The sequence below is a fragment of the Kribbella sp. NBC_01505 genome (assembly GCF_045040285.1).
Taxonomy (GTDB): Bacteria; Actinomycetota; Actinomycetes; order Propionibacteriales; family Kribbellaceae; genus Kribbella.
This window is the reverse complement of record NZ_CP109425.1, coordinates 797,276-911,670: the sequence shown is the minus strand read 5'-3', so window position 1 is coordinate 911,670 and position 114,395 is coordinate 797,276. Positions and strand designations below refer to the sequence as shown.

General features: G+C 68.2%; 106 protein-coding genes (2 of these 106 running past the window's edge). 59 read left to right on the top strand and 47 right to left on the bottom strand.

Annotation, left to right across the window (positions count from 1 at the left end; genetic code table 11):
• From thrC to prmC, 6 genes are all read left to right on the top strand, one after another.
• Positions 1–1,021, top strand: the 3' portion of a protein-coding gene (thrC, locus tag OG474_RS03960) for a threonine synthase (protein ID WP_405060803.1). It extends 44 nt beyond the left edge of the window; the window shows 1,021 of its 1,065 coding nt (coding positions 45–1,065); its start codon lies off the left edge, out of view; it ends in the stop codon at positions 1,019–1,021.
• A gap of 1 nt (position 1,022) precedes the next feature.
• The gene (gene thrB / locus OG474_RS03955) at positions 1,023–1,925 is read left to right on the top strand and encodes a homoserine kinase (protein ID WP_405060802.1); all 903 of its coding nucleotides are present in this window, start codon (positions 1,023–1,025) and stop codon (positions 1,923–1,925) included.
• A 327-nt stretch (positions 1,926–2,252) separates the two neighbouring features.
• The gene (gene rho / locus OG474_RS03950) at positions 2,253–4,346 is read left to right on the top strand and encodes a transcription termination factor Rho (RefSeq protein WP_405060801.1); all 2,094 of its coding nucleotides are present in this window, start codon (positions 2,253–2,255) and stop codon (positions 4,344–4,346) included.
• A 111-nt stretch (positions 4,347–4,457) separates the two neighbouring features.
• Positions 4,458–4,664 (top strand): 50S ribosomal protein L31, encoded by a 207-nt coding sequence (gene rpmE, locus OG474_RS03945; protein WP_405060800.1) that lies wholly within the window; start codon positions 4,458–4,460, stop codon positions 4,662–4,664.
• A gap of 86 nt (positions 4,665–4,750) precedes the next feature.
• The gene (prfA, locus tag OG474_RS03940) at positions 4,751–5,827 is read left to right on the top strand and encodes a peptide chain release factor 1 (protein WP_405060799.1); all 1,077 of its coding nucleotides are present in this window, start codon (positions 4,751–4,753) and stop codon (positions 5,825–5,827) included.
• On the top strand, positions 5,824–6,645 hold the full coding sequence (gene prmC, locus OG474_RS03935; protein WP_405060798.1) for a peptide chain release factor N(5)-glutamine methyltransferase: 822 nt from the start codon (positions 5,824–5,826) through the stop codon (positions 6,643–6,645). The genes prfA and prmC overlap by 4 nt, the downstream gene beginning before the upstream one ends.
• Here prmC and OG474_RS03930 read toward each other — a convergent pair.
• Together OG474_RS03930 and OG474_RS03925 are read right to left on the bottom strand one after the other, a co-directional pair.
• The gene (locus tag OG474_RS03930) at positions 6,642–6,779 is read right to left on the bottom strand and encodes a hypothetical protein (protein WP_405060797.1); all 138 of its coding nucleotides are present in this window, start codon (positions 6,777–6,779) and stop codon (positions 6,642–6,644) included. The two genes, prmC and OG474_RS03930, sit on opposite strands and share 4 nt — an antisense overlap.
• A gap of 77 nt (positions 6,780–6,856) precedes the next feature.
• Positions 6,857–7,615, bottom strand: a complete 759-nt coding sequence (locus OG474_RS03925; RefSeq protein WP_405064539.1) for an endonuclease/exonuclease/phosphatase family protein — start codon at positions 7,613–7,615, stop codon at positions 6,857–6,859.
• A gap of 127 nt (positions 7,616–7,742) precedes the next feature.
• Here OG474_RS03925 and OG474_RS03920 point away from each other — a divergent pair, with 127 nt between their 5' ends.
• On the top strand, positions 7,743–9,584 hold the full coding sequence (locus tag OG474_RS03920) for an RICIN domain-containing protein (protein WP_405060796.1): 1,842 nt from the start codon (positions 7,743–7,745) through the stop codon (positions 9,582–9,584).
• Here the strand turns inward: OG474_RS03920 and OG474_RS03915 are convergent.
• Positions 9,581–10,600: an adenosine deaminase gene (locus tag OG474_RS03915; protein ID WP_405060795.1), complete on the bottom strand. Its 1,020-nt coding sequence runs from the start codon at positions 10,598–10,600 to the stop codon at positions 9,581–9,583. The genes OG474_RS03920 and OG474_RS03915 overlap by 4 nt on opposite strands.
• A 119-nt stretch (positions 10,601–10,719) precedes the next feature.
• Here OG474_RS03915 and OG474_RS03910 point away from each other — a divergent pair, with 119 nt between their 5' ends.
• From OG474_RS03910 to OG474_RS03850, 13 genes are all read left to right on the top strand, one after another.
• Positions 10,720–11,604, top strand: coding sequence for an L-threonylcarbamoyladenylate synthase (locus OG474_RS03910; RefSeq protein WP_405060794.1), 885 nt, complete (start codon positions 10,720–10,722; stop codon positions 11,602–11,604).
• Positions 11,604–12,728: a glycosyltransferase family 4 protein gene (locus OG474_RS03905; protein WP_405060793.1), complete on the top strand. Its 1,125-nt coding sequence runs from the start codon at positions 11,604–11,606 to the stop codon at positions 12,726–12,728. The genes OG474_RS03910 and OG474_RS03905 overlap by 1 nt, the downstream gene beginning before the upstream one ends.
• Positions 12,729–13,220: 492 nt before the next feature.
• Positions 13,221–13,700 (top strand): hypothetical protein, encoded by a 480-nt coding sequence (locus tag OG474_RS03900; RefSeq protein ID WP_405060792.1) that lies wholly within the window; start codon positions 13,221–13,223, stop codon positions 13,698–13,700.
• A 90-nt stretch (positions 13,701–13,790) separates the two neighbouring features.
• Positions 13,791–14,006, top strand: a complete 216-nt coding sequence (locus tag OG474_RS03895; RefSeq protein ID WP_405060791.1) for a hypothetical protein — start codon at positions 13,791–13,793, stop codon at positions 14,004–14,006.
• A gap of 118 nt (positions 14,007–14,124) precedes the next feature.
• Entirely contained in the window at positions 14,125–14,907 is a 783-nt protein-coding gene (atpB, locus tag OG474_RS03890) for a F0F1 ATP synthase subunit A (RefSeq protein ID WP_405060790.1), read from the top strand.
• A gap of 96 nt (positions 14,908–15,003) precedes the next feature.
• Complete coding sequence (atpE, locus tag OG474_RS03885) at positions 15,004–15,237, top strand: ATP synthase F0 subunit C (RefSeq protein WP_405060789.1); 234 nt, start codon at positions 15,004–15,006, stop codon at positions 15,235–15,237.
• Positions 15,238–15,268: 31 nt separating this feature from the next.
• Positions 15,269–15,838 (top strand): F0F1 ATP synthase subunit B, encoded by a 570-nt coding sequence (locus tag OG474_RS03880; protein WP_405060788.1) that lies wholly within the window; start codon positions 15,269–15,271, stop codon positions 15,836–15,838.
• The gene (locus OG474_RS03875) at positions 15,838–16,635 is read left to right on the top strand and encodes a F0F1 ATP synthase subunit delta (protein WP_405060787.1); all 798 of its coding nucleotides are present in this window, start codon (positions 15,838–15,840) and stop codon (positions 16,633–16,635) included. The genes OG474_RS03880 and OG474_RS03875 overlap by 1 nt, the downstream gene beginning before the upstream one ends.
• Positions 16,636–16,728: 93 nt before the next feature.
• Complete coding sequence (gene atpA / locus OG474_RS03870) at positions 16,729–18,366, top strand: F0F1 ATP synthase subunit alpha (RefSeq protein ID WP_405060786.1); 1,638 nt, start codon at positions 16,729–16,731, stop codon at positions 18,364–18,366.
• Positions 18,367–18,372: 6 nt separating this feature from the next.
• A complete protein-coding gene (locus OG474_RS03865) occupies positions 18,373–19,284 on the top strand; it encodes a F0F1 ATP synthase subunit gamma (RefSeq protein ID WP_405060785.1) in 912 nt (303 codons plus the stop codon).
• A gap of 5 nt (positions 19,285–19,289) precedes the next feature.
• The gene (gene atpD, locus OG474_RS03860; protein ID WP_405060784.1) at positions 19,290–20,744 is read left to right on the top strand and encodes a F0F1 ATP synthase subunit beta; all 1,455 of its coding nucleotides are present in this window, start codon (positions 19,290–19,292) and stop codon (positions 20,742–20,744) included.
• On the top strand, positions 20,745–21,149 hold the full coding sequence (locus OG474_RS03855) for a F0F1 ATP synthase subunit epsilon (RefSeq protein WP_405060783.1): 405 nt from the start codon (positions 20,745–20,747) through the stop codon (positions 21,147–21,149).
• A gap of 128 nt (positions 21,150–21,277) precedes the next feature.
• Positions 21,278–21,709: a DUF2550 domain-containing protein gene (locus OG474_RS03850; RefSeq protein ID WP_405060782.1), complete on the top strand. Its 432-nt coding sequence runs from the start codon at positions 21,278–21,280 to the stop codon at positions 21,707–21,709.
• A 999-nt stretch (positions 21,710–22,708) separates the two neighbouring features.
• Here the strand turns inward: OG474_RS03850 and OG474_RS03845 are convergent.
• Entirely contained in the window at positions 22,709–23,056 is a 348-nt protein-coding gene (locus tag OG474_RS03845; RefSeq protein WP_405060781.1) for a TraR/DksA family transcriptional regulator, read from the bottom strand.
• Positions 23,057–23,128: 72 nt separating this feature from the next.
• Here OG474_RS03845 and OG474_RS03840 point away from each other — a divergent pair, with 72 nt between their 5' ends.
• A complete protein-coding gene (locus OG474_RS03840; protein WP_405060780.1) occupies positions 23,129–23,953 on the top strand; it encodes an ATP-grasp domain-containing protein in 825 nt (274 codons plus the stop codon).
• On the opposite strand, the gene OG474_RS03835 is transcribed toward OG474_RS03840, so the two are convergent.
• From OG474_RS03835 to OG474_RS03810, 6 genes are read right to left on the bottom strand one after another with little or no spacing between them, the layout of a single operon-like run.
• Positions 23,935–24,981, bottom strand: a complete 1,047-nt coding sequence (locus OG474_RS03835) for a hypothetical protein (protein ID WP_405060779.1) — start codon at positions 24,979–24,981, stop codon at positions 23,935–23,937. The two genes, OG474_RS03840 and OG474_RS03835, sit on opposite strands and share 19 nt — an antisense overlap.
• On the bottom strand, positions 24,978–25,694 hold the full coding sequence (locus OG474_RS03830; protein ID WP_405060778.1) for a response regulator transcription factor: 717 nt from the start codon (positions 25,692–25,694) through the stop codon (positions 24,978–24,980). Before OG474_RS03830 ends, OG474_RS03835 begins: the two co-directional genes overlap by 4 nt.
• 2 nt (positions 25,695–25,696) lie before the next feature.
• Positions 25,697–26,302 carry a response regulator transcription factor gene (locus OG474_RS03825; protein ID WP_405060777.1) on the bottom strand — a complete coding sequence of 202 codons (606 nt, stop codon included), beginning with the start codon at positions 26,300–26,302 and terminating at the stop codon, positions 25,697–25,699.
• 56 nt (positions 26,303–26,358) lie between these two features.
• Complete coding sequence (locus OG474_RS03820) at positions 26,359–26,814, bottom strand: sigma factor-like helix-turn-helix DNA-binding protein (RefSeq protein ID WP_405060776.1); 456 nt, start codon at positions 26,812–26,814, stop codon at positions 26,359–26,361.
• Positions 26,815–26,869: 55 nt separating this feature from the next.
• On the bottom strand, positions 26,870–30,358 hold the full coding sequence (locus OG474_RS03815; RefSeq protein WP_405060775.1) for a BTAD domain-containing putative transcriptional regulator: 3,489 nt from the start codon (positions 30,356–30,358) through the stop codon (positions 26,870–26,872).
• On the bottom strand, positions 30,342–33,392 hold the full coding sequence (locus OG474_RS03810; RefSeq protein ID WP_405060774.1) for a BTAD domain-containing putative transcriptional regulator: 3,051 nt from the start codon (positions 33,390–33,392) through the stop codon (positions 30,342–30,344). The genes OG474_RS03815 and OG474_RS03810 overlap by 17 nt, the downstream gene beginning before the upstream one ends.
• A gap of 275 nt (positions 33,393–33,667) precedes the next feature.
• Between OG474_RS03810 and OG474_RS03805 the strand changes: the two genes are divergently transcribed.
• The 7 genes from OG474_RS03805 (at position 33,668) to OG474_RS03775 (ending at position 40,814) form a co-directional block, all read left to right on the top strand.
• Positions 33,668–34,357, top strand: a complete 690-nt coding sequence (locus OG474_RS03805; protein ID WP_405060773.1) for a WXG100 family type VII secretion target — start codon at positions 33,668–33,670, stop codon at positions 34,355–34,357.
• 3 nt (positions 34,358–34,360) lie between these two features.
• Entirely contained in the window at positions 34,361–34,663 is a 303-nt protein-coding gene (locus tag OG474_RS03800) for a WXG100 family type VII secretion target (RefSeq protein ID WP_405060772.1), read from the top strand.
• 14 nt (positions 34,664–34,677) lie between these two features.
• Positions 34,678–35,016, top strand: a complete 339-nt coding sequence (locus tag OG474_RS03795) for a hypothetical protein (protein WP_405060771.1) — start codon at positions 34,678–34,680, stop codon at positions 35,014–35,016.
• 46 nt (positions 35,017–35,062) lie between these two features.
• Positions 35,063–35,788 (top strand): SDR family NAD(P)-dependent oxidoreductase, encoded by a 726-nt coding sequence (locus OG474_RS03790; RefSeq protein ID WP_405060770.1) that lies wholly within the window; start codon positions 35,063–35,065, stop codon positions 35,786–35,788.
• A 270-nt stretch (positions 35,789–36,058) separates the two neighbouring features.
• Positions 36,059–36,994 (top strand): methyltransferase domain-containing protein, encoded by a 936-nt coding sequence (locus OG474_RS03785; protein WP_405060769.1) that lies wholly within the window; start codon positions 36,059–36,061, stop codon positions 36,992–36,994.
• 111 nt (positions 36,995–37,105) lie between these two features.
• Complete coding sequence (locus tag OG474_RS03780) at positions 37,106–39,604, top strand: DEAD/DEAH box helicase (protein WP_405060768.1); 2,499 nt, start codon at positions 37,106–37,108, stop codon at positions 39,602–39,604.
• A 625-nt stretch (positions 39,605–40,229) separates the two neighbouring features.
• Positions 40,230–40,814, top strand: a complete 585-nt coding sequence (locus OG474_RS03775) for an NADAR family protein (RefSeq protein WP_405060767.1) — start codon at positions 40,230–40,232, stop codon at positions 40,812–40,814.
• 16 nt (positions 40,815–40,830) lie between these two features.
• Here the strand turns inward: OG474_RS03775 and OG474_RS03770 are convergent, their stop codons facing one another.
• From OG474_RS03770 to fabV, 4 genes are all read right to left on the bottom strand, one after another.
• Positions 40,831–42,051 carry a hypothetical protein gene (locus OG474_RS03770; protein ID WP_405060766.1) on the bottom strand — a complete coding sequence of 407 codons (1,221 nt, stop codon included), beginning with the start codon at positions 42,049–42,051 and terminating at the stop codon, positions 40,831–40,833.
• Positions 42,048–43,268, bottom strand: coding sequence for an N-acetylmuramoyl-L-alanine amidase (locus OG474_RS03765; protein WP_405060765.1), 1,221 nt, complete (start codon positions 43,266–43,268; stop codon positions 42,048–42,050). The genes OG474_RS03770 and OG474_RS03765 overlap by 4 nt, the downstream gene beginning before the upstream one ends.
• Positions 43,268–43,450: a hypothetical protein gene (locus tag OG474_RS03760; RefSeq protein WP_405060764.1), complete on the bottom strand. Its 183-nt coding sequence runs from the start codon at positions 43,448–43,450 to the stop codon at positions 43,268–43,270. The genes OG474_RS03765 and OG474_RS03760 overlap by 1 nt, the downstream gene beginning before the upstream one ends.
• A 97-nt stretch (positions 43,451–43,547) precedes the next feature.
• A complete protein-coding gene (gene fabV / locus OG474_RS03755) occupies positions 43,548–44,741 on the bottom strand; it encodes an enoyl-[acyl-carrier-protein] reductase FabV (RefSeq protein ID WP_405060763.1) in 1,194 nt (397 codons plus the stop codon).
• A 59-nt stretch (positions 44,742–44,800) separates the two neighbouring features.
• Between fabV and OG474_RS03750 the strand changes: the two genes are divergently transcribed.
• Positions 44,801–45,385 (top strand): hypothetical protein, encoded by a 585-nt coding sequence (locus OG474_RS03750; RefSeq protein ID WP_405060762.1) that lies wholly within the window; start codon positions 44,801–44,803, stop codon positions 45,383–45,385.
• Here OG474_RS03750 and murA read toward each other — a convergent pair.
• Entirely contained in the window at positions 45,345–46,631 is a 1,287-nt protein-coding gene (murA, locus tag OG474_RS03745) for a UDP-N-acetylglucosamine 1-carboxyvinyltransferase (protein ID WP_405060761.1), read from the bottom strand. The genes OG474_RS03750 and murA overlap by 41 nt on opposite strands.
• A 50-nt stretch (positions 46,632–46,681) precedes the next feature.
• Here murA and OG474_RS03740 point away from each other — a divergent pair, with 50 nt between their 5' ends.
• Positions 46,682–47,266, top strand: coding sequence for a cob(I)yrinic acid a,c-diamide adenosyltransferase (locus OG474_RS03740; RefSeq protein WP_132400617.1), 585 nt, complete (start codon positions 46,682–46,684; stop codon positions 47,264–47,266).
• A gap of 13 nt (positions 47,267–47,279) precedes the next feature.
• On the opposite strand, the gene sppA is transcribed toward OG474_RS03740, so the two are convergent.
• Positions 47,280–48,932, bottom strand: coding sequence for a signal peptide peptidase SppA (gene sppA / locus OG474_RS03735; RefSeq protein ID WP_405060759.1), 1,653 nt, complete (start codon positions 48,930–48,932; stop codon positions 47,280–47,282).
• A gap of 103 nt (positions 48,933–49,035) precedes the next feature.
• On the opposite strand from sppA, the gene OG474_RS03730 reads away from it, so the two are divergent.
• On the top strand, positions 49,036–50,235 hold the full coding sequence (locus OG474_RS03730; RefSeq protein WP_405060758.1) for an acyltransferase family protein: 1,200 nt from the start codon (positions 49,036–49,038) through the stop codon (positions 50,233–50,235).
• Here the strand turns inward: OG474_RS03730 and OG474_RS03725 are convergent.
• Genes OG474_RS03725 through OG474_RS03715 form a run of 3 tightly spaced genes read right to left on the bottom strand, consistent with a single transcriptional unit; the run spans position 50,228 to position 52,781 of the window.
• Positions 50,228–50,704, bottom strand: coding sequence for a hypothetical protein (locus OG474_RS03725; protein WP_405060757.1), 477 nt, complete (start codon positions 50,702–50,704; stop codon positions 50,228–50,230). The two genes, OG474_RS03730 and OG474_RS03725, sit on opposite strands and share 8 nt — an antisense overlap.
• On the bottom strand, positions 50,701–52,110 hold the full coding sequence (locus OG474_RS03720) for an ATP-binding protein (protein ID WP_405060756.1): 1,410 nt from the start codon (positions 52,108–52,110) through the stop codon (positions 50,701–50,703). Before OG474_RS03720 ends, OG474_RS03725 begins: the two co-directional genes overlap by 4 nt.
• Positions 52,107–52,781, bottom strand: a complete 675-nt coding sequence (locus tag OG474_RS03715; RefSeq protein WP_405060755.1) for a response regulator — start codon at positions 52,779–52,781, stop codon at positions 52,107–52,109. Before OG474_RS03715 ends, OG474_RS03720 begins: the two co-directional genes overlap by 4 nt.
• 112 nt (positions 52,782–52,893) lie before the next feature.
• On the opposite strand from OG474_RS03715, the gene OG474_RS03710 reads away from it, so the two are divergent.
• Positions 52,894–53,640, top strand: a complete 747-nt coding sequence (locus OG474_RS03710) for an SGNH/GDSL hydrolase family protein (protein WP_405060754.1) — start codon at positions 52,894–52,896, stop codon at positions 53,638–53,640.
• A gap of 59 nt (positions 53,641–53,699) precedes the next feature.
• On the opposite strand, the gene OG474_RS03705 is transcribed toward OG474_RS03710, so the two are convergent.
• The 5 genes from OG474_RS03705 to OG474_RS03685 all read right to left on the bottom strand — a co-directional run bounded on the left by OG474_RS03705 (position 53,700) and on the right by OG474_RS03685 (position 63,722).
• Positions 53,700–57,125: a S8 family serine peptidase gene (locus OG474_RS03705; protein ID WP_405060753.1), complete on the bottom strand. Its 3,426-nt coding sequence runs from the start codon at positions 57,123–57,125 to the stop codon at positions 53,700–53,702.
• An 87-nt stretch (positions 57,126–57,212) separates the two neighbouring features.
• Positions 57,213–58,319, bottom strand: a complete 1,107-nt coding sequence (locus tag OG474_RS03700; RefSeq protein WP_405060752.1) for a CU044_5270 family protein — start codon at positions 58,317–58,319, stop codon at positions 57,213–57,215.
• On the bottom strand, positions 58,319–58,966 hold the full coding sequence (locus OG474_RS03695) for an RNA polymerase sigma factor (protein WP_405060751.1): 648 nt from the start codon (positions 58,964–58,966) through the stop codon (positions 58,319–58,321). Before OG474_RS03695 ends, OG474_RS03700 begins: the two co-directional genes overlap by 1 nt.
• Before the next feature lie 181 nt (positions 58,967–59,147).
• Positions 59,148–63,281 (bottom strand): GH116 family glycosyl hydrolase, encoded by a 4,134-nt coding sequence (locus OG474_RS03690; RefSeq protein ID WP_405060750.1) that lies wholly within the window; start codon positions 63,279–63,281, stop codon positions 59,148–59,150.
• A 117-nt stretch (positions 63,282–63,398) separates the two neighbouring features.
• Positions 63,399–63,722, bottom strand: a complete 324-nt coding sequence (locus OG474_RS03685) for a hypothetical protein (RefSeq protein ID WP_405060749.1) — start codon at positions 63,720–63,722, stop codon at positions 63,399–63,401.
• Between the two features lie 134 nt (positions 63,723–63,856).
• On the opposite strand from OG474_RS03685, the gene OG474_RS03680 reads away from it, so the two are divergent.
• The 3 genes from OG474_RS03680 to OG474_RS03670 all read left to right on the top strand — a co-directional run bounded on the left by OG474_RS03680 (position 63,857) and on the right by OG474_RS03670 (position 68,341).
• Positions 63,857–64,171: an STAS domain-containing protein gene (locus OG474_RS03680; protein ID WP_405060748.1), complete on the top strand. Its 315-nt coding sequence runs from the start codon at positions 63,857–63,859 to the stop codon at positions 64,169–64,171.
• Between the two features lie 74 nt (positions 64,172–64,245).
• Positions 64,246–66,228, top strand: a complete 1,983-nt coding sequence (locus OG474_RS03675) for a protein meaA (RefSeq protein WP_405060747.1) — start codon at positions 64,246–64,248, stop codon at positions 66,226–66,228.
• A gap of 70 nt (positions 66,229–66,298) precedes the next feature.
• Positions 66,299–68,341: a sialate O-acetylesterase gene (locus OG474_RS03670; RefSeq protein ID WP_405060745.1), complete on the top strand. Its 2,043-nt coding sequence runs from the start codon at positions 66,299–66,301 to the stop codon at positions 68,339–68,341.
• Here OG474_RS03670 and OG474_RS03665 read toward each other — a convergent pair.
• Complete coding sequence (locus tag OG474_RS03665; RefSeq protein WP_405060744.1) at positions 68,338–68,826, bottom strand: pyridoxamine 5'-phosphate oxidase family protein; 489 nt, start codon at positions 68,824–68,826, stop codon at positions 68,338–68,340. The genes OG474_RS03670 and OG474_RS03665 overlap by 4 nt on opposite strands.
• Before the next feature lie 79 nt (positions 68,827–68,905).
• Here OG474_RS03665 and OG474_RS03660 point away from each other — a divergent pair, with 79 nt between their 5' ends.
• Both OG474_RS03660 and OG474_RS03655 read left to right on the top strand, forming a co-directional pair.
• A complete protein-coding gene (locus OG474_RS03660) occupies positions 68,906–70,747 on the top strand; it encodes a hypothetical protein (RefSeq protein ID WP_405060743.1) in 1,842 nt (613 codons plus the stop codon).
• A gap of 146 nt (positions 70,748–70,893) precedes the next feature.
• Entirely contained in the window at positions 70,894–71,877 is a 984-nt protein-coding gene (locus OG474_RS03655) for a LuxR C-terminal-related transcriptional regulator (RefSeq protein WP_405060742.1), read from the top strand.
• 1,123 nt (positions 71,878–73,000) lie between these two features.
• On the opposite strand, the gene OG474_RS03650 is transcribed toward OG474_RS03655, so the two are convergent.
• Together OG474_RS03650 and OG474_RS03645 are read right to left on the bottom strand one after the other, a co-directional pair.
• Positions 73,001–73,705, bottom strand: coding sequence for an isocitrate lyase/phosphoenolpyruvate mutase family protein (locus tag OG474_RS03650; protein WP_405060741.1), 705 nt, complete (start codon positions 73,703–73,705; stop codon positions 73,001–73,003).
• On the bottom strand, positions 73,702–74,163 hold the full coding sequence (locus OG474_RS03645) for a carboxymuconolactone decarboxylase family protein (protein WP_405060740.1): 462 nt from the start codon (positions 74,161–74,163) through the stop codon (positions 73,702–73,704). The genes OG474_RS03650 and OG474_RS03645 overlap by 4 nt, the downstream gene beginning before the upstream one ends.
• Before the next feature lie 46 nt (positions 74,164–74,209).
• Between OG474_RS03645 and OG474_RS03640 the strand changes: the two genes are divergently transcribed.
• The gene (locus tag OG474_RS03640) at positions 74,210–75,601 is read left to right on the top strand and encodes a PLP-dependent aminotransferase family protein (protein ID WP_405060739.1); all 1,392 of its coding nucleotides are present in this window, start codon (positions 74,210–74,212) and stop codon (positions 75,599–75,601) included.
• Here OG474_RS03640 and mmuM read toward each other — a convergent pair.
• From mmuM to OG474_RS03610, 6 genes are read right to left on the bottom strand one after another with little or no spacing between them, the layout of a single operon-like run.
• Entirely contained in the window at positions 75,590–76,462 is an 873-nt protein-coding gene (gene mmuM, locus OG474_RS03635; RefSeq protein WP_405060738.1) for a homocysteine S-methyltransferase, read from the bottom strand. The two genes, OG474_RS03640 and mmuM, sit on opposite strands and share 12 nt — an antisense overlap.
• A gap of 4 nt (positions 76,463–76,466) precedes the next feature.
• Complete coding sequence (locus OG474_RS03630) at positions 76,467–77,375, bottom strand: FAD-dependent oxidoreductase (protein ID WP_405060737.1); 909 nt, start codon at positions 77,373–77,375, stop codon at positions 76,467–76,469.
• 14 nt (positions 77,376–77,389) lie between these two features.
• Positions 77,390–78,469 (bottom strand): esterase-like activity of phytase family protein, encoded by a 1,080-nt coding sequence (locus OG474_RS03625; RefSeq protein ID WP_405060736.1) that lies wholly within the window; start codon positions 78,467–78,469, stop codon positions 77,390–77,392.
• Positions 78,470–78,500: 31 nt separating this feature from the next.
• Positions 78,501–79,820: an enolase C-terminal domain-like protein gene (locus OG474_RS03620; protein ID WP_405060735.1), complete on the bottom strand. Its 1,320-nt coding sequence runs from the start codon at positions 79,818–79,820 to the stop codon at positions 78,501–78,503.
• A complete protein-coding gene (gene kdgD, locus OG474_RS03615) occupies positions 79,817–80,722 on the bottom strand; it encodes a 5-dehydro-4-deoxyglucarate dehydratase (RefSeq protein WP_405060734.1) in 906 nt (301 codons plus the stop codon). Before kdgD ends, OG474_RS03620 begins: the two co-directional genes overlap by 4 nt.
• A complete protein-coding gene (locus OG474_RS03610; RefSeq protein WP_405060733.1) occupies positions 80,719–80,925 on the bottom strand; it encodes a hypothetical protein in 207 nt (68 codons plus the stop codon). Before OG474_RS03610 ends, kdgD begins: the two co-directional genes overlap by 4 nt.
• A 64-nt stretch (positions 80,926–80,989) precedes the next feature.
• Between OG474_RS03610 and OG474_RS03605 the strand changes: the two genes are divergently transcribed.
• Together OG474_RS03605 and OG474_RS03600 are read left to right on the top strand one after the other, a co-directional pair.
• On the top strand, positions 80,990–81,553 hold the full coding sequence (locus OG474_RS03605; protein WP_405060732.1) for a hypothetical protein: 564 nt from the start codon (positions 80,990–80,992) through the stop codon (positions 81,551–81,553).
• On the top strand, positions 81,553–81,840 hold the full coding sequence (locus OG474_RS03600) for a transcriptional regulator (RefSeq protein WP_405060731.1): 288 nt from the start codon (positions 81,553–81,555) through the stop codon (positions 81,838–81,840). The genes OG474_RS03605 and OG474_RS03600 overlap by 1 nt, the downstream gene beginning before the upstream one ends.
• A gap of 1 nt (position 81,841) precedes the next feature.
• Here OG474_RS03600 and glmS read toward each other — a convergent pair whose 3' ends face one another.
• From glmS to nucS, 3 genes are all read right to left on the bottom strand, one after another.
• Positions 81,842–83,662: a glutamine--fructose-6-phosphate transaminase (isomerizing) gene (glmS, locus tag OG474_RS03595; protein ID WP_405060730.1), complete on the bottom strand. Its 1,821-nt coding sequence runs from the start codon at positions 83,660–83,662 to the stop codon at positions 81,842–81,844.
• Between the two features lie 36 nt (positions 83,663–83,698).
• Complete coding sequence (locus OG474_RS03590) at positions 83,699–83,980, bottom strand: hypothetical protein (protein WP_405060729.1); 282 nt, start codon at positions 83,978–83,980, stop codon at positions 83,699–83,701.
• A gap of 96 nt (positions 83,981–84,076) precedes the next feature.
• Entirely contained in the window at positions 84,077–84,736 is a 660-nt protein-coding gene (gene nucS, locus OG474_RS03585) for an endonuclease NucS (protein WP_405060728.1), read from the bottom strand.
• A gap of 56 nt (positions 84,737–84,792) precedes the next feature.
• Here nucS and OG474_RS03580 point away from each other — a divergent pair, with 56 nt between their 5' ends.
• Genes OG474_RS03580 through OG474_RS03565 form a run of 4 tightly spaced genes read left to right on the top strand, consistent with a single transcriptional unit; the run spans position 84,793 to position 88,271 of the window.
• Positions 84,793–85,674 (top strand): class I SAM-dependent methyltransferase, encoded by an 882-nt coding sequence (locus tag OG474_RS03580; RefSeq protein WP_405060727.1) that lies wholly within the window; start codon positions 84,793–84,795, stop codon positions 85,672–85,674.
• Entirely contained in the window at positions 85,671–86,120 is a 450-nt protein-coding gene (locus tag OG474_RS03575) for an NUDIX domain-containing protein (protein ID WP_405060726.1), read from the top strand. The genes OG474_RS03580 and OG474_RS03575 overlap by 4 nt, the downstream gene beginning before the upstream one ends.
• A 44-nt stretch (positions 86,121–86,164) precedes the next feature.
• On the top strand, positions 86,165–87,943 hold the full coding sequence (locus OG474_RS03570; protein ID WP_405060725.1) for a 3-hydroxyacyl-CoA dehydrogenase family protein: 1,779 nt from the start codon (positions 86,165–86,167) through the stop codon (positions 87,941–87,943).
• A 58-nt stretch (positions 87,944–88,001) separates the two neighbouring features.
• On the top strand, positions 88,002–88,271 hold the full coding sequence (locus OG474_RS03565) for a hypothetical protein (protein ID WP_405060724.1): 270 nt from the start codon (positions 88,002–88,004) through the stop codon (positions 88,269–88,271).
• Here the strand turns inward: OG474_RS03565 and OG474_RS03560 are convergent.
• Positions 88,259–89,041: a phytanoyl-CoA dioxygenase family protein gene (locus OG474_RS03560; RefSeq protein ID WP_405060723.1), complete on the bottom strand. Its 783-nt coding sequence runs from the start codon at positions 89,039–89,041 to the stop codon at positions 88,259–88,261. The two genes, OG474_RS03565 and OG474_RS03560, sit on opposite strands and share 13 nt — an antisense overlap.
• Positions 89,042–89,090: 49 nt before the next feature.
• Here OG474_RS03560 and OG474_RS03555 point away from each other — a divergent pair, with 49 nt between their 5' ends.
• The 4 genes from OG474_RS03555 (at position 89,091) to OG474_RS03540 (ending at position 92,518) form a co-directional block, all read left to right on the top strand.
• Positions 89,091–89,879 (top strand): helix-turn-helix domain-containing protein, encoded by a 789-nt coding sequence (locus OG474_RS03555; RefSeq protein WP_405060722.1) that lies wholly within the window; start codon positions 89,091–89,093, stop codon positions 89,877–89,879.
• Between the two features lie 184 nt (positions 89,880–90,063).
• The gene (locus tag OG474_RS03550) at positions 90,064–90,942 is read left to right on the top strand and encodes an ABC transporter substrate-binding protein (protein ID WP_405060721.1); all 879 of its coding nucleotides are present in this window, start codon (positions 90,064–90,066) and stop codon (positions 90,940–90,942) included.
• Entirely contained in the window at positions 90,939–91,787 is an 849-nt protein-coding gene (locus OG474_RS03545; RefSeq protein ID WP_405060720.1) for an amino acid ABC transporter permease, read from the top strand. The genes OG474_RS03550 and OG474_RS03545 overlap by 4 nt, the downstream gene beginning before the upstream one ends.
• Positions 91,784–92,518: an amino acid ABC transporter ATP-binding protein gene (locus OG474_RS03540; RefSeq protein ID WP_405060719.1), complete on the top strand. Its 735-nt coding sequence runs from the start codon at positions 91,784–91,786 to the stop codon at positions 92,516–92,518. The genes OG474_RS03545 and OG474_RS03540 overlap by 4 nt, the downstream gene beginning before the upstream one ends.
• A 28-nt stretch (positions 92,519–92,546) precedes the next feature.
• Here OG474_RS03540 and OG474_RS03535 read toward each other — a convergent pair whose 3' ends face one another.
• Together OG474_RS03535 and OG474_RS03530 are read right to left on the bottom strand one after the other, a co-directional pair.
• A complete protein-coding gene (locus OG474_RS03535; RefSeq protein ID WP_405060718.1) occupies positions 92,547–93,191 on the bottom strand; it encodes a response regulator in 645 nt (214 codons plus the stop codon).
• The gene (locus OG474_RS03530; RefSeq protein ID WP_405060717.1) at positions 93,143–94,438 is read right to left on the bottom strand and encodes a sensor histidine kinase; all 1,296 of its coding nucleotides are present in this window, start codon (positions 94,436–94,438) and stop codon (positions 93,143–93,145) included. Before OG474_RS03530 ends, OG474_RS03535 begins: the two co-directional genes overlap by 49 nt.
• A gap of 130 nt (positions 94,439–94,568) precedes the next feature.
• Between OG474_RS03530 and OG474_RS03525 the strand changes: the two genes are divergently transcribed.
• The 6 genes from OG474_RS03525 (at position 94,569) to OG474_RS03500 (ending at position 99,981) form a co-directional block, all read left to right on the top strand.
• Positions 94,569–95,615, top strand: a complete 1,047-nt coding sequence (locus OG474_RS03525) for a fatty acid desaturase family protein (protein ID WP_405060716.1) — start codon at positions 94,569–94,571, stop codon at positions 95,613–95,615.
• A 75-nt stretch (positions 95,616–95,690) separates the two neighbouring features.
• On the top strand, positions 95,691–97,082 hold the full coding sequence (locus OG474_RS03520) for a M28 family peptidase (protein WP_405060715.1): 1,392 nt from the start codon (positions 95,691–95,693) through the stop codon (positions 97,080–97,082).
• A 53-nt stretch (positions 97,083–97,135) separates the two neighbouring features.
• Entirely contained in the window at positions 97,136–97,435 is a 300-nt protein-coding gene (locus OG474_RS03515) for a hypothetical protein (RefSeq protein ID WP_405060714.1), read from the top strand.
• A 12-nt stretch (positions 97,436–97,447) separates the two neighbouring features.
• Positions 97,448–98,215, top strand: coding sequence for an alpha/beta fold hydrolase (locus OG474_RS03510; protein ID WP_405060713.1), 768 nt, complete (start codon positions 97,448–97,450; stop codon positions 98,213–98,215).
• A 92-nt stretch (positions 98,216–98,307) separates the two neighbouring features.
• Positions 98,308–99,249: a GNAT family N-acetyltransferase gene (locus OG474_RS03505; RefSeq protein ID WP_405060712.1), complete on the top strand. Its 942-nt coding sequence runs from the start codon at positions 98,308–98,310 to the stop codon at positions 99,247–99,249.
• Positions 99,250–99,261: 12 nt separating this feature from the next.
• Positions 99,262–99,981 (top strand): PIG-L deacetylase family protein, encoded by a 720-nt coding sequence (locus OG474_RS03500; RefSeq protein ID WP_405060711.1) that lies wholly within the window; start codon positions 99,262–99,264, stop codon positions 99,979–99,981.
• A gap of 26 nt (positions 99,982–100,007) precedes the next feature.
• On the opposite strand, the gene OG474_RS03495 is transcribed toward OG474_RS03500, so the two are convergent.
• The gene (locus OG474_RS03495) at positions 100,008–100,640 is read right to left on the bottom strand and encodes a GNAT family N-acetyltransferase (protein ID WP_405060710.1); all 633 of its coding nucleotides are present in this window, start codon (positions 100,638–100,640) and stop codon (positions 100,008–100,010) included.
• Positions 100,641–100,942: 302 nt separating this feature from the next.
• Between OG474_RS03495 and OG474_RS03490 the strand changes: the two genes are divergently transcribed.
• Positions 100,943–103,126, top strand: coding sequence for a DUF222 domain-containing protein (locus tag OG474_RS03490; protein WP_405060709.1), 2,184 nt, complete (start codon positions 100,943–100,945; stop codon positions 103,124–103,126).
• Between the two features lie 328 nt (positions 103,127–103,454).
• On the opposite strand, the gene OG474_RS03485 is transcribed toward OG474_RS03490, so the two are convergent.
• The 5 genes from OG474_RS03485 to mce form a co-directional block, all read right to left on the bottom strand.
• The gene (locus tag OG474_RS03485) at positions 103,455–104,714 is read right to left on the bottom strand and encodes an AI-2E family transporter (protein ID WP_405060708.1); all 1,260 of its coding nucleotides are present in this window, start codon (positions 104,712–104,714) and stop codon (positions 103,455–103,457) included.
• Complete coding sequence (locus OG474_RS03480) at positions 104,711–106,393, bottom strand: transposase (protein ID WP_405060707.1); 1,683 nt, start codon at positions 106,391–106,393, stop codon at positions 104,711–104,713. The genes OG474_RS03485 and OG474_RS03480 overlap by 4 nt, the downstream gene beginning before the upstream one ends.
• A 114-nt stretch (positions 106,394–106,507) precedes the next feature.
• Entirely contained in the window at positions 106,508–107,839 is a 1,332-nt protein-coding gene (gene ccrA / locus OG474_RS03475) for a crotonyl-CoA carboxylase/reductase (protein ID WP_405060706.1), read from the bottom strand.
• Positions 107,840–107,993: 154 nt separating this feature from the next.
• Entirely contained in the window at positions 107,994–108,896 is a 903-nt protein-coding gene (locus OG474_RS03470; protein ID WP_405060705.1) for an MEDS domain-containing protein, read from the bottom strand.
• 77 nt (positions 108,897–108,973) lie between these two features.
• Entirely contained in the window at positions 108,974–109,390 is a 417-nt protein-coding gene (gene mce / locus OG474_RS03465) for a methylmalonyl-CoA epimerase (protein WP_405060704.1), read from the bottom strand.
• A gap of 94 nt (positions 109,391–109,484) precedes the next feature.
• On the opposite strand from mce, the gene OG474_RS03460 reads away from it, so the two are divergent.
• From OG474_RS03460 to OG474_RS03445, 4 genes are all read left to right on the top strand, one after another.
• Positions 109,485–110,687 carry an acetyl-CoA C-acetyltransferase gene (locus OG474_RS03460; RefSeq protein WP_405060703.1) on the top strand — a complete coding sequence of 401 codons (1,203 nt, stop codon included), beginning with the start codon at positions 109,485–109,487 and terminating at the stop codon, positions 110,685–110,687.
• Complete coding sequence (gene meaB / locus OG474_RS03455; protein WP_405060702.1) at positions 110,687–111,643, top strand: methylmalonyl Co-A mutase-associated GTPase MeaB; 957 nt, start codon at positions 110,687–110,689, stop codon at positions 111,641–111,643. The genes OG474_RS03460 and meaB overlap by 1 nt, the downstream gene beginning before the upstream one ends.
• Positions 111,644–111,954: 311 nt before the next feature.
• Positions 111,955–112,113 carry a hypothetical protein gene (locus tag OG474_RS03450; RefSeq protein WP_165956841.1) on the top strand — a complete coding sequence of 53 codons (159 nt, stop codon included), beginning with the start codon at positions 111,955–111,957 and terminating at the stop codon, positions 112,111–112,113.
• 89 nt (positions 112,114–112,202) lie between these two features.
• Positions 112,203–112,910, top strand: coding sequence for a PH domain-containing protein (locus OG474_RS03445; RefSeq protein WP_344154938.1), 708 nt, complete (start codon positions 112,203–112,205; stop codon positions 112,908–112,910).
• Here the strand turns inward: OG474_RS03445 and OG474_RS03440 are convergent.
• Positions 112,876–114,147 (bottom strand): RNA polymerase sigma factor, encoded by a 1,272-nt coding sequence (locus tag OG474_RS03440; protein WP_405060701.1) that lies wholly within the window; start codon positions 114,145–114,147, stop codon positions 112,876–112,878. The genes OG474_RS03445 and OG474_RS03440 overlap by 35 nt on opposite strands.
• 3 nt (positions 114,148–114,150) lie before the next feature.
• Positions 114,151–114,395, bottom strand: partial view of a YciI family protein gene (locus OG474_RS03435; protein ID WP_405060700.1) — the 3' portion only. 103 nt of this gene lie beyond the right edge of the window; the window shows 245 of its 348 coding nt (coding positions 104–348); its start codon lies beyond the right edge, outside the window; it ends in the stop codon at positions 114,151–114,153.

Genomic DNA, 114,395 nt, shown 5'->3' with positions numbered 1-114,395 from the left:
GCTTCCGGTCTCGACGGACACTCCGGTGGTCACGCTCGGCGAGGGCGGTACGCCGCTGGTGGCCGCGCAGTGGCTGAGCGAGCAGACCGCGTGTGAGGTCTGGCTGAAGGTCGAGGGGAACAACCCGACCGGCTCGTTCAAGGACCGTGGCATGACGGTGGCGATCTCGCTGGCCGCGCAGGCCGGTGACAAGGCGGTCGTCTGCGCCTCGACCGGCAACACCTCCGCCTCGGCCGCGGCGTACGCCGTCCGCGCGGGGATGCTGCCGCTGGTGCTGATCCCGGCCGGCCGGATCGCCAAGGGCAAGCTCGCCCAGGCGGTCGTGCACGGGGCCAAGCTGGTCTCGATCGACGGCAGCTTCGACGACTGCCTGCGGATCGTCCGCGAGCTCGGCAAGCACTACCCGGTCGCCCTGGTGAACTCGGTGAACCCGGTCCGCCTCGAGGGGCAGAAGACCGCTGCCTTCGAGGTCTGCGACGCGCTCGGCGACGCGCCGGATCTGCACCTGCTCCCGGTGGGCAACGCGGGCAACATCGCGGCGTACTGGAAGGGCTATCAGGAGTACGCGAAGGACAAGCTGGCCTCGAAGAAGCCGCAGATGTGGGGTTTCCAGGCCGAGGGTGCGGCGCCGATCGTGCGCGGTGCCATCGTCGAGAAGCCGGACACTGTGGCGACCGCGATCCGCGTGGGCAACCCGGCGTCCTGGACGCTGGCCGAGGCGGCCCGGGACGAGTCGGGCGGCCGGATCGAGATGCTCACCGACCAGCAGATCCTTGCTGCGCAGGGCGCGCTCGCGGCCAACGAAGGCGTCTTCGTCGAGCCCGCGTCGGCGGCCGGAGCGGCCGGTCTGCTGCACGCGAAGGCCCAGGGCTGGCTGCCCGGCGGCTCGACCGTCGTGATTACGGTCACAGGCCATGGCCTGAAGGACATCGACACCGCGCTCGACCACGCCAAGGTGAACGAATCGCCGGTGACCCCGGCCGACACGGACGCGGTCGCCCGCGTTGCCGGTCTGGTCTGACATGGGTGAGGGTGGCCGTCCGTGTGACCAGGTCCGGGTCCGCGTCCCCGCGACGAGCGCGAATCTCGGCCCCGGCTTCGACGCCTTCGGTCTCGCCCTGACCCTGTACGACGAGTTGGTCGTCACCCCGGGCGGTTCCGGGGTGACCGTCGAGGTCTCCGGGTACGGCGCGGACGACGTACCGAGGGACGAGTCGCACCTCGTGGTCCGGTCGATCCGGGCCGGTCTCGAGGCGCTCGGGGTGCCGGTTCCCGGGTTCACCCTGCGGTGCGAGAACCGGATTCCGCACGGCCGTGGCCTCGGGTCGTCCTCGGCTGCGATCGTCGGCGGGCTGGCCGCGGCGTTCGGCCTGGCCGGTGAGCCGGTGGATCGGGAGCGCCTGCTCCGCTTGGCGAACGAGCTCGAAGGCCACCCGGACAACGTGGCCGCCGCGGTGTACGGCGGCTTCACCGTTGCCTGGCTCGATGGAGAGGACGGACGGGCAGTTCGGCTGGACCCTTCGGACGGTCTTGGCGCGGTCGCCTACGTCCCGGCGAACAAAGTCCTGACGAAGGAAGCGCGCGGTCTGCTGCCGAACGCCGTACCGCATGGTGATGCGGCGGCGAATGCAGGCAAGGCCGCGCTGCTGGTGGTGGCGATGACGCAGCGGCCGGATCTGCTGCTGACGGCGACCGAGGATCGGCTGCACCAGGAGTTCCGCGAGCCGGCGATGCCGGAGAGCCTGGCGCTCGTGCACAAGCTGCGGGGGAGTGGGCTGGCCGGGATCATCAGCGGGGCGGGGCCCACGGTGCTCGTGGTGGGCGGCCCTGACCGGACCTGTCCGCCGCCTCCGGACGGGTGGGAACGGCTCGACCTGCGTATCGATCCAGTGGGCGTACAGGTCTGGTCGATGGAGGCCGGGTGAGGCGCGGAATAGCGGGAAGCTGACACGCGTTGAACTAACCGAGCCAGGCGTACGACCCCTCGGGGTGCTAGTCTCGGACTCACCCGATCCCCTCCAGGTGATCGGCGAACTCTCGTCACGATCCGGGCTGTGCTCCCGGCACCCTGTGTTGTGTGGCGACCCCCTGTGAACGTGATCTTGCGCCGCCTGCGCCGGGGATGTCCGGGGGGACTCAGATCGAGCGAGAGCCTCTTGAACCCCCCCACGTGCCAATTCGTTCGGTCGTGGGCGATGAAACGGTCGATGGTGCTGTCCGCACCTCGACGATCCGTGTGGGAAGGACCTCACGTGACAGAAACTGTTGAAGCCACCAGCTCCGACGCCGGTACGACGCGTCGCCGCAAGGCTGGTGGCGGCCTCGAGGGCATGCTGCTCCCCGAGCTCAAGCAGCTCGCCGGGACGCTCGGCATCAAGGGCACCGGCGCGCTGCGCAAGGGCCAGCTGATCGAGGCGATCAAGGCCGCTCAGACGGGCGGCTCCGCGGGTGGTTCCACCAGCGGATCCCGGGCGAAGGCGAGCCAGCCGACCCTGGATGAGGCGGTCGAGGCGCCTGTGGCGAAGACCCCGGTGAAGCGTGAGGGCGGCAGCCGCCGGTCCCGCGCCGCCGCCGCGGCCACCGCCGAAGAGACTCCGGCGGTCGAGGCGCCGAAGACGGCAGCTCGTCAGCCGGTCGTGAAGGAGGCGGCTCCGGCCGTCGAGAGCGCCCCGGCCGAGGCTCCCGCCGTGGCGGTCGCCGCGCAGAACGGCGCGGCCACCGAGCAGGCGGCCGACCGTGAGCAGAACCGCGAGGGCCGGGACCGCAACCGCGACGGCCGCAACCGCGAGAACAACCGCGACGCCAGCCGTGACACCCAGGCCCGGGAGAACCAGAACCGCGACGCCGGCCGCGAGAACGGCCGCGACCGGAACAACGACCGCGACCGCACCGCCCAGAACCGCGACGCGAACCGTGACGGCAACCGGGACGCGAACCGCGAGCAGAACCGCGACGCCGGCCGCGACAACCGGCAGCAGGACAACCGCCAGCAGGACCAGGGTGGCGAGGAGGGCGACGGCCGTCGCCGCCGTCGCCGGGGCCGCGACCGGGACCGCACCCGCGAGGGCCAGCCGGTCACGTCCGGGCGCGAGTCGGGCCGGGACTCCGGCCGTGACAGTGGCCGCGACTCGACCCGCAACCGCGGTCGTGGCGAGCGGTTCGACCCGGAGCCGACGATCAGCGAGGACGACGTGCTCGTCCCGGCGGCCGGCATCCTCGACGTACTGGACAACTACGCCTTCGTCCGGACCAGCGGCTACCTGCCCGGCCCGAACGACGTGTACGTCGCCCTGTCGATGGTCAAGCGCTACGGCCTGCGCAAGGGTGACGCGATCACCGGTGCGGTGAAGCAGCCGCAGGAGGGTGAGCGCAAGGAGAAGTTCAACCCGCTGGTCCGGATCGACACCGTGAACGGGTCGGACCCGGAGATCGCCAAGCAGCGTCAGGACTTCAACAAGCTGACCCCGCTGTACGCGACCGAGCGGCTCCGCCTGGAGACCGAGCCGGGCATCCTGACCACCCGGATCGTCGACATCGTCAGCCCGATCGGCAAGGGCCAGCGCGGCCTGATCGTCTCGCCGCCGAAGGCCGGCAAGACGATGGTGCTGCAGGCGCTCGCGAACGCGATCACCACGAACAACCCCGAAGTGCACCTGATGGTGGTGCTGGTGGACGAGCGGCCCGAAGAGGTCACCGACATGCAGCGCACGGTCAAGGGTGAGGTCATCGCCTCCACCTTCGACCGCCCGGCCGACGACCACACCACGGTCGCCGAGCTGGCCATCGAGCGCGCCAAGCGGCTGGTCGAGCTCGGCCACGACGTCGTCGTACTGCTCGACTCGATCACCCGGCTCGGCCGCGCGTACAACATCGCGGCCCCGGCCAGCGGCCGGATCCTGTCCGGCGGCGTCGACTCCTCGGCGCTCTACCCGCCGAAGCGGTTCTTCGGTGCGGCCCGCAACATCGAGGACGGCGGCTCGCTGACCATCCTCGCGACCGCGCTGATCGAGACCGGCTCGAAGATGGACGAGGTGATCTTCGAGGAGTTCAAGGGCACCGGCAACATGGAGCTCCGGCTGCGCCGCGAGTTCGCCGACCGCCGGATCTTCCCGGCCATCGACGTCGTCGCCTCCGGCACCCGCCGCGAGGAGCTGCTGATGAGCAAGGAAGAGACCCAGGTCGTCTGGAAGCTGCGCCGGGTGCTGTCCGCCCTCGACGGCCAGGCCGCCCTGGAGCTGCTGATCGGCAAGCTCAAGGAGAGCAAGTCGAACATCGAGTTCCTGATGCAGGTCAACAAGACCACCCCGTCGGCCGGGAGCACGCACAGCACCACGAACGGCGACTGAGTACCCCCTGATTACCAGTTTGCCACTGCAAAGTGGCAAACTGGGACGTCGGTTCCGGTTCACGTTCACATCCGTGGACGACCCGGGACATCTGATTCCTAGGAGATTGTCTTGAAGAGCGACATCCACCCGACGTACGTGGACACCAAGGTGACCTGTTCCTGCGGCGCATCGTTCACGACGCGCTCCACCGCCGAGAGTGGCTCCATCCACTCCGACGTGTGCTCGCAGTGCCACCCGTTCTACACCGGCAAGCAGAAGATCCTCGACACCGGCGGCCGGGTCGCGCGCTTCGAGAAGCGCTACGCCAAGAAGTAGCTTTCCTACCGCGCGCCGGTTCGCCCTCATGGGTGGACCGGCGCGCGGTTTGTATGTCCAGGGTTCCCGAGAGGAGGAGTGCGCACATGTTCGAGGCGGTTCAGACGCTCAAGGCGGAGTACGCCGAGCTGGAACGGCAGATGTCCGATCCGGAGCTGCACTCCGACCAGGCGAACGCGCGTCGGGTCGGCAAGCGGTACGCCGGCCTGGCGCCCGTCGTACGGACGTATGACGAGTGGCTGCAGACGGCAGACGACATCGAGGCCGCCAAGGAGCTCGCGGCGGAGGACCCCGCGTTCGCCGAGGAGGCCGTCAAGCTGGCGCACCGGCGCGACGAGCTGGCCGAGAAGCTGCAGATGCTGCTGGTCCCGCGCGACCCGAGCGACGACAAGGACGCGATCCTCGAGATCAAGGCCGGTGAGGGCGGCGACGAGTCGGCGCTGTTCGCCGGGGACCTGCTGAAGATGTACCTGAAGTACGCCGAGTCGCAGAACTGGAAGACCGAGATCATCGACGCGGCCGACTCCGACCTCGGCGGGTACAAGTCGATCACGGTCGCGGTGAAGGCCAAGGGCACGCCCGAGCCGGGCGAGGCGCCGTACGCGAAGCTGAAGTTCGAGGGTGGCGTGCACCGCGTGCAGCGGGTGCCGGTGACCGAGTCGCAGGGCCGGATCCATACCTCCGCGGCCGGTGTCCTGGTGCTGCCCGAGGCCGAGGACGTCGATGTCGAGATCGATGTGAACGACCTGCGGATCGACGTGTTCCGTTCGTCCGGTCCCGGTGGTCAGAGCGTGAACACGACCGACTCCGCCGTCCGGATCACCCACCTGCCGACCGGCATCGTGGTCTCGATGCAGAACGAGAAGTCCCAGCTGCAGAACCGCGAGCAGGCCATGCGCGTGCTCCGGTCCCGGCTGCTGGCCGCGGCGCAGGAGGCTGCCGACCAGGAGGCGTCCGACGCCCGCCGGTCGCAGATCCGGACCGTCGACCGGTCCGAGCGCGTCCGCACCTACAACTTCCCGGAGAACCGCTTCTCCGACCACCGGGTCGGCTACAAGGCGCACAACCTGGACCAGGTGCTCGGCGGCGAGCTCGCGCCGGTCATCCAGGCGCTGACCGAGGCTGACCTGACCGCGCGTCTCGAGGCTGTCGACTCCAAGTGAAGGCTCTGATCGCCGCGGCCGCGGATCAGCTGCGTGAGGCTGGGGTCGCGTCGCCCGAGTTCGACGCGGCCGAGCTGCTCGCCTTCGTGACCGGTTCGAGCCGGCTGAATCTGCGCGCGCCTTCCGACGCCGAGCGCCGTACCTATGACGAGTTGGTCGCCCGCCGGGCGGCCCGCGAGCCGTTGCAGCACCTGACCGGTACGGCGGCCTTCCGGTACCGCGAGTTGTTCGTGGGACCGGGCGTGTTCGTGCCGCGGCCCGAGACCGAGGTGATGGTCGGCTGGATCCTCGATCGGATCGCCGACGTGAAGTCCCCGCTCGTGGTCGACCTCTGCTCGGGTTCCGGCGCGATCGCGGGTGCGGTGGCGACGGAGCGGCCGGACGCGATTGTCCACGCGGTCGAGTTGTCGGCCGAGGCGTGTGTCTGGGCCCGGCGCAACCTGGCGGGCACCGGTGCGACCCTGCATGAGGGCGATATCGACGGCTGCCTGCCTGAGCTTGATGGCACGGTCGACGCCGTGATCAGCAACCCGCCGTACATCCCGCTGACGGCTTGGGAGTCGGTCACTGCCGAGGTTCGCGATCACGACCCCGCGCTGGCGCTCTGGTCCGGCGACGACGGGCTCGACGAGATCAAGGTCGTCGCGGTGACTGCCGCTCGATTGCTGAAGCCTGGTGGCTGGTTCGCGTGCGAGCACGCGGATGTTCAGGGTGAGTCTGCTCCGGGCGTCTTCGCCGCCATGGGTGACTTCACCGAGGTGCGTGACCAGAAGGACCTGGCCGGCCGCAACAGGTTCGCGACCGGCCGGAGAGTCTAGAGAACCGCGTTCGATCCGAACGCGGCCGCTGCGAGGACCAACAGGATTCCCGCGAGCACCAGCTCGGCCCGGGATCCCTTCACCATCCAGAACGCTCGGACACGGTCGACGGCGTCGTACAAACCACTGGTCATCGAATACTGCCTTCTGGAAACGAGGCGGCGGGCGTCTGTCTTACACCCGCGAAGACATGTAACCCTCTCGCCCCCGGCTAAACCTGCTCGATCCGGCAGGTGACCGGAAAGTGATCTGCGCCCGGCAGCTCCACGACGCGCACCTCGTCGACCCTGAGGCCGGACGAGGTGAAGACGCGATCGATCGAGCGGCCGTCGGGCGTGGTCGCCGGTGGCGGATCCGGGAACACGTCCAGCAGCCCGAGCGGGCCGAACAGGTCACGCGGGTTGGGCATGTTGAGGTCGCCGCCGAGCACCAGTTCCTGGACGCCGCGCTGGTGCAGCTCCCGCTGGAGGAATGCCGTCGTCGCCTGGCCGAACTCACGCCCGGCACCCGCTGTGTAGGTGTAGGGCTTGCCGTCCGCGTCGCGCGCCATGTGCACGGGACACACCTGGCCGCCGACGAGATCGAAACCACCGGTGCGGACCGCCAGAAAGCCTTTCGGGTGCGGATCGAGGACCGCGCCCGTCCTCCAGTGCAGGAACGGGAACGGCGGCTGCGGGAGGTCGATTCGGCCGAGATCGACGATCGGGTACGCCGAAGCGATGCCGACGCCCAATCGCCGTACACCGGGGATGTGGGAGGCGGAGAAGGCGTGCTGCAGGCGGTGGGGGAGTGCCGGGGCGAGGCGGTCGAGCTGGTCGCCGTCGGGGTCGAGCTCGGTCACCACGAGGATGTCCGGGCGGGAGCGGGCCAGTGCGTCGGCGAAAGCCGCTGTCCGGTCAGCGTCGACGTACTGGCCGGTGGCGTCCACGAAGCGTCCTCCGGCGACGTTGGCGAAGGCGAACGTTGTCATCACGGTCGAAAGTCTCGCTCTTGGACGGGTCTTGGCGCAGGATGGCGCGGGATCGTGGTTGGTTCGTCGCCCACTGTCGACAGCCTGCAGACAGTCGGACCGGCCACGGGTGAGGAGTGATCGACCGATGTCTGTCCTGCAGTCGAAGTGGCGAGTCAGGCTGGGGGTTGTGGCCGCGACGGTCGCGTTGGCGATCAGTACGCCGCTCCTGACCCCGGCGCAAGCTGCGCCACCGAGCCCCAAGCCGAAGACCGAGAGCGAGCTGTGCGCGGGCATGCAGCGGCTGGTGCTGCCCGGCACGGACCAGTGCACGCGTGGTCCTGAGGTGCTGCCGAACGCTGACCTGAGCGAGAAGGCGAAGCCGCTGCCGAAGGCGGTCGCAGACGCCACCATGGCTGCCAATGCGATCGTCTGCGACGGCAACGGCACCGCAGGCAAGCGAGTGCAGGTCCTGTACGCGCGGGAGTCGCAGCAGGCGAGCCGGTTGCAGCTGTTCCTGCCGTCGTTCCGTGCGTGGTCGCACGAGATCGACGCCGCCTACAACGACAGTGCGTTCCAGACCGGCGCCAGCCGGCACATCCGGTACGTCACGGACGCGGTGTCCGGTGGCTGCCAGGTCAACGTCAAGGAAGCCGTCGTACCGACCGGTGGGCTGGCGACCTGGGACTCGATGGTCACCGCCCTGCAGAACCTCGGCTACAAGGACAACACCCGCAAGTACCTGGTCTATGCGGACGCTCAGAAGGTCTGTGGCGTCGGCACCCTGTACGGCGACGACCGTCCGGGCCTGGACAACGCGAACAACAACAACACCGGCTACGCCCGCGTGGACGCGTCAGCCAACTGCTGGGGCTTCAATGCCGCTGCTCACGAGCTCGGGCACAACCTGGGCGCCGTACAGTCGTCTGCTCCGCACTACAACGGTCACTGCAACGACGAGTACGACCTGATGTGCTACGGCTCGGACACCCGCGTGGTGTGCGCCGACAAGGACAACGACCGGCTGCTGGACTGCAACAAGGACGACTACTTCAACACCAACCCGCCGGCCGGCAGCTACCTCGCCACGCACTGGAACCTCGCCAACAGCGACTGGCTGATCAAGAGCGCCACTCCGGACCCGCGGCCCGGCCCACGGCACGGACAGGCCTACGAGTTCGTCAGTCCGTCCAGCGGTGAGGCGATCGACATCGTGAACGGCTCGGTCGACAACCTGGCGTACCTGAGCCACCGTCCGCGGAGCGGTGCGACCAGCCAGCAGTGGCGGTTCCTGTACGAGACCGGCTGGCAGCTGCAGAACGTCAACAGTGGCAAGTGCGCGGACAGTGCCTTCAGCGGTACGACGCCGGGTACGAAGGTGCTGCAGTACAACTGCGCCGGCCAGGACGGCATGCGCTGGACACTGCACCCACTCGGTGGTGACGTCTACGGCATCATCAACACCTTGACCGGTCTAGCCATGACAGATGCGGGTGCACACCCAGCAGCGCTCGAGCAGCAGCCGTTCACTGGTGCTGCCACCCAGCAGTTCCAGCTCCGGCCGGTGAACCTGGCCAACGGCACCTACCACGTCCGCAGCGAGCTCGGTAAAGACCTGGACGTCATCAACTGCCAGGGCACCGACATCCGGATGTGGGACCGCGTGGCGGGCAGCCCCTGCCAGCGCTGGCAGGTCACAGCGGTGAACGGCAACATCTACAAGATCGTCGACAGCAACACCGGCAACGCGGTCGAGGTCAGCGGCTGTGTGACCACGGATGCCAAGCCAGTGCAGCTCGCGCCCAGCTCCGCCAACACCTGTCAGCAGTGGCGGATCAGTGCGCTCTCCAACGGTGCCTGGCAGGTCCTGGGTGTCGGCAGCGGCAAGTCACTCGACGTTGCGGGCTGCAGCCCAGCAGCAGGAGCCGACGTGATCATCTGGCCGTTCCACGGCGGCGCCTGCCAACGCTGGTACTTCGACCCGGCCTAGGCCTGCGCAGCGACGTACGCGTCGATCTCGGCCGTCAGGGTGTCCTTCACCGAGTCGTCGGCGAAGGACACCTGGACGGCGGTCTTGGCGAGCTCGCCGATACCCGCGTTGTCGAGGCCGAGCAGGTCGGCGGCGACGGCGTACTCGTTGGTGAGAGTGGTGCCGAACATCGGCGGGTCGTCGGAGTTGATCGTGACGACCAGTCCGGCCTCGACCATCGCCTTCAGCGGGTGCACGTCGTACGAGGCGACTGCTTGGGTGGCGAGGTTGGAGGTGGGGCTCACCTCGAGCGGGATGCGGTGCTCACCCAGGTAGTCGACGAGGGCCGGGTCCTGCATGGACGACGTACCGTGGCCGATCCGCTCGGCGCGCAGCACCCGCAGGGCGTCCCAGACCGTCTCTGGGCCGGTCGTCTCGCCGGCGTGCGGCAGGCTGTGCAGGCCGGCGGCGATGGCGGCGTCGAAGTACGGCTTGAACTGCGGCCGCGGTACGCCGATCTCCGGGCCACCGAGGCCGAAGCCGATCAGCCCGTCCGGGCGGATCTTGGTCGCGATCCGCAGGGTCTCTTCGGCCGCGGGCAGCCCCGACTCGCCGGGGATGTCGAAGATCCAGCGCAGGGTGACGCCGAGCTCCTTCTCCGCCGCGGTCCGGGCGTCCTCGATCGCCTCGCAGAACGCCTCGGCGGCCATGCCACGCTTGACCGAGGAGTACGGCGTGACGGTGAGCTCGGAGTACCGGATGTTCTGCCCGGCCATCTCGCGGGCGATCTCGTAGGTCAGCAGCCGGACGTCCTCCGGCGTCTTGATCAGGTCGACGACGGTCAGGTAGATCTCGATGAAGTGCGCGAAGTCGGTGAAGCGGAAGTAGTCGGTCAGCGCGGCCGCATCGGCCGGCACCGGCGATCCGGGATGCCGGGCGGCGAGCTCGGCGACGATCCGCGGTGAGGCGGAACCGACGTGGTGGACATGCAGTTCGGCCTTCGGCAGCCCTTCGAGGAACTCACGCGTCACAGTCATGGCCGGGATCCTAGGGAGTTTGGGTCGCGCCTGCTGGAAAATTAACATCTGACTGTCAGGTTTGCCTGCGATGTGGGGCGGTTTAGGCGGACAGGTGCGTGAGTGGCACGATTCGGTGCGTGAGTGAGCGCTTCGATTTCACAGGTGACGAACTGGCTCCGGCGTACCGCGCGGCCGTGGACGCCATCGAGGCCGGCGACCTGGTCGTCCTGCCGACCGACACCGTCTACGGCCTGGCCGCGGACGCCTTCAAATCCGACGCCGTGCAGCGGCTGCTGGACGCCAAGGGCCGCGGTCGCGACATGCCGCCGCCGGTGCTGATCTCGGTGGTCGAGTCGCTGGACGCGCTCGCCACCGACATCCCGGACGCCGGCCGCAAACTGTGCGAGAAGTTCTGGCCCGGGCCGCTGACGGTGATCTGCCACGCCCAGGGTTCGCTGATGTGGGACCTGGGCGAGACCCAGGGCACCGTCGCACTCCGCGTGCCGGACCACGAGAACACCCGCGAACTGCTCTCCCGCACCGGCCCGCTCGCAGTCAGCTCCGCCAACAAGAGCGGCCAGCCCGCTGCGATGGACGTGTACGACGCCGAGGAGCAGCTCGGCGACTCCGTCGCGGTCTACCTCGACGGCGGCGAGGTGACCGGCGGCGAGCCGTCCACCATCGTCGACATCACCACCGAGACCCCCCGCGTGATCCGCCTCGGCGCCCTCTCCCTGGCCCAACTCCGCGAAGTAGTCCCCGAAGTAACCGCCGAAGACGCCCCCGCTGAAGCGCCCACCGACGAGAAGCCCGCCGAGGGCGTGGCCGACGAGAAGCCCGCCGAGGTTGTTGCCGAGGACAAGCCGGTCGACGCCCCCGTGGACGAGAAGCCGGCCGACGACGAGCAGGTGGAGGATGTTCCCGCCGTACCGGCTGTTGACGAGAAGCCAACCGAACCTGTTGTTGGGGCGTCCAAGCAGGTTGAGAAGCCTTCCGATCCTGATGTGAGGCCTGCGGACTAGTGCGCGAGTACCTGCTGGTCCTGTTCGTGGCGATGGCCACGACCTTCCTGCTGACCGGCGTGGCCCGGCAGATCGCTCTTCGGTACGGCGCCGTGGCCAAGGTCCGGGCGCGTGATGTGCACAAGGTCCCGATCCCGTACTTCGGCGGCGTCTCCATCCTCGGCGGCCTGATCGCCGCCTTCGCCGTCGCCTCCAGCCTGCCGTTCCTCGGCGACAGCCTGCAGGTGGCGCACGACGGCCGCGCGATCCTGATCGGCGGCGCGGTCATCTGCGCCGTCGGCGTGATCGACGACCTGTACGAGCTCGACGCCATCACCAAACTCGCCGGTGAGGTCCTCGCCGTCGGCGTGATGGTTGTCCAAGGCATCCAGTTGTACTGGCTGCCGCTCCCCGGCGGCGTGGTCTCACCGTCCGCCGCCCTCCTCGCCGTACTGACCGCAGGCATCCTGCTCGTCTCCTGCAACGCGGTGAACTTCGTCGACGGCCTCGACGGCCTAGCGGCAGGCGTCACCGCGATCGGCGCGCTCGCGTTCTTCACCTACTCGTACCTGCTGAACGTCGAGCAGGACCTCGACCGCGCCACCACCTCGACCCTCATCACGGTCGCCCTGGCCGGCGCCTGCCTGGGCTTCCTGCCGCACAACTTCTTCCCAGCCAGGGTTTTCATGGGCGACTCCGGTGCCCTCCTGATCGGCCTGATGCTGGCCGCGTCGACCATCAGCCTCACCGGCCAGATGGACCCGTACGCCGTTCCCTACGAGGTAGGCGGTTCCAGCCTGCTCCCGGCGTTGCTGCCACTGGTCCTCCCGATCGCGGTCCTGGCGATCCCCGCCCTGGACCTGACGATGGCCTACATCCGCCGTACCAAAGCCGGCCGCTCACCCTTCGCCGCCGACAAGCTGCACCTGCACCACCGCCTCATGCAGCGCGGCCACTCGCACCGCCGAGCCGTGCTCCTGATGTACCTGTGGACCATCCTGATCGCCTTCGGCGTCGTGGTCCTCGGCCTCGTCCTCACCTGGTGGACAGCCCTCATCGTCCTCACCATCGCCGTCATCGCGGTCGTGCTCACCACCGGCCTCCCGCGCCGCCGAGCCGCCGCGAAACCCCTCAGCAAAGTCTGATCCAGCCCCGTTGCACGTAGTGGCAACCTCCGCACTTTGTATGGGTTGTACCTGTTGGCCGCCGTGCTGCGCTGCGAGGGTCGTGCCGTACCCGCGCTCGGAAGTATCACCCTCCCCGAGGCGGGTCGACGGCGTCCGGGAGAGGTCCCCTGTCCGACTCCCGGACGCCGTCCACGCACTTTGGGCACGAACGGCGTCTTTGTGCATCCACCAACCGTTTTCGAGGCCTTCCGGTGGGTGGTGGGTGCACAAAGACGCGCTGCGTTCACAAAGAGAAGGCGGCCCACCTCTGGGTGGATCGGGGACCAGACCACTGGGGTGGGTGGGCTAGCGATAGGGTGTCGTTGTACAGCGGCAGGGGACTCGTTTTGCTGACGGTGCAGACTTTGTGCTAGTTTTCACAAGCACCAGCAAAGAACTTTGACACCCCTGACCCCGCCCACCCGACGATCTGGCCGCGAGACCACATCGCCCGCAGGACGGAACCACCAGATGGCTTCCTCGGCTAACAGCCCAGCGGCTCACAACGAGAAAGGCGCCGGCCAAGTTACCAGGCACCCGGCGCTGGCGATGCTGCGCGGCGCATTGGTCGCGGCCCTCGTGGTCGGCGTCAACGCCGCCGCGGTGTCAGCTGTCGCGGCCGGGCTGAAGGGCCTGTGGGGCGCGCTGCTGGGGATGCTGATGGTGATCGTCTTCTCCGGCCTGGGGCTGTTCGCATTGCACCTTTCGCGGCACACCTCGCCGACGATGCAGCTCGCGATGGCGATGGCGTCGTACACGGGACGGATCGCGGTCTTCGGTGGTCTGCTGATCCTCGCGATCAACTCGGACAGCCTTGCCAGACACGTGAATCTGACCGTGCTCGGGATTGTCGCCATGGTCGTCGTACTGGGCTGGATGGTCGGCGAGATGTGGGCCTGGTCGCGGCTGCGGGTGCCGATCTACGACCTCGACAACGAGGTGAACCCGTGACCACCCTCCGTAACGCTTTTCATGGTGTGACTGAGGTCGCGGGTGCCGATGTGACCCGGCGTGTCGCGGGCTGGTACCTTTCGGGTGCCAATGAGCGAGCACAAGGATCCGAAGCCATCACCCCCGAATTCGGGCGACGGCTGGCGGGTCCTGTCCTACTTGATCGGCGGTGTCCTGATCTACGGGGGCATCGGGTTCGGGCTGGATCGCTTGTTCGGCACCCAGTTTCTAGTACTGGTGGGCATCGTGCTCGGTGCCGGGCTCACCATCCTGCTGTTGCACTACCGGTACGGGTCGCGGTCCTGATCCCTTCGGGGAACAGTCCGATCCGCACCGGGTCTGACGTTGTTGACCGCCATGCCCTGAGCCGCCCTGCCCTTAGCCACAAGGCGTCCGACTTGAGCACGACGCGAGAGGAGACCCGGTGATTGCCGGCGTTCCGACCGAGTTCACCCCGCCCGGTCCACAGAATTTCGACACCCCGCCGATCATTCACGGCGTCGACTGGTTCACCAAGCCGGTCCTGGTGGCCGCGCTGACCGTCGTCGTCATCGTCTGGTTCTTCTGGGGGGCGTCCCGGAAGGCCGCCGTGGTCCCGGGCAAGCTGCAGTTCGCCGGCGAGCTGGGCTACAACTTCGTCCGCAACTCGATCGCGCGCGACGCGATCGGCAGCCAGGACTACATGAAGTACGTGCCGTACCTGTGCGGCCTGTTCTACTTCATCCTGCTGAACAACGTGGCCGCGACGATCCCGTTGATCCAGTTCCCGACCTTCAGCCACATCGGCTGGGCGTACGTGGCCGCGATCATGAGCTGGGTCATCTTCAACGCGGTCGGCATCAAGAAGAAGGGCCTCTGGGGCTACTTCAAGCACCAGACGATGCCCGCCGGCGTGCCGGCCTGGCTGATGCCGCTGATGATCCCGATCGAGTTCATCTCGAACATCCTGGTCCGGCCGATCTCGCTGAGCCTGCGACTCTTCGCGAACATGTTCGCGGGTCACATCCTGCTGCTGGTCTTCGTTCTCGGCGGCGAGTACATGGTGTTCGAGTCCGGCAGCATCGCGCTGGGCGGCGTCGGCATCATCACCTTCCTGATGGGCCTCGCGATCGCCGGGCTGGAGCTGTTCGTCCAGTGCATCCAGGCCTACATCTTCGTGGTCCTGACCGCGCAGTACATCGGCAGCGCCATCGCCGACGAGCACTGATCCCCCAGTTCGCAAGGCCGCAGTACCGCAGTACCCCAGACCCGTAGTTGACGGAAACCCGGATAGCCCCTATCCGTACCGAAAGGAAACACCGAAATGAGCATGGCTCTCGAAATCACCGGTGACATCGCCGTTCTGGGCTACGGCCTGGCAGCGATCGGCCCGGGTGTTGGCGTCGGCCTGATCTTCGCCGCCGTCATCAACGGCACCGCGCGTCAGCCGGAGGCTCAGAACAAGCTCCAGTCGATCGCGTGGATCGGCTTCGGCGTGACCGAGGTGCTCGCGATCATCGGTATCGCGCTCGCCTTCGTGTTCAAGTTCCAGGGCTGACCTTCTCCACTCTGACTGACAGGACACAGATATGACGACGATGGTGCTACCGCTGGCCGAGGCGGGCGAGAGTGTCAACCCGCTGCTGCCGCACAACGCCGAGATCATCTTCGGCTTCGTCTTCCTGGTCCTGCTGGCCATCGCCTTCGCCAAGGTCGTCGTACCGAAGTTCGAGAAGGCGTACGCCGATCGGACCGCGGCGATCGAAGGCGGGATGAACGAGGCCAAGCAGGCCCAGGCCGAGGCGAAGGCGGCTTTGGAGAAGTACAACGCGCAGCTGGCCGAGGCCCGCTCGGAGGCTGCGAAGATCCGCGAGGACGCGCGTGAGCAGGGTGCGCAGATCATGGCGGAGATGCGTGAGCAGGCGCAGGTCGAGGCCGAGCGGATCGTGACGCACGCCCGGACCCAGATCGACGCCGAGCGGACGCAGGCTGTTGCTTCGCTGCGCAGCGAGGTCGGGACGATGGCGACCACGCTGGCCGGTCGCATCGTCGGGGAGTCGCTGGAGGACGAGGCCCGGCAGCGCCGGACCGTCGAGCGCTTCCTGTCCGAGCTCGAGGCATCGGAGTCGGCGCGCGCGGCCGTCGGAACGGACGGCTGATGCGCGGGGCATCGAACCAGTCGCTCGCCAAGGCCCAGGAGGCCCTGGCGAGTGGTGCGGTGACCGAGGGGCTGGGCGCCGAGTTGTTCTCGGTGGCCCGGCTGCTGGACAGCACCGGTGCACTGCGCCGCGCGCTGACCGACCCGGCCCGTTCGCAGGACCAGCGGGTGTCGCTCGTCCAGCAGCTGTTCGGCGGCAAGATCTCCGCCCAGGCGCAGGAGATCCTGACCATCGCCGTGGCCGGTCGCTGGGTCAGCGGCCGCGACCTCGGCAACGCACTGGACGAGCTGAGCGTCGAGGCCGAGGTGGCCTTCGCCGACAGCAACCGCAAGCTGGACGACGTCGAGGACGAGCTGTTCCGGCTGGAGCGGATCGTCGTGGCCGAGCGGGGACTGAGCGACAAGCTCAGCGACCGCAACATCCCGGTCACCGCCCGGCAGGAGCTGCTGGCCGGACTGCTGCGTGGCAAGGCCGACCCGGTCACGGTGCGGCTCGCCGAGCGGGCCGTCGACGGCCGTGGACGCAGCTTCGCGGCGTCCCTGCGCTCCTACCAGGTGTCGGCCGCTGCCCGGCGCTCCGCCAGCATCGCCACGGTCCGGGTCGCCACCGACCTGTCCGAGGCGGAGCGGACGCGGCTCTCCGCGGTGCTCGGACGCCAGTACGGCCGGGACATCCAGCTGAACGTGATCGTCGACCCGAAGGTCGTCGGCGGCGTGCGGGTGGACATCGGTGACGAAGTGATCGACGCAACCATCGCGGCCAGGCTCGACGAGGCGCAACGGCGCATCGCGGGCTGATCGCCCCCTTAACGACAGAACAGCGGCGCTAAGGGCGGCAAACCTTTAGAGCCACAACAGGCCAGCAAGGGTCAAGGAAGCAGGAAACACGAAATGGCTGAGCTCACGATCAGGCCGGAGGAGATCCGGGACGCCCTGGATCGGTTCGTCACCGACTACCAGCCGGCCGAAGCGGCCCGCGAAGAGGTCGGCACTGTCATCGACGCCGGCGACGGCATCGCGCACGTCGAGGGCCTGCCCTCGGCGATGACCAACGAGCTGCTCGAGTTCGAGGACGGCACCAAGGGCATCGCCCTGAACCTCGATGTCCGTGACATCGGTGTCGCGGTCCTCGGTGAGTTCGGCGGCATCGAAGAGGGCCAGCAGGTACGTCGTACCGGCCAGGTCCTGTCCGTCCCGGTCGGTGACGGCTACCTCGGCCGCGTCGTGGACCCGCTGGGTGCCCCGATCGACGGCCTCGGCGAGATCGACGGCATCGACGGCACCCGCGCCCTGGAGCTCCAGGCCGCCGGCGTGATGGACCGCCAGGAAGTCCGCGAGCCGATGCAGACCGGCATCAAGGCGATCGACGGCATGATCCCGATCGGCCGCGGCCAGCGGCAGCTGATCATCGGCGACCGCAAGACCGGTAAGACGGCGATCGCGATCGACACGATCATCAACCAGAAGGCCAACTGGGCGTCCGGCGACCCGAAGAAGCAGGTTCGCTGCATCTACGTCGCCATCGGCCAGAAGGGCTCGACGATCGCCGCCGTCCGCGGCGCGCTCGAAGAGGCCGGCGCGATGGAGTACACCACCATCGTCGCCTCCCCGGCGTCCGACCCGGCCGGCTACAAGTACGTCGCCCCCTACACCGGCTCGGCCATCGGCCAGCACTGGATGTACCAGGGCAAGCACGTCCTGATCGTGTTCGACGACCTGAGCAAGCAGGCCGAGGCCTACCGCTCGATGTCGCTGCTGCTGCGCCGCCCGCCGGGCCGTGAGGCCTACCCGGGTGACGTCTTCTACCTGCACAGCCGTCTGCTCGAGCGCTGCGCGAAGCTGAGCGACGAGCTCGGCGCCGGTTCGATGACGGGTCTGCCGGTCATCGAGACCAAGGCGAACGACGTCTCGGCGTTCATCCCGACCAACGTCATCTCGATCACCGACGGCCAGATCTTCCTGCAGTCGGACCTGTTCAACGCCAACATCCGCCCGGCCATCGACGTCGGTATCTCGGTGTCGCGAGTCGGTGGCGCCGCGCAGGTCAAGGCGATGAAGAACGTCTCCGGCACGCTGAAGCTCGACCTCGCGCAGTTCCGCGCGATGGAGGCGTTCGCGATGTTCGCCTCCGACCTCGACGCCACCTCGCGCCGCCAGCTGGACCGTGGTCAGCGTCTGGTCGAGCTGCTCCGTCAGCCGCAGTACTCGCCGTACCCGGTCGAGGACCAGGTCGTCTCGATCTGGTCCGGTACCACCGGCAAGTTCGACGACGTACCGGTGGCCGACGTGCTGCGCTTCGAGCGCGAGTTCCTCGAGTACCTGCGCCGTGACGGCAAGGTGCTCGACGGCATCCGTGAGTCGAACCTCTTCCCCGAGGACGCCCAGCAGGCCGTGACGGACGCGCTGGCCGCGTTCAAGCCGACCTTCCAGACCTCCGACGGGCAGCTGCTCGTGGGTCGCGAGGAGACCCAGGCGATGGCCGAAGAGGATGTCGAGCAGGAGCAGATCGTCCGGCAGAAGCGGGGCTGATCGTCCATGCCGGCAACCCAACGCGAGCTGAAGGATCGTCGTGACTCGGTCACGACGATCAAGAAGCTCACCCGTGCGATGGAGCTCATCGCGGCGTCCCGGATCGTCAAGGCGCAGCAACGCGCCCAGGCGGCCGGTCCGTACGCGCGTGAGCTCACCCGTGCCGTGTCGGCGGTGGCGACGTTCTCGAACGTCGACCACCCGCTGACCACGGAGAAGCCGAACCCGAAGCGTGCCGCGGTGCTGTTGATCACCTCGGACCGCGGCCAGGCCGGCGCCTACTCGTCCTCGGTCATCCGTGAGGGGGAGCGGCTGAACCAGCTGCTCCGCGAGGACGAGAAAGAGATCGTGCCGTACCTCAGCGGCCGCAAGGGGATCGCGTACTACGCCTTCCGGCAGCGCGAGGTCGCGCAGTCGTGGAGCGGCGATTCCGACGCGCCGTCGTTCGCCCGGGCCCGGGAGATCGCCGACGCCCTGATCGAGTCCTTCCTCAAGCCGACCGAGGAAGGCGGCGTGGACGAGATCCACATCGTCTTCACCCGGTTCGTCTCGATGCTGACGCAGAAGCCGGACGTCATCCGGCTGCTGCCGCTGGAGGTCGTCGAGGGCGAAGAGGCACCGGCCGCCGAGGACGTCCTGCCGCTGTACGAGTTCGAGCCGTCCGCCGAGGACGTGCTCGACGGGCTGCTGCCCAAGTACGTCGCCAGCCGGATCCACTACTGCATGCTGCAGGCGGCGGCCTCCGAGCTGGCCAGCCGGCAGCGCGCGATGAAGTCGGCGACCGACAACGCGCAGGATCTGATCGAACGACTGACCCGCGAGTACAACCAGGTGCGGCAGTCGGCCATTACCCAGGAAATCAGCGAGATCGTCGGTGGCGCCAACGCGCTGGCTGACGCCAACGCCGGGAGCGAGTGAGAGAGATGACAGCGACGGTTACCGAGAAAGACAACAGCGGCGCGGCTGGTGCCGTGGGCCGGGTTGCCCGGGTCATCGGCCCGGTCGTCGACATCGAGTTCCCCGCGGACGCGATGCCGGAGATGTACAACGCGCTCGAGGTGGACATCACCTTGGCCGAGGTCACCACCACGATCACCCTCGAGGTTGCGCTGCACGTCGGCGACAACATCGTCCGGGCGATCTCGATGAAGCCCACCGACGGTCTGGTCCGGGGCGCCGAGGTGCGCGACACCGGTGCCGCGATCTCCGTCCCGGTCGGCGACGTCACCAAGGGCCGCGTGTGGTCCGTGACCGGCAAGTGCCTGAACCAGGACGAGTCCGAGTTCGAGATCACCGAGCGCTGGCCGATCCACCGCAAGGCGCCGGCCTTCGACCAGCTCGAGTCCAAGACCGAGATGCTCGAGACCGGGATCAAGGTCCTCGACCTGCTCACCCCGTACGTCCAGGGCGGCAAGATCGGCCTGTTCGGCGGTGCGGGTGTCGGCAAGACCGTCATGATCCAGGAGATGATCTACCGGATCGCCCACAACTTCGGTGGCACCTCGGTGTTCGCCGGTGTCGGTGAGCGCACCCGTGAGGGCAACGACCTGATCCACGAGATGGAAGACGCGGGCGTGTTCAAGGACACCGCGCTCGTCTTCGGCCAGATGGACGAGCCGCCGGGCACGCGTCTTCGCGTCGCGCTGTCGGCCCTGACGATGGCGGAGTACTTCCGGGACGTGAAGGAGCAGGACGTTCTGCTCTTCATCGACAACATCTTCCGGTTCACGCAGGCCGGTTCCGAGGTCTCCACGCTGCTCGGCCGGATGCCCAGCGCCGTGGGTTACCAGCCGAACCTGGCCGACGAGATGGGTGTTCTGCAGGAGCGGATCACCTCGACGCGTGGTCACTCGATCACCTCGATGCAGGCGATCTACGTGCCCGCCGACGACTACACCGACCCGGCGCCGGCCACCACGTTCGCGCACCTGGACGCGACCACCGAGCTCTCGCGAGTCATCGCGTCGCGTGGTCTGTACCCGGCCGTCGACCCGCTGACCTCCACGTCGCGGATCCTCGACCCGCAGTACATCGGCCAGGAGCACTACGACGTGGCCGTCCGGGTGAAGCAGATCCTGCAGAAGAACAAGGAACTGCAGGACATCATCGCCATCCTCGGTGTCGACGAGCTCTCCGAAGAGGACAAGATCACCGTCGCCCGCGCGCGCCGGATCGAGCAGTTCCTCTCGCAGAACACCTACATGGCGGAGAAGTTCACCCAGACGCCGGGTTCGACGGTGCCGCTGAAGGACACCATCGAGTCGTTCAAGAAGATCGCGGACGGCGAGTGCGACCACATCGCCGAGCAGGCCTTCTTCAACGTCGGTTCGCTCGACGACGTCGAGCGGCGTTGGGCCGAGCTCCAGAAGGAGCTGTAAATGGCTGAAGACACCGGCAAGCACCTCGAGGTCGCGCTGGTCGCGGCCGAGCGGGTGGTCTGGGAGGGGCAGGCGACGATCGTCATCGCCCGCACCACCGACGGCGACGTCGGTATCCTCCCGGGGCACGCCCCGTTGCTGGGTCTGCTGCAGGGTGGCACCGTCCAGGTGCGGACCGTCGACGGGGAGTTCCTCGTCGCGGCCGCTCCGGACGGCTTCATCTCGGTGGCGAACGACCGGGTCTCGATCCTGGCCGAGAACGCCGAGCTGGGTCACGACATCGATCTGGAAGACGCCCGTCGCGAGCTCGAGCAGGCGCTCGCGGCCGGCACCGCCAGTGAGTCCGACGCGGACGAGGTCCGCGCCGCCGAGGCCCGGGTCCGGGCCGCCGAGACAGCATCCTGAAGTACCGCGGGTGGGGTGGGGCCGATCACGGCTCCACCCCACCTGTCATAATCGAAGAACGTCACTGACAGTACGGTTTCTCCGGCGGTGCCGGGACGAGTGGGCACCGGAAATGGGGTCGGCAAGGTATGAGAACAGTCCTCGATGTCGTCGGGGTCTGTCTGGCTGCCGCCGTACTGCTGATCATCGCTTTCGCGTGCCGTCGTCGCTGGTTGACCAGGGACGGCGGCACCTTCGATTGCAGCCTCCAGCTGGCCGAGAAGGACCACGGCCGCGGCTGGGCCCTCGGCCTGGCCCGCTACGTCGGTGACGACCTGCAGTGGTTTCGCGTCTTCAGCCTCGCCTGGTGGCCCAAGCTGGTCGTCAACCGCCGCCAGCTCGAAGGCATCAAGACCCGCCGCCCGATGGGCAACGAACCCCTGGTCACGTATGCCGGCCACGTCATCGTCGACGCCGACCTCCGCGACCGCACCGTCCATTTCGCGATGACCGAAGAGGCCCTCACCGGCGTCCTCGCCTGGATGGAATCCGCACCCCCGAGCACCCAGACCTACCTCTGACCGTGCAGCGTGGCCAGCCCCCGCTGACGGCCTGTTCCAACCGCTGACGTCCGAAGAATCCGAGGGCGTGGTCGGCGTGTTTTAGGACGCTGCCCGCCGTGGCGGCGAGCGAAACCGCCTTTGTGGAACCAAATAGGCGCCCAGCGGCCTCAATGTTCCACAAAGGCGAGTGGATGCCGGTTTGCGGAGTCCTACTGTCACCCAGCGGCAGTAGATCACCGCAAAGGGGTTGGTGTTCCCCGATTCGCGCCGCACCGGACAGGCCGGACACGTACCCGGTGGCTGGTCGCCGCGGCGGCCGATTTGCTGAAGTGCTAGGCGGGCGTGGTCTGGGGCTGAGGGGGATGGCGAGGCCGGTGACCGCGTGCCCGGTTGTTTGAGCTTCCGGGCTTCGGTTGCGGTCCCGGAAAACGAGGGGATCTCCCCGCAAGTTGCTGGTTCTTCCCTCAAATTTTGAGCAGAGAAGGGTCAACTTGAACGGATATCCAGCCAAATTTCCGCAGGCCAGGCAGGCGAGGCAGGCAACCCGAACCGCAGTGGTCAACCACGGCGGCGGGTCACCTGGCAGGCCTCCTGATCGTCGGGAGCAACCACCGCGGCGGGGCAGTTGCGAAGCCTCCTGATCGTCGGGAGCAACCACGGCGGCGAGTCAGCTGACAGGCCTGCCGATCATCGGGAGCAACCACCGCCCGGAAGCTCAAGCAACCGCAACCGTGGTCACCGACCGCACCATCCCCCTCAGCCGAAGACCACCCCAGCCACCCGTCTCCGTAAATCCAGCCGCAGCGGCGACCGGCCACCGACTACCTCACCGGCCGAATGCGAGCGGCGGGATGGGACGAGCACATCCGGGAAGGCGGGGTTCCTGGCTAGCCACAGCCCCCGACCCCCGCGACCGATCACCTCCCGCGATCCCGGGCAAACCTGCAGTCACCGCGGCTAACGTCCGAAAGACACGCTGACGACGTACTGCGATCCTTCGGACGTTGCGAGGGGACGTTAGGACGCGCAGGTGATGCAGGTGCGGGCTGCGGGGCGGACGAGCAGGCGCTCGGGCGAGATGGGTGCACCGCAATGCTCGCAGCGGCCGTAAGTGTCGCTGGTCAGGCGCTCCAGCGCCAGGTCTACGTCAGCCAGGTGCGCAGTGGCTGCCGCGAGGAGCGCACTGGTCTGGGAGCGCTCGAACGCAATGGTTGATCCTTCGGGGTCGTGCTCGTCGTCGGTTGCGGTGAGCCGGCTTGCCTCGACGATCGTGCTGACGTTCTCGGTCAGCGAGGTGATCAGCTCGCGGGTGTGCTCGCGGTCCGCGGTCAGCAGCCGGCGGAGTTCGGTGAGGTCAGGTGGCACTCGACCAGCCTCTCACCGAATCGCGACACCCTCTGTCGGGTATGGCGGCCGAGATTTAGGGAGGATGGAGGCATGTTGCTGGTGCCTGGGGATCCTTTGAACGCGCGGCGGGTCGATCCGCACTTCGCGGCGCAGGCGGCGGCCGCGCGGGAGCTCGGGGTCGCGGTGGCACGGATCGACCACGACGCGTTGACGGTCGACGGGGTGCCGGCCGCGGCGGACGCCGTCTATCGCGGCTGGATGATGACCACGGCCCAGTACGGCGGATTCGCGGGCGCGCTGGGGGAGCGGGGCGTCGCGCTGCGCACCGGCCCGGAGAGCTATGGAGCCGCGCACGAGTTTCCAGGCTGGTACGGCGCTCTCCAGTCGGTGACGCCCGAGTCGGTGTGGACGACCGGGGGCGAGCTGCGCGATTTGGTTGCCGTGAGCAAACAGCTCGCCGAGGGACCGGCCGTCCTCCGGGACTACGTGAAGTCGATGAAGCACTACTGGGACGAGGCCGCCTACATCCCGGACGTCGCCGACACAGCCGCGGTGGAGCGGATCGGCGGCCGGTTCCTCGAGCTGCGGGACGACGCATTCGCCGGTGGGTTCGTCGTACGGCGCTTCGAGGAGTTCGTCGGGGCCGAAGCGCGGACGTGGTGGGTTGGTGGCCGCTGCGTGCTGGTGACACCGCATCCGGACACCCCGGACGAGCTGCCGGAGCGCGTGGACCTGATCGAGGTGGAGCCACTGGTGGCGGATCTCGCGCTGCCGTTCGTCACAGTCGATCTGGTACGGCGTTTGGACGGCGCCTGGCGCGTGGTCGAGTTGGGCGACGGCCAGGTCAGCGACTGGCCGTCATCCCGCGACCCGAAGGAACTGATCAGCGCACTGTTTCAGAAGCCGCAGGCGTAGAGACTGCCGCCGGTGCTCGGTAGCAGCCGGGGCAACGGGTAGAGACCGACCGCGGCGAAGCTCAGTCCGGCGTCGTTCGCGATGGCACGGGCCTCGGCGAGGATGCCTTCCTCAGCGGGGTCCTCGATCATCAGCGCGAGCCGCCCGTGCCGGTGGTGCAGATCCGGGCTGCCTGCGCGCAGCGACTCGACCGAGTAGGCCAGCCGCGTCAGCTCCGCATAGGACTCCACCGTGCGTACCGAGGCGGCTGCTGCCCACGCTGGGTCCTCGCGGGCCAGAATCTGCAACGCCTCACCAGGCGCCCGACCCGGCGTCCGTCCGTGCGCGGTATCGGCCAGTCCGGTCAGCGCCCGGACGAACAGGGCGTTCAGTCCGACGGACCGACTGCGTTCGTACAACAACCGCCGTACCATCGCGGCCCGTTCGTGGACGGCTGTCTGCCACTGCATCCAGGTCGTGTGGGGCAGCCGTGGGCGACCGCGTTCGTCGAGCTGGGCGAGCAGGTAGTGCAGCGGCGGCAGATCCCAATGCAGCACCGGCTGTGCAAGCTTCGGCGTCCGCCGGAACGCCCCCGCGAACCCTGCGAGCGCGGCACTCATGGTGGTCTCGTACGTCGACAGTCGGGCGTCCGCAGCGAGCGCAGGGCCCGGCAACGCGAGGCCTGCGGACCGCAGGCTGCCTGTCCCGCCCAGCGACAGTCCTGAGAACACAGCGACCTCAGTGAACGTCCGGCCCACCAGTGACGACAGTCCGCGGCCGCGGACCCAGTGCTGCGTCCCCGTCCCGTCGTCGACGCACAGGTACCAGCCACTGTCGTCGGAAACCGCAGGCGAGCCGACGATGAACCCACCGATCTCTAGAGACTCCAGAAGCATCCCGAAACGCTCCCGGGCGTAGCGGAGCGAGCGGGCGTCCGGTGCCTGGTGCAGGGTGTAGCGCGGGGTCAGTGCGACCGTCGGACTGTTCTGGCTGCCGACGTGGTGCTGCCAATCGACCGGTGCGACCGCTAGCGCCGGAGCCGAGGTCATCCGGCCTCCTCCGCGATCCGCAGCCCGGCACCTAGGTCGGAGATCACCCCGGTGCGCCAGGCGAACGCGACCGCATGCGCGCGGTTGTTCAGCCGGTGCCGTCGCATCAGCACCTGCAGCACGTTCTTCACCGTGCGTTCGGAGTACTCAAGCTTGACCGCGATCTCCTCGGTGCTGTCGCCCTCGGCGAGCAACCGGAGGATGTCGCGCTCCCGGGCGGACAGTCCGGACATCGTGAGCCCGTTGGGTTCCAGTACGTCGCGCTGCACCCGTTCGAACTGGGCAAGCAGGCTCCCCTGCAGCCAGGAGGGCAGGTAGGCCTCGCCCCGGCCGACGGCCAACACGGTCTGCACCAGCTGCTCACCAGTCGTCCGATTCCGCTGCAGTACGGCGGCGACGCCGTACTGGAGGACCGACAGCCCGTCGAGCCGGAACTGGTCGCCGATGATGACGCACCGCGGTGGCGATTCGAGCCGGGAGGTGGCGCGCGCCTTGCTCAGGAAGGCCAGCGCGCGATCGCTGATCGACTCCCCGATGACCACGATCACGGCGGCATAGGCCAGCTCGGGCTCGGCGAGCACCGTCAACCGGGAGTCCGCACGCAGCAGGTGATCGGCGCCGCGCGCGGTGACCGCGTCGGAAGCATGGACGGCGACGGTCATCGACTCGGCGGCCGTCATCGACGAGCGCCGCCGGTTCAGGAAGCTGTCCACGGCTAGATCACGCCCGTCCGCATCGCGTAGGAGACCGCGTGCGACCGGTTCCGCAACCGGACCCGGGTTGTGAAGGCGTAGATGATGTTCTTGATCGTGCGCTCGGAGTACCCGAGCTCCTTGCCGATCTGGTGCGTGTCCAGACCCTCGGCCATCAGCCGCAGCACGTCGACCTCGCGGACCGACAGCCCGGACGCCGCGGCGCCACGGTTCTCCAGCACCTCGCGCTGCAGCCGCTCGACGTCGTTCTGCGGCCGGAGGTCGGACGCGCCGCTCGCGGCGGCGATGATCGCGCGGAGGAGTTCGTTCTCGTCGGCCGCCGCGCGGGACACGATCGCGGCCACCCGGCACTTCAGCGCCGGCAGCAGCTGTGCTTCGTCGATCTCGTTGGTGATCAGCACGATCGGCGCCCGCACGGTGTCGGCGGCCGCCCGCAACAGCTGCTGTGCTTCACCGGCCAGCCGCTCGACCGCCACGATCACGACGTCGACCGGACCGGGGTCCGCGGCGTTCACCACGACGATCTGCGGCAACGGTCGGAGCACCACCTTCACCCCGGTCAGCGTGAAGGGGTCGGTGGCGTAGACCGAGACTCTGAGCTGTTTCATGATGCCCTCCGACGATGCCTCACCTAGCTACTGCCTTCATGGTGGTCGGCGGCCCTTCACGAACTCTCTAGCACGACCACTCCGCGGCTGAGGCGGGCTTGTACGGCGTCGACCGAGCACCTCATGATCTGCGCGATCTCTGCGTCCGGTAGGTCTTCGAGATAGCGCAGTACGACGATGGCGCGGGTACGGCGGGGCAGCGTGGCGAGTGCCTGCAGGAGAGCCGGCTGCGGAGTCTTCGGCGCGCGAGGTGTGCGCCGCCACCAACGCGTGCCGGCGGTCACCATGGCGGCCAACGTGTAGCTGTCCAGCGCCTCTGACTTGAGCGCACTGCGACGGAACCAGACCTTGGTCAGTACGGCGTGCGCCAGGCGCTCGGCCAGCTGCCAGTCACCGGTCAACAGATAGCCGAACTGCCGCAGCGCCGTGAACCGGCCGTCCACGAAATCAGCGAATTCCTCAGCGGTAGCGGAGGTCCGCGCACCGGCTGGGAATTCTATGGTTCGGTTCATTGGCGTTCCTGGACCCGTTGGGAAGGCTAGCGGACCCATCGTCGACGGTGGACCTTCAGGAACTCTCTAGGCGACCGGCGACCTGTTCGCGGGAGGTCGCGCCGAGCTTGCCGAGCAACCGGGCGACATGGGCCTGGACGGTACGGCGGGGGAGGCCGAGCTGCTCGGCGATCGCGAGATTCGAGTGGCCGGCGGCAACGCGCCGCGCGATGTCCGCCTCCTGCGACGACAGGGCGTCCCGCCGCGGCACCGAGCTGTCTCGGTAGACGCCGTACCCGGCCAACCGGCGAGTGGCCCGTTCGAGGTCCCAGTTCGCGGACAGGTCGACGTACTGGCGGCTGCACTCGCTGAACGCCAGCCGGGCCGCCTCGAGGTCACCACTGTGCGCCAGCAGTACTGCGGCATCTTCCAGAGCGGTGGCGAGCTCGACGACCCGGCCGACCTGGCGGAAGTGATCGGCTGCGGCGAGGACAAGCGCCGGATCCTGAGCCGCGAGGCCCCGGCACCACTGGTCCGCGGCCACGGCGCGCGCAGCCGGTCGCTCCTTGGCCGCCTCAGCAGCCGACAGCGCCAGTGCCCGTTGTACGTCGTCGTCCGCGCCGACGTCGAGCGCGAGCCGCACCACCATCGGCAGCCACTGGTGCCGCAGCATCAGCGGTGCGAACTTCGGATCGAGTAGCGGCTGCAGTACGGCGAGCGCCCGCGCACCTGCACCGCGCTGCTCGAACATCTGCGCTCGGGCGACCAGCAGGAAGTCGACGTTCTCGCGCTCTTCGTCAGTACGCGGAAGCTGATCCGCCACGGCGTCGAGAATGCCCGCGACGCGGAGCCGGTCGCCGCGCCGACCGGCGAGGTACGCCGCGATGCCGTGCAGGAGCAACGTCGCCGCCGGGGCCTCGCGGCGACCGGGCAAGGTCAGCTCGGCGGCCTTCTCGAAGATCGTGTCGAGCTCGACGAGCGCCTCGGTCCACCGGCCGGTCCAGTAGTAGTGCACCGCTGCCGGGATCTGCAATTGGTTGCCGATGGCCCGGTTTGTCGCGATCTCCCGGGCGAGGCGCAAGGTGTCGTCGGCCTCGGCCATCCGATCCAGGTTCTGCAGTGTGAACAGCCGGTTGTCGAGCAGGTCCAGGCGCAGCTCGACGAGGTGGTGAGCGCTGCCGACGATCTGGATCGCCTCGTTGATCTCCTGCAGTGCCATGGTGTGATCGCGCCGGATGCAGGCGATCCGCCACAGGGTCTGGTGCGCGTGCGCGGTCAGGTAGCGCCCGCCGCCCGCGGCCAGCGCCTGCCGTGCGGTCGCTTCCGCGCCGTCGAGATCGTTGAGGCGCCCGCTGCCGAAATTCGCCAGCACGTACTGGAGCCGCTGCCGCCACGCGTCTGGTACGTCGGGATCGGCGACACCGTCCGCGAGGATCCGGGACGCGGTCTCGGTGTCACCAGCCCGATACCGCAGTACGGCGAGCAGCTGCCGCAGCTCGGCGACGTTCGACGGGTCCTTGGCGAGGTGGAGGGCAGTCTGCACCTCAGCGACCGGCCGTCGGTCCAGCCGGAACAGCACCCGGGCCAGAGTCACGGCCAGTGTCTCGTTGCCGGGGCAGACCTCCAGTGCTCTCGCCAGCAGGTCGGCGGCCAGCACAGGCGCCCGATTGGCGATCGCCTCGCTGTTGTCGACCAGCCACTGCACCACCCAGGCGTCCGGTACGCCGGCCGCCGCGAGCTGCTCGGCCACTCGGTTTACCGAGGCGCCCACCGCAGCGAGCGCCGCTGCCGTCCGACGGTGCCGTCCGGCGCGCTCGTCGACGGGGATGCCCTCGTAGAGGCCCTTGACCAGCAGGGGAAACAGGAAGGTCAGGTGGGTCCGGTTGTCGACGAGCACGGTCGCTGTGACCGCCTCCTCGAGCGGCGCGACCAGCTCCGACGGCGGCTGGCCAAGCACGGCCGCAATGTCGGTGACGGTGAACTCTGTCCCCAGTAGCGCCGCCCATTCCAGCAGCTCGCGCGTGCCGGGAGTGAGGACCCGAAGATTGCGCAGCACCATCTCGAGGATCGCGGTCTCCGTCGCCGCCTCGGACTCGGCGGTGAGATCCGTGGTGCCGGAGACCGTCTGCAGAGACTTCGTTCGGACCAGCACCTGGATGTACTCGGTGATGCCGAACGGGTTCCCGTTGGTGGCGGCCAGCGCCTCGCGCAGCCCGGGTCCCGGCTCGGCGCCCAGCAAGCGCCGTACCAGCTCGACTCGCTGTTCGCCGTTCAGCGGTGGCAGGTCGGCGACGAGACCGCCGGTCGCCGCGACTGTTTTGCGCAGCCGGGTGAGGTGGGGTGTGCGTGGCACCGGTCGGGCGGCGGCGATCAGTAGCAGCGGCAGTTGCCGCGTCGCTGTGATCAGCCGGTGCCACACCAGCACGCTGGCCTCGTCCGCCCACTGCATGTTGTCAGCCACCAGAACCAGTGGGCCTTGTGCACACAGTTCGTCGACTCGCGCCAGCAACTGCTCAGTGGTGCGGGCCTCGCTACCCAGGCAGTCGGTCAGCAGCTGGAACGGCTTGGATCCCTCAACCCCCTCCGCCCAGCCGATCTGACAGTCCGCATCCTTGAGCGCTTGGAGCAGCAGCTCCGACTTGCCCAGGGTGAAGCCCTCGATCCAGGCGGTGCCGCCCTGACCAGCGCGCAGCTTGTCGATCAGACCGCGCAGTTGCTCGAGCTCATGCTGCCGGGCGACGAACACTGTCTCCTGCCCCAGCCGTTCGGTGACCCACTCGGGCAGTCTCCGCAGCGGCTCAGCTGCTGTGCAGTTGAGCTCCGGGTCCTGGGTAAGGATCTGCGTCTGGAGCCGCTGCAGCTCAGCGCCCGGCTCGATGCCGAGCTCGTCAACCAGCCGGGCTCTGGTGTCCCGGAACACCTCCAGTGCAGCCGCATGCTGACCGGCCCGGTACAGCGCGAGCATCTGCAGCTCGCGGAACCGCTCACGCAGTGGGTACTCCTGAGCCAGCACACCGAGCTCAGCACCCAGCCATGCATCCGCACCGAGCTCCAGTAACGCCTCCGCGCGCAGCTCATGCGCGAGCAGCCGCAGTTCACTCAGCCGGATGCGTTCCTGCTCCGCATAAGGACCCGGTACGCCGGACAGCGGATCGCCGTGCCACAGCTCGAGCGCTTCCCCCAGTACGGCGACGCGCTCCTTCCGGTCGGGTAGGTTCTGCGCCTGGCCGATCAGTTGATCGAGCCGGATGGCGTCCACTAGCTCAGGTTTGATCCCCAGGCTGTAGCCGTTCGGTCGCCGGGCCAGCAGCTCGCGCTGTGGTTCCAGGGCTCGCCGCAGTCCGGAGACATACGTGTGCACGTTGCCCCGTGCACTCGCTGGCGGCGCGGCACCCCACACTGCAGCCATCAGTTCGTCCAGCGTCACCAGCCGGCCGGCGTTCAGCGCCAGCACTGCGAACACTGCACGCTGCCGAGTCGGTCCGAGCTTCAGACCACTGCCGTCGCGCGTAGCGTGCACCGGACCCAGCACATTGACACTCAGCTCGTCACTGCCGCTCGGCACGGTCGCACTCCGTTCCCTTACTGGTGAGCGCCTGCATGCGCGCATTGAGTCGCCAGACGTCGGTGACCGCGCCGATCGCGCGATACCGCCGTACTGCGTCGTAGAAGGCTTGGCGCGCTTCCGCAGCCTGCCCTTGCTTGCCAAGTAGCCACGCCAGGTCCGCTGTGGCGTGGATGGCCAGGAGCGTCAGCCCTTGCACTGTCTCGAACCGCACTGTGGCCGCGCGGACGCGCTCGGGATCGGCTGCGACCAGACCGAGGCAGTACTCGCGGACAGCCAGCTGGCCGGGGGACAGGTCCGCAGCTGGTAGTGAATCAAGGAGGTGTCGCACTCGGTCGAGTTGTGCGGCATCCTCACTCGACGAGGCGAGTGCGATGACGCGGGGGAGCCAGCGCGACCACGGACTCCCGCTCACCGCTGGCCACAGGAGGTCGATCGCCTGCTGCAGTTGGCCCGCCCGCTCGGCCCGCATCGACTGCGTCATCAACAGCACCTGGTGCGAGTCGCCGTACCGCGCATAGGTGCCGGCTGCGACCGCTTCATGCGCTGTGGCGGCGTCCCACTCACCGCGGTGCGTGTCGATCAGAGCGATGCTGGCGTGGCTGAAGCCGGGGCTGTCCGGCGACAGGTATGACGGTCGAGCAGCGTCCGAGTCCAGCAGCACCTCCGCCTCGGCGATCGCACCGGCCCAGTCGCCGGCCCAGTAGTGCTGTCCCGAGAGCAGCCGGTGCAGGTCACCAGGCATCGCCCGGTACGGCGCCATCCGCCAGACCTCACTCGCGTCCAGGAAGTCCGGCGTACCGAGCTCGGCCGCCGTCTTGTCGTCCAGGAACTGGAACCCGGCGATCGCAGGTGCCTCGGACCGCGGCCGGACGTCTCCCCACGCGAGCGCCTGGGTGAGGTGCCACGCCCGCGGTTCGTCGGCCAGTCTGTCGAGCAGCCGCTCGTGCCGACTGAGCCACCGCTCCTCGACGCGCTCGTCACTCAAGGTTTCGGTGACCTGTCCCAATGCCTCGTCGATCCGGCCGAGCCGGTGGTTCACGTAGGCCAGGACCCACCGCATCTCCGCGGCCAGGTCAGGGTCGGCCGTCCGAGCCAGCACCGAGGAGGCCTCCGGCCGCGGGTCCCACCCCTGCCAGAACAGCAGTCTGGCCAGCATGGCAGTCAGTGAGATGTCGGGACGCACCGAACCGGATCGCAGCAGGTCGATCGCAACCTTGGGCTGCTCGGCCGCCACCGCACCGATGTGGTCTCGCACCCAGTCCTGAGCCCACGGCGCCACAGTTGGCAGCGCTGCAGCCAACTGCTCAGCAACCCGTACGGCGGATGCTCCGGAGCGAACCAGGTTGTCCGCGAGCTCGTGGTGCAGTGCGACGCGCATCGCCTGCGGAGTGTGTTCGTACAACGCGGTCCGCACCACCGGCTGCCGGAAGCGCAGTGTCTCCCCGGCCCTTCGGAGCACGCCCAGACTCTGGGCTTCCTCGATCAGTGGTTCCGCATCCGTCGCAGCGAGTTCTTCCTTGCTGAACGTGGTTCCGAGCAGGGCAGCGCGTTGCAGCATCGCGTGCGTGGGTTCGGACAGGAAGAAGAGCTGGTCGTTGATCGATGCGGTCAACTGCTGGGACGGATGCTGGTCCTGCCCCGGCCCGGCGAGGTCGGTGGCGATCGCGTGCAGATAACCGGGGTGGCCGGCGCCGGCCTCGACCGCCTGCCGCTGCCGAACCGACAGCGGTGCGCCCAGCCGTCGTGCTGCCAGCAAAGCGGAGTCGTCCGGCGTCAACGGCTCGAGGCCGATGACCAGGCCACGCTGCAGCTCGCTCTGCATCGGCCGGCCCGCGGCGATCAGAAGCAACGGCAGGTGTTCGGCCAGTCTGGCGAGACTCTGCCAGACCCAGACCGTGGTCGCGTCCGCCCAATGAAAGTTGTCCGCGGCAACAATCAGTGGACCTTGGCCGCAGAGCCGGGTCACCACCGTCCGGACCTGCTCGGCGGACAGTGTGTCGTTGAGGCAAGCGTTGATCAGCCGCATCGGAATCTGACTGTCCAGCTCGTCAGCCACCGCCCACCGCACCTGTGTCTTGGGTAGGGGCTCGGAGTTGAGGGCCTCGGCGAGTAGTGCGGATTTGCCGATTCCTGGTGCACCTTCGATCCAGACCGTGCCACCTCGGCCGGCGAGCACCCCGTCCACGGCCGACCGGAGCTGCTTCAGCTCGGCTTCGCGTCCAACGAAGAGCTCCGGCCGCGCGGGCCGCCGTACCGAGGTCTGGCGCGCGCCGAGCAGTTGCTCGTGCAGCCTGCGCAGCTCCGGACCCGGATCGATCCCGGAGAGCTCGCCGAGACTCGCCTCGGTGGTCTCGTACACCCCGAGCGCCTCGGTGGTCCGCCCGCTGTCGTGCAGCGCGCGCATCAGCAGCGCGGGCAGTTTCTCGCGCAAGGGATGCTCCCGGCAGAGCGCGCACAGTTCGTCGACGAGTTCAGCGTGCCGACCGAGCTCGAGCAGGAGCTCCGCCCGGTTCTCCACGACGGTCAGCCGCAGCTCGGCCAGCCGGGCCCGGTGCGTCTGCGCATACGGCCCAGGAATTCCATCTAACGGCACACCTTGAGACAGCGCCAGCGCCGCGTCGAGCTCGGCGATCGCCGCCGGCAGGTCTCCCGTGGCTCGGTGCTGAGCCGCGGATGACCGCCGTACGTCGAACTCGTGGACGTCGACGTGATCACGGGGGAGTCGCAGCGTGTACCCGGGCCCGGTCGACGCGAGCACCCCGTCACCTGACCGGGGAGCCAGCTCGGGATCGAGGACCCGGCGCAGGCCGGAGACGTAGGTGTAGATGCTGCCGTTCGCACTCGCCGGCGGCGCCTCGCCCCAGACCGCGTCGATCAGCTCGTGCCGGGAGACCGGATGCCCGGCCGACAGCGCCAGCACGGTGAGCACCGCGCGCCGGTGCGCCGAACCGAGCTCGAGCTCGTCCGCGCCACGCCAGGCCCGGACCGGTCCGAGGACCTGGATCCGCAGCCCGGTCTCCGCGTCAGCCATCCTTGTCTCCGTCGTCGTGTCCGGTGGGTCTCGGAATCAGATGTCCCGGTACGCCGCTTTGGTTGAGCCCGAATTGGTGTCTTCGGGCAGCTGTGATGTTCGACCGGGCAATCGGGCCCGGATCAGGGGTCTTACGCCAAGACCACGCGAATGTCCCCCCGGCGGGTTCAATCGCTCGCGAAGAGGGCGAATCAAGGCAGCCGCGATGTCAACCCGGGCAGCTTTCGCGCCGATCCCAGGTCGGCCGCCGGGGTCCGGTGACAGCATCGCTGACCATGGCGGCTCAGCATTCGGACGAGGTCGGATTCCTCGAGGAGCAGTACCGCAGGCAGTTCGCCGAGCTGCACGAGACCCAGCGGCGGCTGCGCGAGATCTCCTGTACGGCGACCGCGCCCCGGCAGGAGGTCGTCGTGACGGCGGGTCATGGCGGAGTCGTGCAGGAGATCAAGTTCCCGAACGGCACCTACAAGCGGATGGCCCCGGCCGAGCTGGCGAGCGCCGTACTGAAGACGATCACGGACGCCCAGCAGCAGGCGAGCCGAGCCGCCGCCGACGTGATCGCACCGTCCCTGCCGCCTGGAGTGGACGCGCAGAAACTGTTCGCCGGTGACCCTGGTCTATCAGGTAAGGGAGATGTCCTCATGGAGGTGTCCACAACCACCCCAGGAATGGCCCAGGCCGCAGGCCACCTGGCGACCACCGAAGGCGTGGCGACGAACGGTCTCAACAGCGTGAACGACATCCTCGGTCAGCTGCGGGCCAGCTGGACGGGCGACGCGTCGGGCACCTTCGACAGCTCGATGAAGGCGTGGCAGGACGACTGCCAGATGATCATCAACAAGCTGCGCGAGATGCAGGAGGTCCTGCACGGCAACCGCCAGGTCATCACCCAGGGCGAGTCCCAGAACACGCAGGTCGCGACGAAGATCCCGACCGGTCCCGGCATCTTCGTCCCGAAGGGCTAACTCGTGGCTACCTATTCGTTCAACCCCACGATGGCCGACTCCACCCGCGACGTGATGGCCATCGTCACCAGGCAGTTGCTGGCCGAGCTCGAGACCATGAACGCCAACGTGCTCAAGGTCATGCAGGACTGGAGCGGCGACGCCCGAATGCAGTACGACGGCGCGAAGCAGCAGTGGGACCAGGCGGCGCAGCGGATGCCGGCCAGCCTGAACGCGGCCGAGGTCGCCCTGAAGGAGCTCACCAACGGCTACCTCCAGATCGAGCACACCGGTGTGAACGCCTGGGGCGGCTACAGCGTCAAGTGAGGGGTTACAAAGGCTTGGGCAAGCAGGCGAACGTCATTCTGTCCGGCCGGCGCGGACTGGGCCGGACCACGGTCGCAACCCACTACGCCCAGACCCTGGCCGAGCTACGCCTGACCGCCCTCGCCGTCAGACAGCTGGCCCGCCGCGGCCACAAGGTGCCGGACGACGTGGCGGACGCTCTCCGGGACCTGCTTGCCGTCGGCCACCACACCGCCTGGGATGCGCACCAACTGGCACACCGCCTCGCCACGACCGCAGCCTCCCCGACCCTGGCCGCGGCCGACCTCCACGCCAGCACCGGAACCTTCCGCTCACCGGCCCCGCGCGCCGCAGGCCTCACCTCGGTCGGTTGATGGACCCTCACTACGCACTGCATGCAACCCGTTGGAGGAGATGACGTTGAGCACGATTGTTGTCGTCGGTGCGGGCCCGCAGCTCGGGTACGCGGTCGGCCGCCGCTTCGCGGCCGAAGGGTTCGACGTGGCGCTGATCGCCCGGACCCGGTCGACGCTGGAGAAGGTCGCGGACCAACTCGCGGCCGAAGGCACCAGGGTGGAGGTCTTTCCGGCTGACATCACCGACCGGACCGCCCTGCTCGCGGCGCTGACCGAGGTCGAGCAACGCCTCGGGCCGATCGACGTCCTCGAGTACTCACCGGCGCCGACCCCGACCGACCTGAGCGCGGCGCCGATCGTCGGCGCCCTCGACCTGACTGTCGACGCGGTCCTGGCCCAGCTCGACCTGTTCCTGCTGGGCGGCGTCGCGGCGATCCAGCACGTGCTGCCCGGCATGCTGGATCGCGGCACGGGGACCATCCTGGTGACCAGCGGCGCGGGCTCCGGCCCGCTGATCGCCCCACACGTAGCGAACATCCAGGTCGCCACCGCCGGGCTACGGAACTACCTGCTCAACCTGCACGCGGCCCTGGCGGGAACAGGCGTGTACGCCGCGCACGTGGCGATCGCCGCCTTTATCGGCCAAGGCGCCCCCACCTCACAGCCCGACGCGATCGCGGAAGCCTACTGGCAACTGCACCGCGATCGCTCAGCGCCGGAACTCCTGATCGAAGACCTCCCCGCCGACTACCTGGACAAAGGCCTCGCCGACAAGTTCACGGACGACTGACGCCGGCACGTCCTCACCTCGGTCGGCGGAAAACCGCCGCCTTTGTGGTGATCTACTGCCACCCAGCGGCAGCGGATCCCCGCAAACACCTACCGGGCAGGATCGACAGGCGCGAAAATCGGTGGACTGGCGTGTGAGGATGCAAGGCATGTACGCGTTCTTCTTCCCGGCGGCCTGACCAGCCGCCGGTTCGGTTGAGGCTTCGGCCCTGAGCCGGTGATGCGGGACTGACCAACTGGTCGCTCCCGATTGCTCACCGGGAGAAAACGCATGCCCTTGGTGCTTGTGCGCACTGTGTCGGGGTTGGAAGGTCTGGCGGCTGAGGAGATCGCCGCCGCGGGACATCGCGTGGTCGATGTGTCGAAGAGGCAGTTGGTGGTCGAGGCTTCGGACGAGTTGCTGAGCAGACCGCCGCGGTTGGCGGACGACCTGTTCGTGGTGCGCGACGCCGTACCGGATCCGGGGCGGACGAAGGCCGGTCTGCAGTCGGTAGCACTGTCCGCGCAGGCAGCGGGTCCGTTCGCGGTGTCGGCGTCGTTCGTCGGCGAGCGGAACTTCAACCGGTACGACGTCGAGGACCAGGTAGGCGCAGCCCTCGGCGGCGTCTACCACTCGCGCCGCGACGGAGCTCGGCCGCCGGCGCAACGCTCCGAATGGCGAGTCGTGCTGGACGGAAAGACGATGTGGATCGCCGAACGCCCGTACGAAGCACCTCTCCATCGGCGCGCGTGGCGGCAGCGGACTGTCGTCGGCAGCCTGCATCCGCCAGTAGCGGCCGCTATGGCGAAGCTGGCCCGGATCGACGCCGGGATGCGAGTCGTGGACCCGTTCTGTGGTGCCGGAACGCTACTGGTCGAGGCACAGGCGATCGCACCGGACGCGCAGTACCTCGGAATCGACCGCCGACCCGAGGCAGTCGCAGCAGCCCGAGCAAACTCGGCCCTGCGGTTCCGGGTCGGCGATGCGGCTCGCTTGATCGGTACGGCGGATCGCATCCTCACCAATCCGCCCTGGGGCGTCCGACTCGGGGTCGGCGACTTCATGCCGTACCTGCGCGCCTGGCGGCGAGTGCTGGCGCCGGACGGACTCGTAGTCGCGTTGCTGAGCCAAGAGCAGACCGCCCTGCTCAGCCCGGACTGGACCGTGCACGAGGCCTACGACCTCAGCGTCGCCGGGCAGCATCCGCGCATCGTCGGACTGGATTGAAGTTGCAGGCCGCTGTGACCGCGGTCACCACGAGGACGCGGCTTTCGTGCTGTGCCGTCGCTGCGGAGTGCCGCCTGAGGCGCTGGGGCGGGTGAGGGACAATGGGCAGTGATGACGCTGACCGAGAAGTTGCCGGAGACCGCTGAGCCCGACGCGCTGTACGACGCGTTCGCCACCTGGGTGGGGGAGCAGGGGATCTCGCTGTACCCGGCGCAGGAGGAGGCGGTCATCGAGGTGATGACGGGGTCGAACGTGATCCTGTCCACCCCGACCGGGTCCGGAAAGAGCCTGGTGGCGACCGGTGCGCACTTCGCGGCGCTCGCCCACGGGGTGCGGACCTTCTACACCGCTCCGATCAAGGCACTGGTGTCGGAGAAGTTCTTCGCACTGTGCGACATCTTCGGCGCGGAGAAGGTCGGCATGCTGACCGGTGACGCCTCGGTGAACGCGGGCGCGCCGATCATCTGCTGTACGGCGGAGGTCCTGGCGAACGTCGCGTTGCGTGAGGGATCGACGGCCGATGTCGGCCAGGTGGTGATGGACGAGTTCCACTTCTACTCCGAGCCGGACCGCGGCTGGGCCTGGCAGGTGCCGTTGCTGGAGCTGCCGCACGCGCAGTTCGTGCTGATGTCGGCGACGCTCGGTGACGTCGAGCGGTTCAAGATCGACCTCTCCCGCCGGACCGGCAAGCCGACCGCGATCATCTCGTCGGGCGAGCGCCCGGTCCCGCTGGTCTACAAGTACGTCACGACGCCGCTGCACGAGACGCTGCAAGAGCTCCTGGTGACGAACCAGGCCCCGGTGTACGTCGTCCACTTCACCCAGGCGTCGGCCCTGGAACGCGCCCAGGCGCTGACCAGCATCAACGTCTGCACGAAGGAAGAGAAGGACAAGATCAAGGAGCTGATCGGGCATTTCCGGTTCAGCTCCGGCTTCGGCAAGACACTGCAGCGCCTCATCATGCACGGCATCGGCGTCCACCACGCCGGCATGCTCCCGAAGTACCGGCGGCTGGTCGAGCAGCTCGCGCAGGCCGGGCTGCTGAAGGTCATCTGCGGCACGGACACGCTCGGCGTCGGCATCAACGTGCCGATCCGCACGGTCCTGCTGACCGCATTGAGCAAGTACGACGGTCGCCGGCAGCGGATCCTCAAGGCCCGCGAGTTCCACCAGATCGCTGGGCGGGCCGGGCGGGCCGGATACGACACTTCCGGCACAGTCGTCGTACAGGCGCCGGACCATGTGGTGGAGAACGTCCGGCTGATGGCCAAGGCCGGCGACGACCCGAAGAAGCAGCGGCGGGTTCAGAAGAAGAAGCCGCCGGAGGGTTTCGTCACCTGGGGCGAGGACACCTTCGACCGGCTCGTCGTCGCTGAGCCCGAGCCGCTGCAGTCGCGGATGCGGGTCAACCACGCGATGCTGCTGAACGTGATCGCCCGCGACGGCGACGCGTTCGCCAGCATGCGGCACCTGCTGCAGGACAACCACGAGGACTCCAAGTCGCAGCGGCGGCTGATCACTCGCGCGATCCAGATCTACCGCACCCTGCTGACCGCCGGCGTGGTCGAGCGGCTGCCGGAGCCGGACGAATTCGGCCGGTGGCTGCGGCTGACCGTCGATCTGCAGAAGGACTTCAGCCTCAACCAGCCGCTGTCGACCTTCGCGCTGGCCGCTCTTGACCTGCTCGACCCCGAGGACCCGCTGTACGCGCTGGACGTGGTGTCGGTGGTCGAGGCGACGCTGGAGGACCCGCGCGCGATCCTGATGGCGCAGCTGCACCACGCCAAGGGCGAGGCCGTGCAGGGGATGAAGGCCGACGGCATCGAGTACGACGAACGGATGGAGCTGCTCGAGGAGATCAGCTGGCCGAAGCCGCTCGAAGAGTTGCTTGAGGCAACCTTGGACATCTACCGGCAGACGCACCCGTGGATCGCCGAGGCCGGGCTGTCGCCGAAGTCGGTGATCCGGGACATGTTCGAGCGGGCGATGACGTTCGGCGAATACATCCAGTACTACGGCCTCGCGCGCTCCGAAGGCATCGTCCTGCGCTACCTGAGCGACGCGTACAAGGCGCTGCGCCAGACCGTCCCGCCGGACAAGGCGAACGAGGACCTCACCGACCTGATCGAGTGGCTCGGCGAAGTGGTCCGCCAGACCGACTCCAGCCTGCTCGACGAGTGGGAGGAGCTCACCAACCCGGTCACCGCGGAGGTCGAGGTCACCCCGGTCGGCCCGCGCCGCATCACCCTCAACACCCGGGCCTTCCGCGTCCTGGTCCGCAACGCGATGTTCCGCCGCGTCGAGCTCGTCGCCCGGCACCGCTGGGCCGAGCTGGGTCAGCTCGACACCGACGCAGGCTGGGACGCCGGCCGCTGGGCCGAAGCCGGTACGGCGTACTACGCGGAGCACGACGTGTTGAACACCGGCCCGGCCGCCCGTGGACCCGCGCTCTTCATGGTTGAGGAGCACCCGGGCTACTGGGAGGTCCAGCAGATCATCGACGACCCCGACGGCAACCACGACTGGCGGATCTCGGCCTCGGTCGACCTGGCCGCCTCCGACGAAGCCGGCGACCTCGTCCTGGAGCTGGTCTCCTTCAAGGCGCTGTAGTTCAGCGGGGTCCCTTCCATCGACCATCATGAGGGTGCCCCAGTCGGCCGAAATTTGAACCGATAACCTCGCGAATACGCGGCGGACGACAACCCAGCCCCGCATGCGGCGGCCGAAGGCACCACCACCCGGGCCGTCCGCCCAAGCCCGCCCCGGCCGCCGCGCCCCCTCGACCGGCCCTGCCGATCAACGCGATCCAGATGCGCACGAAGGACAGCACGTGCGCACCACGCCGAGCCCCGTTCACGCCGTACGAGCTGCTCTGGGTTCCCCCGACACCGCCCTCCACCTGTGCTTCGTGCCGCCCCTCACTCCGACCCGCCCGTGGCCCGTTGGCCCGCGCCCTCCTCACCGCGCCCCCTTGCAGCAGCCCACGAACGACACCACGTAGTCCGCCCACGTGCCCCGTCCCTACACCCGGTCCTGCACGAACGACAGCACGTAGTCAACGACGTACACCGGTCGGCAGGTCTGCGCAGGGTGCGGGGGCAGCGCACCGGACAACGACCTGCTGTTGTTCGTGCGGGCGGATCCAGCAATACACAGAGCCGAGGCCGCCCCAACCACCCCGGGGCAGCATGCAAATCGTTTCCCTTGTGGTGGTGGGGACTTGATACTGGGCGGCATGAAGCCGGCCGGGTCGATCGAGGTTCCGCGGTCCGTCGCGGATCTGCTCGACGGGATCGCGCGGGGTCGCCGGTATCGCTATGTGTGGTTCTGGGGGCATCGGCCGCGGCGTCCGGGAGTTGCCGACGCGAGCTGTTTCAGCCAGTGGTTTCCGGCGCCGTTCACGGTTGACGGGGTCGCGTATCCGACCGCCGAGCACTGGATGATGGCGGGGAAGGCGCGGCTGTTCGGTGACGACGCCGCACTCGACGCGGTGCTCGGCGCTCGGAACTCCGGTGCTGCGAAGGCTGCTGGTCGCGCGGTACGGAACTTCGACGAGGAGACTTGGCAGCAGCACCGGGTGCAGTTGGTGGTCGACGGTTCGATCCACAAGTTCAGCGCCCACCCGGAGCTGCGCGACTACCTGCTCGGCACCGGATCACGCGTCCTCGTCGAGGCCAGCCCGCTCGACCGGGTCTGGGGGATCGGCCTGGCGGCGAACGACGAGGCAGCGTCGACCCCAGCCCGCTGGCGAGGACTCAACCTGCTGGGGTTCGCTCTGATGGCCGCGCGGGACGAGCTGGCAGGCCCATCCCGCGCTTGACCTCGAGCGGTACCGCTTACTCGAACTTGCCGACGGCCGGTACGTCGCCTTGGCTGCCGTCGCCGAAGGGGACGCGAACGACGGAGTTGTCGGCCATCCGGATGGAGAAAGCACTGTCGGACTGGCTGTAGACGTTGAGATTGGTGAGAGCGCCGACCTGGAAATGGCCGGCGGCGGGAAGGCTGTTGGCGACGCCGAAGGGGATGCGGCCGACGGTTCCGTTGGCCCAACGGATGTAGAAGGCACCCTCGGAGCGCCGGTAGACGGCCAAGTTGTCGTAGGGACTGTTCTCGTAGTGACCGATCGCCGGTACGTCGCCGGTCTGCCCGAACGGCACCTTGAGCAGGCTCCCGTCGGCCCGGCGGATGTAGAAGGTGCTGTCGCTGGGACGGTAGACGGCCAGGTTGTCGAGCCGGTTGTTCTCGTAGTGCCCGCTGGCCGGAAGGTCGCCGTTCTGGCCGAAGGGGATCGTGGCGCTCCGGCCGTCGGCCCACCGGATCACGAAGGCGCCGGCACTCGGCCGGTAGACGGCCAGGTTGTCGTAGTTGCTGTTCTCGTACTGGCCGACGGCCGGAAGGTCGCCCGCGACGCCGAACGGCACCTGGGTCAGCAGGGTGCCGTCCAGTTTGCGGATGTAGAACGTGTTGTTCGTGGGCCGGTAGACCGCCAGGTTCGACGGCGATCGGTCCCAGACCGCTGCCGCGATCCGGATCCCGTCCGCCGCCTGTGGCTGGTAACGGGCCGGGAAGGCCGAGCGCTGGATGCCCTGACAGACCTCACCGATCGGCCGGGTCTGCCAGCTCCCGTCCCGATAGACCCGCAGCATCTCGTCCAGGAAGGCGTTGGTGGCGGCGACCGGATCGTTGCGGTTGATGTTCGGGTATGACGACTTCGTCTGCTGGAAGAGCCCGACACTGCTGCCGTCACCGCCGTCGAGATTGTCCATCCGGGCCTCGACGATGATCGTCGCCATGGCGATCTCCGCGGCCCGGGCCGAGAACCCGCGCGCCCGGATCGTCTCGGTGACGACGCGAGCGCACGACATCCGGTACGCCGTGAGGCTGCCTCGCATGTTGCCGTTCAGTCCCGGTGCCACCTGACCGGCGTTCCAGCCGTCGGAGGTCGGTACGCCCTTGGGATCGCACGGCAGCGCGACGAGGGCTTGTGCCGGTGCTGCGACCAGCGTGGAAGCCAGCAGCGCGGTCGCGACAGCGGCTGGGATCATCCGGGTGTTCATTGGTGCTTCCCGACAGCCGGTACGTCGCCCACGGTTGCGTCTCCGAAGGGGACAGCACTGATCGAGTTGTCCGCGCGCCGGATGTAGAACGTGCTGGTCGCCCGGCGATAGACCGCCAGATTGGTCAGCGTGGTCGTCTCGAAATACCCCGGAGCGGGCAGGTCGTTCGGATTGCCGAAGGGGATCCTGGCCACCTGCCCGTCGGCCCAGCGGATGTAGAAGGCGCCTTCGGACGGTCTGTACAGGGCCAGGTTGTCGTACGCGATCGCCTGGTACCGCCCGATCGCCGGCACGTCGCCCGCTTGCGCGCCAGGAAACGGGACAGCGAGCTGTGAGTTGTCCCCACGCCGGATGTAGAACGTGCTGTCCGACGGCCGGAAGACCGCCAGGTTGTCGAGCGGGCCGTCCTCGTAGTGTCCCGAGGCAGGGAGGTCGCCAGGTTCACCGAAGGGAATGGTCAGGGTGGTCCCGTCCGCCCGGCGGATGGAGAACGTCGCGGTCGACGACCGATAGACGGCCAGGTTGTCGATGGACAGGTTCTCGTGCCGCCCGGTCGCGGGCAGATCGCCCGGCCCGCCGAACGGGACCTCGGTCAGCAGACCGGAGCCGTCCACCTTCCGGATGTAGAACCGGCTGTTCGAACCCCGATACACCGCCAGGTTCGACAACCCGCCGCCCTGCATCCGACGGGCCACGTCCGCACGCATCGTGTCCAGGTTGATGAACGAAGGATCGATCTTCCCGGTGGTGCTGGTCTCGCGGTGTCCGCGGGCGTAGCTCGCGTCGCGGCCGAGCTGCTTCAGCACCGCGGCTGTGGCCGCGACCGAGGCGTTGTACTGCGCGGCGGTCATCTGCTGATTCACGCCGTTGTAGTCGATCTCCCAGCCGATCAGCATCGTGTTGCCGTCGCCTACGGGGATGGGGCCGCTGCCGCCACTGCGGCCGGCGTGATTGGCGCGGTTGGCGGAGATCAGATGGAAGACCCCGTTGTAGTCCACCAGCGCGTGGCAGAGCGGACCTTGCAGATCCGGCCGGCCGTTGATGCAGACGTTCAGCGCGGGGGCGGGGTTCGACGGGCTCGAGGTCGCGGCGGTGTGGTGCCACAGCACGCCGATGGGGGCGAAGGAGCCGCTCACCCCGCGACCTCGCCAGTTGCCCTCCTCCACGACCTGTACGCCGGCGCCTCGCAGTACGTCGATGAGCCAGGGAACCGCCATCAGGACACCATGAGATCGGCCAGGCACTCCACAGTCGTACTTTGTGCCTCGGCGGGAAGCGCCACGACCATTGAGCCCAGCCCGGCGACGGCGGCCGCCCAGATCATCAGCGCGCGGCGCGAAAGCCGATGATCGGGCGGCGTCCCGGCAACGGTCGGCGTCAGCGAATGGATTTCCTTCATGGTTCCTCCTGGGGCGATGGAGCGGCGTACCAAGAGAATCCAAGAGCGCGATGACATTTCGCTGACACGGTTCAGGGCCCGCCGCAGCGGGCACCGGTTACGGGCCTTCGGAACCGTCTGTCCCCGGCCATTTCACGTCGACCTCTACCTCGGCTTCGTAGTCGACGCCTGGTACGTCGAAGCCGTAGAGGCGGCGGATTTCGGCGAGGAACCACTCGTGGTCGGCGAGGTCGGCGATGGTGTCCGGCGTGACGGACTGCCAGGCGGCGTGGACTGCGGTCTGGGTCTCAGGGGTGAGCTCCCAGCGGTCCAGGCGGATGCGGTTCTCGTCGTCCAGGTCCGGGGGAGTGGCGCCGGTGAGCTGGCTCCAGAGGTTGATCGACTGCTCGATGGGGGACTGCATCGCGTCGCCGAGGGTCTTGTGCAGGAGGCTGGTGTAGAGGCCGATGCCGGGGATGGCGGAGGAGGCCTGGGTGACGGCGGCGCCGTTGACCGAGGTGTAGGCGCGGACGCCGTCCTTGGCGAGGGTGAGGGCGGTCTGCTCCAGGTCGGCCTTGGCGGTGCCGATCGAGCCCTGGCGGTAGATGGGTCCGGTGATGTCGGAGCCGATGTAGGTGAGGGCGACGGTGTTGAAGCCTTCGTTCAGCAGGTCGCGCTCCTGCAGCGCCGTGATCCAGCGCGCCCAGTCCTCGCCGCCCATGACCTTCACGGTCTGGGCGAGGTCGTCATCGGTCGCGGGGTCGACCGTGACCTCGGTCAGCTGCGGCTCGGCGCCGTCGTACGCGAGGGACTTGGTCGTGTACGACTCGCCGATCGTCTTCAGCGCGGACTGGTAGGTCTCGCCGGTGCGCGGGTCGGTACGGCGCGGTGCCGCGACGCTGTAGACGAGGTGGTCGATCTTGCCGAACCGCTCCGCGATCAGGTCGAGCACCTCGGTCTTCGTGGTGTCGGCGAAGGCGTCGGCGTTCACGAAGCTGAAGTCGCGCCCGAGCTCCTGCGCCAGTACGGCGGTCTCCGCCGTGCGGTACCACCCCGCGGACGCCGTCCGGCGGGCGTTCGCGTCCTTCTCGAACGCGATCCCGATCCCGTCGATCCCGAACGCCGAGAGCCCGGCGATCGTCGTCGCCAGCCCGTAGCCCGAGCTGGATCCGATCACCAGCGCCACCCGGCGGGGCGCCGTACGGGGTTCAACGGCGGCAGCCAGGTTTCTGACCACCTGGACACATCCGGCCGGATGCGAGTCCAGGAACAGGAAACCTCGGCCTACTGGCTTGACCACGCGCTCACTCATGCCCAGACCCTAACCCGATCTTCATCGATCCTTCACTGCCCGCTGGCGATGCTCGGTCCATGCGGATCTCCCGAAGGACCTTCTCGCTGGTCACAGTCATGACGCTCGCCGGCAGCAGGGTCGGCAACGCTCCGACCGCGATCGCAGCGGTGACCGACGGCCTCGAAGTCAGTCACTATGCGGTCAACATCCGCTACCAGCTCACGCCGGAGGTCCTGTCCGGGGTGACGACGATCCTCGCCACCGCCAGCCGGAAGCTGCCCGCGTTCAACCTGCAGTTCCTGCTCGCGGTTTCCTCGGTGACCGTGAACAACGAGCCCGCCGAGTACACCTCCAAGGACGGCACGCTGACGGTGGCGCCGAAGACGGCTGTCCCCGCCGGCGCCGACCTGGTCATCCGCCGGCAGAAGACCGACGAAGCACCGACCACCGCGCAGTTCAGCACCTTGGCCGAAGAGATCGCCGGTCAGGACCTGGACTCCCTGTTCCGAGCCTGGATCTACGCGCCCGAACGCCCGGTGGGCGGTCCCAATGGAGCACACGTCGTACGGCGATCTGCGAGGCCGAAGTCGTATGAGCAGATCACCGCGAACCGCGAGCTGCTCAGTTCCAGTACACGTCCGCGTCGTCGGGCTCGACGGTGACGTCGGCGCCGAGGCGGCGCAGGTTGCCGGCGAAGTCGGTGTACCCGCGGTGCACGTGGTGAGCGGCCGAGACCAGGGTCTCGCCCTCGGCGGCCAGGCCGGCCAGGACGAGCGCCGCACCGGCGCGGATGTCCGAGGCGACGACCGGTGCGCCGGAAAGCCTCGGTACGCCGCGGACGACCGCGTGGTGACCGTCGGTCTGGATCTGCGCCCCGAGCCGGGTGAGCTCCTGGGCGAACGTGAACCGGCCCTCGAACAGGTTCTCGGTGACCATCGCGGCACCGTCGCTGAGCGCGTTCATCGCGATCACGAAGGCCTGCAGGTCCGTCGCGAAGCCCGGGTAGGGCAGCGTGACCACATCGACGGGCTTCGGCCGGTCGTTCATCACGACCCGGAAGCCGGGGTTCAGCACCTCGATCTCGGCGCCGGCCTTGTGCAGCTTGTCCAACGGCAGCTCGAGGTGCTCGGCGTGACCGTTCGTGATCGTGATGTCGCCCTTGGTGATCGCGGCCGCGAATGCCCAGCTCCCGCTGACGATCCGGTCCGGTACGACGACGTGCTCGACCGGCTTCAGCAGACCACTGACACCGGTGACCTCGATCCGCGGCGACCCGGCGCCGTCGATCTGAGCACCCATCGACACCAGCAGTGCTGCGATGTCCTGGATCTCCGGCTCGCGGGCGGCGTTCTCGATCACCGTCGTCCCACGGGCCAGCACGGCTGCCATCATGATCGTTTCGGTCGCCCCGACGCTCGGGAAGTCCAGCCAGACCTCGGCGCCGTGCAGCCCCTGCGGAGCCTCGGCGATCACGAAGCCGTGCTCGATATGCACCTTCGCGCCCATCGCCTCCAGTCCGGCGACGTGCATGTTCAGCCCGCGCGAGCCGATGTTGTCCCCACCCGGCAGAGCGACCTCGGCCCGGCCGCAGCGGCCCAGCAGCGGTCCCAGCACCGAGATGGAGGCCCGGAGCTTGCGCACCAGGTCGTAGTCGCACTGGTAACCGATCTCAGCCGGTACGGCGATCGTCGCCAGCCCGGCCTCCGCATCCACGGTGACCGAACAGCCCAGGGTGTCCAGCAGTTGCGCCATGAAGGTGACGTCCAGGATGCCCGGCACCTGCCGCAGCGTCGTCGTCCCCTCCGCCAGCAATGCCGCCGCCATCAGCTTGAGCACGCTGTTCTTCGCCCCAGCCACCTCCACAGCTCCCTCGAGCCGTGCCTCACCCGCGATCCGAAACCGTTCCACTGGTCGACTGTAGCGTTTAGACGGATGCACCTTTGCGTAGAGTCCCTGCCATGGCTGTGAACTTGACGCGGATCTACACCCGCACCGGTGACGCAGGCGAGACCCGCCTGGGCGACAACTCGACCACCTCGAAGACGGACCCGCGACTGGCGGCGTACGGCGACGTGGACGAAGCGAACTCGGCGATCGGGGTCGCCATCGCGGCCGGGCACCTGAACAGCACCCTGGTGTTGCTGTTGACCAGGATCCAGAACGACCTGTTCGACGTCGGCGCGGACCTGTGCAACCCGATCACGCCGAACCCGGCGTACGAACCGCTCCGGATCACCCAGGAGTACATCGACCGGCTGGAAGGCTGGTGCGACGAGTACAACGGCCGCCTCACCAAGCTGCGCTCGTTCATCCTGCCGGGTGGCGCTGTCGGTGCCGCCTACCTGAACGTGGCCCGCACGGTGGTCCGCCGGTCCGAGCGCACGGCCTGGGCCGCGGTCGAGGAGCACGGCCCGACGGTGAACCTGCTCGCCATCACCTACCTGAACCGGCTCTCCGACCTGCTCTTCATCCTGGGCCGCGTCGCCAACCTGTCCTCCGGCGGCGACGTCCTCTGGGTGCCAGGCGGAGAACGACAGAGTTAACTAGACGGTTGGCTTAGACCAGCTGCCAGTTGAGCGGCATCCGGAGCAGTCCGGCCGGCGGAAGCCCCAGCGCGCTGTAGAGCCCACTGGCGAGGCCGTCCAGCGACAGTGGTTGCGCTGTGACGGCCAGATCGTCCGTAGTGGTCGGTGCCCGGAGCTGGTCGAGCAGGTTGCGGTGCGGCACGGTCGCGACCTGGATGTGGTCGCGGTCGAGCCCAGCGCGGTTGCATGCCAGCGTCAGTGCGTGCTGGAAGCCGCCGAGCTCGTCGACCAGCTTGCGGTCGAAGGCGTCGGCGCCTGTCCAGACTCGGCCGCGCGCAAGCGCCTCTAGCTGCTCCTCAGGCAGTCCGCGGTCCAGCGCCGCCTTGGCGACGAAGTCCTGGTAGATCCGGTCGAGCGTCTCCTCCAGTTGGTCCCACTGGTCGTCGCTGAACTCCTCCTGCGCGGAGAACATCCGCGCGTTCTCGCCCTCCGACACCGCCTGCTGCGAGATCCCGAACCGCGACAACGCATCCCGTACGACGCCCTTGCCGCTGAACACGCCGATCGAACCGGTGATGGTTCCCGGCTGGGCGACGACCACATCGGCCGGCATTGCGACGAAGTACCCGCCGGATGCGGCCACACTGCCCATCGAAGCGATCACCGGCTTCCCCGTCGACCGCAGTCGCAGGACCTCGTTCCGGATCGCGTCAGAGGCGACGTACGAGCCGCCTGGGCTGTCCACTCGCAGTACGACGGCTTTGACCTTGTCGTTCTCCGCAACTGCCCGCAGCGCCGCGCCGATCGTGTCTGAACCAGAGCCAGGTCCGCCGAGCGGACTGTTCGCGTTCCGGCCGACGGTGATGCCACCAGAGACCCGCACGACCGCAACCAGCGGCTTCTCCGGCCAGGGGAGTCGTCGCTGCAACTCGGCCAGAGTGCGCGGCCCACGCCGTACATAGCGCTCGGCCAGCAGCCGCTCGGTCTCACCGAGCGTCTTCTCCAGCTCGTCGTACACATCCGCGCGATAGCCGAGTCGATCGACCAGTCCGGCGTCCAGAGCTGTCTGAGCAGGCAGTGGCGCACTATCCACCAGCTCACGAACCCGCTCCGGTGACAGCCGCCGCCGTACGGCGATTCCGTCAACGATCTGCTCGTACGCCGACTCGGCCAGCCGCGAGGCCATCTCGCGGCCCGGACCGGTCATCTGCTTCTCGGTGAAGGTGTCGACCGCGGTCTTGTACTCACGCCGCTTCCCGAACTGCGGAATCACCCCGGCCTTGTCCAGCGCACCGCGGATGAACACCGCCTGCATGCTGACACCGGTGATGCCGAGCTCACCCGACGGCTGCACCCAGATCTCATCGAACGCAGTAGCGAGGTAGTAGGGCACGGTCCCGCCGCCGGTCTCACCGAACGACTCGGTCCACGCCACAGCGGGCTTCCCCGACGTCCGGAAGTCGTCCAACGCGTCGCGCAGGTCCTGAACCTGGGACAGCGACAGCCTGGCTCCGCCCAGGTGTGCGACCAAACCGGCCACAGACTCGTCCCGCGCCGCCTTGCGTAACGCCGCAACCAGCTCACGCAGCGTCGGCAGGTGCCGCGCACGGAACGCGGCCACCGGCGAGGCGGGCGGCGTTTCGAGCACACCCCGGGTCAGGTCCAGCTCCAAGAGAAGGCTCATACCCCGACCCTAGACCGCATCTTCAAGCCGCCGGGTCAGGCTGCGACCGGTTTGCGACAGTCCCCGGACGCCCTCGCCATCCGCCCGGGCGATCGTCGGAGGTATGACGCAAGCAGAACTGTCCGAACCCGTGACGACCCCCCGCAAGGCGCACCTGCCCGCCCTGGATGGACTGCGCGGTGTGGCGATCGCCGGGGTCCTCCTGTTCCACACCGGACATCTGGCCGGTGGGTTCCTCGGAGTCGATCTCTTCTTCGCGCTGTCGGGCTACCTGATCACGGACCTCCTGCTTCGCGAGGTCGAACGGACCGGAGCGGTGTCGCTGGTCGGATTCTGGGGCCGACGGATCCGGCGCCTGCTCCCCGCGCTGGCCACGATGCTCGCCGGAGCGACCGTGTTGGTGTGGCTCGTCGGTTCACCGGACCTGGTACGCACAACGCTCGCCGACGGGCCGTGGGTCCAGGCCAACTTGATCAACTGGCATCTGCTGGCCGAGTCGGCGAGCTACTGGGAGCGGTTCGGATCGGCGCGAGTCTTCGAGCATCTGTGGAGCATCGCGGTCGAGGAGCAGTTCTACCTGCTGTGGCCGTTGGTAGTCCTGGCCATCGCACGGCTCTCGCGGCAGGTGCACAAGCGAGTCGCCGTGGTCGCGGCGGCCGGATCGGTGGCCTCGCTGGTGTTGATGATCGTGCTGGTGAGCCCAGCGGACCCAACTCGCGTCTACACCGGCACGGACACCAGGGCGTTCTCCTTACTGCTAGGCGCTCTGGTCGCAACCCACCCAGTCCGCACTGCGCTGGCCCGCATTGTCGGCCGCCGGGCCGGAACCGCAGCGGTCCTGCTGGCAGCTGGACTCGGTACGGCGTGGGCCCTGGTCAACGGAGTGGATTCGCAGTGGCTGTTCACCGGTGGGCTGTTCGCGCATTCGCTGGCAGCGGCCCTGCTGATCGTCTTGTGCACGCAGGACCAGGACTCGCTGCTGGCCAAGGGACTGGGATGGCGACCGTTGCGCGGACTGGGACAGATCTCCTACAGCCTCTATCTGTGGCACTGGCCCGTCATCGTGCTGCTGCCGGACCACCTCAACGGCTGGCTCCGGACCAGCGTCGTCTGCGCACTGTCGATCGGTCTGGCGACCCTGTCGAAGTATCTGGTCGAGGATCCGGTGCGATTCCGGGCGAGCTGGGCCAAGGGCCGGAGCGGACTGGTCGCGTTCGTCGCTGTGATGATCGGACTGGCCGCTCTGTGGTTGCTTCTGCCCACTCCGGATCCGACTCTGATCGACATCACCGATCTCAGCTGATCAGCGGACAGGTTCGCAGGCGGTCCGACTCCGGTGTGGTGAGGGTGAACCCCAAACGCACCTTCAGGCTTCTCGACCCACCACTCTGGACGTAGACGGCCAGAGCGGTGCAGACGAGCTGGTCGATGCCCAGTGGAGTGACGTCGTCGATCGTCAGCGGTAGACGTAGGTCGATGACGTCCGGAGTGATCGCCACGTCGACCCGGGCGCCCCCGTCAGGGGTGATCTCCGTGTGCAGGTTGCCGGACACGCCTGGGCCGGCCAGGAGCAAGGCGACCGCGTCGGCGATGGTGCCCAGCCGAGCGGCCTGCCGTGGCTCGGCGACGAGGTGCTGGGACGCATTGACGAAGTACAGCGTCGGACCTGTGGCCAGACCGGTTGGGGCTTCGCCACCATCCACCACGCCGGACGGCTGGATCCCGCAGCCGGCCAACGTGATCGCGGCCAGCAGGGCCAGGAGCGGTCTCACGGCTGCTCCGGACCGCGGGGCAGCCGCAGGGTGAATCGGGCGCCGCCGTTCGCGTCGTTGGACGCGGTGAGGTCACCGCCGTGCAGCCGGGCGTTCTCGAGCGCGATAGCGAGCCCGAGCCCGCTGCCCGGCGTACGGGTCCGTGCCGCATCGGCTTTGTAGAAGCGGTCGAACACCCGCGGGAGTACCTCCGGGGAAAGCCCTGGACCGTTGTCGGTCACTTCGACGACTGCCTCGTCCTGGTCGACGCCGGCCCGCACCAGGACCGGCGGTGCGCCGTGCCGCAACGCATTGCCGACCAGGTTGGCCACGATCACGTCCAGCCGCCGGCGATCACACCGCAGTACCGCACCGTCCGGGGCAACTAGGCTGACCCGGTCGAGCCAACCCCTGGCGCGCAGGCAATCGCGGACCGCACTGGCGAGGTCCGTCTCCTCCAGCCGCAGTCCGGCAGTGCCTGCATCGAATCTGGAGACCTCCATCAGGTCCTCGACCAGCCGGACGAGCCGCTCGGTCTCGGTGATGGCAAGCTCCGCGGATTCCCTGGCGTCGGGCTCCATCCCGGCCGTCGTGTCCGCGAGCACCTCGACGACTGCTGTGAGTGTGCTCAGCGGAGTGCGGAGCTCGTGGGCGACATCGGCCGCGAAGCGGCGCGCATCGGCCTGCATCCGATGCATCGTCAGCATCGACTCCTGCAACGACGCCGCCATCTCGTTCACCGTGACCGTGAGGTCTGCGAGCTCGTCCGCGCCTTGCGGCGCTGTTCGCGCCGACAGGTCGCCCGCGGCGAGCAGGCGGGCGGTGTCCCGCAGGTCGCGGACTGGGCGGAGTACTCCTCGCGCCGCGAACAGCGCGAGGAGAACTGCCGGCAGCAGCGCGAGTGCCGACGTACCGATCGCGGTTCTGGTGAGGCTGTCGATCTGCTGCTCCACACCGGTGAGGTCGCGGACCGAATACACCTCGATCCCGGACGGCGTCCGGGTCCCGGCCGGTGCGGTCGTCATGATCGGTGTCCCGATCAGTAGCCAGGACCTCCCGTCGGCACTCACCCGCTGTGCCACCAGGCGGTGCTGTTCCCGTACGGCGCCGCGCAGGGCGTCGGTGATCAACGCGGTGGCGCCGTCGGTGGAGCGCAGACTGCGATAGGTGACCAGGGTGTTCTCTCCCACGGCGACCCGGATCCGGTCGAGGGCGGCCTGGTCAGGCGGGTAGGTGAGTTCTGGAGCGATCGCGGCGAGTTGTGCCGCGGTGGACTCCGCCAGGCGCTGCTGGGTCGAGGTGACCAGTGCATCGCTTGCTGAGCTGGCGCTCGACCACGCCGCAGCGGTGGCGCCGGCCACCGTCACCAGCACGAACGCGACGACCAGCCGCGCCCGCAGGCCCCTCGGCAGGAAGGTCCAGGTCATAGCGGTCCGAAGCGGTACCCGAAGCCTCGAACGGTCTGGACGTACCGTGGGGCAGCCGGGTCGGTCTCGATCTTCGCCCGCAGTCGCTGCACACAGTTGTCGACCAGGCGTGAGTCACCTAGGTAGTCGTGCTCCCAAACGGCCTCGAGTAGCTGCTGCCTGCTGAACACCCGCCCCGCTGACTGCGACAGCGTGAGCAGCAACCGCAGTTCGGTCGGCGTCAGCGGTACGGGAGTGTCCCGCACCGTCACCGTGAGAGCCGCAGTGTCGATGCGCAGTTCGCCGTGGCGGCGGACACCGTCCGGAGCGCTGTCGCTGCGTCGCAGTACGGCGCGGATCCGGGCGTCGAGAACGGTCGGCTGGACCGGTTTGATCACGTAGTCGTCCGCGCCCGCCGCGAGCCCTTCGACCACGTCGAAGTCGTCACCGCGCGCGGTCAGGATGATGACCGGCACCGCACCGGCCGCCCGGATCCGGCGGCACACCTGGAGGCCGCCGACACCTGGCAGCATCAGGTCGAGGACCACCAGATCGGGTGCGTCCGAGCCGAACTCCCGTAGGCCGTCCTCGCCGGTCTCAGCAGTCCGGATGGCGTGGCCGTGCCGGCTCAACGCGAGCTCGAGCCCACGGCGTACCAGCGGGTCGTCCTCGATCAGCAAGATGGCCGGCACCTCGCCAGTATGGGCAGTGTCAGCAGCGATCGGTGCGCACCGCGGGCTCCTGCGACACAACCGCGACATTGCGGCGGACGGACCAGGACATGGCGTCGGCAGGCTTCAACGCATGACGAAGATGCGAAACCTTGCTCTGGGCCTGCTGGGCCTGCTGTCGATCGCCGCCTGCTCCACGACCGCTGGGGCAGAGCAGCCAACGACCTCCGCCAAGGCCGGCAGCGCCAAGGTGCTGCTGCTCGGTGACTCGATCGCGGAGGGCGAGGCACTGGCGCTGGATGCGGCTCTGAAAGCCGGCGGAGTCGGCTTCCACTCGCTGGCCGCGGCCGGAGGCGGCAACGTGGTCGGACCGTTCGCCGCCGAGAACTGGAAGAAGCTCCCTGCCGACATCACCGCCGCCCGGCCGACCACAGTCGTCTACCAGGTCACGACGTACGACTGGGGCACGCACGCGGAGCAGAAGGCGGCGTACCAGAAGCTGCTCGCGGCGGTCACCGCGACCGGCGCGAAGCTCGTCTTCGTCACCGCCCCGCCGATCAAGGCCGACGACTTCTACCGACCGCACCTGGCAGAGCTCGCTCGTACGACGGCAGTGGCGCGCGAGGTGGCAGCGGAATCCGCCGGCCAGGCGCAGGTGCTCGACGCCGCAGCGGTTTGGGGAACCACCTACCAGCAGCAGAAGGACGGGAAGGCCGACCGCAGTGCCGACGGCATTCATACCTGCCCACAGGGCGCTGCCCGCTTCGCCAACTGGCTGGTCGGCGAACTCGCAACGGTCCCACCCGGGTTCACCCCCGCCGCTGCCGACAGCTGGGCGAACACTGGGTGGGCTGCCGACAAGCGATTCAAGGGCTGCTGACCCAGGAGGGACCCTGGCGGCTCACAGCCCCTCAACCGTGAGCCGCCAGGAGATCTGGGCTACTTGACCTCGTAGGCCCGGGTGATCGTCTGATCGACCTGATTGCCGGCTGCGTCCCGCGCCTGAGCCCGGAGCGTGACGAAGCCGGCCGTCTGGTCGAGCGACGCCTTCCAGGTGGCCGCACCGGTACGCCGTACCGACACCGGGTGCCAGGTCTTGCCGTCGTCGGAGGACGCCGACAACTGCAGCGCCACGATCGGCCGTGCGGGCGCCTTGAACGCGGTCTGCACAGTCACCGGGAACTCGAACCGCCCTTGTGCTGCGCGGTTCCGCTCGTCCAGCTGTGGGGTGTACCGCACGTTCAGCAACGGCAGTGCGGTGTCCACACCATCCGGAGTCCGCTTGGAGCGGAACGTCCACCGCGACGAGATCTCCGGTGACAGCTTGGTCCAGTCGTCGGCCCGCTTGGTCACCTTGGTGAGCTGGTACGTCGCCTCGTCCGCAGGGACCGCGAACGTCTGGAGGGCGAGTGAATCGGACGCACCGATCTCTCGACCGTCCCGGATCACCGTGGTGTGCTCCGACTTGAGTCCGGCGTCGCCCAACCGGTTCGGTGTTCCGTCGGCGAAGGACGGCACGTAGATGCTCAGGCTGTCACCGTCCCGAGACGACCAGGGCAGTGCGTCGCGGCCCGGGTTGCCGATCCGCGGGTCCGGCAGGCTCGGCCCGAAGACTCCGCGTTGCCAGTCGACCTTCGTCGTCCGTCCGGCCGGGTACGCCGTCGGCGCGGAGTCGAGCAGGGTCAGGTACTCGTAGCCGTTGTCGGGTGTGTACCGGTAGACCTCGTTGCTGAACGACCACACCACGTTCTTCGTGGAGTAGTACTCGTCGCGGCGGAACGGCAGGTTCATCCCGATCGCCGGAGTGAAGACGAAGGCCGGCACCGCATGACCACTCGGGTCGAGCTGGGGCAGGGACGCGAAGCTGTAGTTGGTGGCGCGGTAGCCGGGTTCTCCGGCGTACGAGGCGTCCAGATGCGCGTAGTCACGCGGATTGGTGATGACCGACGGGTTGGCTGGAACCTGTCCCGGCCACACAGCCGCATCGTGGTAGAAGTACGGGCTGTCCAGGTAGAGCTCGCCGCCAGGGTCCTGTCCGTCCGGCATGCCCGCCCAGGCAACGTGTGCGAAGGCCGTGTACTTGTTCGGCGCGTGCGTCCGGTTCGGGACGACGTACATGGCGGGTACGAAGCTCGCCGTACCGCCGTTGGCGACGCCCACGCCGCTCGTGTAGGTGCCATCGGCGAGGGTACGAGCCGCACCGACACCACCGGTCGCGGCCGATGCGTCGGTGACCGGCGGCCGGGCTGCGATCTGGCGGGCCTTGCTGCCGTCGAGGTTGATCGGTCCGGCCGCTCCGAGCACCAGATCGGGCTCGGTGAAGTAGGTGACCTCGCCGAAGCCGACGCCCTCGGGGTTGATCGTCGCGGTGTAGCCGTCGACGATGTAGTGACCCGCGGGCAGCTGCACTGAGTCGCCGGACGCGACGGAGTACATCGCCAGCCGGTCCACATCGATCAGGTAGGTCCCGGAGACGTGCTCATCGTCGTTGCCGGCCGGTGCGCCGGTCCGGTCGGTCATGACCACCTTGTGGTCGTAGGTGGTGATCTCCTTGCCCACACCGACCGTGCTGCGCACCGTCATGCCGTTGCCGCTGGCAACTAGCCAGGCGCCGTACGCACCCTCGGCCGCTGAGTCAGGGACGTCTGCTGTCACGTCGACGGTCGCACTGCCCTTGGCTGGGACCACAACCGAGGAGGTGCTGAGTTTGAACACCTTGGCGCCGTTGAGCTTCAGAGACAGCCGCACCGGCTGCGCACTGTCGTTGAAGTAGGTCATGGGCTTCGTGACCGGCTTGTCGTCGTTGTGCGGTGCTGCCTGCAGTCCCAGGTTCAGACTGCTCGGCATGGCCAGCACTGGTTGCTTGAGCGCCGCTGCGACGTCCACGCGGCCAGCACCCTGGGTGTAGATGCTCTGGTCGCGCAGTCCGAGCGACGAGCCCATCAGGGCCGACTTCAGCTGGTCTGCCTTCCAGTCCGGGTGCGCCTGCGCCAACAGAGCAGCAGCCCCGGCCACATGCGGTGCGGCCATCGACGTGCCCGACAGTTCGGCGTACGAGGAGTTGATCGCGAACGGGTCCAGGGGAGTGTTCGCAGCGCGCGCAGCGACGATTCGGCTGCCCGGTGCGGAGATGTCGGGCTTCACCGACAGGTCGCCCAGACGTGGTCCCTGGCTGGAGAAGTCGCTGTGTCCGTCGGACTTGGTCACCGAGGCGACTGCCAGCGCGGCATCCGCGGCAGCCGGTTCGGACACCGTTTCCGCAGCACCGAAGTTGCCCGCGGAGACGACGAAGAGCGTGCCGGTACTCGCGGTCAGCCGGTTGAGCGTCTCGGAGAGGATGTCCGTGCCGTCGGACGGACCGCCGCCGATGCTCATGTTGACGACGCGGGCACCGGAGTTCGCGGCCCACTCCATTCCGGCGATGATCGCCGAGGTCTCGCAGTTGCGGCCGCCGCAGACCTTGCCGATCATCAGGTCCGCGTCCGGCGCCACACCGCGGTACTTGCCGGCCGATGCGGCTCCGGTACCGGCCACCGTCGAAGCGGTGTGGGTGCCGTGCCCGATGATGTCGAGCACGTCTTTGTCGTCCTCGCTGGTGAAACCCTTGGTCGCAATCACGCGACCCTTCAGGTCCGGGTGGGTGGCGTCGTACCCGCTGTCCAGTACGGCGACCTTGACGCCCTTACCGGTGAGCCCGGCCTTCCACGCGGCCGGTGCGCCGATCTGCGGGACACTGCGGTCCAGGTTCGGCGTCACACCGCCGTCCAGCCAGACCTTCTTCACAGTGCCGGCCAGTCCGGTACGGCGCTTGGCCTGCGGGCTGTTCAGCCAGCTCCACCACAGGTCTCCGGCCTGACTGCGTTGCTGGCCGATCGCGACCGCGTCGATGATCGGCAGCTCGCGTTTGACCTCGGTGCCTTCCGGTAACGCGCTCCGGACTGCACGCGCTGCCCCACTGGCGGCGTACTGGACCAGTAGTGGCAGCTTTGGCGCGGACTGGTCGTCCAGGCCGAGTTCTCCGAGCAGTGCGACGTCGAACAGGCGCTCGTCGACCACACCGGAGTTCACCAGCGGCATGGCGTCCAGCGGGACCACCAGCTGCTTCTTGCCGAAGGCAACCTTGTGGAAGGCCATCCGGTCTCGCCCAGGACCAGGGCGGACGTCGATCGGCACAACACCGGTGCTGGTACTACGGGCGAACACCTTGTCGCCGGTCACCAGAGTGAAGGTCAGTGAGTTGCTGGTTGCGGTAGTGGAGGCCTGAGCAGTGGACTGCTCAGCTCCAACAGCAGGTGGGACGGTCGAAGCCAGTACGACGAGTGCGATGACTGTTGCCGTCGCTGCGGCTTTTCGGGTTTTTGGCAAGGGGTTCACCTCGGGAGGAAGGGCGATTCCGGGCAGGGTGAAGCGCGGTGCGGCTCAGACAGAGCCGTACCGGAGGGGTTTAGGGGGTCAGCGCAGTGCGGTGGAGGGCGGGGTGGGCTTGTCGTTCGTCCAGCCGGACTCGAGGACGACGTCCGCGCCCTTGTTGGGGCCGAACATCTGCTGGGCGAGCAGGCGCCCGTGCACCGGGTCGATGATGTAGTCGAGCTGGCTGCCGCTGTACAGGGACGGGGCGGCGCCGGGCTTGATCCGGCCGAAGTCGGTCTTCAGCGAGATCTTGGTGCCGACGCGGCCCAGTGGATCCTTGACGTTCTGCTCGATCGTCACGCCTGGGATCGTCGACAGCACCCGCAGCACCGCGCCGCGCAGCTTCGGCGGCGACGGGGCCTCGAACAACAGTCGGCCGGCCGCGGAGTACACGGTGTAGTTCTGTGCCTCCGCGTTCGCCGGATCCGCTCCCTGGGCCAGGAACTCGCGCAGCTTCACCGGATCCGTAGGCAGGGCAGCGATCTGCTGCGCGCTGAGGGGCTTCGTGCCGGTCAGGTAGTAGCCGACCGGCACGTCCTCGAAGGACATCTTGTTGACCACTGGCTTGGTCGGCGCCAGGGTGATCGGGTTGACCAGCTCGCTCTGCACCCAGGACGTCGGTGCGCCCTGGGCGCGCCACTTTGCCTCGTCGCCCGGGGTGGCCGGCTTGTAGCCGAGTTCGACCCAGCCGAACCAGGACTCCACGCCTGGCTTCATCGGCATCCACCGCTCGTCGATGCTCTGCCGCTTCAGCGTGTACTTCGGGTTACCGACGCGGGTGCCGGTGTCCACGTGCAGAGTGCGGACCCGGAAGTACTTACCGGACACCTTCTCGTCCGCCTCCTGCTGGACTGCCGCAGCGATCAGCACCTCGCTGGCACTCGCCAGTCGCGGCGGTGTCAGGGTCGCAGGTGCCACTCCGACATCTCCGGAGCTGGGCCCCTGCAGTAGCGGTACGCCGAGAGCGACCACTGTGACCACAGCCGTGGTCGCGGTCACCGCACCGCCGATCCAGGCCAGTCTGGTGCGGCTGCGGCGCTTCTCCTCGTGGATGAGGGCCTGCAGCTGCCGGCGTGCGGCGGCCGATGCCTCCGGGCTGGGCCCGTCGTCCTCGGGGAAGGCGTTGCGGATCGACTCGAGTTCGTTCATCAGGAGTCAGCTCCCGTCGGATCGGTGGGGCCAAGAGATTCGCGGATGATGCGCCGGGCCCTGGACAGGCGCGAGCACACCGTGCCGTACGCGATCCCGAGTGCGGTGGCGACTTCGTCGTACGTGAGCTGACCGAGTGCGACCAGCAGCAGGACCTCACGGTCCTTGGCGGAGACCTTGGCCAGCGCTGCAGCGAGCTCGCGGCTGACGCCCTGTGCGGTCACCTGCGCAGCGACGCGCTCCTCGTGACCACTGGTCGGCTCCGGGAGCGGCAGCTTGCTGGTCGCCCGCCAGGCCCGCACCTCGTTGCGGCGGTGCCGCCGGATCAGATTGGTCGCGATGCCGTACAGCCAGGCCCGGACCACGCCGTTGCGGCTGTTGAACCGCTCCCGCTGCCGGAACGCGATCAGAAACGTCTCCGCGGCCAGATCGTCGGCGAGATCCGTGCCGAGCCGGCGTGCGACGTACGAGTGCACCTGTCCGAAGTACTGGTCGAAGATGTGCGTGAACCGGTCCGGCTCCCGCACAGACGCCTCCAGGATGAGACTGTCCTCATCCGCCGCCGGGCTCTGGGCAGCCTGCACCCGGCCCGCCGAATTCATCCGGCTTGGCAGCGCGATGGCCGCCAAGGCCACGTCGGGCGTCATCGAACTCCTCACGTCTGCTGGGTCGCCGATCGGCTCGCCCTGTTCTTGCCCGATGTCCCCAGACCCCTTCTCGTGACCCCCGTCACACCTGCCCAGCCGCTGGGCGCGCCGGGAGATAGACGCACGAGAAGGCCCTCCGGAGGACACCTCCGGAGGGCCGACTTCGATTCGAAGCCCGCAGTTACCAGGCGAGGGCTACCTCCAGGGTCTGGCCGGTTTGCAGCACTGTCGCCGAATCGAGGGTGATCAGGGCGCGGTCGCCCTGCACGGTGAGGGTGGCGGGCATCGTCGTGGTGCCGACCTTCACGACTACCGATCGGGCCGGTACGGCGGTGCGCTGGCTGAAGGTGGCGATCTTCACCTGGCCGTAGCGGACCTCGACAGCGGCGGTCTGGCTCGCGGCGGTCCGCTTCTGCCGGTAGGAGCCCCAGCCTTCGGCGGCGGTGAAGGCTGCTGCGAAGTCCTCGGGGGTCAGTTGCGGCGCGAAGCCAAGATGTGCCTTCGGCCCGTGGTACTCGTACCCGCAGGCCGCCAGGAACACCGCGTGGCTCATCATCGCGCGGGTGTAGTGATCGCCGCACTCGATCTCGCTGTACGGATTGCGCTTGGTCGCGGAGTACCGGTCGTTCACCGCGCGGGTGATCGCCAGGCTCTCGGCGGTCATGCCCTCCGACATCAGGTGCGCGGCGAGCTGGTACTCCTGGCCGCTCCAGACCTCGTTGAAGTAGTACTGAACACCCTCCGTGCCGCGCTCGTTCACGCCGCCGTTCTTCCAGGTGCACATCACCACGCCGGGCTCGCCGGCCACGGAGTACACCCGTCCACCGGGGATGCCCGAGATCCGGGTGTAGTTCGCCGAGTCGGGGAGGAAGTTGTTGCGGTAGATGCTGCCGAGGGCGATCTTCGCCTTGTCGGCCGCGAACACTCGCGGCAGTCCGAGCTGCGCGGCATACGTCTGGCCGAACATCTGGTCGATGTAGACGCCCCGGTTGGAGTTCATGGTGGTGGGCCGGTTGGGGTCCACCCGGTGCACGTAGTAGCCGTAGGTGCCGTTCCACAAGGTGCTGTCGAGGAAGGCAGTACCACGATCAGCCAGTACGGCGTAGCGCTGGGCGGCCGTCGTATCGCCGGTCTCGGTCGCCATCGCCGCGGCGGCCCGCAGCGCGGCGACGTACAGGCCGGAGATCCAGGGCACCTCGCCGAACCATTCGGAGTCGAGCGTGTTGTGCTGGCTGCCCTCGATCACCCCGTCGGAGTCGACGTCGCGGTTGTTCACCAGGAACTCGACAGCCAGCCGCACCTTCGGCCAGACCCGGGTCAGGAACGAACTGTCACTGGTCATCTGGTGCTCACGGTAGATGCGCAGGACCGTGCCGCACTGCCCGTCGATGAAGGAGTCCTCCAGCTCGCCCCGGTTGCGCATCTCACCGTTCGGGCGCAGGGCCAGGCCGAGGTCGATCCGCTCGCGGGTGTCCCGCTCCAGGACAGGGAAGAGCCGGGCCGCGCTCTGCGCGTAGTTCCAGACGTGCTGGCAGGTGCCGATCGCCGTATAGACGCCTTCGAAAGCGTAGAACCGGCCGTTGTCGAATCGCCAGCAGGTGCTGGTGGCGAGAGTCGACGCATTCGCCAGCGTGCGCTCACAGAACCAGTGCGGCAGCGTCGAGTCCGCGTAGAACGCCTGCACCCACGACCTGGTCTGAGCCTCCAGTCGCCCAGCGTTCGAGGCCAGTGACTCGATCACGGCGCGCGCGTTGGCGAACCGGGTCGAGTAGTGCCGCCGCAAGGTCCATCGGTCCGTCAACCGGTCGCCGACGATCGGGGCCACCTTGGTGAAGAACCAGCCGAGTGCGAACCGCAGCGTCGCGGACTCGCCGGGGGCGAGCGTCACAGTCGAGCTGACGGCTCCGGCCATGGCCGTACCTTCGACCTCCGCGGTCCTGGCGGCGGAATCGAGCACGGCTGCCGGCGACGACCAGTCGGCGATCGACGGGCGGACCACCGCGGCCGGATCCAGGGCGGCCAGCGCGAACCCGCCGCCGTCGTACCGGTCGATGATCTTGTTCGAACGCACCGGCCGGTTGGAGAAGATGATCCGGTCGCAGCTCACGTGGCCCCAGGAGCCGGCGTGATCGTCGATCACCCGGATCCGCGCCTTGCGGCCGAGGAAGCGGCCGACGTTCATCGACACGGCCTGCAACGGCTCGATCTCCTGACCGTTGCATGAGGCAACCACTTGTCCGTCCACCAGGACCTGGACCGCGGTCTTGTCCGGGTGCCCGCCGCCACCGATCCACGCGGTCACGAAGCGTCTGCTGATCGTGAACTCCGGGCTCGTCAGCGATCCGGTCGGCGCATCCGCGTCCCCGCCCCGGAAGGCGTACGACGTGACGTAGCGCGTGCCGGAGACGTTCAGCTCGGTGATCTCCCCGAACGGGCGCCGGTAGAACGGCGGTAGTTCGGCCGGTGTCACCGGGCCCGGTCCAAACGCGGTACCGCTGACGGTCCACGGCGCGAAGGCGGTCCGCTCCCAGTCCTCGAAGAGGATCTCGGGTGCGTCGGTGAAGTGGATCGCACCGGCGCTGAAGTGGCCCCAGTGCCCGCCCAGCAGGTCGCTGATCCTGACCTGCGCGTTGCGGCCCTCCCAGGCGCCAACGTCGAGCGTCGTCACCTCCAGCGGCTCACTGTTCCGGCCGGTGACCGAGGCAACGACCACGCCGTCGACCAGCACGTCCACGCAGGTCTGGCCCGGATGATCGCCACCGCTGACCGACACCGAGACGAACCTACGGGCCAGCCGGAAGGTTGCGCTGGTCAACGATCCGGTGTGACTGTCGAGGTCGCCGCCCGCACGCCAGTTGTACGACGTGACGAAGCGATTGCCGGTGACGTTGAGATCGCCGTACCGGCGGAATCCTGTCGGCGCGGCTGCCACGTCGGCCTCACCGACCGGCCCCGGGCCGAACGCCGTACCGGTGACTGTCCAGCCGGTGAAGTCGGTCTGGTCCCAGTCTTCGAACACCACCTCGTCGCGGTCGCTGAAGACGATCAGATCGACGGTGACATGGGCCCAGTGGCCGCCCAGCTGATCGACGATCTCGATCCGCGCGGACTTGCCCTCGTGGGCGCTGACATCGAGAGTGCGCGCCAGTACCCGCTCGTCGTCGGAGCCCGTGACGGTCGCGACGATCTGCCCGTCCACCACCACCCGGGCGCAGGTGGTGCCAGGGTGGTTGCCGCCGCCGAGCGAGATCGTGACGAACCTGCGGCTGATGGTGAACGCGGGGCTGACCAGAGTGCCGGTTCTGTTGTCGGGATCCCCGGTCAGGCGGAAGTTGTGCGAGGTGACGAGGCGGGTGCCGGTGGAGTTCAGGTGGTGCTGCGCGGGGCCGTCGTACCGCTTCATGTAGTCCGGCACCGAGGCCGACAGCACGGGTCCGCTGCCGAAGGCATCGCCGGTTGTGGTCCAGGGTGCGTAGGTGTCGCGTTCCCAGTCCTCGAAGACGATGTCCGGTCTGGGCGCGGGCTGATCAGCCGCGGTGAAGTCGACGTACCGGACCTGCGCCTGACTGACCGCGGCGCTACGAAGCCGGGTGATCTGCTGGTTCGCGGTGAAGTGACAGACCGGGTTCTCGCTGAAGCCGGCGACCGTGGCCTTCACGGTGCTCGCGGAGGTGTTCTTGAGTGTGTAGGCCATGATCGTCGCCGGATAACTGGAGTCGTCGGTCGCGAGCGGGACGAACGGGCTGAAAGCGTCGAGCGTGACCTCGACCGGCGAATCGGCGGCCTTGAAGGCGACCGTGCCGATCGGGTAGCGGCCGACGAACTTCACATCACTGAAGCCGGTGGAGTCCAGTGCCCTCGTCCGTACGGCGCCCGCTGCCTCGGTCCGCAGTACGAACCCGCTCCTGAACGGCGTGGCAGCCGCGTTAGAGGCGGGGGTCATGGGTGCGACGTAGTGGCTGCCGCCGCAGTCGTTTCCGCCGGGCGGGAACCCGTTCTGGTTGAAGATGTCCCAGACCCAGAGGCGGCCGTCGCCGGACAGGTAGACCTGCCCACAGGTGATCCCACCGACCGGCATCCCGATTCTGGCCAGTGCGGCACCGCTGTACTCGGTTGGGACCCCACGATCGGCCAGCTCCTGCAGGGACGCCGGGACGAGTGGCCCAGCCGGGCTGGCGAGCGCTGTGGTCGACGGCAGCATCGCACCGGCGACACCGAGCGCCGATGCGGCCAGAAAGGTACGGCGGCGAACGTCGGTGGCGCCGCAGGTGCACTTGTCGCAACGGCAGCAGTTCGGGGAATGCTGAATGACCATGGGGGGATAGAAACCGATTTCCCAGCACCCCGACAGCAGCTGCGCCATGGTCGAAAGGTCTATTGCCCCACGCGCCAGGCCGTTGCGTCCGACGCGCTGGGGGCGCTATGGGGCGCGTCAGTGGGTGTCGAGCAGACCGCGCGCGGCGGCCTCATCCTTCGGCCAGACGTAGACCGTCCAGCCGTCCTTGGTACGGGCGGTGGTGGCCTTGATCCCGAAGTCCTTCAGTTTCGACACGGTGACCCGGGCGGCGTTGTGACTGTGCTCGGTCCGTACGTCGATCAGCAGGCCGAAGGCGTCCCGCTCGGCCGGGCGGTCGTCCACCCGGCGGACCAGGGAGCCGCGCTTGGCCTTGGAGAAGGCCCAGCGGCAGAGCAGCACCATCAGCCCGGCGAACGCCAGGGCGACGACGGGGAACAGGAAGTACCGCTCGGCGAACACATACCCCATTCTGTCCCGAAACAAAATCTCGTGCGGTCTTGGCAACCATCCGTGTCTCCGGGGAGTCTTTACGAACACAACGCTGCACAGCGGCCGATCACTCGGGGGCCGCCGGACGAGCGGAGGGCACGGACATGCACGCACCGACCCACGACAACGTCGTACATCTGACCGGCATCCTGGACGTCCGCTGTGTGGGCGACGTTCGGCAGACTCTCAACCACCTGATCGACACCTCCTCCGGCGACGTGATCGTCGACCTGGAAGACGTTGATGCGGTCGACGCGGCCGGCCTGGGTCTCCTGGTGGCGACCCACCGCCGTACCCAGCTTCTGGGCCGTCAACTCGTCCTCTGGCATCCGCTCCCGTCCGTGGTGCGGATCCTCGCGGTCACCCGCCTGCACCGCATCCTCCATGTCGAACGGATCCCGTTACCGATGACTGCCTAATGTGACGTAGCCGCCTCGTGACACGAGTCACGAGGGGGCGACTCACAAGGTCACACAGTCCTACTCTCGGGTACATGGCGACTGGTGAGCGGGACCGGCCGTGGGTCATGCGGACCTACGCGGGGCACTCCTCCGCGGCGGAGTCCAACGCCCTGTTCCGGCGGAATCTGGAAAAGGGACAGACCGGGCTGTCGGTCGCGTTCGACCTGCCGACCCAGACCGGGTACGACGCCGACCATCCGCTGGCCAAGGGCGAGGTGGGCAAGGTCGGCGTACCGGTGGCGCATCTGGGTGATGTGCGGGCGCTGTTCGACCAGATCCCGCTGGCGCAGATGAACACGTCGATGACGATCAACGCGCCGGCCATGTGGTTGCTGGCGCTCTATCAGGTGGCTGCGCAGGAGCAGGGCGCGTTGCCGTCCGAGCTGACCGGTACGACGCAGAACGACATCGTCAAGGAGTACCTGTCCCGCGGCACCTATGCTTTCCCGCCGGATGCGTCGCTGCGACTGACTACTGACCTGATCGCGTACACGGTCGCGAATGTCCCCAAGTGGAACCCGATCAACATCTGCAGCTACCACCTTCAGGAGGCCGGAGCCACTCCGGTTCAGGAGCTGGCGTTCGCGCTCTCCACGGCGATCGCCGTACTGGATCGGGTGCGTGACGGCGGACAGGTGGACCCGGAGCGGTTCGGCGACGTCGTACAGCGGATCTCCTTCTTCGTGAACTCCGGAGTGCGGTTCATCGAGGAGATGTGCAAGATGCGCGCGTTCGTCCGGCTCTGGGACGAGCTGACACTGGAGCGGTACGGCGTCACGGACCCCAAGGCCAGGCGATTGCGGTACGGCGTCCAGGTGAACTCGCTGGGACTGACCGAGGCGCAGCCCGAGAACAACGTGCAGCGGATCGTCCTGGAGATGCTCGGAGTGACGCTCTCCAAGAGCGCACGGGCGCGTGCGGTGCAGTTACCGGCGTGGAACGAAGCACTCGGCCTCCCCCGGCCGTGGGACCAGCAGTGGTCGCTCAGAATGCAGCAGGTGCTCGCCTATGAGTCCGACCTGCTCGAGTACGACGACATCTTCGACGGCTCGCATGTCATCGCAGCGAAGGTGGAGGAGCTGGTCGCCGGTGCGCGCGACGAGATCGACCGCGTGCAGGCGATGGGTGGTGCGGTCGTGGCCGTGGAGAGCGGCTATCTGAAGGGCGCTCTGGTCGGTTCGCACGCGGAGCGCTGGCAGCGGATCGAGTCCGGTGAGCAGGTCGTCGTCGGCGTCAACAAGTTCCAGAACACGGAGCCGTCGCCGCTGACCGCTGACCTGGACGCTGCGATCCAGACTGTCGATCCTGCTGCCGAACAGGCCGCACTGAACTCACTGCGCGAGTGGCGGGCGCAGCGGGACCAGAAGGCCGCTGAGATTGCACTGGCAAAGCTGCGCGAGACTGCGAAGGGCACCGACAACCTGATGCCCGCAACGCTCGAGTGTGTCCGGGCCGGCGTGACCACGGGCGAGTGGTCCGGCGTACTGCGGGAGATGTTCGGCGAGTACCGCGCACCGACCGGAGTGTCCGGCTCGGTGGGTGTGTCCGCCGGCGGTGAGGCGATCGCTGCGGTCCGCGAGAAGGTCACCGAGACTTCGAACGAGCTGGGCGGCCGACTGCGGTTCCTGGTCGGCAAGCCCGGGCTGGACGGACACTCGAACGGCGCCGAGCAGGTCGCCGTCCGGGCTCGCGACGTCGGCTTCGAGGTGATCTACCAGGGCATCCGGCTGACACCTGAGCAGATCGTCGCGGCCGCGGTCGCGGAGGACGTGCACTGTGTCGGGCTGTCGATCCTGTCCGGCTCGCACATGGAGCTGGTCCCGGCCGTCGTGGCCGGCCTGCGCGAGGCCGGCCTCGAAGACGTGCCGGTGGTCGTCGGCGGCATCGTCCCCGACGCCGACGCCAAGGCCTTGCTGGCCTCCGGTGTGGCGGCGGTCTACACGCCGAAGGACTACGACCTGACCGGAATGATGTCCGACATGGTCGACGTCATCCGCCACGCCAATAAGCTTTAGCCCGATGGCGGCGATGGTAGTTTTTTGACCTCGGACGTTGAGGTCCACCATCTCCCGGAGGTCCCGCCCCATGCGTCGGTACGCCCCTGCCATCGTGTCCACGATCCTCGCCACCATCGCAACCCTCGGAGCCGTCGGCAGTCCCGCGTCTGCTGACACCCAGGCTGCCGGCTGCGATGCGGCCGCGGCCGGATACACCACGGCCCTGCAGATCAACCTGCCCACGTCGGCGACCTGGCTGAACAAGACACCGCCGTACACCGTGAACAACACGGCGGCGATCGGCTCCAACTTCGATCGGGTCGGCTACTGCCTCGAGCTGAACGGCCCGAAGGGGGTTCAGTGGGTGTGGACGGCGATGGAGCCGTTCACCAGTGACGCCAAGCGGCTGGGCCTGCAGACCTTCGCCGGTCAGATCTTCCGGCAGCAGGTCACCGACCTCGAGGTGGCTTCCAACGTGGCCGGTGTGACGACCGGGACCGGGCAGACCGGCTACATCGAGATGTGGCCGAACCAGTACAGCGGGTCCGCCAGCGGTCAGGTCGCCAATGCCTCGGCGAGCACGTACGACGCCGATGACAGCCCGACGACGGTTCTCGGCCATGGCTCGTTCCAGATCCACCAGATCGGTGCCACCAAGCCATCGACTGTGCCGGCCAAGCCGGTGCTCTCCGTCAACAGGTTCGCCGAGACGACCGCCAAGACTCTGGCCCTCGGCATCGGCACGAACACCGCCGGAGCGCCCGACTGGACGCTGACCGACAACGCGGCGACGTACACGCAGCGCAAGCTGACCGTCTACGCTCGCCCCTCGCTGGTGAAGCTGACCGAGATGCCCCAGGACCTGAAGCTGGTCCCGCGCGACAGCGAGAACGGTGCGAGCCCCGCGGTGGCCGGTGAGGTCACAGCGACCGGAGTGGATCACGTGGAACTGCGCGTCACCGGAAACGGCGAGACGCAGACCTTCACCGCTCCCGCCTCGGCGCCGTTCCGGTTCACACCACGCATCCAGGCCGGTCGATGGGACTACACCTTCGAGCTGAAAGCCGTCGGGTCCGGCATCGACCGGGTTGTGGCCAGACGCACCGGCATCGTGTCCGGCGACGTGTACGTAGTACAAGGCCAGTCCAATGCCGAAGCAGCCAAGCGCTCCGGTGACGCGAACGTCGAGGAATCGCCGTACCTGCGCAGTTTCGGAACCTCGAATGCCGACAAGACGATCTCCGGCGCCGACCGGGTCTGGCACTACGCGACCGGGGATGTGACTCAGCAGTCCGGCTCGGCCGGTCAGTGGGCGATCCGGATGGGCCGCCGGATCGTGGACACCTACGGCGTCCCCGTCGCGTTGTTCAACGGCTCGCATGGTGGGCAGCCGGTCAGCTTCTTCCAGCGCAACGACACCACCCCGAACGACCTCGCGACGAACTACGGACGCCTGCGGAGCCGACTGCAGGCGTCGGGGGTGCTCAGCAAGGTCAAGGGCGTGCTCTGGTACCAGGGCGAGGCGGAGAGCGACAACGCAGCAGTGCACATCGCCGGCTTCACGTCCCTGCTGGCGGACTGGCGAACCGAGATGAGTACTGCGAAGTACTTCGGCTACCAGGTGCGCACGTCTCCCTGCGGCAACACCACGAACGTCAACCTCCGCGAGGCACAGCGCAAACTCGGCGACACGCAGGGCGTCACCATACTGTCGACCACGGGACTGTCCGGCCACGACGGCTGCCACTACGCCTACGCCGGCGGCTATCGCGAGATGGGCGACCACACCTTCGCAGTAATAGCTAGAGACCTGTACGGCGGTCCGTCGGTCGGTGTTGCGCCGCCGAACCCGTCCAGCGTGACCAAGAGCGGCACGAGCCTCACGGTGAAGCTGCGGTCGGCCGATCCACTGACGGTGGACTCCGGAGTGGGCGCCGATTTCCGGCTGGTCGGCTCCACTGTCACGGTCAGCTCGGTGGTCTACCAAGCCGATGGCTCACTCAAGCTTTCCCTGTCCGGTACGCCGACCGGTGCGACGGCACTCGTCTACCAGGGTCACCTGAAAGCGGGACCGTGGATCACCAACGCCACCGGTACCGGTCTGCTGGCCTTCAGCTTGGCGATCACCTAGGCGTTCTGCTGCTCGACGATCAGGTCCTCGACGGCCTTCGGGATGGTGGTCTCGAAGTCGAGCAGCTTGGCCCAGGTCAGGGTGACGGTGATGACCACCATCTCGGAGTACAGGCCGCGGACGCCGGCCTCCCAGTCGACGTGTTGCTCCGCTGTCATCACCTTGTGGCCGCCGTCGACGTAGCCCTGCGGAACACCCTGGACGAGCTCGACCTCCGCGGTACCGCGAAGCAGCAGGACCTTCGGCGGGTAAGCGGCCGTGTCGATGGTGAAGGCGACCTTGGGGTCCTTCTTCAGCGCGGCGACCTTGGCCGCCTTCGGGACGGTTGCGATCAGGAGCTGGTCGCCCTCCATCCAGAAGCCGATCGGGATGCAGCGCGGGTCGCCGTCGACGCCGTTGTAGGCCATCCGGGCCGGCTCGGAGCCGTACAGCAGCGCCTGGGAGTAGGGCTTGGCCAGGACGGTGGCGATCTCTTCGGGGGTCATTTCGGTTCCTTCCGGTGGGTGTTCTCATCAGGGAGACGGAGCCGGTGCCCGGTCCTCGACATCGATAGGTTGGGGAATTGTGGAATCTTTCGGATTCGGTCCCGGGACGGTCCAGGTCGCCGACGACGGCGCGGTCGCGCAGGTGCTGCACCCTGACGGCCGCGAGGTGCTCCAGCAGGTTTGGGGCAACGGCTTCATCATCACCGACCGCGGCAGCTACCGCTTCGACCATCCGGCGCTGGTGCGCTGGCGAAGTACCGGCCTCGACCTCCTGCACCAGCTGGGAGACCTGGAGCTTCGCGTCGGCCGCCGCTTCGGCGAGCACTGGACGGAGACTTACGAACTCCGCAATCCGACCGCAGCGCCGGTAGAGGTCGGTTCGCTCGCCATCAGTACGCCGTACCGCGACATCTACCGCTCTAGTCGCGAGAGCCTCACCGGTGCCGTCCATGCGCATGTCTGGACGGGTGGTGCGGACGCCTGGGCGTGGGCGGTCCCAATGGATGGCAGTGGACCCGGTCTGGGGCTGCAGCTCAAGGAAGGCGAGCTCTGGGCCTACTCCGTCGAGGGCCGCGACGCAGACAGCGGCAGCAACGTCCGCGGGCACATCTATCTGCACGTCACCGACCACGCTCGCGCACCGCACGCCATGGGCGGTCAGCCGCCAATCACGCTCGCCCCGGGAGCGTCGTACCGGTGGACCTGGCAGCTTGGCTGGTACGACGACCTGGCCGCCTTCCACGCGGATCGGCAGCCACGGCTCGCTGCGGACCGATTGGCCGCCGAAGTGGGGGAGACGATCGAGGTGCGCGGCCATGGCCCGGTCACGGGCGTCGAGCCCGGACTGCAGTACGTGGAGGCCGACAGTGCGCGGATCGCCCTGCTCTTCCACGAACCGCTGCGAGTGCTCGCCGAACGGCGGGTGCGCTTCATCCTCGACCACCAGCGCCGTCCGGAGCTCGCGGACAGCCGCCGCTACGCCTTCGTGCCTTACGACAACGACAGTGGACTCACCGTGCAGTCCGAGGGCTGGCGAGACTGGTCGGACGGCCGTGAGCGCGTCGGGATGGCCCGTCTGCTGCAGGAGGTCCGTGACCGCGGTTGGGGCGACCGGACCGAGCTGGATGAGGCACTGGCCGGGTACGAGCGCTTCGTCCGCGACTATCTGGTCGACGCGGATGGCACGGTCCACGAGGACAGCGTGGAGCAGGAGCACATCCGGCTCTACAACTTCCCGTGGTTCGCACGGTTCCTGCTGGCGCAGGGCGACCGTGACGGCGCGGTCCGCGTCCTCAATCGCTACTACGAGCTAGGCGGCGACCACTTCCTCGCCTTCGACCTCGGTCCGCTGCTGACCGAGCTGGGACTGCATGAGCATCTGGTCCGGCATGCGCGGATGTTCCTCGAGTACGGCGATGAGCTGCCGCCGCATGAGGTCAACTACGAGCAGTCGATGGTGGCGCCGCTGCTGGAGCTGCTGGTGGCGGCGTACCGGATTGCACCGGGCCAGATCGACGGCGCGGAGCTGAGCCGCAGACTGCCGTGGCTGACCGCGTTCGCGGCGGACCAGCCCGACGCGCGGCTGCGGCACGTGCCGATCCGGCACTGGGACGGCTACTGGTTCGGACGGCTGCGACTGTGGGGTGACGTCTTCCCGCACTACTGGTCTGTCCTCAGTGCGGCCGTGTACGCCGCTTGGCCGCGTGAGCTCGTCAACCAGGAGCAGGCGGCCTGGCTGGACACCGCAGCGGATGCCATCCTGCGCGCGAACCTGGTCAGCTTCGCCGGAGACGGTACGGCGACCTGTGCGTTCGTCTACCCGAGCTGCGTGAACGGCCAGCCGGCGCACGTCGCCGACCCGCTCGCCAACGACCAGGACTGGGCACTCGTCTATGCCCTGCAACTATCAACTGCCTTATAACGATGGAAAGTGTTAAGAGCACCACATCGAAGCGAGAAATCACCGGCAGTTTAGGAAAGATACCTACCAAAGCCGGGGCTTCCAATGGTAACTTCACGCCGACGCCACCCGCCCTGGTGGCCGAGATCCTGGTGGGGGATTGTCGCGTGGTTGCCAACGTCACCGCCGGCTTCAGCCGGCAGCCGCAGAGCCTGTCCGAACACGAGAAACTCGTCCGCGAACTACTACCCGTCGATGTGGCCGAGGCCTACCTCGAGCTGACACACACCGGCGCACGGGTCACGCAGATCGCGGACCCGGTCGACCAGGAGCTGCTGAACCGGCAGCTCGCCTATGTGCAGCCCGGTCTCGACGCACCGCTGATCCGGGCCGTCGATCCGCTCATCGCGGTGACCGGACTGCTGACGCAGGTGCACCACGAGCTGACCAAGCAGCACGGCAGACTCCTCCAGGGGTACGTCGCGGCCGCCGAGATGCACCAGCTCCAGCTGCACGACCGCCGGTCCGACCATGTCCCGTCAGTGCTCGCGCAGGTCATCAGCGACCCCGACGAACTCACTGCGCGCTGGACGACCTCCATCCAGACCGTGCAGTGCAGCTACCGCTCGATCGTCACCGGTGAAGGCGTCGCACCGGTGTTGCCGGCGCCGATCAACGGCCAGTGCGACACCATGCGCTACCGCGAGCTCTGTACGCCGGAGTACCTGGCCGAACGCGGTATGCAGACCGCACTGGACGCCGGGATGGAGGTCCGCACACTCCGCGACCTACCGACCCGGATGGTCATCGTCGACGACCACTTCGCCCTGATCGGCCTCGCCGCAGGCGGCAGCACCGGCGCACTGCTCGTCCGCTCGTCCGAGCTGGTCGCAGCACTAACGCAGTACTACGACCAGCTATGGGAGAGCGCCACTCCCGTCAACCAAGCGCAAACCACCGGCCTCGGGGGCACCGAGCGCGAGGTGCTCCGGCTACTGGTCCACGGTCTCAAGGACGACGCAATCGCACGCCACCTCCGACTCAGCGTCCGCACCGTACGCCGCCACATCGCCGCAATCATGGACTTCGTAGACGCCCCCACCCGCTTCGCCGCCGGCGCCGCAGCCCAACGCCTAGGCCTACTCGGCTAACCCAAGCGGCGGACAGCCACTGCTGACCTCACTGGCCGCATCGCAGCGAGCGAATGCTCGGCTTTGCGGGGCTCTACGGCCACCCAGTGCCTGTTGCGATTCGGCAGGCGGCGTCCTCGCTAAACCGGTTCGGGGAGGGTTTGAGACCGATTCGGGGGGTGAATCCTCCCCAGATCGCGTTGCGGGAGGGTCGGAGGCTCCCCGAACCGGTTTGGGGAGCGATGTCGCGAGAGGTGATCGGTCGCGGTGGCTGGGATCTTTGGCTGGGCAGGAACCCCGCCGTCCCGAATGTGCTCGTCCCGTCCGGCCGCTCGGATTCGGCCGGTGGGGTAGGCGGTGGCTGGTCGCCGCTGCGGCCGGTATTACCTGAAGCGGTGTGGCGGGGTGGTCTTCGGTTGAGGGGGATGGTTCGGTCGGTGACCGCGGTTCCCCGTCGCCTGTGGTTGACGGGCTGTGGTTGCCGCCGACGATCAGGAGGCTTGCTGGCTGACCCGTTGCGGTGGTTGGTGCCGCCAGATCAGCTGGCTGGGGGTGAGTGCGAGGGCTGGGTCGTCGAGTGTGTGCTGGCTGAGGTGGTGCTCCCCGCGAGTGAAGCCACCGTGCGAGTGTGAGCTCCTGGGGCGTCGAGTGTGGGAAGTGTGTCGCCGGAAATCGATATCCAGCGACACACTTCCCACACTCGAGTGCTGATCGCACACTGGCTTCACTCGCGGGGGAACTTTTCCCGGACAGCGACCTGAAGTTACCGACTACCGTCACCCCGCCTAGCCCAGCCATAGCCCGGAACCTCAAGCAACCGAAACCGTGGTCACCGACCTCGCCATCCCCCTCAGCCCCAGACCACGCCCACCAGCGCTTCAGTAAATCGTCCGCCGCGGCGACCAGCCACCGCCTACGTGTCCGGCCTGTCCGGTGCGGCGCGAATCGGGGGCACACCAACGACCTCTGCGGGGGCCTACTGCCGCCCAGCGACAGCAGATCCCCGCAAACCCGCACCAACCGGAGCAACCGCACGCAACGTCCGAAGATCCGGAGACCATGCCTGCGGGTCCTTCGGACGTTGTGGAAGGGCTGTGGCTAACGTCCGAGGATCCGGAGGGTGGGTGTGCGGGTTCTTCGGACGTTAGGGGTGGAGGGTTGGTAGGAGGGTTTGGAGGGAGTCCATCAGGTGCTGGTGGACGCTGGTGCCGTAGGTGATGCGGTGGGCGCCGGCCGTGATGAGGTCGGCGGCGGTGGGGCCGGTGGGTTTGGCGTGGGCGTTGATCGGACCGCCGATCTCGGCGACCAGCTCGGGGAGTACGTCGAGTGGGGCGAAGATCGGGTAGATGCAGTCCGCACCGGCCCGGCGGTAGAGGCGTCCGCGGGCGACTGCGTCGGCGGGGGTGCCCTGCATGAGGAACGTGTCGACTCGGGCGTTGATGACCAGGTCGGCACCGGCGGTCGCGCGCACCTCGGCCAGGTAGTCGGCGAAGAGAGCAGGGTCGACCAGTCCGCCGTCCAACGAGTCCTCGAGGTTGCAGCCGACCGCACCGGTCTCCAGCAACCGCTCAGCGAATTCCTTGGCCGACAGACCGTACCCGGCCTCCATATCCGCGGTCACCGGTACGTCGACCGCCCGCACCATCCGGGCAACCGCGCTCAGCATCTCGGCGGGCGGGGTGAGCTGGCCGTCGTCGTACCCGAGGACTCGTGCCATCGCGCCACTGCTGGTGGCGATCGCCGGTGCGCCACCCGCGGCGATGATCTGGGCGCTGACCGGGTCCCATGCGTTCGGCAGGACCAGCGGTGGGCCCGCGTGGTGGCGGGCCCGGAAGGCTGCTGCGGTCATGGCTTGTAGTGGCCCGGTGCCATCTTGCCGGTGATCCCGACCCGGTTCCACGCGTTGATCATGATGATCAGCGCGATCAGCTGGGCGAGCTCCTTCTCGTCGAAGTGCTCGGCCGCGAGCTGGTAGACCGAGTCCGGCACGTGGCCGTCGCTGACCAGCGTGATCGCCTCGGTCAGCTCCAGCGCGGCCTGCTCCTGCTCGGTGAACAGGTTGCGCGACTCGCGCCAGACCGGCAGCACGTTCAGCTTCTGCTGCGGGCCTTCGCCGTGCAGGTAGTCGAGGCTGTGCATGTCGGTGCAGTACGCGCAGCCGTTCACCTGGGAGGCGCGCGCCCGGATCAGGTTCGCGAAGTTCGCGTCCAGACCGACGCCCGCGGTCGCGTCGAGCGCGATCAGGGCCTGGTAGAAGTCGGGGGCCACGCTGGCCAGCTTCACTCGTCGAGTAGTCGTTGTGCTCATGTCTCCAACCTAGGCCGGGATCGGCCCAGGTGTATGGTCCACTTCCATGGAAGATCCAGGGGCCAATTCCGGAGCAATCGCTGGGGCTGATCTGCATCTCGACCTGGCCGCATCGCGCGGCCGCAACGACCTGGTCCAGGCGCTGCACGCCTCCATCCGCAGCGGCCGCCTCCCGGCCGGCACCCGCCTGCCGTCCTCGCGTTCACTGGCCAAGGACCTCGGCATCGCCCGGAACACAGTCGCCGACGCCTACGGCCAACTCGTCGCCGAGGGCTGGCTGACCGCCCGCCAAGGCTCCGGCACCGTTGTCGCCAGCCGGGCCAACACGACCCCGCCGCCCGGCGCGACGGTGCCGCCGGTCCGCTCCTTCCGCTACGACCTGACCCCCGGCTCACCCGACGTCTCGACATTCCCGCGCGGTGAGTGGCTCGCGGCCGCCCGCAAGGCCTGGCCGGCCGCCCCGAACGAGGCGTTCGGCCTCGGCGACCCCCGCGGCCGGATCGAGCTCCGCCGTACCCTGGCCGACTACCTGGCCCGCGCCCGCGGCGTCCGCGCCGATCCGGAACGCATGCTGATCTGCTCCGGCTACGTCCAGGCCCTCAGCCTGCTCTGCGAGGCAGTCCGGAACCAAGGCGGTACGACGGTCGCCACCGAGGAGTTCGGCTACAGCCTGCACCGCGACGTCATCCGCGCCCGCGGTCTCGAACCTGTCCCGCTCCCACTCGACCAGTACGGCGCAGACACGTCGTACCTGACCGGCCAAGCCGCACTGCTCACCCCGGCCCACCAGATGCCGACCGGCGTTCCGCTCTCCCCAGAGCGCCGTACGGCGGCTGTCGAGTGGGCTGCCGAATCAGGCGGGGTGCTGATCGAGGACGACTACGACGGTGAGTTCCGCTACGACCGGCAGGCCGTCGGAGCCCTGCAGGCGTTGGATCCGGAGCGAGTCGTCTACACCGGCACTGCCAGCAAGAGCCTCGCCCCGGGCGTCCGCCTCGCCTGGATGGTCCTCCCGCAACATCTGCTCGAGCCGGTGATCGCGGCCAAGCGGGTGGCCGACTACCAGACCGCGACGCTCGAGCAGTTGGTCCTCGCCGAGTTCATTGCCTCCGGCCACTACGACCGGCATGTACGGCGTTCGCGCCTGCACTACCGCCGTCGCCGCGACCGCCTCGTCGAACTGCTCGCGGAGCGCGCCCCGAACGTCCAGGTCGCCGGAATCGCAGCCGGCATGCACGTCCTGATCGACGTACCGGGTGATGCCGAGGACATGGTCGAACGCGCGGCCCGCCAAGGTCTCGGCCTGGCCAGCATGAGCACCTACCACTTCGCCCCGACCCCGGCGACCCGCCAAGCCGTCATCGTCGGCTACGGCACCCCACCGGATCACGCCTACCCGGGCGCCCTCGACCTGCTCTGCCAAGTCCTAGGCGTCTGAGATCGCGGCGGCCAAAGCGCGGATACCGGCCGGGCCGACGCGGCAGCAGCCGCCGATATACCTGGCGCCGGCAGCGGCCCACGCCGGGGCGAGCTCGGTGAGAGTCTCCGATGAGCCGGTCCAGCTGCGGGCAGCCGCGTCCCAGATCTCACCGCTGTTGGGATAGACCACGGCCGGTCGATGTGTGACCGCGAGAGGGACGGCCGGACCGACCTCCTCCGGCGCGCAACAGTTGAGGCCGACGGCAACCACCTGGTCGAGAGCGGCGAGCGCGAACGCGTCGGCCAGTGGTTGTCCGGCCCGGGTCCGGCCGTCCGCGGCGCTGTAGGAGAGCCAAGCCGGAAAGTCGAGCTCCTGCAACAGCTGGACCAGGACCTCGGCCTCGTCGAGATCGGGGATCGTCTCGACAGCGAGCAGATCGGGGCCCGCGCCGATCAGCAACTCGAGCCGCGGACCGTGGAAGTCGCGCAGGGCCGAAGCACTGACGCCGTACCGCCCTCGGTATTCGGAGCCGTCGGCAAGGAACGCGCCGTACGGACCGACCGACGCGGCGACCAGACGGTCGCCACCGAACTCGTCGCGGACCTCCCGGGCGATGCGCACGCTGGAAGCGATCAGCCGTTCGGCCTCTCCGGCCGTTACCCCGGCCTGCGCGAAGCCGGGGACGCTCGCTTGGTAGCTGGCGGTGGTCGCAACCATCGCACCGGCCTCGAAGTACGCGCGGTGGACGGAGGCGATCTCCGCAGGGGCGTCCTTCAGCAGGCGAGCCGACCACAGGGCGTCGGACAGGTCATGACCGCGGTCCTCGAGCGCGTTCGACAGGCCGCCGTCGAGGATGATTGTCTTCTCAGAAGAGTGCACTGGCTCAGAGCGCACTGGTCAACGCCAGAACCTCGTCGGCGCAGCCCCAAGAGAGCGTGACGCCCGAGCCGCCGTGGCCGTAGCAGTGGATGACGTTGTCCACCCGCTCGCACCGAACCGCAGGCCGGGCCGGACGCAGCCCGACCCGCGCGCGCAGAATCGTTGCCTTGCGCAACTGCGGCACCAGCTCGGCGGCACGCTCCAGAATCGCCGTGCTCACCAAGGGATCGACGGCCATGTTCCAGTCGCCCGGTTCACTCGTCCCGCCGACGATCACGTCGTTGGAGCGCGGGATGACGACAGTTGAAGCATCATCACGATCCGCGATCAGCCACTCTGAGATCCCACACTGCGCAACACTCAGCACCTGCCCACGCACCGGCGTCACAGTCGGATCGGTCGCAGTCAACCGAGCTCCGAGGCCGGTGCAGTTGACCACGAGGTCCGCCGTACTAGGCAAGCCGGACAGGGCCGCGCGGGTCAGCGTGCCGCCGGCGTTCTCGAGCCGCTTCACCAGCGACGGCAGGTACTGAGGCATCTCCACCACCGGCGCGGTGAACGCCCACCCGTCCGCGAACCCGACCGGCGGCGACGCCACCCGCGTCAGATCCGGCAGTACGTCGGCCCACTCCGGATCCGGTGTCCGCTCCACCCGCAGCTCACGCCCGTGCCGCAGCTGCACCGACGGCTCGTGCTCGGCCAGCTTGGTGAACTCGTCGTACGACGTCCTCGCCCACGCGGTCACCCGGTCGGCGGGCTCGGCCAGGTACGGACCCCAGACCGCCCCTGCCACTGAAGACGTCGTCTCCAGCGGCAGGTCGCGAGCAAGGACCGCCACCTCGTAGCCATTCTCGGCCAACCGGACGGCACACGTCAGTCCGATGACACCGGCACCCACCACAATCACGCGCATACGCACAGTGTTGCTTAGTAGAGGTCAACCGCCAACGAGTAGAAGCGGGTGGTCTGCTTGGGGCCGTAGTTGTCGTCCGACATCAGGTACAGCTGCCGCCGTCCACCTGGCAGGTAGCCGCCCAGCGCCAGCGCTTCGACGTTGTCCAGCAACGGGTTCGGCTGCGGCTGCTCGGCGGTCGCACCGGACGGCGGGCAGTTCACCAGATCGAACAGCAGCTTCTTCTGCACGAAGACCTTGTCGGAGGCGTCAGCCAGCGACGCCCACTTGCTGACATCACTTGCGTGCCGCAACGACACCGTGAAGACCCGGATCGTGTTCCCGATGCCCGGGACGAACGTCCGCTCCATCGAGACCAGTTCGGTCGGGCTCACCCAGGCCAGCTCGACCAGCGAGAGACCAGGGTCGGTCTTGTACGCGTACTGCGAAGCGACGCGGTAGTCATGTCCGGAGCGGCCGGTGTAGTGCAGGATCCGGTTCCGGCCACGGCCGTCGGCGTCCCGTCCGTCCGGAGCCAGCGGCTCCTCCATACCCGCGAACACCGACCGCCCGTCCCGGCTGGCCGCCAGCGACTCGAAGGTTCCGTTCGAGACCGCCTCGCCGGCCGGAGCGACCTGGAAACGCGTCGGCACCGGCAGCGACCCGATCTGCAGACCGTCGGAGAGCCGGAAGCGCCGGATCGACGGCTCGCGCTCCGACGTCGCGAGGATGGTCCGATTCCCACGCTCGACGACCAGTCCCTCGCCGTCGAAGTCCTGTCCGTTGTACGGCGTACCGTCCGGCCGCTTGAGGATCGTCATCCCGTCGACGCTGACCGTCGGCTTGCCGCTGACCTTCAAGCTGAAGACCCGCGCAGGCGACGTGAGCACGTTGTCGACCAGCGCGACCGCACTGTGCGGTCCGGTCACGTTCAGGGCGGACAGTCCGGCGACGAGTTGCCCGTCGTACGTCGTCTTGTTCAGCGCGTCGCTGAACCCGAGGAACCGGGCGTCAGGCGAGCATGCGCCGCCAACCGGCGGATGAGCTACAGCAGTGAGCGGGGTGGCAAGTGCAGTGAGTACAACAGCAGCGGCGAGCGGCTTCTGCCAACGCATTCCAGACTCCTCGATCAACGAAGGATGAACATCAGCGCACCAGACAGGGTCGCTTCGGATCGAACGCCCAGTCCTTGATCACATACTGCATGGCGACCGCATCGTCGCGCGCACCGAGTCCATGCTTCAGATACAACTCGTGGGCTGCCTGCAAGGCCTCCCGGTCCAGACTGACCCCGAGCCCAGGCGCAGTCGGTACGGCGATCTGCCCGTCGACGATCTGCAGCGGAGCAGTGGTCAGAGCCTGCCCGTCCTGCCAGATCCAGTGGGTGTCGAGCGCCGCAATCTCGCCCGGAGCCGCCGCTCCGACATGGGTGAACATCGCCAGCGAGATGTCGAAGTGGTTGTTGGAATGCGAACCCCAGGTCAACCCGAAGTCGTTGCAGAGCTGCGCCACCCGCACCGACCCGGCCATCGTCCAGAAATGCGGATCCGCGAGCGGGATGTCGACGGCATCCATCCGTACCGCCTGCGCCAGCTCACGCCAGTCGGTCGCGATCATGTTCGTGGCCGTCCGCAATCCCGTCGTACGGCGGAACTCGGCCATCGTCTCGCGCCCGGAGAACCCGGCCTCAGCTCCACACGGATCCTCGGCGTACGCGAGCACGTCGTGCAGACCGTTGCACAAGGCAATGGCTTCCCGCACCGGCCAGGCGCCGTTGGGATCGATGGTTATCCGCGCGCTGGGGAATCGCTCCGCCAAAGCACGAACAGCGGCGATCTCAGCCGAGCCCTCGAACACTCCGCCCTTCAACTTGAAGTCGGCGAACCCGTACCGCTCCTGCGCAGCCTCAGCCAAAGCAACCACATCATCAGGCGTCAACGCGGCCTGCCGACGCAGCTGCGACCAGCGGTCGTCACCAGCGTCGTTCAGATAGGGCAGATCGGTGCGCTCCGAATCGCCAACATAGAAGAGATAACCCAGCACCGGCACCTGGCTTCGCTGCTGTCCTTCACCGAGCAACTCAGCCACCGGTACGCCGAGATGCTGTCCGAAGAGGTCGAGGAGTGCTGACTCGAGCCCGGTCACCGCATGAACCGTCGTACGGAGGTCGAACGTCTGCAACCCGCGCCCACCGGCATCCCGATCCGCGAAGGTAGCTGCGACAGAACGAAGCAGACGTCGGTAGTGGGCGATCTCCTGACCGACCAGCAACTCGGCCGCCTCGGTGATAGTGCTGGCGATCTTGCCCCCACCCGGAACTTCGCCGAGCCCGGTGTTCCCCGAGCTGTCCGTCACGATCACCACGTTGCGAGTGAAGAACGGCCCGTGCGCGCCGCTCAGATTGAGCAGCATGCTGTCGTGGCCCGCGACCGGGACGACCTCGACGGACGTGACGGTCGGCGTCACTTCACGCGCCCGATCAACCCAGTGAGCTCAGCCAGTTCATCCTCACTCAGGTCCTGCAGCGGTGGTCGAACCGGCCCCGCCGACCGGCCGATCGCTTTCACGCCGGCCTTGACGATCGAGACGGCGTACCCCTTGGTGCGATCACGGACGTCGAGGTACGGGATGACGAAGTCGTTCAGCTTGCGGTAGACCGCGTCGCGATCCTGCGCGAGCACATCGGCGTAGAAGCCGAGCGCGAACTCGGGCACGAAGTTGAAGATCGCCGACGAGTAGGTGCTGACCCCGAGCTGCAGCAACGGCAGCGCGAAGGTCTCGGCGGTCGGCAGCCCGCCGATGTAGGTGAGCCGGTCGCCGACCCGCGCGTAGGTCCGCGTCATCATCTCGACATTGCCGACGCCGTCCTTCAGACAGACCAGGTTGTCGTTGCGCTCGGCAAGCTCCGCGACCGACACATCGGTCAGAATCGCGTTCGCCCGGCTGTAGACGGTCACACCGAGCTGCGTACTACGGCAGACCGCCGACACGTGCTCGACCAGCCCCCGCTGACCCGCCTCGGTCAGGTACGGAGGCAGCAGCAACAGCCCATCCGCACCCGCGGCCTCAGCCGCCTGCGCCTGCGCGATCGCGGCAAACGTCCCACCGGTCGCCGGCGCGATCACCGGCACCCGCCCAGCCACCTCCGAGACAGCCGCCCGGACGACGGTGTCGATCTCGGCCGGCGTCAGCGAGAACCCTTCCCCGGTTCCACCCGCCGCGAACAGCCCGGCGACGTCGTACTGGCTCAACCAGGACAGGTGCTCGCGGTACGCCGGTTCGTCGAAGCTCAGATCGGGGCGGAAGTGCGTCACGGGAAACGAGAGCAGACCGGACTTCAGCTGGGCGGCGAGTTCAAGAGGAGTCACACCCGCCAGCCTAGGAACGTCGATGGATACCTGTCCAAGGTTGTTTTTGGATCCATTGATGCTCTCAGGGCATCGCTCGCACTCGATGCAGCACCGGATTGGCCGAGTCGCGATGCCAGAGTCATGTCGAGCCGCTCGGCCCGGCCGAAGTGCAGTTCCTCGGCGACCGCCACGAACGCGGTCAGCTGGTCCAGCGAGAACATGATTCCCGAAAGGTACCAAGACCCTTACTTGCCAACTTGGAAAGTTCGACGCATACTTTCCAACATGGAAAGTAATGAGAGACCCAATCCCGCTGAGGCGGCCGCGGCGCTGGACGACCTGCAGCGCTCACAGAGCAAGCTGGCGGCCGGGCTGCGGCTGCCGTCCGGCTTCTATGTCACGATCGGACTCGCGATCAGCGCGACGATCTTCCTGTTCGCCCGCGGTCTGGCAGGCGGCACCGAACAGGTGCCACTGCTTCTGCTCGCGGGACTGGTCGTCTTCGCGGTCGTCGCCGGCATCCAGGTCCTGCGCTTTCGCAGGCTCAACGGCGCGTTGGTGGGGAGCATGGTCAGCCAGGTCGTCCTGGGGAAGGGGACGCTGTCGTCGGTCACCTATGCCGCGGCGCTGGCCGGCGCGGTGTGGGCGGGGTACTCCGGCAACTGGTGGTTGGCTGCGCTCTGCGCAGTGGCCGGCGGTGCCGGTTACGTCGCCGGCGGAATGCGCTGGATGCGGCAGTATCGGGCCGAACCGCAGCTCAACGGACGCGGCGGCGAGATGGCCTGGTGGGTTGCTGCCGTCATCGGGCTCGTGGTGGCCGGTTCGATCCTGCTCGTCGGCAGCCGCTGATGGCTGACCTGGATGTGCACCTGCAAGCACCGGCTCGCCTCAAACTGATGAGTCTGCTGGTGACCGTCACCGAGTTGGAGTTCGCCACCCTGCGCGAGCAGCTCGACGTCAGCGACTCGGTCCTGTCCAAACATGTCGCGGCCCTGGCCGAGGTCGGCTACGTGCGGAGCCGCAAAGGCAGCCACCTCGGCCGGCGTACCACCTGGATCTCCATCACCAGCACCGGCCGGAAGGCCCTCAGCACGCACGTCGCCGTACTGAGGGCCATCGTCGCGAACGTCGAATGAACTACTCGACGGTGACGGACTTCGCCAGGTTGCGCGGCTTGTCGACGTCGTGGCCGAGGGCGACGGCCGCGTAGTACGCGAGGATCTGCAGCGGGATCGTGAGCAGGATCGGGTCCAGCTCCGGCTCGTTCTTCGGGACCACGATCTTCGCGGCGACCCCGTCCGGTACGTCGACGCCCGGGTGGGTGACGACGTACAGGGGACCGGAGCGGGCGGCGATCTCGTGCAGGGCGCCGATGTTGCGGTCGAGCAGCTCGTCCTGCGGGACGATCGCGACACTCGGGACATCCGGCGAGATCAGGGCCAGCGGGCCGTGCTTGAGCTCGGAGGTCTGGTACGCCTCGGCGTGCCGGTAGGAGATCTCCTTCAGCTTCTGCGCGCCTTCCCGGGCGACCGGGTAGCCGCGGGTGCGGCCGACGAAGAACAGGCTCTCGTGCTGGGCGAGGCGGCCGGCGATCTTGGCCAGCTCCTCCTCCTGGTCGACGATCGACTGGATGTGCTCGGGGAGCTTCTTGAGTCCGTCGATCAGCCGGCGCCCGTCGGCGGGGGAGACGTCGCGGATCCGGCCGAGGTGGATGCCGAGCATCGCGAACGCGACGGCCATGTTGGTCAGCGCCTTGGTCGAGGCGACCGAGACCTCCGGGCCGGCGTGCAGGTAGACACCGCCGTCGACGGCGCGGGCGATGCTGGAACCGACCGCGTTCACCAGGCCGATCACCCGGCCACCCTTGCGCTTGAGCTCCTGGACGGCGACCAGCGTGTCCAGCGTCTCGCCGGACTGGCTGACCGCGATGTACAGCGTGTCGCGCTCGACCACCGGGTTGCGGTAGCGGAACTCCGACGCCGGCTCGGCGTCGGCGGGGATCCGGGCGACCTCCTCGATGAACTGCGCGCCCATCTGACCGGCGTAGTACGCCGAGCCGCAGCCGAGGATCTTGACCCGCTTGATCTCGCGGGCCTCGCGGGCGTCCATGTTCAGGCCGCCCAGGTGGACGGTGTGGAAGCGCTCGTCGAGACGGCCGCGCAGCGCCCGGCCGACCGCGTCCGGCTGCTCGTGGATCTCCTTCATCATGAAGTGCTCGTGCAGGCCGCGCTCGTACTCGTCGGCCTCCCAGTCGACCGTCTTCGCGGTCTTCGTGGTCGGCGCCGCGTCCTGGGTGAAGGTGCGGTAGCCGTCGGCCTTGACGGTCGCCATCTCGCCGTCGTCCAAGTAGACGACCTGGCGGGTGTAGCGGATCAGCGCGGCGGCGTCGGAGGCGATGTGCATCTCGCCGTCGCCGATGCCGAGGATCAGCGGGCTGCCGTTACGGGCGACCACGATCCGGTCCGGGAAGTCGAGGTCGATCACGGCGATGCCGTAGGTGCCCTCGATCCGGCGCAGCGCGGCCATCACCTTCTCCTCGAGGGTGGCGCCGTCGGACTGCTCGATCAGGTGCGCGAGGACCTCGGTGTCGGTCTCGGAGCGCAGCTTGACGCCGGCCTCCTCGAGCTGGGCGCGGAGCACGCCGGCGTTGTCGAAGATGCCGTTGTGGACGACCGCGATCCGCTCGTTGCCGCTGGCGTGCGGGTGCGCGTTGTCCTTGCTCGGGCCGCCGTGGGTCGCCCAGCGGGTGTGGCCGATGCCGAGCTTGCCGCCGAACCGCTTCGGCAGCGAGGCCTCCAGCTCACGGACGCGCCCGGCGTCCTTGTGCACCTTCAGCTCACTGGTGCCGAGGACGGCGACACCTGCCGAGTCGTACCCGCGGTACTCCAGCCGGGCCAGGCCGTCCACCAGGATGGGCGTGGCCGGCTTGGTGCCGACGTACCCGACGATTCCGCACATGTGTTGGTGCCTTTCGTAGGTCTTGGGTAGCAGCCGTCAGCCGTAGACGATCCGTCGGAGCTGACGCGCGGACAGTTCGGGCGAGCGCACCGGCCAGTGCCGGAGCTCGGAGCCCACGCGCGCGAAGATCTCGTCGTTGCGGGCGCCGTAGGTCTGCAACTCACGGTGCCGCCGCCGCACGTACTCCTCGGCGGTCTCCGTGAAGAACGCCAGCACGTCCGCGACCACTCGTCGCGCGTCATCCGCGGACAGTCCCGTCGTCCGGCTGACCTGCTCGGCCAGTTCGTCCACCGGGGCTGCCGCCGCCTCACTGATCACCCGACAACTCTGCAGCGTTTCAGGGTCCAATACAAAGAATCTGCCCGAAATCGGGCAAAAATGCTGATCCGTCAACCTAGAACAGGCCTCAGTAGTCTAGAAAAGGCGCAGAACGTCCGATTCCATGCCGCGGAGGAGGTCGTAGTCGACCGTCACACACTCCAGGCCGCGGTCGGTGGCGAGGAACTGGGCCTGCGGCTTGATCAGCTGGGCGGCGAAGATTCCGCGCACCGGCGCCAGTAGCGGGTCGCGGTTCAGGAGCTCGACGTACCGGGTCAGCTGCTCGACCCCGTCGATCTCGCCGCGCCGCTTGATCTCCACGGCCACGTGCTTGCCGTCGGCGTCCCGGCACAAGAGGTCGACCGGTCCGATCGCGGTCGGGTACTCGCGCCGTACCAGCGTGAAGCCCTCACCGAAGGTCTGGACGTGCTCGGCCAGCAACTCCTGGAGGTGCGCCTCGACGCCGTCCTTGATCAGGCCGGGGTCGGTTCCGAGCTCGTACGCCGTGTCGCTGTGCACCTCCTTGAGGGTGATGCGCAGCTCCTCGCCGGCCTTGTTCGTGACGCTCCAGACGTCGTCCTCCACGACCAGCTTGCAGGGCGGGGACATCCAGTTGAGCGGTTTGTACGAACCACCGTCGGCGTGGATCAGCACAGAGCCATCCGCCTTCACCATCAGCAACCGCGGCGCCATCGGCAGATGGGCGGTCAGACGGCCGGAGTAGTCCACAGAACACGTTGCAATCACCAAGCGCACGTCGTGACGCTACAGCACGTCGACCACTGTCGGCGGTCCGTGCGAAGGTGGTTCGCATGAACCTGATGTGTCCCGCGCGGATCCTGCTGCTGCCGGGCGACGTCCAGGACGCGGCTGTGGGCGAGCGGATCGCGCAGGTCTACGCGGCGACGTTCGACGCGGCCGCCGGCTCGCGCTTGGCGGATCGGCTCGGGGTGCAGCTGACCGTCGTGCCAGACCTGGTACGGCGGCCTGACGCGGAGCTGCAGTCGATCGCGGACCAGCATCGCGGTGAGACCGTCGTCGTCCTCGGAGTGGACCTCGGCCTCAAACTGCCCGCGGTCGTCGAGCACACCGGCGACGGCTGGATCCGCGTTCAGACGGACAACGAGCGAACGCTGGCAACCTACGAGCAGGCGGCGGAAGCGTTCCGGGAGTCGATCCCGAAGGAGCCGAACCACGAGCTCATCGACCAGCTGGCAGAGCTCGTTCCGGCCGGCGCGCGGGTGCTGGAGCTGGGCAGTGGGACCGGCCGCGACGCCATCGAGCTCGAACGCCGCGGCTACGCGGTGCGGCGGACAGATGCGACCGAAGCCTTCCTGGAGATGATGCGCACCGACGGTCACGACGCCACGCGGCTCGAAGCGCTCGCCGACGACTTCGGCGGACCGTACGACGCAGTCTTCGCCGACGCGGTCTTCCTGCACTTCAAGCGCAGCCAGCTGGCCGGAGTCCTGTACAAGGCCGCCCGCGCAGCCCCCGTGCTCATCTTCAGCACCATCGAAGGCTCCGGTGAAGAGTGGTCGAACCGCTACCTCGACCTCCCTCGCCACTTCGTCATGTGGCAGGAACAGCCCCTGCGCGACCTGCTCACCACCACCGGCTGGACAGTCCGCCAACTGATCCGCACCCCCACGCCGCGCCGTACCTGGCTCAACGTCTCGGCGGTTCGCTCATGATGCGCGGTGGCGTCCTGCTGTTCTCGGCCGACGGCATCGCCGTGATCGAGCGGGTTCGCGCAGGTACGACGTACTACACGCTTCCCGGCGGTCAGCTGGAAGCAGGGGAGAGCACGGCTGAGGCCGCGCGCCGGGAGTCCGTCGAGGAGCTCGGGGTGCAGGTGAAGATCCACGGGCTGGTGGCGGTTGTGCACTTCGGGCATCAGACGCAGCACTACTTCCTCGCCGAGGCGATCGGTGGTCAGTTCGGCACCGGCGACGGCCCGGAGATGGATAGTCCGGTCGATTCCGAGGCGGGCAGCTACCGGGCGATGTGGCTGCCGCCCGCCCGGTACGGCGAGCTGAAGCCGAAACCGATCGGTGCCGCGCTGGCCGCCGTACCGGATCCTGCAGCGCTGGCGAACGAGTGGTTGGACACACCGGCGGTTTTCGACGAGGCAGGGTGACTCAGCTCATGGGCTGACCAGTCGCGGACTGGCATAGTGCCAGCATGGCTCGGGAACTGCAGGTCGTCGGTGTGGTCGGTCTCGGCACGATGGGTGCCGGTATCGCGGAGGTGTTCGCGCGGCACGGCCTGACTGTGGTCGGGGTGGAGCGCGACGACGAGGCCGTCGAGCGCGGCCGCGGTCACATCCAGCACTCGACGGACCGGGCGGTGAAGCGCGGCAAGCTGTCGGTCGAGGACCAGCAGGCGCTGTTCGACCGGGTCACCTTCGCCACCTCGATCGAGGCGCTGGCGGACTGCGACCTGGTGATTGAAGCCGTCATCGAGCGGCTCGAGCTGAAGCGCGAGATCTTCTCGGCGCTCGACAAGGTCGTCCGCGAGGACGCGATCCTCGCCACCAACACCTCGTCGTTGTCGGTCACCGAGATCTCGGTCGCCACCCAGCGCCCGCGCCGCGTGGTCGGCATGCACTTCTTCAACCCGGCTCCGGTGCAGGAGTTCGTCGAGGTCATCAAGACCGTCGTCACCGAGCCGGACGTGGTCGAGGACGTGCAGGCGCTGGCCCGCCGCCTCGACAAGGTCCCGGTCGTCGCGGCCGACCGGGCCGGCTTCATCGCCAACGCTCTGCTCTTCGGCTACCTGAACCACGCCGTCTCCATGGTCGAGTCGCACTACGCGACCCGCGAGGACGTCGACGCCGCCATGCGGCTCGGCTGCGGCTACCCGATGGGCCCGCTCGCGCTGCTCGATCTGATCGGTCTCGACACGGCCTACGAGATCCTCGACACGATGTACAAGCAGGGCCGGAACCGGCTGCACGCGCCGGCCCCGATCCTCAAGCAGATGGTCACCGCCGGCTTGCTCGGCCGCAAGACCGGCCGCGGCTTCTACACCTACGAGTCTCCGGACTCGCCGGTCGTCATCGACGACGAGCAGACCCCCCGGCCGAACGGCGCGGAGACCGTGATCCGCCCGATCCAGCAGGTCGGCGTGGTCGGCTCCGGCACGATGGCGGTCGGCATCATCGAGGTCTGCGCCAAGGCCGGCTACGACGTCCTGTACGTCGCCCGCGGCACCGAGAAGGTCGACAAGGTGCGCGCCGGACTGGAGCGCTCGCTCGAGAAGGGCGTCCAGCGCGGCAAGCTCTCCTCCGACGACCGGGACGCCGCGCTGCGCCGGATCACCGGAACCGCCCGACTCGACGATCTGGCCAACGCCGACCTGGTGATCGAGGCCGTGGTCGAGGAGTTGAGCGTCAAGCAGGCCCTCTTCGAGACCTTCGACGAGATCTGCAAGCCGACCGCGATCCTGGCCACCACGACCTCGTCCCTGCCGGTGATCGATCTGGCGATGGCGACCAAGCGGCCGGCCGCCGTGGTCGGCCTGCACTTCTTCAACCCGGCCCCGGTGATGAAGCTGGTCGAGATCGTCAGCACGGTCAGCACCGCCCCGGACGTCGCAGACACCGTCGCAGCCCTGGCAGTTGCCGCAGGCAAGCACCCCGTCCGCTGCGGCGACCGGGCCGGCTTCATCGTGAACGCGCTGCTCTTCCCGTACCTGAACGACGCGGTCCGGATGCTCGAGGCGCACTACGCCGGCGTCGACGAGATCGACGCCGCCATGAAGCTCGGCTGCCGCCTCCCGATGGGCCCGTTCGAACTGCTCGACGTGGTCGGCCTCGATGTCTCGCTCGCCATCCAGCGCACCCTCTATCTGGAGTTCCGCGAACCCGGCTTCGCCCCCGCGCCCCTCCTCGAACACCTCGTCACCGCCGGCTACCTCGGCCGCAAAACAGCCAGGGGCTTCCGCGACTACGCAAGCTAACCGCGCCTAGCTCAGCGCCCCAGACGCCCGGCCGATCGGTCTCGCCATCGACGGCACAGTGCTGGCCCTGTGCGACGACGGTCCGCTGACGGACTCGTTGACCCGCGGGCTGCAAGTCCTGGACCGGCTGACGATCCCGCGGCATGTCACCGAGGACTGGGGGCAGTACGCCGGTGTCAACCAGCCCAGGCCGGGCCTGTCCTTCCGCGCCATCCGTGAGGATCGGTCGTACGGCCGCATGTTGCTTCGGCTGCTCGGCTTCTCCGCCGGCCTGCTCGGGCTGACCTGGCTCGGTTGTTTCGCCGCGGTGTCGATCTACGGCTCCTGATCGCCGTAGTCGCCGCATGGTCCACCGCCGATCGCCTCAGGCAGTGTGGTGGGCTGGTGGTCCGGCCGTATCAGCGGGTTGTAGAAGGCCGCGATCTCGGTGCTCGCCTCGGGGACGTAGTGGAAGATCAGCGAGCGGCGGAAGCGGTCGGCACTGCTGTTGGGTCGGGAACCGTGCACGACGCTGCCATGGAAGAACAGCACGTCTCCAGCTTGCATCTTGGTCTGGATCTTCTGCAGGCCGTCGGGGATCGGCACCTCGGCGTTCGTGAAGGACTCGGTCAGGTCGGCGGGCTCCGGGCAGACCAGCTCGGTCCGGTGGGAACCGGGGACGACTGCCAGCCCGCCGTTCTCCGCGTCCACGTCGTCGATCGCGATCCAGGCCGCCAGACAAGTCTCCGGATCGGCGCGCAGGAACATGTTGTCCTGATGCAGCGCCTGGCCACGCGCGCCCGGCGGCTTGAAGTAGAACATCGACTGGGCGGCGAGCGGTGGCCCGATCAGGGCTGTGACCACATCGAGGATCCGGCTGTCGAGCATCAACTCCCGCGCTAGCCGCCCGGCCGCCACGTCGGTCCGGCGGTGCGGATGCACGAAGCGCGGATACCTGGTCAGCGGGTCCTCGTCCGGGAGTCCGTCGTCGAAGTCCATCGACCGATCGGTTTCGACCTGTTTCATAAAGGCGTTCCGGATCTCCTCGACCTCGTGGGAATCCAGAAGCTGAGGGACCTGAACGATCCCTTCGGTGGCGTAGATCTCGGTGACTGTCATGAATCAAGGATGCGTCGCCATGAGCGCGCGCACGATAGTCTATCGAGCTATGAATATTGGAGATCCTGCTGAGTCTCCGACACCCGAGGTGCGTCGGCTGGTGGCCGGCGAGTTCGACGAGGGACCGGAGTACTCGACCTATCGCAGCCGCGGCACCACCGACTGGCTGCTCGTCCTGACCCTGCACGGCTCCGGACACTTCAGCGAGATCGTCGTCGAGCGCGGCACCGTCGTACTGGTTCGTCCGGGCACGCCGCACGACTACGGGACGGTGGGGGAGCGGTGGCACTTCAGGTATGCCCACCTGCATCCCAAACCGGAGTGGTTGCCCTTCCTGGACTGGCCGGAGGTTGCCCCCGGCATCTTGTGTCTGCAGCTCACGAGGGTGGAGAAGATTGCCGACTATCTCCTCGACGCTGCCAGGTACCAACGCTTCCCGCTGCCGCAAGGTGAACAGCTCAGCGTGAACTCGCTTGAGGCCGCCCTGCTGTGGTGCGACACCCACAACCCCAAAGCCGCCCGCATCGACGACCGCCTGCTCCGAGTCGTCGAGCTGATCGACCAGGACCTCAAGACGCCGCTCGATCTCCCGGCGCTGGCCCGCGCGGCCAACCTCTCGGTCTCCCGCTTCGCGCACCTCTTCCGTGAGCAGCTTGGCGTCAGTCCGCAGCAGTTCGTGGAACGCCGCCGCCTCGACGCCGCCGCCCGCCTCCTCACCCTCACCACCCGCTCGATCGCGTCAGTAGCCGCCGAAGTCGGCTTCACCGACCCCCTCTACTTCTCCACCCGCTTCCGCCTCCACACCGGCACCAGCCCCACCACCTACCGCCGCCGCTGACCCACACCGCGCCGCCGTGGCCAAGGCCAGTTCTCGTGGCTGTGGAGGGTAAACGGTGGGCTTGAACAAGTAATGACCTGTGCTGACCCACCGGTTCCTGTTCAAGCCCACGGTTGGTGGCTCACCAGCAGTGTGGGGTGGGGATCCTGCTGAGTCTCCGTGGGCTGGTCGTACGCTTCTCGGCATGACTTCGCGTGCCAAGACGATTCGGGCCAAGACGATTCGGGCCAGCATGGCGGCTGTTTTGATGGTGGGGCTGGTTGCTTGTGCTCCGGAGGACGAGACGAGCGGTGCGCCGGCGCCGACCGGGGCCGTTGACTGTGGCAAGGACAAGCTCGCGCTGAAGACGGCCGGGACGCTGGCCGTCGCGACGGACAAGCCGGCGTACGAGCCGTGGTTCAGCAAGGACGACCCGGCGAACGGGCAGGGGTACGAGTCGGCCGTCACCTATGCGGTGGCCGAGAAGCTCGGCTTCGCCCGGACCGACGTGAAGTGGCAGACCGTGCAGTTCAACGCCGCGTTCGCGCCCGGGCCGAAGAAGTTCGACCTCGACGTGAACCAGGTGTCGATCTCGGACGCGCGCCGCAAGGCCGTCGACTTCTCCTTCGGGTACTACGACGTCCGGCAGACCGTGATCACCACCGCGGGCAGCAAGATCGCCGGCGTCACGTCGGTGGCAGGGCTGGTGGATGCCAAGCTCGGCGCACAGGTCGGGACCACCAGCTACACGGCCGCCACGGACCAGATCAAGCCGAAGCAGAAGGTCGCGCCGTACGACAACAACGACCTCGCGGTCCAGGCGCTGAAGAACAAGCAGCTCGACGGCATCGTGGTCGATCTGCCGACCGCCTTCTACATGACCGCGGCGCAGCTCGACAACGGCAAGATCGTCGGCCAGCTGCCGGCCTCGGGCACTCCTGAGCAGTTCGGGTTCGTGATGGAGAAGGGCTCGAAGCTGAGGGGCTGCGTGTCCGAGGCGATCGTGGCGTTGCGGACCGACGGCACGCTGGCCAAGCTCCAGAAGCAGTACCTGACCGAGGAAGGCGCGCCCGAACTCTCGTGACCTGGGAACCCTCGGCGCTCCAGCAGGAGCGAACCGCCTTCCGCCGTCGGCAGGCGCGCCGGTCGACGCTGATCGCAGCGGGCAGCTCGGTCGTTCTGCTGCTGCTGGTTGCCGTCGGCATCGGGTCGACACCGGGCTGGCCGCGGGTCCGGGAGACGTTCTTCAACGTCGACCGGGCCTGGGAGGCGCTGCCGACCGTTGCCGAGGGCCTCTGGCTGAACATCCGGGTGATGCTGATCTGCGCCGTACTGATCGTCATCATCGGGATGACCCTGGCGATCATGCGGACACTCCGCGGGCCGATCTTCTTCCCGCTCCGCATCTTCGCCGCGGCGTACACGGACGTCTTTCGCGGACTGCCGTTGCTACTGGTGATCTTCCTGCTCGGCTTCGGCGTGCCGGCACTCCAGCTCCGCGGCCTCCCCAACGACGCGGTGATCTGGGGCGGCGCCGCGCTCGTGCTGACCTACTCGTCGTACGTCGCCGAGGTCTTCCGGGCCGGCATCGAGTCGGTGCACCCGTCCCAACGAGCCGCGGCCCGCTCGCTCGGACTCACCTACCGGCAGACGCTGCGCTTCGTCGTACTGCCGCAGGCCGTCCGCCGAGTCCTCCCACCGCTCCTGAACGACTTCGTCAGCCTGCAGAAGGACTCCGGCCTGATCGCGGTCCTCGGCGTGATCGACGCCATCCGCGCGGCGCAGCTCGAGACCGCGATCGACTTCAACTTCACCCCGTACGTCGTCGCGGGGCTACTGTTCGTCGCCCTGACCATCCCGTTGACCCGGCTGACCGACTACGTCGCCCGCAGACAAGGCTGGTACGGCGGGGGAGGGGGTCCGGTATGAACCTGTTGACGCTGAGTGGAGTGCGTAAGTCGTACGGGGCGAACGTGGTCCTCGACCAGTTCGACCTGGAAATCGATGAGGGCGAGTGCGTCGTCCTGATCGGCGCCTCGGGATCAGGCAAGTCCACGCTGTTGCGCTGCGTCAATCTCCTGGAGGTAGTCGACGACGGCGTGATCGAGCTGGCTGGCGCCGATATCACCGACCCGAGGGTGAACGCGGACAGGGTGCGCTCGGGGATCGGGTTCGTCTTCCAGTCCTACAACCTGTTCCCGCACCTGACCGTGCTCGACAACATCACCCTCGCCCCGATCCGCGTCCACGGCGTCGCCAGAGAGGTTGCGCGAACCCGTGCCCTCGAAATGCTGGAACGCGTGGGGCTGTCAGCCAAGGCGAGTGCCAAACCGGATGAGCTCTCCGGCGGCCAGCAACAGCGGGCAGCCATCGCCCGCGCCATGGTGAACTCGCCCCAGCTCCTGCTGCTCGACGAGGTCACCTCAGCACTCGACCCCGAGCTCGTCGGCGAGGTCCTCGACCTGCTGCGTGAGCTGAAGGACGAGGGCATGACCATGCTCGTCTGCACGCACGAGATGGCCTTCGCCCGGGACGTCGCCGACCGAGTTTGCTTCCTGCACCAAGGCCGCCCGCTCGAGGTCGGCCCACCGGCTCAGGTCCTCGACAACCCGCAAGAGCCCCGGACGCGCGAGTTCCTGAGCCGGATCCGCACCGCTTAGCTGTACCGCGGGTTAGCTGTACTGCGGGCTAGCGGGCTGCCAGATACTGCAGGACTGCCATCACGCGGCGGTTGTCGTCCTCGGACGGCGGCAGATCCAGCTTGGCGAAGATGTTGTTGGTGTGCTTCGACACTGCCTTCTCGGTGACGAAGAGCGCGCCGGCGATCGCGGCGTTCGAACGACCCTCGGCCATCAGGCCGAGCACCTCGGACTCGCGCGGGGTGAGCCGGCCGATCGGTTCGTCGCGGGTGTTGCGGGCCAGCAGCTGACCGATCACGTCCGGGTCCATCGCCGTACCGCCGCCCGCGACCCGGCGTACCGAATCCAGGAAGTCGGCGACGTTGGAGACGCGGTCCTTCAGCAGGTAGCCGACCGCGCCGCCGCCGGTGAGCAGTTCGCGCGCGTACAACTGCTCGACGTACTGGGAGAGGACCAGGATCGGCAGACCGGGGACCTGTTTGCGGGCCTCGATCGCGGCCCGCAGGCCCTCGTCGGTGAACGTCGGTGGCAGCCGGACGTCCACAACGGCCACATCCGGCCGGTGCTCCACCAGGGCGGGCACCAGCCGGGGACCGTTGTCGACTGCCTCGACGACCTCGAAGTCGTGCGCCTCCAGGAGACGGATCAGGCCGTCCCGGAGGAGGGCATGGTCTTCAGCGATGAGGACTCGCAAGGCAGCTCCATGATCACGGTGGTCGGCCCGGCGCTCGGGCTCGCCACGGTCAACGTACCGTCGAAGGCGGCCAGCCGCCGCTCGATACCGTACAGACCGCCACCGGGCCGGACCACCGCGCCTCCCACACCGTCGTCGCCGACGATCATGTGCAGCCGCTCGTGCTCGTGCGTGACCTGGATCCAGGCGGTGGTCGCGGCCGAGTACTTCACCGCGTTCGCCAGGCACTCGGCCACCGCGAAGTACGCCGCGGACTCGACCGGCGCGGGCGGCCGGCCCGGCACGTCGAAGGTGACGTCGACCTTGAACGGGCAGGACATCGCGAGTGCCTTGACTGCGCCTTCCAGCCCGCGGTCGGCGAGCACCGGCGGGTGGATGCCCCGAACCAGGTCGCGCAGCTCGGACAGCGCCGTACTGGCTGACAGCCGGGCCTCAGTGAGCAGCGCGGCGGCCTGGGCCGGGTCGCGAGCCACCATCTCCTCGGCCATGCCGAGGTTCATGCTCAGGGCGGCCAGGCGGGCCTGGGCGCCGTCGTGCAGGTCGCGCTCGATCCGGCGCAGCTCGGCCGCCTGGGTGTCGACGGTCTCGGCCCGGGAGGTGGCCAGCTCGTGGACCCGCAGGGCCAGCTTGGCGCTCTCGGTCGGGCCGAGCAGCGAGCGGGCGATGTAGGCGTTCGCCTTCAGCAGCCGCTCACCGGCGGCCTGCCAGATCATGAAGCCGATCAGCGCGACCGGCATCACCAGGAAGCTCGTCCAGAAGTTGACCGTGAGCAGCCCACCGAACGGCTCGGTGAAGACGCCCTCCGGAGTGACCCCGACCAGCAACGGATAGACCCCGTAGAAGAGCGTGCTCAGGAACAGCACGGCGCTCACCAGGCACAGCGTGAAGCCGACGACCGCGTTCACCAGCAGCCAGATGATGTCACGCCAGGTGGCGGGATCGGTCAGCGTCGTCCGCAGCCACATCAGGATGCCCGGCAGCGGCGGCTTCTTGTACGGCCGCGGGATCGGCTCGCCGATGAAGCCGGCCAGCATCGTGCGGTGACAGTTCGCGAACCAGCGGGTGGCCGGGACGAACGCGAGCAGCAGCGGGATACCGACCCAGACGGCGATCAGCGGCACGGCCACCACGTTGAGCACGAAGAAGGCGATCCCGATCTCCGCCAGGATGGCCAGGGCGAGCGCGATCCACGGCTGTGCGAGTTTGGGATAGCGCATCGGTGGCGCTACGGGGGCAAGAGTGCTCATGGCTCCATCATGACCGAGAGTGAGGCCGCGGCCAGTGGTGCTAACCCCCCAACTGCGGGGGCGTTAACCCCCGGCCGATTCGGGGGATAGCCACAGTGTGTCACCGGCCCGCGGCGGCGAGGCTTGACGCATGACGACCACAGCGACGACCCCAGGGACGACCCCAGACACCCGCGGGAGTGGATTCGCGCCGTTGCTGCGCGAGATCAGGGCCGCCGGACTCCTCGAGCGCCGGACGGCGGCGTACGCGATCTCCATCGGCGTCAACGTGGCGCTGATGGCACTCACGTGGATCGCGATCGCCGCGGTCGGCAGCTCGTGGTGGGTGCTGCTGCTGACGCTCCCGCTGGCGATCCTGACCACCCGGGCGGCGTTCGTCGGGCACGACGCCGGCCATCAGCAGATCGCCAGCTCGCGCAAACTGCACGACTGGATCGGCATGCTGCACGCCGACCTACTGCTCGGGATGAGCTATGCGTGGTGGAACGACAAGCACAACCGGCACCACGCCAACCCGAACCACACCGACAAGGATCCGGACGTCGGCGAGGGCATCCTGGTCTGGACGCGGGAGCAGGCCGAAGGACGTGCGGGTCTGGAGGGCTGGCTGAGCCGCAACCAGGCCCGGATCTTCTTCCCGCTGCTCACCCTCGAAGGCTTCAACCTCAAGTACTCCGGGATCCGCTTCCTCCTGCAACGCCGCCGTACCGAGAAGGTCGAGCTCGGGCTGATGGCCGCGCACCTGGTGCTGTACTTCACCGCGCTGTTCGTGCTGCTGTCGCCGGCGCAGGCGATCGTGTTCGCGCTGCTGCACCACATGATCTTCGGGCTGCACCTGGGCAGCGTCTTCGCACCGGGGCACAAGGGGATGGAGATGCCCGGCGAGGACAGCGATTGGGGTCACCTGGAGAAGCAGGTCCTGACGTCACGCAACATCCAGGGCGGCGTCGTGACGGACTGGATGATGGGCGGGCTGAACTACCAGATCGAGCACCACCTCTTCCCGAGCATGCCGCGGGCGAACCTGCGGCTCGCGCAGCCGATCGTCCAGGCCTACTGCGAGAAGGCCGGACTGCCGTACCTGAGCACCGGGCTGATTCATTCGTACCGAATGGGTCTGCAGCACATGCACGAGGTCGGTCAGGAACTCCGGGACGAAAAGACCTTCTCGCACTGAAAACTCCTTCTCTTACTGAGATTGCTCGATTACCTTCACTTCTCTCGGGGCCGCCCACCTTGTGAGGAGACCTGCATGACCGAAACGTCCGGTTTGAGCCGCCGCGGGCTGTTGGGCGCGGTCGCCGGTGTCACCGCCGCGACCGCGATCCCCGCCGCCCCCGCCTGGGCTGCGGACGACCAGCGGCCCGGCGCACTCAGCCACCCGAAGCTCGACAAGTACGACCGCCAGATCGTCTCCGAGCTGTCCTCGGAGCGGGCGTTGCGGCACCTGCAGGTCCTGTCCGAGCACATCGGCCCGCGGATCGGCGGCACCACCAGCGAGAAGCGGGCGGCCGACTACATCGCCGGCCAGCTCGACCGGTTCGGGTACCGGACCAAGCTGGAGCCGTTCCCGGTGGCGGACAAGTTCCTCGCCCAGATCGAGGACGTCCGCGACATCCTGCCGAACGATCTCTGCTGGCAGGCCGGGGCAGCGCCCGGCGGCAAGCTCGGCGTGAGCGTGGAGGGGCCGGTCCGGGACATCGGCCCGGCCACCGCACCCGTCTGGCCGGCCGATGTGGCCGGCTCGATCGTGATCGCGGACGACACGGCAGCAGCGCGTCCGGCCTTAGTCGCGGAGGCCGCGGCGCGGGGTGCTGTCGCAGTCATCCTGTTGCCTGCCGATCTGGTGTTCCCACGTCGGGCGTCGGCGTTCTCACCGGCCGGTCTGACCGATGCGCCGATCCCGGTGATCGGAGTGGCGCAGGTGCAGAAGCGTCTGATCCGCGAGGCACTCGCAGTGGTGAATTCGCTGCCGCTGCGGATCAGCACCGAGGCTCACCGCGGGCTGACGTCCAACAACGTGATCGGTGAGCGGCGTGGTCGGAGCGGTTCCAACGGTCCGATCGTCATGGTGAGCGGTCACTACGACTCGGTCATCGGCGCACCGGGTGCGAACGACGACGGCTCCGGGACCGTGCTCACTATGGAGATCGCCCGGGTGATGAGCCGCCTCAACACCAATGCGACGCTGCGGTTCGCCCTCTGGGGCTCGGAGGAGCAGGGTCTGATCGGATCGCGGTACCACGTCGCACAGCTGCCGCAGGACCAGCGCGACCGGTACAAGGCTGTGTTCCAGAACGACATGGTCGCGACGAGCTGGGACCCAGCGGTCACGTACTGGATCCTGTCGTTCACCGGCCTGGCGAACACCGCGACCGACGCGGTCCGGTCCTCCGGTCAGCGGCTCGGGTACGCCCCGCAGATGGTCGGTCCAGTACTGCGTGGTGCGTCCGATCACCAGTCGTTCCAGGAGGTCGGCATCGCGTCGGCGAACTTCTCCTGGCGTGGTGAGATCTCACCGGCTCACCTCGAACCGCCGTACCACTCGCCGGAGGACACCATCGCAAAGAACGTCAGCCTGGAACGTCTCCAGGTCTCGATGGAGCTGATCGGCACCGCGGCGTACGCGACCGCACGTCTCTAGTTGCACTGCCTGCACCGGGGTGACATGGCTCATACGGCTAGCCTGGGAGGGCTATGTCGCCCCGGAGCAGGAAACCGTCGAAGTGGCAGCGGCCCGTCAGCGACCGGCCGCTACTGGGCGGTTCCCAGGCGCGGGAGGATCGCGCCGACGGTGAGTGGAACGTCCGGCGCGTGTCGGGCTCCGCGTCCGGCAAGTCCTACCGCTGCCCCGGCTGCGACCAGCTGATCCCGCCGGCCACGCCGCACGTCGTGGTCTGGCCGGACAACCCCAGCCTGCTCGGCGCGCTCGGTGGCGCCCAGTCCCTCGACGAACGACGCCACTGGCACACCGCGTGCTGGGGTCGTCGGCGCTGAAAGGTCCTCCACATGAAGCTCCCGGTCACGTCGTACGGCGAAACTGGTACGCCGGTCGTGGTCATGCACGGCCTGTTCGGTTCGGGCCGGAACTGGATGACGGCCGCCCGCCGGCTCGCCGGGCAGCACCGCGTCTTCGCCCTCGACCTGCGCAACCACGGCTCCTCGCCGCATGTGGACACGATGAGCTACCCGGAGATGGCCGACGACGTCCGCGAGACGATCGAGAGCCTCGGCACCGGCCCGGTCACTCTGGTCGGCCACTCGATGGGCGGCAAGACCGCGATGCTGACCGCGCTGCTCTACCCGTCGGTGGTCGAGCGGCTGGTCGTCGTCGACGCGGCACCCGTGACCTACCCGCCCGCATTCGTCGAGTATGCGCAGGCGATGCGGAACGCCGACCTCTCGTCCGTGCAGCGCCGGGCCGACGTCGACGCTCAGCTGGCCGACGCCGTACCGACGCCTGGCACCCGGGCCTTCCTGCTGCAGAACCTGATCCTCGACGACACAGGCGCGCGCTGGCGGCCGAATCTGCCGGTGATCGAGGCCGCGCTGCCGCAGATCTCCGGCTGGCCGGCAGGCCTCGAGGGCCGGCACTACGACGGGCCGACGCTGTTCATCTACGGCGGGAAGTCGGACTACGTCCAGCAGGACCACCGGGACACGATCGCGGCCTACTTCCCGCGGGTCCAGTACGCCGAGGTCCCGGAGGCCGGCCACTGGGTGCACGCCGAACGTCTCGACGACTTCCTCGCCGCGCTCACGCCGTTCCTGCCCTGATCTCTCGCTGATCGTCGCCTGGTCGTAAGGCGTTGACTGGATCATTCGTGCGGCGGTAAGTTTTCAACACGACTCGCTCGTCGGGGGTGTTGATGATCCGTTCGTTCGCGGTGGGGGACGGCCCCGAGCTGGCCGCCGTCTGGACCGCCGCGGCGCCGGCCGACCCGATCGATTACCCGCGGTTCCGCGACCTCTTCCTGCTCGACCGGAACTTCGACCCCGCCGGGCTGAAGGTTGCCGTGCGCAACGGTCGGATCGTCGGCGCTGCGTACGCCGTCCGTCGGCTGACCCCGCTGATCGGCACGGACCTGGAGCCGGGCACTGGTTGGATCCCGTTCTTCTTCGTCCATCCCGACGCGCGCCGGATCGATCTGGGTCGCGAGCTGCTGACCGCCGCCCTCGACTGGTTGCGCTCATGCGGATGCACCGAGGTCCATTTCTCGTCGTACACGCCGAACTACTTCCTGCCGGGCCTTGATCGCGCCCGCTACCCCGCCGCGGCTCGGCTGCTGGCGAGCCTGGGCTTCGAGCCCCGGTACGACGCGGTCGCGATGGACCGGAGTTTGGTCGGGTACGCGATGCCTGCCGAGATGGGCAAGCGGCTCGACGAGTTGTTGGGGGAGGGCTACAGCTTCGGTACGCCGAGCGGTGACGAGCTGACCGCGTTGATCCGCATGGCGGGTGACTTCGCTCCGGACTGGGCCCGGGCGATCCGCGAGGCCGTCGTGTCCGGGATGCCGCTGGACCGAATCGTGGTGGCGCGTGACCCTGACGGACGGATTCTCGGGTGGGCCCAGCACGCGACGTACGAGGGTGTGATCGAGCGGTTCGGGCCGTTCGGTGTACTGCCGGAATGCCGCGGTACCGGACTCGGCAAGCTGCTGCTGCACCTCGTGCTGACGCGCATGGCGGGCCTCGGCGCGCACACCGCGTGGTTCCTCTGGGCTGACGCGCAGTCCGCCGCCGGGCGCCTCTACCTGAGTGCCGGTTTCACCATCACTCGCACCTTCACCATCCTGCGTGCCAATGTCTGACGGGAGTCACCCATGACCAGAACCGTGCTCGCTATCGGCGCCCACATCGGCGACATGGACCTGACCGCCGGTCCGACCCTGGCCAAGCTGATCCTCGACGGCGCCAACGTCACCATGGTCGCCCTCACCCCTGGCGAACGCAGTCACCCCCGGCTCGCGCCCACGGAGTACAAGAAGCAGAAGATCGCCGAAGGCGAAGCGTTCGCCACCGCCATCGGTGCCGACTTCATGGTCCTCGGCCACAGTGACGGCTTCCTCCCCGACACCGACGAGGCCGCCGCCGAACTCGCCACCATCATCCGCGACCAGCAACCCGACACCCTCGTCACCCACTGGCGCCACAGCCGCCACCAGGACCACGAACGCGCCGCCCACCTCACCACCCGCGCCCGCTACCTGGCCGACCTCCCCCTGGACGCCGCCGACCCACCCCACCTCCAACCGCTCGCCAACCTCCCCCGCCACACCACCCGCACCCTCCTCCACACCGAGAACTGGGAGGACATGGACGGCTTCCACCCCACCCTCTACGTCCCCATCCCCGACGAAGCCTTCTACCGCTGGATCTCCGCCATCCGCCACCAGCCCTTCGCCCGCGGCGAACACGGCTTCCGCCACATCGACTACTACACAGCCCTCCTGACCACCCGAGGCTGCCTGGCCGGCTACCCCCGAGCCGCCGCCTTCTACTCACCCCCCACCCCAGAACTCACCAAACTCCCAGCCCCATAAGAACGCCGGGCGGAGTGGTGGCCCGATTACTTGAGGTCGATGGCGATGATCTCGAACAGCGGCAACACCCCGAGGTGTCTTGCCAAGGCTGCGGAAGCCGCGTTCTCGTGGAGGTGGCTGTAGAAGGCGATCTTTGCGTTTTGCTGGACGTCGGTTGCCCACGCCTGGGCGAGGACTGCCGCGTATCCGTGGCGTCGGTGGGCGGGGTCTGTCTCGATCCATAGCTCCGCAGCCGAGTCATTGCTGCGGCTCGACGATGCAGCGGCAACGGGTTGCCCGTCCATGACGATTGAATATGCCTCTGGGCCGTCGCGGATGATCGCTTGCTGCTCGACGGCCGCGGTGCCGTCGAAGCGGTAGGTGTGGAAATGACTCAAGTCGATGGTGTGGCCGTCGGTCTGGAGTTGCTTCGCCAGCGCCTCCGGTTGATCGATCAGCTCGTCGGTGCTGTGCCGGCCAATCCGGTCCACGAACCATGCGGGCGCGGCCGCGGCGAACGCGAGCTCAGTCGAGCCGTTGTGATACCGCACCGCGTAGCCGGTGGGCAGGGGGTCGGGGTCTGTACAGGGAACTGGCGCTAACCGGCTACCGCCGTCGAATGCCTTGCACTCCAGTCCCAGTTGAACGCGCCAGAGCCCTGGCGCGTCATCGATGGTCATCGTCTGTTGATAGCAGAGTCGGCGCGATTGATCATCCGAGAATCGTCAGCACCGATGACCGTCGACCAGTGCCCGGCAACGACGGGCCCGAACTGTCCCTGGCTGAGCTGCACCCGGAGTGACCTACGTCGCCGACGGCCACCCCGCGGCCCACGCCAAGACTGCTGGAGCGTTATCGATGTCCTGACACATCGAGTGTCACTGATGTCCTGATCCAGAACTGCCACCTATGTCCTGAGACATAACCTGCCGGCGGGTATCCCCGATTTGGATCAATCGAACAAATGTTCTAATGTTGCTCCATGGAAACCCGATCGATCTGCATCTCCGACGAGGAGCTGCTCGCTGGCTATCTCGCCGGGCAGCCCGATCTGAATCCCCCACCTGAGCAGTGGCCCGACGCGCCCGACTCCCTGCCGCCGGAGGACCTCTACGACCCGGACGATCCAGGTGTGCCGACGGTCTTCAGCGCAGAGGATCTGTTCGACGTCCCGTACCAGATGAACAAGGTCGACGCTCTCGAGTGGGAGTTGTGGGCCGGGGTCGATCAGGACGAAGCAGAGCGGGAGATGCTGCGGCGATGCGCACCACCCTGGGTCTTCCTGCCGCCTGGCGGCGATCTCGCGGCGGCGCTGGAGCCGGTGCGTCCGCAGGCGGAGACGCCGATCGCGCTGATCGAGTTGATGAAGGCAGCTACCCGGATGGTCTCCTGGGCGGAGTCGATCAAGGCTGCCGCGATGGCCTCGTTCTTCTGTCAGCGCAGGTCCCAGTACGACGAGATGCCGCGACCCGCCGAGGCCGATTCGTCCGGGCGCCCGGTGGATCCGGAGCGTTCGTGGGCCGCCGAGGTCGGAGCCGCGCTGCACCTGTCCGCCGACACTGCCACCCGGCACATCGAGACCTCTCTGCGCTTAGCCGGCCCGCTGTCGGCGACCCTCACGGCTCTGCGATCCGGTGCCTTGACCTGGTCCAAGGCCTTGTCGATCTCCGAATCGACCAAAGCGCTGTCCGACGAGTCGGCGCAGGCGGTCGAGGCCCACGTACTGCGCCGCGCGGCATCCCAGACGCACGCCAACCTCCGCCGATCCCTGCGTCAGCAGGTGGCCAAACATGCGGCCAAGACTGAGGCGGACGAGCACCGTGACGCCGTGCGCGAGCGCACCTGCAAGATCGTCCCGCTGGCAGGCGGTATGGCGGGCCTCTGGGTCGTCCACACCGCCGACAAGATCCAGCAGATGTGGGTCACCATCCAGGGCATGGCCGATCTCGCCAAGCGCCCCACCAGCACGCACGTAGACACAAACGCCGATGCCGATAGTTCCGGCGCTCACATGCCCAGAAGCAGGACTGCCGATGTCGATACCGGTGGAAGCGCAGGTGGAGCCGGTGCCGACGCGACCACGCGCGTGAGCACCGATGCAGGCGGAACCTCCGGCACAGGCTCAGATGCTGAGCCCGCAGCCAGCGCCAACAGCGCCGAGCCCGGCCCCGTCCCCGAGTCCGCCACCGGCACCGACACCAACCGCGAGTCCGCCACCGGCACCGACACCAACCGCGAGTCCGCCACCGGCACCGACACCAACCGCGAGTCCGCCACCGGCACCGACACCAACCGCGAGTCCGCCACCGGCACCGACACCAACCGCGAGTCCACCGCCGGCACCGACACCAACCGCGAGTCCACCGCCGAGACCGAGGCCGCGACCTATGCCAGCGCCGATGCGGAAGCTCGTACTGATGCCAACGGCGTGAGAGAGGCGAGCGGATCGACCGGGCCGGCGGACGGTTCTTCCGACCAGCGACCTTCGCGGGACGAGCGCACCGCCGAGCAGCGGCGAGCCGACGTGATGGCCGATGTCTTCGAGTACATGCTGCACAACGGACTCGACTGGCTGGGACGACGACTACCTGACCAGCATCGGAGACGTCCGCATATCGAGGTAGTCATCCCGGCGAGCACACTGCTCGGCTTGGACGATGACCCTTGCGAGCTGTCCGGCTACGGCCCGATCTCTGCCGAGATGGGCCGCCGGATCGCCATGGATGGCACCTGGAGGCGCCTCCTCACCGACCCCATGAATGGGGCGGTCCTGGAAGCCTCGACGACTCGGCACGATCCCGGTTCCCTGGTGAGCGAGACCCTGCTCGCCCGGCATCCGGTCTGCGCCTGGCCGGGGTGCAACCGTGCGTCGCGCGAATGCGATCGTGACCACGGCACCCGGTTCGCGGACTCCGGTACGACGAGCTTGGCCGGGCTCGCGCCGTACTGCGAGTATCACCACGTCATCAAGGACACACCCGAATGGGGCTGGCGCACTGACAACCATCCGGACGGTTCGGTCACCCTGACTACGCCCACCGGCTATCGCTACACCACGGTTCCACCTGCCCGAGGTCCGATTCAGCCCCGCGGTTCGATGGAAGGCGGCCGAGGGCAGCCGGAATCGGCCGTCCGAGAGACCTCCTTGGATCCACCGCCGTTCTAGCGGTTGCGGGTGAGGGTGCTGGCGAACGACGAGCCGGGCGCCCCGCCAGGACGCTGCTGCCGACGAGCCTGCTGGGCACCGACGCGGCCCGGGCCACATGCCGGCCCGGGCCGCATGCCGTTCCTGGCCCGGGCCTACATGCCATTCCTGGCTCGTGCCGCGGCCTGAGGTGTGCACCGGTCCGGCCTCTTGATCCATGGCGAAGCTGGTTGACTGCTTCGCATTGCCGAGGTGGTGTTATACGAACAGGAGAAGACGTGAAGATCAGGCGGTTCGCAGAGCCCGACCTGTCGGTGCGTGGGGCTTCGTACCCCACGCACCGGAAGGACTACGAGGCGTCGGCTTTGCGGACCCAGACTTCGCGGATGATCAGGAGGATTGCGGCTGCTGAGGGGATGGCCAGGAGGGCGCCTACTACGCCGAGGAGGGCACCGCCGAGGAGGGCGGCGATGACGGTGACGGCGCCGGGGATGTCTACGGCTCGGCGCATGATGCGGGGGGCTACGACGTAGTTCTCGATCTGCTGGTAGACGATGCCGTAGATGAGGCAGGCGACGCCTACCCAGAGGCCGTCGGTGAAGCCGATCAGGGCTACGACGACGACGCCGATCAGGCCACCGACCATCGGGATGAAGGCGGTGAACATGACGACGATCGCGAGCGCGACGGCGTACTCACGGAGGCCGACGATCTCCAGGAAGATGAACATGAAGACGCCGGCGCAGAGGGCGACGGTGAACTGGCCGCTGACGTAGCCGCCGACGCGGGTCAGGACCTCGTCGCCGAGGATCGAGACGCGGTTGCGGCGGGTGCGGGGGACGAGGCTGTAGGCCGCGCGCTTCACGGACGGGAGTGAGGCCAGGAAGTACAGGGTGAGGATCAGGATCGTGAAGGTGTTGAACAGGGCACCGGCGACGACCTTGCCGACGCCGAGGATGCCGCCGAAGGCGCGTTGCGCCAGGGCCGGGTCCTGGATGTACTCCTGGGCCTTCTGGATGAAGTGGTAGCGGTCGTCGAGTTCGTTGAGCGTCTTCGACTTCGTCAGCAGGTCCAGCCACTCGGGCGCGTTCTTGATCAGGCTGTCGATCTGGTCGGTGACGACCGGGACGATCGCGAAGCCGACGCCGGAGACGGCGAGGATCATCAGCAGGAAGACGACCGCGACCGACAGGCCGCGCTTCAGGCCGCGGCGCATGAACCACTCGACCAGCGGGTTCAGGCCGACCGCGATGAACATCGAGACCAGCAGCAGGATCAGCACCGAACGGGCGTGCCCGAGCGCGTTCCACAGACCCCAGGCGACCAGTACGCCGAGGGCCGCGAAGAACCCGAAGACGAACGGGTTCGACCGGCGGATCGGCGGGCCGGGCATCCCCATGCCCTCGTCGGGATGCCGCTCGTCGATCAGGAGTCCGTCGGTGAGGTCTTCTTCGATGTCTTCGGCCTTCTCGGCTGAGGCAGCGGCCTTCGTCGCCGAAGCCGCGGCCTCCGCGGCGGCCGTTTCGGCCTTCTGGGTCGCCGCGGCGAGATCGGAGTCTGCCGGGTCCGGCGGGGTCGCTGTGGAGTTGTCGTCGCCGGATGGCGTCACATCGTGTCCTTCGGGGATCGCGAGTCGGTCTTCTCGTCCTGCCCCGAAGTCTTGCCGGTCCCGAGGTCACCCAGCCGGAACTCGTCGATCCTCGTCGAGTCGGCCGGCTCGTCGTCGCCGTCCTTGTCGGCTGCCTTGCCGGCGACTCCGCCGGCGGACTTGCTGGTCAGCTGCTCGGCGGTCGCCGGGTCCACGCGCAGACCGGAGTCGATCCGCGTCTCGTCGACCCGGGCCTCGCCGGCGTCCGACCCGACGAACGGGCTCGAACCGGTGAACGGCCCGTCACCGGCAAGCGGCGAGTCAGCAGCAGAGTCATCGGAGCCAGTGGCAGAACCAGCAGTACCCGCACCGAAGGCATGGTCGTCAGCGACCGGCTTCGGGGCGAACGGGCTGTCACCCGTCGACTCCGTCACGCCGGTAGAGCCGAACGAGCTACCAACCTCCGACGAACCGTTCGACGCAGCGAACGGGCTGTCGGTCGACCCCGCCGTACCAGGCCCACCCGCGGACGGGGACAGCCCAGACGGAGACAGTGCTGACGGAGACGGCGCCGACGAGGACAGCGCGGACGGTGAGCTGTCAGCCTCCGGACGGCTGAACGGGTTCACGTACGGCGTCGCCGGGGCCGTCTCGGAGTCGAGTTCGGCCGCCTGGCGGGCGATGTTGCTGGCGATCTCGTTCAGACCGGCGATCTGGGTCAGGATGCCGTCGCGGCGCTTGGCCAGGCGCTCGGTCTCGCGGGCCACGATCGTGCGCGAACGCTCGGCCTCGTCGGCGGCGTTGGCCAGCTCGGCCTCGGCGCGGGTCCGGGCGGTGCTCAGCACCTGCTCGGCTTCGCGGCGGGTCCGGCTCAGGGTCCGCTCGGCCGACTCCTCGGCCTCGGCGCGGATCTTGCGGGCCTGCTCGGTCGCCTCGGCCACCCGGCGCTCGGAGGCCTCGGCGGCCTCCTTCATCTGGGTCGTCAGGTTCTCGGTGTCGGCGGCGATCTGGTGGTGCTTGTCGGCCAGCTCCTTGGCCTGCTGCTCCCGCTCGTCGGCCAGCCGGGCGCGCAGGGCGGCCGACTCGCGCTGGATCGCGGTGCGGATCTTCTCGGCTTCGTGCAGCGCGCCGTTCTTGAGCGTGCTGGCCTGCGACTCCGCGGTGAGCGTCAGCTGCTCGGCCTTCCGGCGAGCGGCCGCGAGCACCTCGGAGCCCTCGGTCTCCGCCGTACGGCGCAACTCGGCGGCATCGCCCTCTGCCGTACGACGGATGCTGTCGGACTCGTTGAGCGCGACCGTCCGGATGTCCTCGGCCTCGCGCTCGCCGGTGGCGCGCTGTGCGGCGGCCTCCTTGGTGGCGGTGGTGCGCAGCTCCTCTGCCTCGCGGCGGGCCTCCTCGAGCGCCTCGGCCGCCTGGTCCTGGGCGAGCCGCAGGATCTGGGCGGCCCGGTCCCCGAGACCGGCGTACGACGGGTTGGCACTGGCTTCGAGCTGGCGGCGGGTCTCGTCGAGCTGCCGCTGCATCGGCGCGACGCTGCCCTGCAGCTCGTCGGCCCGGCCGCGGACCTCCACGAGCTGCATCTCCAGGGCGCGGACGTAGTCGTCCACGGCCTGCTTGTCGTAGCCCTTCCGACTGACCGGGAAACCTCCGGCCGCAGTAGCAGTGCGGTCGAAGAACGGCAGGCTCGACTCGTCAGGCATTCCGGAGTTTCCCTTCAGGCGGCGCAAGCTGAATCCCCCACCTTAAGCCTGTCAGACCCACCCCCCGACCAGCCAATCGGCCCCGGTCCTCAAGCCCGGGCCGTTGCCAAAGCCTTACCTGTTGCGGAAGCGATCGATCGCCTGCTGGTGCTTGGCCCGGAGCTCGGGGTCGCGGACGCCGAGACCCTCGGCCGGCGCCAGCGTCAGTACGCCGACTTTGCCCTGGTGCAGGTTGCGATGGACGTCGTACGCCGCCTGAGCCGTCTCCTCGAGGGGGTAGACCCGGCTGACGGTCGGGTGCACCATGCCCTTCGCGATCAGGCGGTTGGCCTCCCACGCCTCGCGGTAGTTGGCGAAGTGCGAGCCGATGATCCGCTTGAGGTTCATCCACAGGTACCGGTTGTCGTACTCGTGCATGAAGCCCGAGGTCGAGGCGCAGGTGACGATCGTGCCGCCGCGGCGGGCGACGTACACGGAGGCGCCGAAGGTTTCGCGGCCCGGGTGCTCGAAGACGATGTCCGGGTCGTCGCCACCGGTCAGCTCGCGGATCCGGCCGCCGAACCGCTTCCACTCCTTCTGGTCCTGGGTGGTCTCGTCCTTCCAGAACTTGTAGCCCTCGGCGGACCGGTCGATGATCAGCTCCGCGCCCATCGCGCGGCAGATCTCCGCCTTCTCCGGCGACGACACCACGCAGACCGGGATCGCGCCGCCGTTCAGCGCGAACTGCGTCGCGTACGAGCCGAGCCCACCGGACGCGCCCCAGATCAGTACGACGTCGCCCTGCTTCATGTTCGCGCCGTTGGGCGAGACGAGCTGCCGGTACGCCGTGCTGTTCACCAGGCCGGGGGATGCCGCTTCTTCCCAGGTGAGGTGGGCAGGCTTCGGCATCAGCTGGTTCGACTTCACCAGCGCGATCTCGGCGAGGCCGCCGAAGTTGGTCTCGAAACCCCAGATCCGCTGCTCGGAGTCCATCATCGTGTCGTTGTGCCCGTCCGGCGATTCCAGCTCGACCGACAGGCAGTGCGCGACGACCTCGTCGCCGGGCTTCCAGGCGTTCACGCCCGGGCCGGTCCGCAGTACGACGCCGGCCAGGTCCGAGCCGACCACGTGGTACGGCAGGTCGTGGCGGGCGGTCAGCGGCGACAGCTTCCCGTACCGCTTGAGGAACGAGAAGGTCGAGACCGGCTCGAAGATCGACGTCCAGACGGTGTTGTAGTTGATCGCGCTCGCCATCACCGCGACCAGCGCCTCACCCGGGCCGAGCTCGGGGGTCGGGACGTCGTCCAGGTGCAGGCTCTTGCGCGGGTCCTTCTCCTTCGCGTCCAGCCCCTCGAACATGTCGGCCTCGTCGGCATGCACGGTGATGCCGCGGTAGTGGTCCGGTACGTCGAGGGCACCGACCGCCGCGCTGTCGCCGGCGAGGATCGCATCGAGGATCTGCTTCACGTCGTACCTCCTGCAAGGAGCGGACTGGTGAGCGGACGTTACCGTTGAGTATGCCTGTCCGGCTGTGCGTTGTGACACAGTTCGGGACCGGTGAGACCACCGTCACTTTTCCAGTCCACCGTTGTCAGTGGTCTTATGCGCCGCCCCGGACGGCTCAGCGCAGGCGGGTGTGCAGCCGGACCTGGGTGAAGTCGTCGCCCGATCGGAGCTGGGCAAGATCGCAGAGCTGGTTGGCCAGCCAGACGCCCCGGCCGCCGAGCCCGTCGAGCGGCGGCATCACACGCCCGACCAGCAGGTCGTCGATCCGGCCCTGGTCGGCCACGTCGCAGATCAGCGAACCGTTCTCGATCCAGACCGACAGCGTGCCCCGGCCGCCGCCGAAGCGGATGCTGTTCGTGCAGATCTCGTGCAGTGCCAGCCCGAGGTCGTCCATCCGGTCCCGCGACACCCCGTGCGACGACGCCTGCCCGTTCACCCACTGCCGGACCTGGCCCAGGTCGGCCAGCCCGAACTCCCAGCGCTCAGCCCGATCCGGTACGTCGCTCAGCGGCGTCCGGAAGGTCTTCTCGGCCGATGCATCCGCGCCGGTGTGGAACGCGGTCGGATCGATCCCGGTGGAAGCCGCGAACGGGCAGCAGAGGCGGAAGCCGGTGTCCCCGGCGAACGCGAACTCCAGGAGCCCCTCGTGCAGCAGAGCCTCGTCGTACTCGGCCTGGGTGCGCCCCGGATAGACGGACTCGCTGAGGCCGTACACCGGTCGGTCGCCGGCCTGCTCCACCACATCCCGCCAGAAGGGGATTAGTCGGGCGGGATTGCGGCCCACGGTGGTGATATCGATAAAACGCACCTGTGCGGCCGCTGGTCCGAGCGCCCCGCGGAGCAGGGCGATCCGGTCCGGCGGGAGTACCGCCACGATCGCCGCATCCGTCGCCAGGCCGTCGTGAACGAACGGCCCCGACTGACGCACGAACTCCTCGTCGTCGAAGTAGACGAAGGCTTCGTGCTGGAATCCCGTCGGCGCACCGTCCAGAGAGTCGGTGGCGCTGTCCTTCAGCACCCGAACAGCGTAGTCCCCGAATTCCAACTCTGAAGGGGTTGGAGCGTGCCGTCACAGCCTGTTGGAGACCCGTAACACTAGGCGGGCTCGACGAGCTCGACCAGGACGCCGCCGGCCGACTTGGGGTGGATGAAGTTCACCCGGGATCCGGCGGTACCACGGCGCGGTTCGGCGTACAGGAGTTCGGCGCCGCGCTCCCGCAGTACGGCGGAGACCTGGTCGATGTCGCGGACCCGGTAGGCCAGCTGCTGGATCCCCGGTCCGCGCTTGTCCAGGAACTTGGCGATCGGCGACGCGTCCGACAGCGGCGCGAGCAGCTGGATCGACGAGCCGGAGGTGCCGACCGACAGCATCGCCTCGCGGACGCCCTGCTCCTCGTTGATCTCCTCGTGCGAGACCGTCATCCCGAAGACCTCGGCGTAGTGCCGCACCGCCGCGTCGAAGTCGGGGACGGCGATGCCGACGTGATCGATTGCCTCGAAGAGCTCGTCCATAGTCCTTCACCTTAGAAGCCCTGCTGGGCAATAGGCCGTTCGTGTGACCCGTTCGACAGACACGTACCAGTGCTCCCGCAGGTATCGTGACGATATGTCTGACACGCGGAACCAAAGCGTCATCGTGGCCGGCGCGCGTACCCCGATCGGGAAGCTGCTGGGCGGTCTCAAGGGCTTCACCGGAGCCGAGCTCGGTGGGTTCGCGATCAAGGGCGCACTGGAGAAGGCCGGCGTCGCGCCGGAGCAGGTCGAGTACGTGATCATGGGCCAGGTCCTGCAGGCCGGCGGCGGTCAGATCACCGCTCGCCAGGCGGCGGCCAAGGGCGGTATCCCGATGAACGTCCCGGCGATCACGATCAACAAGGTCTGTCTGTCCGGCCTGAACGCGATCGCGCTGGCCGACCAGCTGATCCGCGCCGGCGAGTACGACGTGGTCGTGGCCGGCGGCATGGAGTCGATGACGAACGCGCCGCACCTGCTGCCGAAGTCCCGCGAGGGCTTCAAGTACGGCCAGGTCGCGCTCAAGGACTCGATGGAGTTCGACGGTCTCTGGGACGCGTTCACCGACCAGCCGATGGGTGCGCTCACCGACCAGGCCAACAACTCCGGCCTGAAGCTGACCCGCGAGGAGCAGGACGCGTTCGCCGTCCGGTCGCACGAGCGCGCCGCGGCCGCCTGGAAGAACGGCCTGTACGTCGACGAGGTCGTTCCGGTCGAGGTCCCGCAGCGCAAGGGCGACCCGATCGTGGTCAGCGCCGACGAGGGCGTCCGGGCGGACACCTCGGCCGAGGTGCTGGCCAAGCTGCGGCCCGCGTTCGGCAAGGATGGCACGATCACGGCCGGTTCTTCCTCGCCGATCTCCGACGGTGGCTGCGCGGTCGTCGTGATGAGCAAGGCCAAGGCCGAGGAGCTCGGGCTGTCCTGGATCGCCGAGATCGGTGCGCACAGCTCGGTCGCCGGTCCGGACTCGACGCTGCAGAGCCAGCCCGCGAACGCGATCGCGAAGGCCTGCAGCAAGGAAGGCATCGAGCCGGCCGCGCTCGACCTGATCGAGATCAACGAGGCCTTCGCCTCCGTCGGTATCGCCTCCACCCGTGAGCTCGGGGTCGACGCCGACAAGGTCAACGTGAACGGCGGCGCGATCGCCGTCGGCCACCCGATCGGTATGTCGGGCGCTCGCCTGGTGCTGCACCTCGCGCTCGAGCTCGGTCGTCGTGGCGGCGGTGTCGGCGCGGCCGCACTCTGTGGTGGCGGCGGTCAGGGCGACGCCCTGATCGTTCGTGTGCCGAAGAAGTAATGCCACGCCGCAACCCGCCTGTCAGTGAGCTGGTCGACCGCGCCCGGGACGGAGACTCCCGGGCCGTCGCCCGGCTGATCTCGCTGGTCGAGGACGAGTCGCCGCTGTTGCGTGAGGTGATGGCGGCGCTCTCCCCGTACGCCGGTCACGCGCACATCGTCGGGATCACCGGCTCACCGGGTGTCGGCAAGTCCACCTCGACCTCTGCGTTGGTGACGGCCTATCGGGGGACCGGTAAGCGGGTGGCCGTTCTGGCGGTCGACCCGTCGTCGCCGTTCTCGGGCGGCGCGTTGCTGGGCGACCGGGTGCGAATGCAGGACCACGCCCTGGACAAGGGCGTCTACATCCGGTCGATGGCTTCCCGTGGGCACCTGGGCGGGCTGTCGTGGTCGACCCCGCAGGCGCTGCGGGTGCTGGACGCGGCTGGGTTCGACGTGGTGTTCGTGGAGACGGTCGGCGTCGGGCAGTCCGAGGTGGAGATCGCCGGGATGGCCGACACCACGATCGTGCTGCTCGCGCCCGGGATGGGCGACGGGATCCAGGCGGCGAAGGCCGGGATCCTCGAGGTCGGCGACCTCTACGTCGTGAACAAGGCCGACCGGGACGGCGTCCAGAACGTCACCCGCGACCTGCGGCACATGCTGGCGCTGGCCGAGCGGGCCGAGGGTGCGTGGTCGCCGCCGATCCTGAAGACGGTGGCCTCGCGCAACGAGGGCATCGACGAGGTCGTGACGGCGATCGAGGACCGGCTGACCTGGATGCGCGGCAACGGTGTCCTGGACGAACGGCGACGCTCCCGGGCCCGGGACGAGATCGAGTCGATCGCGATGACCACGCTGCGGGCCCGGTTCGCGCATCTGCATGGCGACGCGCGGCTCGACGTACTGGCCGCCAAGGTCGCCGAAGGGAACACCGATCCGTACAGCGCGGCCGACGAGCTGATCGCCGCCCTGTGAATTCAATGCTGTGATTTAGGTCTCCTCAATGCGACAGTCCGTCATGCTTTGTCACACCGTGTAATCGGACCCCGAAGCTGGCGCTACTGTCCCGTATTCGGGCAGATGTGCCACTATTCGGTCACTGTGTGCGATCCGCGTCTCACAGCGGCGCGCCGATAGGTGCCATGCCCCTGGATCCGTTACACAATGGAGCTTGTAGCTGGTGAGCATTGTGCGGTGGGCTGTGTTCAGTCAGTGACAATTCGTGACGGTCCGTGATACAAACTCACAACACAGTCGACCCCGTGGTTGCAACGAGGAGTGGTGACATGCCGAAGAAGCTGTTGATCTGGGCTCTCATCGCCTTTGCCGGCTTCTATCTGTTCACGCAGCCGACGAACGCCGCCGACGCGGTGGGAGGCGCCTTCTCCGGCGTCGGCGATTTGTTCGGGAGCGTGATCACGTTCCTGACCGCGCTGTTCAACTGATCTGACGTAATCAAGTGTCCCGTGACGAGCGATCGTGCGGGACACTTGCCATACGGGGTCACACAGACGCGTGACAGGGGAGTGAGCGGATGGCCGGAATTGGCCTCTTCCGGATGTTCGATCCGAAGGTACGGCGCCATCTGATCTCGGACGAGGGCGAAGTCGTCATCGACGAGGTTCGGCAGCACTGGGTCGTGTTCACGGTCCCGATGCTGGAGGTCCTGCTCGCGGCCGCGTTGCTGGTCGCGATGGTGACCACGCCGATCGGTGGCCAGCCGGTGCTGCTGGCGATCTGCCTGGTGCTGCTCACGCACGCCTTCTGGAACTTCCTGACCCATCACCGCGACCGCTTCGTGGTCACGAACATGCGCGTGATGCGGATCCGCGGCGTCTTCTCCCAGACCGTCGCGACCACCCCGATCGCGCGGGTCCTGGACATCACGCTGCAGAAGCCGATCATCGGCCGGATGCTCGGCTACGGCCACTTCATCTTCGAGTCCGCCGCGCAGGACCAGGGTTTCCGCGAGATCAAGTGGGTCAGCCGGCCCGACGACCGAGACCTGACTATCCAGCGCGTCATCCAGCGCACCGGTCTGCGCGCCTCGGCCAGCGTCGACGTCGTACAGAGCGACGAGGATTCCGACGACGACGGCACCGGCCCGATCGGCATGGACTCCGCGCAGGAGGTCACCACGACGACCGCGGCCCCGGCGCATCACTCGCGCCCGGCGCCGACCTCCGCGCCCGCCTCGAAGTCGATCTTCAACAGCGACCGGGGAAACTGGACCGACGACTGAAGTCCTCGAGCCGTCGCTCCTGATGCCGCCGTTCGGCGGTCGTCGCGGGCTCGGCTCGGGTCAGCTCTTCGATCGCCTCGGGATAGCGCTGCAGCCGAGCAAGCAACTCGGCGCGGACCGCGTGTGTCCGTGAGCCCTCCTGGTGCTCCAGCAGCGCCAGCCCAGCTTCCGGCCCATCGGCCTCGGCAGTCGCGACCGCGTGTGCGAGCTGGGCGGCGGGTGTCGGCGCGACGGAGAGCAGTAGGTCGTAGAGGCGGACGATCTCGCGCCAGTCGGTGATCGCGTACGCCGATGCGCGGGCATGCTCGGCCGCGATCGCAGCCTGCAGCTGGTAGGGATCGGCCTGCCTGGCAGAGCGCTCCAGAGAATCGTTGAGCAGCGCGATGCCGCGGCTGATTGCTGCGGCGTCCCACAGCGTGCGGTCCTGCAGGTCGAGAGTGACTACCTCACCGGCGGCGTCGAGCCGGGCTGGACGACGAGCTTCGGTGAGCAGGAGCAGGGCCAGTACGGCGGTCGGCATCGGCTGCTCGGGGAGTAGTGAGTGGAGCAGTTCGGCTAGCCGGATTGCCTCGGTGCAGAGATCGATGTCGTACGCCGTTTCGCCCGCGGCCGGTGCATGCCCGGACGTGTAGAGGCCGTGGATGACGGCGCAGACGGCGGGCAGCCGGTCCGGGAGTTCGGTCGCGGGCGGGACGCGGTACGGGATGCCGGCGGCGGCGATCTTCTGCCGGGCCCGGGTGAGGCGCTTGGCGGTCGCGGCCTCGGTGGTGAGCATGACCGCGGCGATCGCGGCGGGGGAGAGCCCGCACAGTGTGCGCAGCGCGAGGGCGACGCGGGTCGGCGGCGAGAGCGTGGGGTGGCAACACGTGAAGATCAGCCGCAGCAGATCGTCATCGGAGGCGGCCGGATCGGCATCCTCCTGGGTTGCCGGCGGCCAGGTTCCCGCGGGGCGGGTCAGCTCGAGGAGCTCGGCTCCGGCTCGTTCCTTGTCCCCGCGGGCACGCTCGCGCCGCAGGATGTCGATCGCCTTCCGGCGGGCGGTGACGGTCAGCCAGGCGCGCGGCTCGGGCGGTACGCCGGTGACCGGCCAGGCGCCGAGGGCCGCCAGGGTTGCCTCCTGGACGGCGTCCTCGGCGAGCTGGACGTCGCCGACCGTCCGGATCAGGGTGGCGAGAATCCGCGTGCCCTCGATCCGGATCGTCTCGGCGATCGCGCCATAGGAGATCTGTACAGCCATGGGCTACTTGGCGATGATGACCGGGCGGACCTCGACCGCGCCGTTCCACGCGGCCGGGAGCTGGACGGCGATGGCGACCGCCGCTTCCAGGTCGTCGGCCTCGATCAGGTAGTAGCCGGTGAGCGCTTCCTTGGTCTCGGCGTACGGGCCGTCGGTGGTGACGACCTGGCCGCCGCGGGCGCCCTCGACGCGGACCACGGTCGCGGTCGTCGTCGGGTGCAGGACGGCACTGGCCTTGATCTGCCCGG

What these genes read in the sequence shown, in the direction of transcription:
- thrB (WP_405060802.1), top strand. Translation starts at nt 1,023, where the DNA reads ATGGGTGAGGGTGGCCGTCCGTGTGACCAGGTCCGGGTCCGCGTCCCC.
- prfA (WP_405060799.1), top strand. Translation starts at nt 4,751, where the DNA reads ATGTTCGAGGCGGTTCAGACGCTCAAGGCGGAGTACGCCGAGCTGGAA.
- OG474_RS03930 (WP_405060797.1), bottom strand. Translation starts at nt 6,779, where the DNA reads ATGACCAGTGGTTTGTACGACGCCGTCGACCGTGTCCGAGCGTTCTGG.
- OG474_RS03925 (WP_405064539.1), bottom strand. Translation starts at nt 7,615, where the DNA reads ATGACAACGTTCGCCTTCGCCAACGTCGCCGGAGGACGCTTCGTGGAC.
- OG474_RS03920 (WP_405060796.1), top strand. Translation starts at nt 7,743, where the DNA reads ATGTCTGTCCTGCAGTCGAAGTGGCGAGTCAGGCTGGGGGTTGTGGCC.
- OG474_RS03915 (WP_405060795.1), bottom strand. Translation starts at nt 10,600, where the DNA reads ATGACTGTGACGCGTGAGTTCCTCGAAGGGCTGCCGAAGGCCGAACTG.
- OG474_RS03900 (WP_405060792.1), top strand. Translation starts at nt 13,221, where the DNA reads ATGGCTTCCTCGGCTAACAGCCCAGCGGCTCACAACGAGAAAGGCGCC.
- OG474_RS03895 (WP_405060791.1), top strand. Translation starts at nt 13,791, where the DNA reads ATGAGCGAGCACAAGGATCCGAAGCCATCACCCCCGAATTCGGGCGAC.
- atpE (WP_405060789.1), top strand. Translation starts at nt 15,004, where the DNA reads ATGAGCATGGCTCTCGAAATCACCGGTGACATCGCCGTTCTGGGCTAC.
- OG474_RS03880 (WP_405060788.1), top strand. Translation starts at nt 15,269, where the DNA reads ATGACGACGATGGTGCTACCGCTGGCCGAGGCGGGCGAGAGTGTCAAC.
- OG474_RS03875 (WP_405060787.1), top strand. Translation starts at nt 15,838, where the DNA reads ATGCGCGGGGCATCGAACCAGTCGCTCGCCAAGGCCCAGGAGGCCCTG.
- atpA (WP_405060786.1), top strand. Translation starts at nt 16,729, where the DNA reads ATGGCTGAGCTCACGATCAGGCCGGAGGAGATCCGGGACGCCCTGGAT.
- OG474_RS03865 (WP_405060785.1), top strand. Translation starts at nt 18,373, where the DNA reads ATGCCGGCAACCCAACGCGAGCTGAAGGATCGTCGTGACTCGGTCACG.
- atpD (WP_405060784.1), top strand. Translation starts at nt 19,290, where the DNA reads ATGACAGCGACGGTTACCGAGAAAGACAACAGCGGCGCGGCTGGTGCC.
- OG474_RS03855 (WP_405060783.1), top strand. Translation starts at nt 20,745, where the DNA reads ATGGCTGAAGACACCGGCAAGCACCTCGAGGTCGCGCTGGTCGCGGCC.
- OG474_RS03850 (WP_405060782.1), top strand. Translation starts at nt 21,278, where the DNA reads ATGAGAACAGTCCTCGATGTCGTCGGGGTCTGTCTGGCTGCCGCCGTA.
- OG474_RS03840 (WP_405060780.1), top strand. Translation starts at nt 23,129, where the DNA reads ATGTTGCTGGTGCCTGGGGATCCTTTGAACGCGCGGCGGGTCGATCCG.
- OG474_RS03835 (WP_405060779.1), bottom strand. Translation starts at nt 24,981, where the DNA reads ATGACCTCGGCTCCGGCGCTAGCGGTCGCACCGGTCGATTGGCAGCAC.
- OG474_RS03825 (WP_405060777.1), bottom strand. Translation starts at nt 26,302, where the DNA reads ATGAAACAGCTCAGAGTCTCGGTCTACGCCACCGACCCCTTCACGCTG.
- OG474_RS03820 (WP_405060776.1), bottom strand. Translation starts at nt 26,814, where the DNA reads ATGAACCGAACCATAGAATTCCCAGCCGGTGCGCGGACCTCCGCTACC.
- OG474_RS03810 (WP_405060774.1), bottom strand. Translation starts at nt 33,392, where the DNA reads ATGGCTGACGCGGAGACCGGGCTGCGGATCCAGGTCCTCGGACCGGTC.
- OG474_RS03805 (WP_405060773.1), top strand. Translation starts at nt 33,668, where the DNA reads ATGGCGGCTCAGCATTCGGACGAGGTCGGATTCCTCGAGGAGCAGTAC.
- OG474_RS03785 (WP_405060769.1), top strand. Translation starts at nt 36,059, where the DNA reads ATGCCCTTGGTGCTTGTGCGCACTGTGTCGGGGTTGGAAGGTCTGGCG.
- OG474_RS03780 (WP_405060768.1), top strand. Translation starts at nt 37,106, where the DNA reads ATGACGCTGACCGAGAAGTTGCCGGAGACCGCTGAGCCCGACGCGCTG.
- OG474_RS03775 (WP_405060767.1), top strand. Translation starts at nt 40,230, where the DNA reads ATGAAGCCGGCCGGGTCGATCGAGGTTCCGCGGTCCGTCGCGGATCTG.
- OG474_RS03770 (WP_405060766.1), bottom strand. Translation starts at nt 42,051, where the DNA reads ATGAACACCCGGATGATCCCAGCCGCTGTCGCGACCGCGCTGCTGGCT.
- OG474_RS03765 (WP_405060765.1), bottom strand. Translation starts at nt 43,268, where the DNA reads ATGGCGGTTCCCTGGCTCATCGACGTACTGCGAGGCGCCGGCGTACAG.
- OG474_RS03760 (WP_405060764.1), bottom strand. Translation starts at nt 43,450, where the DNA reads ATGAAGGAAATCCATTCGCTGACGCCGACCGTTGCCGGGACGCCGCCC.
- fabV (WP_405060763.1), bottom strand. Translation starts at nt 44,741, where the DNA reads ATGAGTGAGCGCGTGGTCAAGCCAGTAGGCCGAGGTTTCCTGTTCCTG.
- OG474_RS03750 (WP_405060762.1), top strand. Translation starts at nt 44,801, where the DNA reads ATGCGGATCTCCCGAAGGACCTTCTCGCTGGTCACAGTCATGACGCTC.
- OG474_RS03740 (WP_132400617.1), top strand. Translation starts at nt 46,682, where the DNA reads ATGGCTGTGAACTTGACGCGGATCTACACCCGCACCGGTGACGCAGGC.
- sppA (WP_405060759.1), bottom strand. Translation starts at nt 48,932, where the DNA reads ATGAGCCTTCTCTTGGAGCTGGACCTGACCCGGGGTGTGCTCGAAACG.
- OG474_RS03730 (WP_405060758.1), top strand. Translation starts at nt 49,036, where the DNA reads ATGACGCAAGCAGAACTGTCCGAACCCGTGACGACCCCCCGCAAGGCG.
- OG474_RS03720 (WP_405060756.1), bottom strand. Translation starts at nt 52,110, where the DNA reads ATGACCTGGACCTTCCTGCCGAGGGGCCTGCGGGCGCGGCTGGTCGTC.
- OG474_RS03710 (WP_405060754.1), top strand. Translation starts at nt 52,894, where the DNA reads ATGACGAAGATGCGAAACCTTGCTCTGGGCCTGCTGGGCCTGCTGTCG.
- OG474_RS03700 (WP_405060752.1), bottom strand. Translation starts at nt 58,319, where the DNA reads ATGAACGAACTCGAGTCGATCCGCAACGCCTTCCCCGAGGACGACGGG.
- OG474_RS03695 (WP_405060751.1), bottom strand. Translation starts at nt 58,966, where the DNA reads ATGACGCCCGACGTGGCCTTGGCGGCCATCGCGCTGCCAAGCCGGATG.
- OG474_RS03690 (WP_405060750.1), bottom strand. Translation starts at nt 63,281, where the DNA reads ATGGTCATTCAGCATTCCCCGAACTGCTGCCGTTGCGACAAGTGCACC.
- OG474_RS03680 (WP_405060748.1), top strand. Translation starts at nt 63,857, where the DNA reads ATGCACGCACCGACCCACGACAACGTCGTACATCTGACCGGCATCCTG.
- OG474_RS03675 (WP_405060747.1), top strand. Translation starts at nt 64,246, where the DNA reads ATGGCGACTGGTGAGCGGGACCGGCCGTGGGTCATGCGGACCTACGCG.
- OG474_RS03670 (WP_405060745.1), top strand. Translation starts at nt 66,299, where the DNA reads ATGCGTCGGTACGCCCCTGCCATCGTGTCCACGATCCTCGCCACCATC.
- OG474_RS03665 (WP_405060744.1), bottom strand. Translation starts at nt 68,826, where the DNA reads ATGACCCCCGAAGAGATCGCCACCGTCCTGGCCAAGCCCTACTCCCAG.
- OG474_RS03650 (WP_405060741.1), bottom strand. Translation starts at nt 73,705, where the DNA reads ATGACCGCAGCAGCCTTCCGGGCCCGCCACCACGCGGGCCCACCGCTG.
- OG474_RS03645 (WP_405060740.1), bottom strand. Translation starts at nt 74,163, where the DNA reads ATGAGCACAACGACTACTCGACGAGTGAAGCTGGCCAGCGTGGCCCCC.
- OG474_RS03640 (WP_405060739.1), top strand. Translation starts at nt 74,210, where the DNA reads ATGGAAGATCCAGGGGCCAATTCCGGAGCAATCGCTGGGGCTGATCTG.
- OG474_RS03630 (WP_405060737.1), bottom strand. Translation starts at nt 77,375, where the DNA reads ATGCGCGTGATTGTGGTGGGTGCCGGTGTCATCGGACTGACGTGTGCC.
- OG474_RS03625 (WP_405060736.1), bottom strand. Translation starts at nt 78,469, where the DNA reads ATGCGTTGGCAGAAGCCGCTCGCCGCTGCTGTTGTACTCACTGCACTT.
- OG474_RS03610 (WP_405060733.1), bottom strand. Translation starts at nt 80,925, where the DNA reads ATGTTCTCGCTGGACCAGCTGACCGCGTTCGTGGCGGTCGCCGAGGAA.
- OG474_RS03605 (WP_405060732.1), top strand. Translation starts at nt 80,990, where the DNA reads ATGGAAAGTAATGAGAGACCCAATCCCGCTGAGGCGGCCGCGGCGCTG.
- OG474_RS03600 (WP_405060731.1), top strand. Translation starts at nt 81,553, where the DNA reads ATGGCTGACCTGGATGTGCACCTGCAAGCACCGGCTCGCCTCAAACTG.
- glmS (WP_405060730.1), bottom strand. Translation starts at nt 83,662, where the DNA reads ATGTGCGGAATCGTCGGGTACGTCGGCACCAAGCCGGCCACGCCCATC.
- OG474_RS03580 (WP_405060727.1), top strand. Translation starts at nt 84,793, where the DNA reads ATGAACCTGATGTGTCCCGCGCGGATCCTGCTGCTGCCGGGCGACGTC.
- OG474_RS03575 (WP_405060726.1), top strand. Translation starts at nt 85,671, where the DNA reads ATGATGCGCGGTGGCGTCCTGCTGTTCTCGGCCGACGGCATCGCCGTG.
- OG474_RS03570 (WP_405060725.1), top strand. Translation starts at nt 86,165, where the DNA reads ATGGCTCGGGAACTGCAGGTCGTCGGTGTGGTCGGTCTCGGCACGATG.
- OG474_RS03560 (WP_405060723.1), bottom strand. Translation starts at nt 89,041, where the DNA reads ATGACAGTCACCGAGATCTACGCCACCGAAGGGATCGTTCAGGTCCCT.
- OG474_RS03555 (WP_405060722.1), top strand. Translation starts at nt 89,091, where the DNA reads ATGAATATTGGAGATCCTGCTGAGTCTCCGACACCCGAGGTGCGTCGG.
- OG474_RS03550 (WP_405060721.1), top strand. Translation starts at nt 90,064, where the DNA reads ATGACTTCGCGTGCCAAGACGATTCGGGCCAAGACGATTCGGGCCAGC.
- OG474_RS03540 (WP_405060719.1), top strand. Translation starts at nt 91,784, where the DNA reads ATGAACCTGTTGACGCTGAGTGGAGTGCGTAAGTCGTACGGGGCGAAC.
- OG474_RS03530 (WP_405060717.1), bottom strand. Translation starts at nt 94,438, where the DNA reads ATGAGCACTCTTGCCCCCGTAGCGCCACCGATGCGCTATCCCAAACTC.
- OG474_RS03525 (WP_405060716.1), top strand. Translation starts at nt 94,569, where the DNA reads ATGACGACCACAGCGACGACCCCAGGGACGACCCCAGACACCCGCGGG.
- OG474_RS03520 (WP_405060715.1), top strand. Translation starts at nt 95,691, where the DNA reads ATGACCGAAACGTCCGGTTTGAGCCGCCGCGGGCTGTTGGGCGCGGTC.
- OG474_RS03515 (WP_405060714.1), top strand. Translation starts at nt 97,136, where the DNA reads ATGTCGCCCCGGAGCAGGAAACCGTCGAAGTGGCAGCGGCCCGTCAGC.
- OG474_RS03510 (WP_405060713.1), top strand. Translation starts at nt 97,448, where the DNA reads ATGAAGCTCCCGGTCACGTCGTACGGCGAAACTGGTACGCCGGTCGTG.
- OG474_RS03505 (WP_405060712.1), top strand. Translation starts at nt 98,308, where the DNA reads ATGATCCGTTCGTTCGCGGTGGGGGACGGCCCCGAGCTGGCCGCCGTC.
- OG474_RS03500 (WP_405060711.1), top strand. Translation starts at nt 99,262, where the DNA reads ATGACCAGAACCGTGCTCGCTATCGGCGCCCACATCGGCGACATGGAC.
- OG474_RS03495 (WP_405060710.1), bottom strand. Translation starts at nt 100,640, where the DNA reads ATGACCATCGATGACGCGCCAGGGCTCTGGCGCGTTCAACTGGGACTG.
- OG474_RS03490 (WP_405060709.1), top strand. Translation starts at nt 100,943, where the DNA reads ATGGAAACCCGATCGATCTGCATCTCCGACGAGGAGCTGCTCGCTGGC.
- OG474_RS03480 (WP_405060707.1), bottom strand. Translation starts at nt 106,393, where the DNA reads ATGCCTGACGAGTCGAGCCTGCCGTTCTTCGACCGCACTGCTACTGCG.
- mce (WP_405060704.1), bottom strand. Translation starts at nt 109,390, where the DNA reads ATGGACGAGCTCTTCGAGGCAATCGATCACGTCGGCATCGCCGTCCCC.
- OG474_RS03460 (WP_405060703.1), top strand. Translation starts at nt 109,485, where the DNA reads ATGTCTGACACGCGGAACCAAAGCGTCATCGTGGCCGGCGCGCGTACC.
- meaB (WP_405060702.1), top strand. Translation starts at nt 110,687, where the DNA reads ATGCCACGCCGCAACCCGCCTGTCAGTGAGCTGGTCGACCGCGCCCGG.
- OG474_RS03450 (WP_165956841.1), top strand. Translation starts at nt 111,955, where the DNA reads ATGCCGAAGAAGCTGTTGATCTGGGCTCTCATCGCCTTTGCCGGCTTC.
- OG474_RS03445 (WP_344154938.1), top strand. Translation starts at nt 112,203, where the DNA reads ATGGCCGGAATTGGCCTCTTCCGGATGTTCGATCCGAAGGTACGGCGC.
- OG474_RS03440 (WP_405060701.1), bottom strand. Translation starts at nt 114,147, where the DNA reads ATGGCTGTACAGATCTCCTATGGCGCGATCGCCGAGACGATCCGGATC.